This is a genomic window from Mojavia sp., assembly GCF_059505145.1.
Map to the genome: position 1 here is coordinate 113828 of NZ_JCACKA010000115.1, position 115343 is coordinate 229170.

General features: G+C 41.3%; 120 protein-coding genes and 3 pseudogenes (1 of these 123 cut by a window edge). 81 read left to right on the top strand and 42 right to left on the bottom strand.

Features of this window, described 5'->3' with window-relative positions; translation table 11 throughout:
• Window positions 1-161 precede the first annotated feature (161 nt).
• Complete coding sequence (locus tag AC5JL8_RS31010; protein ID WP_495883516.1) at window positions 162-1976, bottom strand: proline--tRNA ligase; 1815 nt, start codon at window positions 1974-1976, stop codon at window positions 162-164.
• Window positions 1977-2253: 277 nt separating this feature from the next.
• On the opposite strand from AC5JL8_RS31010, the gene AC5JL8_RS31015 reads away from it, so the two are divergent.
• Both AC5JL8_RS31015 and AC5JL8_RS31020 read left to right on the top strand, forming a co-directional pair.
• Window positions 2254-3657: a 1-acyl-sn-glycerol-3-phosphate acyltransferase gene (locus AC5JL8_RS31015; protein WP_495883517.1), complete on the top strand. Its 1404-nt coding sequence runs from the start codon at window positions 2254-2256 to the stop codon at window positions 3655-3657.
• 57 nt (window positions 3658-3714) lie between these two features.
• A complete protein-coding gene (locus AC5JL8_RS31020) occupies window positions 3715-3957 on the top strand; it encodes a hypothetical protein (RefSeq protein WP_495883518.1) in 243 nt (80 codons plus the stop codon).
• Here AC5JL8_RS31020 and AC5JL8_RS31025 read toward each other — a convergent pair.
• From AC5JL8_RS31025 to AC5JL8_RS31095, 15 genes are all read right to left on the bottom strand, one after another.
• A complete protein-coding gene (locus AC5JL8_RS31025) occupies window positions 3924-4649 on the bottom strand; it encodes a Uma2 family endonuclease (protein ID WP_495883519.1) in 726 nt (241 codons plus the stop codon). The two genes, AC5JL8_RS31020 and AC5JL8_RS31025, sit on opposite strands and share 34 nt — an antisense overlap.
• Before the next feature lie 142 nt (window positions 4650-4791).
• Window positions 4792-5262 carry a hypothetical protein gene (locus tag AC5JL8_RS31030; protein ID WP_495883520.1) on the bottom strand — a complete coding sequence of 157 codons (471 nt, stop codon included), beginning with the start codon at window positions 5260-5262 and terminating at the stop codon, window positions 4792-4794.
• Window positions 5263-5294: 32 nt separating this feature from the next.
• Window positions 5295-5894, bottom strand: a complete 600-nt coding sequence (locus AC5JL8_RS31035) for a hypothetical protein (protein WP_495883521.1) — start codon at window positions 5892-5894, stop codon at window positions 5295-5297.
• A gap of 305 nt (window positions 5895-6199) precedes the next feature.
• Complete coding sequence (locus AC5JL8_RS31040; RefSeq protein WP_495883522.1) at window positions 6200-6397, bottom strand: type II toxin-antitoxin system RelE family toxin; 198 nt, start codon at window positions 6395-6397, stop codon at window positions 6200-6202.
• 25 nt (window positions 6398-6422) lie between these two features.
• Window positions 6423-6671, bottom strand: coding sequence for a hypothetical protein (locus AC5JL8_RS31045; RefSeq protein ID WP_495883523.1), 249 nt, complete (start codon window positions 6669-6671; stop codon window positions 6423-6425).
• An 89-nt stretch (window positions 6672-6760) separates the two neighbouring features.
• Window positions 6761-7336 (bottom strand): Uma2 family endonuclease, encoded by a 576-nt coding sequence (locus AC5JL8_RS31050; RefSeq protein ID WP_495883524.1) that lies wholly within the window; start codon window positions 7334-7336, stop codon window positions 6761-6763.
• A gap of 117 nt (window positions 7337-7453) precedes the next feature.
• Window positions 7454-7993, bottom strand: a complete 540-nt coding sequence (locus AC5JL8_RS31055; protein ID WP_495883525.1) for a (2Fe-2S) ferredoxin domain-containing protein — start codon at window positions 7991-7993, stop codon at window positions 7454-7456.
• A 139-nt stretch (window positions 7994-8132) separates the two neighbouring features.
• Entirely contained in the window at window positions 8133-8336 is a 204-nt protein-coding gene (nifT, locus tag AC5JL8_RS31060; RefSeq protein WP_495883526.1) for a putative nitrogen fixation protein NifT, read from the bottom strand.
• Window positions 8311-8598: a nitrogen fixation protein NifZ gene (locus tag AC5JL8_RS31065; RefSeq protein ID WP_495883527.1), complete on the bottom strand. Its 288-nt coding sequence runs from the start codon at window positions 8596-8598 to the stop codon at window positions 8311-8313. The genes nifT and AC5JL8_RS31065 overlap by 26 nt, the downstream gene beginning before the upstream one ends.
• Window positions 8585-9718, bottom strand: coding sequence for a homocitrate synthase (nifV, locus tag AC5JL8_RS31070; RefSeq protein WP_495883528.1), 1134 nt, complete (start codon window positions 9716-9718; stop codon window positions 8585-8587). Before nifV ends, AC5JL8_RS31065 begins: the two co-directional genes overlap by 14 nt.
• A 390-nt stretch (window positions 9719-10108) precedes the next feature.
• Window positions 10109-10306, bottom strand: a complete 198-nt coding sequence (locus tag AC5JL8_RS31075; protein ID WP_495883529.1) for a DUF2949 domain-containing protein — start codon at window positions 10304-10306, stop codon at window positions 10109-10111.
• Between the two features lie 308 nt (window positions 10307-10614).
• Window positions 10615-10872, bottom strand: a complete 258-nt coding sequence (locus AC5JL8_RS31080; RefSeq protein WP_495883530.1) for an Asr1405/Asl0597 family protein — start codon at window positions 10870-10872, stop codon at window positions 10615-10617.
• A gap of 45 nt (window positions 10873-10917) precedes the next feature.
• Window positions 10918-11664 carry a serine O-acetyltransferase gene (gene cysE, locus AC5JL8_RS31085; protein ID WP_495883741.1) on the bottom strand — a complete coding sequence of 249 codons (747 nt, stop codon included), beginning with the start codon at window positions 11662-11664 and terminating at the stop codon, window positions 10918-10920.
• A gap of 1043 nt (window positions 11665-12707) precedes the next feature.
• Window positions 12708-13184, bottom strand: coding sequence for a hypothetical protein (locus AC5JL8_RS31090; protein WP_495883531.1), 477 nt, complete (start codon window positions 13182-13184; stop codon window positions 12708-12710).
• Between the two features lie 185 nt (window positions 13185-13369).
• The gene (locus tag AC5JL8_RS31095) at window positions 13370-13516 is read right to left on the bottom strand and encodes a type II toxin-antitoxin system RelE family toxin (protein ID WP_495883742.1); all 147 of its coding nucleotides are present in this window, start codon (window positions 13514-13516) and stop codon (window positions 13370-13372) included.
• Window positions 13517-13593: 77 nt separating this feature from the next.
• On the opposite strand from AC5JL8_RS31095, the gene AC5JL8_RS31100 reads away from it, so the two are divergent.
• Window positions 13594-15492, top strand: coding sequence for a tetratricopeptide repeat protein (locus tag AC5JL8_RS31100; RefSeq protein WP_495883532.1), 1899 nt, complete (start codon window positions 13594-13596; stop codon window positions 15490-15492).
• A gap of 170 nt (window positions 15493-15662) precedes the next feature.
• Here the strand turns inward: AC5JL8_RS31100 and AC5JL8_RS31105 are convergent, their stop codons facing one another.
• Entirely contained in the window at window positions 15663-15917 is a 255-nt protein-coding gene (locus tag AC5JL8_RS31105; RefSeq protein ID WP_495883533.1) for a DUF6887 family protein, read from the bottom strand.
• Window positions 15907-16095 carry a DUF6888 family protein gene (locus tag AC5JL8_RS31110; protein ID WP_495883534.1) on the bottom strand — a complete coding sequence of 63 codons (189 nt, stop codon included), beginning with the start codon at window positions 16093-16095 and terminating at the stop codon, window positions 15907-15909. The genes AC5JL8_RS31105 and AC5JL8_RS31110 overlap by 11 nt, the downstream gene beginning before the upstream one ends.
• A gap of 318 nt (window positions 16096-16413) precedes the next feature.
• On the opposite strand from AC5JL8_RS31110, the gene AC5JL8_RS31115 reads away from it, so the two are divergent.
• Genes AC5JL8_RS31115 through AC5JL8_RS31125 form a run of 3 tightly spaced genes read left to right on the top strand, consistent with a single transcriptional unit; the run spans window position 16414 to window position 18142 of the window.
• Entirely contained in the window at window positions 16414-17223 is an 810-nt protein-coding gene (locus AC5JL8_RS31115) for an Rpn family recombination-promoting nuclease/putative transposase (protein WP_495883743.1), read from the top strand.
• 36 nt (window positions 17224-17259) lie between these two features.
• On the top strand, window positions 17260-17412 hold the full coding sequence (locus AC5JL8_RS31120; RefSeq protein ID WP_495883535.1) for a hypothetical protein: 153 nt from the start codon (window positions 17260-17262) through the stop codon (window positions 17410-17412).
• A gap of 34 nt (window positions 17413-17446) precedes the next feature.
• The gene (locus AC5JL8_RS31125) at window positions 17447-18142 is read left to right on the top strand and encodes a Uma2 family endonuclease (protein WP_495883536.1); all 696 of its coding nucleotides are present in this window, start codon (window positions 17447-17449) and stop codon (window positions 18140-18142) included.
• A gap of 187 nt (window positions 18143-18329) precedes the next feature.
• Here the strand turns inward: AC5JL8_RS31125 and AC5JL8_RS31130 are convergent, their stop codons facing one another.
• Entirely contained in the window at window positions 18330-19274 is a 945-nt protein-coding gene (locus tag AC5JL8_RS31130; RefSeq protein WP_495883537.1) for an NAD(P)-dependent alcohol dehydrogenase, read from the bottom strand.
• Between the two features lie 995 nt (window positions 19275-20269).
• On the opposite strand from AC5JL8_RS31130, the gene nifB reads away from it, so the two are divergent.
• Window positions 20270-21712, top strand: a complete 1443-nt coding sequence (gene nifB / locus AC5JL8_RS31135; protein WP_495883538.1) for a nitrogenase cofactor biosynthesis protein NifB — start codon at window positions 20270-20272, stop codon at window positions 21710-21712.
• Between the two features lie 52 nt (window positions 21713-21764).
• Here the strand turns inward: nifB and AC5JL8_RS31140 are convergent, their stop codons facing one another.
• On the bottom strand, window positions 21765-21890 hold the full coding sequence (locus AC5JL8_RS31140) for a hypothetical protein (RefSeq protein ID WP_495883539.1): 126 nt from the start codon (window positions 21888-21890) through the stop codon (window positions 21765-21767).
• Between AC5JL8_RS31140 and AC5JL8_RS31145 the strand changes: the two genes are divergently transcribed.
• The 4 genes from AC5JL8_RS31145 to AC5JL8_RS31160 all read left to right on the top strand — a co-directional run bounded on the left by AC5JL8_RS31145 (window position 21889) and on the right by AC5JL8_RS31160 (window position 26049).
• A complete protein-coding gene (locus AC5JL8_RS31145) occupies window positions 21889-22206 on the top strand; it encodes a 4Fe-4S binding protein (RefSeq protein ID WP_495883540.1) in 318 nt (105 codons plus the stop codon). The two genes, AC5JL8_RS31140 and AC5JL8_RS31145, sit on opposite strands and share 2 nt — an antisense overlap.
• A gap of 295 nt (window positions 22207-22501) precedes the next feature.
• Window positions 22502-23297, top strand: a protein-coding gene (locus AC5JL8_RS31150; RefSeq protein WP_495883541.1) for an IS5 family transposase whose coding sequence is annotated in 2 segments (ribosomal slippage) — window positions 22502-22678 and window positions 22680-23297 — 795 coding nt in all. Because the reading frame shifts where the segments join, the coding sequence is not laid out codon by codon here.
• Between the two features lie 492 nt (window positions 23298-23789).
• Window positions 23790-25046 (top strand): beta-ketoacyl-ACP synthase II, encoded by a 1257-nt coding sequence (fabF, locus tag AC5JL8_RS31155; protein WP_495883744.1) that lies wholly within the window; start codon window positions 23790-23792, stop codon window positions 25044-25046.
• 313 nt (window positions 25047-25359) lie between these two features.
• Window positions 25360-26049, top strand: a complete 690-nt coding sequence (locus AC5JL8_RS31160) for a TMEM175 family protein (protein WP_495883542.1) — start codon at window positions 25360-25362, stop codon at window positions 26047-26049.
• Between the two features lie 920 nt (window positions 26050-26969).
• Here the strand turns inward: AC5JL8_RS31160 and AC5JL8_RS31165 are convergent.
• Complete coding sequence (locus AC5JL8_RS31165; RefSeq protein ID WP_495883543.1) at window positions 26970-27602, bottom strand: TetR/AcrR family transcriptional regulator; 633 nt, start codon at window positions 27600-27602, stop codon at window positions 26970-26972.
• 100 nt (window positions 27603-27702) lie between these two features.
• On the opposite strand from AC5JL8_RS31165, the gene AC5JL8_RS31170 reads away from it, so the two are divergent.
• The 7 genes from AC5JL8_RS31170 to AC5JL8_RS31200 all read left to right on the top strand — a co-directional run bounded on the left by AC5JL8_RS31170 (window position 27703) and on the right by AC5JL8_RS31200 (window position 38527).
• The gene (locus tag AC5JL8_RS31170; protein ID WP_495883544.1) at window positions 27703-28452 is read left to right on the top strand and encodes a Coq4 family protein; all 750 of its coding nucleotides are present in this window, start codon (window positions 27703-27705) and stop codon (window positions 28450-28452) included.
• A 1260-nt stretch (window positions 28453-29712) separates the two neighbouring features.
• Window positions 29713-33021, top strand: coding sequence for an AMP-binding protein (locus AC5JL8_RS31175; RefSeq protein WP_495883545.1), 3309 nt, complete (start codon window positions 29713-29715; stop codon window positions 33019-33021).
• A 240-nt stretch (window positions 33022-33261) separates the two neighbouring features.
• Complete coding sequence (locus AC5JL8_RS31180; protein WP_495883546.1) at window positions 33262-34170, top strand: fatty acid desaturase family protein; 909 nt, start codon at window positions 33262-33264, stop codon at window positions 34168-34170.
• Window positions 34171-34200: 30 nt separating this feature from the next.
• A complete protein-coding gene (locus AC5JL8_RS31185; protein ID WP_495883547.1) occupies window positions 34201-35328 on the top strand; it encodes a fatty acid desaturase family protein in 1128 nt (375 codons plus the stop codon).
• A gap of 354 nt (window positions 35329-35682) precedes the next feature.
• A complete protein-coding gene (locus AC5JL8_RS31190) occupies window positions 35683-37605 on the top strand; it encodes an MFS transporter (RefSeq protein WP_495883745.1) in 1923 nt (640 codons plus the stop codon).
• Window positions 37606-38082: 477 nt separating this feature from the next.
• Window positions 38083-38274: a transposase gene (locus tag AC5JL8_RS31195; protein ID WP_495883548.1), complete on the top strand. Its 192-nt coding sequence runs from the start codon at window positions 38083-38085 to the stop codon at window positions 38272-38274.
• 124 nt (window positions 38275-38398) lie between these two features.
• A complete protein-coding gene (locus AC5JL8_RS31200; protein ID WP_495883549.1) occupies window positions 38399-38527 on the top strand; it encodes a hypothetical protein in 129 nt (42 codons plus the stop codon).
• Window positions 38528-38761: 234 nt separating this feature from the next.
• Here AC5JL8_RS31200 and AC5JL8_RS31205 read toward each other — a convergent pair whose 3' ends face one another.
• The gene (locus AC5JL8_RS31205) at window positions 38762-39343 is read right to left on the bottom strand and encodes a Uma2 family endonuclease (RefSeq protein WP_495883550.1); all 582 of its coding nucleotides are present in this window, start codon (window positions 39341-39343) and stop codon (window positions 38762-38764) included.
• 1365 nt (window positions 39344-40708) lie between these two features.
• Between AC5JL8_RS31205 and AC5JL8_RS31210 the strand changes: the two genes are divergently transcribed.
• From AC5JL8_RS31210 to AC5JL8_RS31265, 12 genes are all read left to right on the top strand, one after another.
• Window positions 40709-41956 carry a calcium-binding protein gene (locus tag AC5JL8_RS31210; RefSeq protein ID WP_495883551.1) on the top strand — a complete coding sequence of 416 codons (1248 nt, stop codon included), beginning with the start codon at window positions 40709-40711 and terminating at the stop codon, window positions 41954-41956.
• A 552-nt stretch (window positions 41957-42508) separates the two neighbouring features.
• Window positions 42509-44560, top strand: a complete 2052-nt coding sequence (locus AC5JL8_RS31215; protein WP_495883552.1) for a glycosyltransferase — start codon at window positions 42509-42511, stop codon at window positions 44558-44560.
• A gap of 33 nt (window positions 44561-44593) precedes the next feature.
• Entirely contained in the window at window positions 44594-47554 is a 2961-nt protein-coding gene (locus tag AC5JL8_RS31220) for a pentapeptide repeat-containing protein (RefSeq protein WP_495883553.1), read from the top strand.
• A gap of 116 nt (window positions 47555-47670) precedes the next feature.
• The gene (locus AC5JL8_RS31225; RefSeq protein ID WP_495883554.1) at window positions 47671-49815 is read left to right on the top strand and encodes a pentapeptide repeat-containing protein; all 2145 of its coding nucleotides are present in this window, start codon (window positions 47671-47673) and stop codon (window positions 49813-49815) included.
• Between the two features lie 220 nt (window positions 49816-50035).
• Window positions 50036-50902 carry a calcium-binding protein gene (locus AC5JL8_RS31230; protein WP_495883555.1) on the top strand — a complete coding sequence of 289 codons (867 nt, stop codon included), beginning with the start codon at window positions 50036-50038 and terminating at the stop codon, window positions 50900-50902.
• A gap of 1348 nt (window positions 50903-52250) precedes the next feature.
• Entirely contained in the window at window positions 52251-53735 is a 1485-nt protein-coding gene (locus AC5JL8_RS31235; RefSeq protein WP_495883556.1) for a sensor histidine kinase, read from the top strand.
• 276 nt (window positions 53736-54011) lie between these two features.
• Complete coding sequence (locus AC5JL8_RS31240; protein ID WP_495883557.1) at window positions 54012-54680, top strand: response regulator transcription factor; 669 nt, start codon at window positions 54012-54014, stop codon at window positions 54678-54680.
• A gap of 171 nt (window positions 54681-54851) precedes the next feature.
• Window positions 54852-55361: a helix-turn-helix domain-containing protein gene (locus AC5JL8_RS31245; RefSeq protein WP_495883558.1), complete on the top strand. Its 510-nt coding sequence runs from the start codon at window positions 54852-54854 to the stop codon at window positions 55359-55361.
• Between the two features lie 73 nt (window positions 55362-55434).
• Window positions 55435-56544 carry a molybdopterin-guanine dinucleotide biosynthesis protein MobB gene (locus AC5JL8_RS31250; protein ID WP_495883559.1) on the top strand — a complete coding sequence of 370 codons (1110 nt, stop codon included), beginning with the start codon at window positions 55435-55437 and terminating at the stop codon, window positions 56542-56544.
• 146 nt (window positions 56545-56690) lie between these two features.
• Window positions 56691-58403, top strand: coding sequence for an ABC transporter ATP-binding protein (locus AC5JL8_RS31255; protein WP_495883560.1), 1713 nt, complete (start codon window positions 56691-56693; stop codon window positions 58401-58403).
• A 57-nt stretch (window positions 58404-58460) separates the two neighbouring features.
• Window positions 58461-58808, top strand: a complete 348-nt coding sequence (locus tag AC5JL8_RS31260; protein ID WP_495883561.1) for an aspartyl/asparaginyl beta-hydroxylase domain-containing protein — start codon at window positions 58461-58463, stop codon at window positions 58806-58808.
• Window positions 58809-58810: 2 nt separating this feature from the next.
• Window positions 58811-60376: an iron uptake porin gene (locus AC5JL8_RS31265; RefSeq protein WP_495883562.1), complete on the top strand. Its 1566-nt coding sequence runs from the start codon at window positions 58811-58813 to the stop codon at window positions 60374-60376.
• A 167-nt stretch (window positions 60377-60543) separates the two neighbouring features.
• Here the strand turns inward: AC5JL8_RS31265 and xisF are convergent, their stop codons facing one another.
• Together xisF and AC5JL8_RS31275 are read right to left on the bottom strand one after the other, a co-directional pair.
• On the bottom strand, window positions 60544-62088 hold the full coding sequence (gene xisF, locus AC5JL8_RS31270) for a fdxN element excision recombinase XisF (RefSeq protein ID WP_495883563.1): 1545 nt from the start codon (window positions 62086-62088) through the stop codon (window positions 60544-60546).
• A 156-nt stretch (window positions 62089-62244) separates the two neighbouring features.
• Window positions 62245-62472 carry a hypothetical protein gene (locus AC5JL8_RS31275; protein ID WP_495883746.1) on the bottom strand — a complete coding sequence of 76 codons (228 nt, stop codon included), beginning with the start codon at window positions 62470-62472 and terminating at the stop codon, window positions 62245-62247.
• A 41-nt stretch (window positions 62473-62513) separates the two neighbouring features.
• Here AC5JL8_RS31275 and nifS point away from each other — a divergent pair, with 41 nt between their 5' ends.
• From nifS to AC5JL8_RS31355, 16 genes are all read left to right on the top strand, one after another.
• Window positions 62514-63722, top strand: a complete 1209-nt coding sequence (gene nifS / locus AC5JL8_RS31280; RefSeq protein ID WP_495883564.1) for a cysteine desulfurase NifS — start codon at window positions 62514-62516, stop codon at window positions 63720-63722.
• Window positions 63723-63833: 111 nt separating this feature from the next.
• Window positions 63834-64748 carry a Fe-S cluster assembly protein NifU gene (nifU, locus tag AC5JL8_RS31285; protein ID WP_495883565.1) on the top strand — a complete coding sequence of 305 codons (915 nt, stop codon included), beginning with the start codon at window positions 63834-63836 and terminating at the stop codon, window positions 64746-64748.
• A gap of 191 nt (window positions 64749-64939) precedes the next feature.
• Entirely contained in the window at window positions 64940-65299 is a 360-nt protein-coding gene (locus tag AC5JL8_RS31290; RefSeq protein ID WP_495883566.1) for a group I truncated hemoglobin, read from the top strand.
• 322 nt (window positions 65300-65621) lie between these two features.
• The gene (gene nifH / locus AC5JL8_RS31295; RefSeq protein ID WP_495883567.1) at window positions 65622-66512 is read left to right on the top strand and encodes a nitrogenase iron protein; all 891 of its coding nucleotides are present in this window, start codon (window positions 65622-65624) and stop codon (window positions 66510-66512) included.
• Window positions 66513-66669: 157 nt separating this feature from the next.
• On the top strand, window positions 66670-68166 hold the full coding sequence (nifD, locus tag AC5JL8_RS31300; protein ID WP_495883568.1) for a nitrogenase molybdenum-iron protein alpha chain: 1497 nt from the start codon (window positions 66670-66672) through the stop codon (window positions 68164-68166).
• Between the two features lie 224 nt (window positions 68167-68390).
• Complete coding sequence (nifK, locus tag AC5JL8_RS31305) at window positions 68391-69926, top strand: nitrogenase molybdenum-iron protein subunit beta (protein ID WP_495883747.1); 1536 nt, start codon at window positions 68391-68393, stop codon at window positions 69924-69926.
• 108 nt (window positions 69927-70034) lie between these two features.
• Window positions 70035-70367 carry a Mo-dependent nitrogenase C-terminal domain-containing protein gene (locus tag AC5JL8_RS31310; protein WP_495883569.1) on the top strand — a complete coding sequence of 111 codons (333 nt, stop codon included), beginning with the start codon at window positions 70035-70037 and terminating at the stop codon, window positions 70365-70367.
• A 209-nt stretch (window positions 70368-70576) separates the two neighbouring features.
• Complete coding sequence (gene nifE / locus AC5JL8_RS31315) at window positions 70577-72001, top strand: nitrogenase iron-molybdenum cofactor biosynthesis protein NifE (protein ID WP_495883570.1); 1425 nt, start codon at window positions 70577-70579, stop codon at window positions 71999-72001.
• Window positions 72001-73320, top strand: a complete 1320-nt coding sequence (gene nifN / locus AC5JL8_RS31320; RefSeq protein WP_495883571.1) for a nitrogenase iron-molybdenum cofactor biosynthesis protein NifN — start codon at window positions 72001-72003, stop codon at window positions 73318-73320. Before nifE ends, nifN begins: the two co-directional genes overlap by 1 nt.
• Window positions 73321-73468: 148 nt before the next feature.
• Complete coding sequence (gene nifX, locus AC5JL8_RS31325; RefSeq protein ID WP_495883572.1) at window positions 73469-73882, top strand: nitrogen fixation protein NifX; 414 nt, start codon at window positions 73469-73471, stop codon at window positions 73880-73882.
• A complete protein-coding gene (locus tag AC5JL8_RS31330) occupies window positions 73879-74355 on the top strand; it encodes a NifX-associated nitrogen fixation protein (RefSeq protein ID WP_495883573.1) in 477 nt (158 codons plus the stop codon). Before nifX ends, AC5JL8_RS31330 begins: the two co-directional genes overlap by 4 nt.
• Before the next feature lie 74 nt (window positions 74356-74429).
• Entirely contained in the window at window positions 74430-74648 is a 219-nt protein-coding gene (locus AC5JL8_RS31335; RefSeq protein WP_495883574.1) for a CCE_0567 family metalloprotein, read from the top strand.
• Window positions 74645-74962, top strand: coding sequence for a nitrogenase-stabilizing/protective protein NifW (gene nifW, locus AC5JL8_RS31340; RefSeq protein ID WP_495883575.1), 318 nt, complete (start codon window positions 74645-74647; stop codon window positions 74960-74962). The genes AC5JL8_RS31335 and nifW overlap by 4 nt, the downstream gene beginning before the upstream one ends.
• Before the next feature lie 10 nt (window positions 74963-74972).
• Window positions 74973-75773, top strand: coding sequence for a HesA/MoeB/ThiF family protein (locus tag AC5JL8_RS31345; protein ID WP_495883576.1), 801 nt, complete (start codon window positions 74973-74975; stop codon window positions 75771-75773).
• Between the two features lie 191 nt (window positions 75774-75964).
• Window positions 75965-76336: a HesB/IscA family protein gene (locus AC5JL8_RS31350; RefSeq protein ID WP_495883577.1), complete on the top strand. Its 372-nt coding sequence runs from the start codon at window positions 75965-75967 to the stop codon at window positions 76334-76336.
• A 183-nt stretch (window positions 76337-76519) separates the two neighbouring features.
• Window positions 76520-76819, top strand: coding sequence for a 2Fe-2S iron-sulfur cluster-binding protein (locus tag AC5JL8_RS31355; RefSeq protein WP_495883578.1), 300 nt, complete (start codon window positions 76520-76522; stop codon window positions 76817-76819).
• Window positions 76820-77332: 513 nt separating this feature from the next.
• Here the strand turns inward: AC5JL8_RS31355 and AC5JL8_RS31360 are convergent.
• A complete protein-coding gene (locus AC5JL8_RS31360; protein ID WP_495883579.1) occupies window positions 77333-77542 on the bottom strand; it encodes a TOBE domain-containing protein in 210 nt (69 codons plus the stop codon).
• Between the two features lie 481 nt (window positions 77543-78023).
• On the opposite strand from AC5JL8_RS31360, the gene AC5JL8_RS31365 reads away from it, so the two are divergent.
• Window positions 78024-78869: a DNA/RNA non-specific endonuclease gene (locus tag AC5JL8_RS31365; protein ID WP_495883580.1), complete on the top strand. Its 846-nt coding sequence runs from the start codon at window positions 78024-78026 to the stop codon at window positions 78867-78869.
• Between the two features lie 59 nt (window positions 78870-78928).
• Here AC5JL8_RS31365 and AC5JL8_RS31370 read toward each other — a convergent pair whose 3' ends face one another.
• Window positions 78929-79330 (bottom strand): nuclease A inhibitor family protein, encoded by a 402-nt coding sequence (locus tag AC5JL8_RS31370; protein WP_495883581.1) that lies wholly within the window; start codon window positions 79328-79330, stop codon window positions 78929-78931.
• A 24-nt stretch (window positions 79331-79354) separates the two neighbouring features.
• Window positions 79355-79549, bottom strand: coding sequence for a hypothetical protein (locus AC5JL8_RS31375; RefSeq protein WP_495883582.1), 195 nt, complete (start codon window positions 79547-79549; stop codon window positions 79355-79357).
• A gap of 111 nt (window positions 79550-79660) precedes the next feature.
• Between AC5JL8_RS31375 and AC5JL8_RS31380 the strand changes: the two genes are divergently transcribed.
• The 4 genes and pseudogenes from AC5JL8_RS31380 (at window position 79661) to AC5JL8_RS31395 (ending at window position 81527) form a co-directional block, all read left to right on the top strand.
• Window positions 79661-79933, top strand: coding sequence for a hypothetical protein (locus tag AC5JL8_RS31380; RefSeq protein WP_495883583.1), 273 nt, complete (start codon window positions 79661-79663; stop codon window positions 79931-79933).
• 65 nt (window positions 79934-79998) lie between these two features.
• The gene (locus AC5JL8_RS31385) at window positions 79999-80202 is read left to right on the top strand and encodes a PAS domain-containing protein (RefSeq protein WP_495883584.1); all 204 of its coding nucleotides are present in this window, start codon (window positions 79999-80001) and stop codon (window positions 80200-80202) included.
• A pseudogene (locus tag AC5JL8_RS31390) lies at window positions 80181-81137 on the top strand (SagB/ThcOx family dehydrogenase); the annotation flags it as partial. The gene AC5JL8_RS31385 and the pseudogene AC5JL8_RS31390, both read left to right, overlap by 22 nt.
• Before the next feature lie 18 nt (window positions 81138-81155).
• Window positions 81156-81527, top strand: a complete 372-nt coding sequence (locus AC5JL8_RS31395; RefSeq protein WP_495883585.1) for a hypothetical protein — start codon at window positions 81156-81158, stop codon at window positions 81525-81527.
• A 26-nt stretch (window positions 81528-81553) separates the two neighbouring features.
• Here the strand turns inward: AC5JL8_RS31395 and AC5JL8_RS31400 are convergent, their stop codons facing one another.
• The 3 genes from AC5JL8_RS31400 to AC5JL8_RS31410 form a co-directional block, all read right to left on the bottom strand.
• Window positions 81554-82027 carry a hydrogenase maturation protease gene (locus AC5JL8_RS31400; RefSeq protein WP_495883586.1) on the bottom strand — a complete coding sequence of 158 codons (474 nt, stop codon included), beginning with the start codon at window positions 82025-82027 and terminating at the stop codon, window positions 81554-81556.
• A 15-nt stretch (window positions 82028-82042) separates the two neighbouring features.
• A complete protein-coding gene (locus AC5JL8_RS31405) occupies window positions 82043-82516 on the bottom strand; it encodes an NC domain-containing protein (RefSeq protein WP_495883587.1) in 474 nt (157 codons plus the stop codon).
• 269 nt (window positions 82517-82785) lie between these two features.
• Window positions 82786-83208: a hypothetical protein gene (locus tag AC5JL8_RS31410; RefSeq protein ID WP_495883588.1), complete on the bottom strand. Its 423-nt coding sequence runs from the start codon at window positions 83206-83208 to the stop codon at window positions 82786-82788.
• Window positions 83209-83544: 336 nt separating this feature from the next.
• Between AC5JL8_RS31410 and AC5JL8_RS31415 the strand changes: the two genes are divergently transcribed.
• Window positions 83545-84282 (top strand): SDR family oxidoreductase, encoded by a 738-nt coding sequence (locus AC5JL8_RS31415; protein ID WP_495883589.1) that lies wholly within the window; start codon window positions 83545-83547, stop codon window positions 84280-84282.
• A gap of 9 nt (window positions 84283-84291) precedes the next feature.
• On the opposite strand, the gene AC5JL8_RS31420 is transcribed toward AC5JL8_RS31415, so the two are convergent.
• Window positions 84292-84432, bottom strand: coding sequence for a hypothetical protein (locus tag AC5JL8_RS31420; RefSeq protein WP_495883590.1), 141 nt, complete (start codon window positions 84430-84432; stop codon window positions 84292-84294).
• Between AC5JL8_RS31420 and AC5JL8_RS31425 the strand changes: the two genes are divergently transcribed.
• From AC5JL8_RS31425 to AC5JL8_RS31450, 6 genes are all read left to right on the top strand, one after another.
• Window positions 84431-85075 (top strand): DUF1294 domain-containing protein, encoded by a 645-nt coding sequence (locus AC5JL8_RS31425; RefSeq protein ID WP_495883591.1) that lies wholly within the window; start codon window positions 84431-84433, stop codon window positions 85073-85075. The two genes, AC5JL8_RS31420 and AC5JL8_RS31425, sit on opposite strands and share 2 nt — an antisense overlap.
• Complete coding sequence (locus AC5JL8_RS31430) at window positions 85035-85172, top strand: hypothetical protein (RefSeq protein ID WP_495883592.1); 138 nt, start codon at window positions 85035-85037, stop codon at window positions 85170-85172. Before AC5JL8_RS31425 ends, AC5JL8_RS31430 begins: the two co-directional genes overlap by 41 nt.
• A 77-nt stretch (window positions 85173-85249) precedes the next feature.
• Window positions 85250-85378 carry a DUF6888 family protein gene (locus AC5JL8_RS31435; protein ID WP_495883748.1) on the top strand — a complete coding sequence of 43 codons (129 nt, stop codon included), beginning with the start codon at window positions 85250-85252 and terminating at the stop codon, window positions 85376-85378.
• Window positions 85375-85584 carry a DUF6887 family protein gene (locus AC5JL8_RS31440; RefSeq protein ID WP_495883593.1) on the top strand — a complete coding sequence of 70 codons (210 nt, stop codon included), beginning with the start codon at window positions 85375-85377 and terminating at the stop codon, window positions 85582-85584. Before AC5JL8_RS31435 ends, AC5JL8_RS31440 begins: the two co-directional genes overlap by 4 nt.
• 148 nt (window positions 85585-85732) lie before the next feature.
• Window positions 85733-85957, top strand: a complete 225-nt coding sequence (locus AC5JL8_RS31445) for a hypothetical protein (RefSeq protein WP_495883594.1) — start codon at window positions 85733-85735, stop codon at window positions 85955-85957.
• A 40-nt stretch (window positions 85958-85997) separates the two neighbouring features.
• A complete protein-coding gene (locus AC5JL8_RS31450) occupies window positions 85998-86327 on the top strand; it encodes a type II toxin-antitoxin system VapC family toxin (protein ID WP_495883595.1) in 330 nt (109 codons plus the stop codon).
• Window positions 86328-86407: 80 nt separating this feature from the next.
• Here AC5JL8_RS31450 and AC5JL8_RS31455 read toward each other — a convergent pair whose 3' ends face one another.
• On the bottom strand, window positions 86408-88003 hold the full coding sequence (locus tag AC5JL8_RS31455; protein WP_495883596.1) for a nickel-dependent hydrogenase large subunit: 1596 nt from the start codon (window positions 88001-88003) through the stop codon (window positions 86408-86410).
• A gap of 74 nt (window positions 88004-88077) precedes the next feature.
• On the bottom strand, window positions 88078-89040 hold the full coding sequence (locus tag AC5JL8_RS31460) for an NADH-quinone oxidoreductase subunit B family protein (RefSeq protein ID WP_495883597.1): 963 nt from the start codon (window positions 89038-89040) through the stop codon (window positions 88078-88080).
• Window positions 89041-89927: 887 nt separating this feature from the next.
• Here AC5JL8_RS31460 and AC5JL8_RS31465 point away from each other — a divergent pair.
• From AC5JL8_RS31465 to AC5JL8_RS31555, 19 genes and pseudogenes are all read left to right on the top strand, one after another.
• A complete protein-coding gene (locus AC5JL8_RS31465; RefSeq protein WP_495883598.1) occupies window positions 89928-90929 on the top strand; it encodes a hypothetical protein in 1002 nt (333 codons plus the stop codon).
• 56 nt (window positions 90930-90985) lie between these two features.
• Window positions 90986-91252, top strand: a complete 267-nt coding sequence (locus tag AC5JL8_RS31470) for an asr0689 family protein (protein ID WP_495883599.1) — start codon at window positions 90986-90988, stop codon at window positions 91250-91252.
• A gap of 8 nt (window positions 91253-91260) precedes the next feature.
• Window positions 91261-91485 carry a hypothetical protein gene (locus tag AC5JL8_RS31475; RefSeq protein ID WP_495883600.1) on the top strand — a complete coding sequence of 75 codons (225 nt, stop codon included), beginning with the start codon at window positions 91261-91263 and terminating at the stop codon, window positions 91483-91485.
• Between the two features lie 68 nt (window positions 91486-91553).
• On the top strand, window positions 91554-92417 hold the full coding sequence (locus tag AC5JL8_RS31480) for a NifU family protein (RefSeq protein WP_495883601.1): 864 nt from the start codon (window positions 91554-91556) through the stop codon (window positions 92415-92417).
• Between the two features lie 603 nt (window positions 92418-93020).
• Complete coding sequence (locus AC5JL8_RS31485; RefSeq protein WP_495883749.1) at window positions 93021-94013, top strand: hypothetical protein; 993 nt, start codon at window positions 93021-93023, stop codon at window positions 94011-94013.
• A gap of 338 nt (window positions 94014-94351) precedes the next feature.
• Complete coding sequence (locus tag AC5JL8_RS31490) at window positions 94352-95569, top strand: NHL repeat-containing protein (protein WP_495883602.1); 1218 nt, start codon at window positions 94352-94354, stop codon at window positions 95567-95569.
• Window positions 95559-97949, top strand: a complete 2391-nt coding sequence (hypF, locus tag AC5JL8_RS31495; protein ID WP_495883603.1) for a carbamoyltransferase HypF — start codon at window positions 95559-95561, stop codon at window positions 97947-97949. The genes AC5JL8_RS31490 and hypF overlap by 11 nt, the downstream gene beginning before the upstream one ends.
• A gap of 99 nt (window positions 97950-98048) precedes the next feature.
• Window positions 98049-98294, top strand: a complete 246-nt coding sequence (locus AC5JL8_RS31500; RefSeq protein WP_495883604.1) for a HypC/HybG/HupF family hydrogenase formation chaperone — start codon at window positions 98049-98051, stop codon at window positions 98292-98294.
• Between the two features lie 9 nt (window positions 98295-98303).
• Entirely contained in the window at window positions 98304-98429 is a 126-nt protein-coding gene (locus tag AC5JL8_RS31505) for a hypothetical protein (RefSeq protein ID WP_495883605.1), read from the top strand.
• A gap of 19 nt (window positions 98430-98448) precedes the next feature.
• Window positions 98449-99633 carry a hydrogenase formation protein HypD gene (gene hypD / locus AC5JL8_RS31510; protein ID WP_495883606.1) on the top strand — a complete coding sequence of 395 codons (1185 nt, stop codon included), beginning with the start codon at window positions 98449-98451 and terminating at the stop codon, window positions 99631-99633.
• Window positions 99634-99667: 34 nt separating this feature from the next.
• Window positions 99668-99901, top strand: a pseudogene (locus tag AC5JL8_RS31515) (tautomerase family protein); the annotation flags it as partial.
• Window positions 99902-99983: 82 nt separating this feature from the next.
• Window positions 99984-100367 (top strand): glyoxalase superfamily protein, encoded by a 384-nt coding sequence (locus AC5JL8_RS31520; RefSeq protein ID WP_495883607.1) that lies wholly within the window; start codon window positions 99984-99986, stop codon window positions 100365-100367.
• Between the two features lie 35 nt (window positions 100368-100402).
• Window positions 100403-101506 carry a hydrogenase expression/formation protein HypE gene (gene hypE / locus AC5JL8_RS31525; RefSeq protein ID WP_495883608.1) on the top strand — a complete coding sequence of 368 codons (1104 nt, stop codon included), beginning with the start codon at window positions 100403-100405 and terminating at the stop codon, window positions 101504-101506.
• A gap of 19 nt (window positions 101507-101525) precedes the next feature.
• The gene (gene hypA / locus AC5JL8_RS31530) at window positions 101526-101867 is read left to right on the top strand and encodes a hydrogenase maturation nickel metallochaperone HypA (RefSeq protein ID WP_495883609.1); all 342 of its coding nucleotides are present in this window, start codon (window positions 101526-101528) and stop codon (window positions 101865-101867) included.
• Entirely contained in the window at window positions 101858-102730 is an 873-nt protein-coding gene (gene hypB, locus AC5JL8_RS31535; RefSeq protein WP_495883610.1) for a hydrogenase nickel incorporation protein HypB, read from the top strand. The genes hypA and hypB overlap by 10 nt, the downstream gene beginning before the upstream one ends.
• A gap of 319 nt (window positions 102731-103049) precedes the next feature.
• Entirely contained in the window at window positions 103050-103295 is a 246-nt protein-coding gene (locus AC5JL8_RS31540) for a hypothetical protein (protein ID WP_495883611.1), read from the top strand.
• A 324-nt stretch (window positions 103296-103619) separates the two neighbouring features.
• Entirely contained in the window at window positions 103620-103937 is a 318-nt protein-coding gene (locus AC5JL8_RS31545) for a hypothetical protein (protein ID WP_495883612.1), read from the top strand.
• Window positions 103938-104004: 67 nt separating this feature from the next.
• A complete protein-coding gene (locus AC5JL8_RS31550; protein WP_495883613.1) occupies window positions 104005-104271 on the top strand; it encodes a hypothetical protein in 267 nt (88 codons plus the stop codon).
• 30 nt (window positions 104272-104301) lie between these two features.
• Window positions 104302-104484: a hypothetical protein gene (locus tag AC5JL8_RS31555; protein ID WP_495883614.1), complete on the top strand. Its 183-nt coding sequence runs from the start codon at window positions 104302-104304 to the stop codon at window positions 104482-104484.
• A 245-nt stretch (window positions 104485-104729) separates the two neighbouring features.
• On the opposite strand, the gene AC5JL8_RS31560 is transcribed toward AC5JL8_RS31555, so the two are convergent.
• The 7 genes from AC5JL8_RS31560 to AC5JL8_RS31590 all read right to left on the bottom strand — a co-directional run bounded on the left by AC5JL8_RS31560 (window position 104730) and on the right by AC5JL8_RS31590 (window position 108603).
• A complete protein-coding gene (locus AC5JL8_RS31560; RefSeq protein WP_495883615.1) occupies window positions 104730-105434 on the bottom strand; it encodes a Uma2 family endonuclease in 705 nt (234 codons plus the stop codon).
• A gap of 156 nt (window positions 105435-105590) precedes the next feature.
• Window positions 105591-105962 carry a hypothetical protein gene (locus AC5JL8_RS31565; protein WP_495883616.1) on the bottom strand — a complete coding sequence of 124 codons (372 nt, stop codon included), beginning with the start codon at window positions 105960-105962 and terminating at the stop codon, window positions 105591-105593.
• Window positions 105955-106956: an LLM class flavin-dependent oxidoreductase gene (locus AC5JL8_RS31570; protein ID WP_495883617.1), complete on the bottom strand. Its 1002-nt coding sequence runs from the start codon at window positions 106954-106956 to the stop codon at window positions 105955-105957. The genes AC5JL8_RS31565 and AC5JL8_RS31570 overlap by 8 nt, the downstream gene beginning before the upstream one ends.
• 21 nt (window positions 106957-106977) lie before the next feature.
• A complete protein-coding gene (locus AC5JL8_RS31575) occupies window positions 106978-107343 on the bottom strand; it encodes a hypothetical protein (RefSeq protein WP_495883618.1) in 366 nt (121 codons plus the stop codon).
• A 198-nt stretch (window positions 107344-107541) separates the two neighbouring features.
• A complete protein-coding gene (locus AC5JL8_RS31580) occupies window positions 107542-107853 on the bottom strand; it encodes a hypothetical protein (RefSeq protein ID WP_495883619.1) in 312 nt (103 codons plus the stop codon).
• Between the two features lie 2 nt (window positions 107854-107855).
• Complete coding sequence (locus AC5JL8_RS31585) at window positions 107856-108134, bottom strand: hypothetical protein (RefSeq protein ID WP_495883620.1); 279 nt, start codon at window positions 108132-108134, stop codon at window positions 107856-107858.
• 40 nt (window positions 108135-108174) lie between these two features.
• Entirely contained in the window at window positions 108175-108603 is a 429-nt protein-coding gene (locus AC5JL8_RS31590) for a hypothetical protein (RefSeq protein ID WP_495883621.1), read from the bottom strand.
• Window positions 108604-109769: 1166 nt separating this feature from the next.
• On the opposite strand from AC5JL8_RS31590, the gene cysK reads away from it, so the two are divergent.
• Window positions 109770-110729: a cysteine synthase A gene (gene cysK, locus AC5JL8_RS31595; protein WP_495883622.1), complete on the top strand. Its 960-nt coding sequence runs from the start codon at window positions 109770-109772 to the stop codon at window positions 110727-110729.
• Between the two features lie 266 nt (window positions 110730-110995).
• Here the strand turns inward: cysK and tnpA are convergent, their stop codons facing one another.
• On the bottom strand, window positions 110996-111433 hold the full coding sequence (tnpA, locus tag AC5JL8_RS31600; RefSeq protein ID WP_495883623.1) for an IS200/IS605 family transposase: 438 nt from the start codon (window positions 111431-111433) through the stop codon (window positions 110996-110998).
• Between the two features lie 379 nt (window positions 111434-111812).
• Between tnpA and AC5JL8_RS31605 the strand changes: the two genes are divergently transcribed.
• A complete protein-coding gene (locus AC5JL8_RS31605; protein WP_495883624.1) occupies window positions 111813-112040 on the top strand; it encodes a hypothetical protein in 228 nt (75 codons plus the stop codon).
• A 337-nt stretch (window positions 112041-112377) separates the two neighbouring features.
• Here the strand turns inward: AC5JL8_RS31605 and AC5JL8_RS31610 are convergent, their stop codons facing one another.
• Entirely contained in the window at window positions 112378-114207 is a 1830-nt protein-coding gene (locus AC5JL8_RS31610; RefSeq protein WP_495883625.1) for an SUMF1/EgtB/PvdO family nonheme iron enzyme, read from the bottom strand.
• A 241-nt stretch (window positions 114208-114448) separates the two neighbouring features.
• On the opposite strand from AC5JL8_RS31610, the pseudogene AC5JL8_RS31615 reads away from it, so the two are divergent.
• Both AC5JL8_RS31615 and AC5JL8_RS31620 read left to right on the top strand, forming a co-directional pair.
• Window positions 114449-114883, top strand: a pseudogene (locus tag AC5JL8_RS31615) (Pepco domain-containing protein).
• Window positions 114884-114896: 13 nt separating this feature from the next.
• Window positions 114897-115343, top strand: the start of a protein-coding gene (locus AC5JL8_RS31620) for a caspase family protein (RefSeq protein WP_495883626.1). 675 nt of this gene lie beyond the right edge of the window; 447 of the gene's 1122 nt are visible here — the first part of the coding sequence; it begins with the start codon at window positions 114897-114899; its stop codon lies beyond the right edge, outside the window.

Here is a 115343-nt window from a genome sequence, read left to right on the forward strand (position 1 = left end):
AAATGCTCCCATTCCTGTTTCTGTGGGACTTACATTCAATTTTAGAAGTCCCACTTCTAGTCGTCACCTTTTAAGAGGTGTAAATCTCTAATTTCTTAAGGTTTTTGGCAATGAAATGATAAAGGAACGCTGAGTATTGAAACTTCTGCGCTCCTTAATGTCTAATTTTTCACATCTATCGCTGCCGTAATCCACTGTTTGAGTGTTGTTGTAACTTCCTCAATGATAATTTCTTGAGATTTACGATTTGCTCTTTCTACAACTTCAACTTTGCCATTAGCGATCGCTCGTCCAGTTACAATTCTATAAGGTATGCCAATCAAGTCAGCATCTTTAAATTTCACCCCTGCTCTTTCATCTCTGTCATCAAGTAAAGTTTCAATTCCTGCTTGATTGAGTTCTTTGTAGAGTTTTTGAGCGATTTCGACTTGTTGGGCATCGTTAATGTTAGGAATTGTCACAATGGCGTGATAAGGTGCGATCGCCACTGGCCAAATAATCCCATCTTTATCGTAAGATTGCTCTACAGCAGACTGCGCCAAGCGCGATACACCCACACCATAACAACCCATTAATAGCGGTTTTTCTTCCCCTTGTTCATTGGTATAAGTTGCTCCCATCGCTTGGGAATACTTTGTACCTAATTGGAAAATGTGTCCTACTTCAATACCACGGGCACTTTGTAAGGTTTGTTCTGGGTTATGAAGGGCGCGATCGCCTCGTCTTGCCTTGCGTATATCTACCACTAATTCTGGCAATTTAAATTGCTCACCCCAATTAGCTCCAACTACGTGATAGCCAGCCTCATTTGCCCCTGTAACAAAGTTTTTTAACTCAACAGCAGTTTTATCCACCAATCGCAAAAACTTGGAATGTACCTGTTTATCGCCCTTAACATATTCATCAGCAATATCAGGTGCAATATAGCCTAAAGGCAGAGATTTAGCTGCCCATGTACCTTGTGCTTCGGCGCTAGGTACATTCAAAGCAATAATAGTTTTAGCACCGTAATTAGAAGCTAGTTTGGTCAATTCATTTTGCAACTTGACCTCATTAACTTCTTGATCCCCTCTAATACTTACCAGAACCAACACTGTCATCCCATTGTCATAAACTGTCTGGTAAAGGACATTTTTCACGACTTGGGTAGAAGAACATTTAAGGAATTTACAGACTGTTTCAATGGTGTCTGTTCCAGGTGTATCGCGTTTCTCATAGCTTGTAAACTGTGAGGTTACGGCATCAGCTGGTAAAGAAACAGCTTTTTCCACATTGGCGGCGTATTTGCCATCTTCGGTGTAGAGAACTTCGTCTTCTCCCGCTTCCGCCAGTACCATAAATTCTGTAGAACCAGAACCACCAATAGCGCCAGAGTCAGCTTCAACTGCACGAAAAGCCAAACCAGAACGCCGCAGCATATTGCTGTAAGCTTTGTACATATCTTGGTAAGTGGCTTTGAGGCTGTCTTCATCGATATGGAAGGAGTAGCCGTCCTTCATGATAAATTCCCGTCCGCGCATCAAACCAAAGCGGGGACGAATTTCATCGCGGAATTTAGTTTGAATTTGGTAGAGATGCAGTGGTAGCTGACGGTAAGAGCGAATCATATCACCAGCGATCGTGGTGATCACTTCCTCATGCGTCGGCCCTAACCCTAATTGTTGTTCGCGGCGGTCAATGAGGGAGAACATAATCCCCTCAGCTTTCGTGTAAGTATCCCAACGTCCCGATTCTTTCCATAAGTCAGCAGGTTGTAATTGGGGTAACAAACATTCTTGCGCGCCTGTAGCGTTCATTTCTTCGCGTACAATTTGGGAAACTTTTTGCAGTACCCGCCACATCAGCGGTAAATACGCGTAAATACCGCTACCGATGCGACGAATATAACCTGCACGCAGTAATAATTTATGGCTGGGAATCTCCGCATCAGCTGGATCATCCCGGAGTGTAACGAATAACATTTGTGACAGTCGCATCGTTTATTCCCTTTCCCGAATCACTAATTTCTATGTCAACTAAAGTATGAAGTATCAAGGATGAAGTACAACGTATAAATTGTTATTGGTTTTTCATTTTTGCTAATAGTCTTCTGCTTTGAAAGAGCGCTGAGTCGCGAGTCCTGAGTTTTGAACCGTGAGTTAAGAATCAGAAATTCTCTCCTTATCCCCTTGTCCCCAGTCCCCAGTCCCTAATCCCCAGTCCCCAATCCCCACCCCAATCCCTTTTTTACCGCAACTTTAGGAGAAAACTACCTTGTCTAATGCAATTTACCAAGCACAACCACCTCTGGAATTTATTCCTCCGAAATTTAACCCCTTATTACTTCAATTGACGCACCTGTTACTACCAAGCTGGATTAGTTGGCAAACACCAATTACCCAAATTGAAGCAGACAACGTAGAGATTTTGGCGGATCTCTATCATCAGTTTCAAGAGGGTAATACCCGTTTTTTGCTAGCATTTCGCCATCCTAAAACAGACGATCCACTTTGTTTAGGTTATTTGCTTTCGCAACTCGTGCCCAAGGTAGCACGAGAGCAAGGCATAAAAATCCAACCTCCAATTCATGCTCATTTTATCTACGATCGCGGCATTCCTCTATGGGCTGGTTCCCATATCGGCTGGCTGGCTTCTCATTTAGGTGGTACTCCCATTCAACGGGGTAAGGCTGACTGGAATGGTTTGCGTTCGGCGCGTGACTTATTTGCCAATGGGAAATTCCCTATGGCTGCTGCGCCAGAAGGAGCCACCAATGGTCTATCGGAAATTATCAGTCCTCTGGAACCCGGTATTGCTCAACTAGGCTTTTGGTGTGCTGAAGATTTGCACAAAGCTGGACGCACTGAACAGGTTTTAATTGTACCAGTTGGAATTAAATATAGTTATGTTGCTGCTCCTTGGGGTGCGATCGCACAGCTTTTAAGTGAATTAGAAGCGGCTAGTGGTTTACCTGTAAATCCATCGTCAAACGGCAATAGTGCAACTATCGAGTCCCTTTATCCCCGGTTGTTGACTTTAGCAGAACATTTATTAACTTTGATGGAAAAGTTCTACACGCGCTTTTATCATCAAAAGTTGCCAGAACCCATAATCACACCTGAAGAAAGCGTTGATCGCAATGAATTGTTAAAAGTTCGCTTGCAAGCATTGTTGCATATAGCACTACAAATATCCGAGCATTATTTTGATTTGCAATCCAAAGGCGCTTGGAATGATCGTTGTCGGCGGGTGGAACAAGCTGGTTGGAATTATATTTTTAGAGAAGACTTTAAGGATATCAAAGCATTATCGCCTATCGAACGAGCATTAGGCGATCGCGTTGCCGAAGAAGCAAACCAACGGATGTGGCACATGCGATTAGTAGAAAGTTTCGTTGCCGTTTCTGGTAATTACATCAAAGCAAAACCAACGGCAGAAAGGTTCGCTGAAACAACCTTACTTTTGAGGGACATGGTAAATAAAATTCAGGGCACTAACAACCCATTTCGGCGTCCGCAATTGGGTAAGCAACAAGTAAAAATTAGCATTGGTGAACCGATATCTGTTTCTGAGCGTTACCCAGTTTATAAAACGAATCGCTTAGGTGCAAAGCAAGCTGTGACTGAATTGACCAATGATTTACAGCACGCAATGGAGGGTTTGATTGCAAAGGAATGATGATAAACAACTTACAATATTCACAATGAAGAATATAGCACTCTAGAGAAGATTTATATGTCTTTAGATTCTTACGAACAGCAGGCTTCTGTCAGCAACACAAAAACTGATGAGAAGGAGAAAAGCTACATGACTAGCGAGGAAATTAAAGCAGGTTCAAGATTGATAATGACTCATGCTCAAAGGCAAGCTTTTCTGAAAACATCTGCTTTGGGGCAACTATTTGGAATTGCACATTTACTTTCAAATTCTACCCAAGACGAAAATTATTCAGACAATTCCCCAAATCGTTCTCGGTAACGCTGTAAAAGTTGTTCAGCTATTTCTCGTTGCTGGCGTTCTTGTTCAGCGCGAAGGCTTGCTTGTTCTGCAACTTCTTCTGGAGTGGAAAATCTATTACCTTGCTCATCAAACCAATATAGCCATTGGCGCTGCCATCCTTCATGAATACCTTGACCTCTACCAATCCCTAAACCTATTTCAGGCATCCATACAGGTTCACCAATCTGACGCAAATATTCTCCATTTTCTAAGCGATAAACCTCAAATGGTTCATGCTTATCACGCTGATAATCATTAGGGTTGTAAATCACATAATACAACACACCCAATTGAGCATAAGCTGTCATTTTATTGTCGTATTCTCCCCCGTAAGTTTGGGAAACAACCTCTAAAACTAACATTGGGGGAATGTTATTTTCTTCTAATAAAACATAGCTTAACCGTCCCTTAGGATCGTTTTTTCGGCGTGGTACTCCGATGCTTAAAAAGCCATCTGGAATTATGGGAGTTCGCCGGATTTGACGAGTGCGATCATAAATTCCCATATCAACACCAAAAAACCAGTCCCAACGGTCTTGCCAAATTAAAGCTAAGATTGCTTTTAATAAGTTGGGAATGAGGTTTTGTAGTTCGTTATCCACTGGGGTGTCGTCGGAGCAAGGTAACTCTTCTGAAGATGGAAGATACTCAGGTGCGTTGTAGTCCAGCATGACGACTTCTATGGAAAATTAGTAATTAAGCGTCCGCTGACTTCACATTAATAAAATACCAGTATCAGCGGAGTAAGCCAATAAATTCTTTTATTATAGCGTGTATACACTCTATAATGCTTGGGGTATTTGTTTTTGCATTTCAAGGCTTCCAAGGAAGATGAAGATAATTTTTTTGGACTTCTTCTAGTGCTTTTATTGATTCAAAAAAGTATTTTTTAATAGAACAAACATGGTTTTCTTCAGATATAAATTCTTGCAAGCTTTTACAATAAAAAATACTTGACCAATCTTTAGTAAGGTTTAAATTGCATGGAGTCCACTTTGTAGATGTTTCATTGACTATTTTTTTCATAGTTTCAATAATTTCTGGGCGTTTTACACATCCCGGAGAAACTTCCAAACATATACCAAGATAAGGATGTTCAGTCAAACTATCTGGATTTAAATTAAAATATCCAAGACCGCACCAGAAATCCATAGTTCTACTAGAAAAATTAGTATTAATTATATATCTATTTTGAGACTTCCACTGATACAAACTATCTTGCCCAGAGCCTATAAAAGCTTTTTTAAATTCTTTGTTTACATCTTCGTTAAGAGTTGCTTCCATAAAGTTCAATGTTTTCTTAAAGTTGATCATTGTTAATATGTCAAGAGTGAAAGCTGATTAGTATGAGCCATTCTGTTAACCTCCATAAACATTAATATTTCTTTCGCTAAGGTATCAGTGATGCGTTTGTTTAAGAAACTAAAAAACTGAAACCATCTCAGTTGATAAAATTTGACATTTAAAGGTACCTCAAATAGGTAATCAGAAGAATATAAAATTTTAGATGAAGTTTTAGGTTCGTATTCACGGGTAATATAAACCAAACTTCGATATCTAAAGTTTTCTTTTGGTAAAGAATCAAGAATTTCAGCGTATCTTTTGAGTTGGCCTTCTCCTTCTACAGATCCAATCTTTGATTCAATAAAAACTATATCTGTCTTTAAACCATTTGATAGTTCAACCACAATATCAGGTCTACTGTCTTGTGTATGGTTTACTAGTCGCTTATATTCTTGTTGAGTTAAAATTTTAATGTTGCTATAACTATCATCAGTAATAATTGAGTGATGTTTTAGCCAAGCAATTAAAATATCTTTATTGAGGGAGAAAAAATAAGCAACAATCTCAGTAAAAAAGTCTTCAAGTGGTTTATTGGCTGAATGCAGATTGAGTAAATTGATAAATAAAGACATTTAACTTAAAACTAATTGTAGTAATTTTGTAAATATTAGAAATAAGATCAGCATTTGGAGTGTGTTACCCGATCGCGTAACACACCTTACGATTAATGAGATTGCAATAGTTTTAACTCAGGCGATCGCTTGTTGACAAGGGTGCTGACAATACCAACAATAAATAAAGGGTAAAACTCTTTACCCTTTAAAAATAAATGTATACATTTAAAAAGAAGCTTAGATTTAAGTTAAGTGATTTTCCAACAGAGATGCGATCGCAAATTTATAAATTATTTTCTATAAACATCTTTGCGATGCTTGCACTACAAAAGTCGCACAAGTTGACTTTCATCATCAATCTCATAGCGAACTCTATAATCACCAACTCGGATGCGATACTCGTTATCAGAGGCTTTTAATTTGACAACTCCATCAGGACGTGGTTCATCTGCAAGATTTTGTATTTTCTCAACAACGCGCTCTGTAACATCATTTGGCAAGTCGTCAATCTGCTTTTGCACGACTTTGAAATAACAACAGTGAGCTTCATGATGCTTGATCTGAGCGTTTAGCAAGGTACTGATCTATAGTCATGTACTCACCAACTGCATACTCAGTACGAACGGCTTGAATTTCTGCTTGCGTTTCTGCATCATCTTCGTAAAGCGCTTCTTCGGCTTCAAAAATTTGTTGCTCAATTATCTCTTGCAATTGGCGTTTTTCTTCTAAATTAAGGGAGAATATTGCTGCTGCTAAATCTTCTAAGGAGAGTTGTAGTTTAACAATGGCTGGCATATTTTTGCTTTTAGTATTATTGGTTTTGATGAATGATTGAGGGCTGCTATATTACTTCTAAAATTCCTTCATTTCTCAATCCTAATGCTTTACCCAGGAAATACCCTGGATAAGTCCAATACTAAATCACTAAAATTTGGCAGATTAAGTGATTCATTAGGCAGAAAAATTACCTTGCGGCGATAACCAAATTTGCCTTGTAAAGCTTGATAAGGCTCGCTGTAGCACTCTAGATAATTATCTACTAAATTAAATATCCAATAATCAGAAATACCTGCTTGTGCATAAAGAGGTAGTTTTTCCTCTTGGTCATATTTCAACGATGAATCGGCAATCTCGATTAAAAGTAAAATATCAGATGGGCTAGGATGAGCAGAAAGGTAGTTATCATCCACATTACGAACAATTGCTAAATCTGGTTCAGGTTCGCTGTATTCAGGAATAATAATTGGTTGTTGTCCTCTTACTAAGGCGTTGTCTCCTAAGAGCTTAATTAACTCTCTAAATAAAAGAGTTTCACAAACAGAGTGCGGTGTACCTTTAGCTACCATCTGGATTATTTCACCCTTAATTAGCTCAACTCGGTCATCTTCCCCAAAGAAACCGAGTTCTGCCAGACGGTGATATTCAGCTATAGTAAAGCGTTTAGCGCTGGTGAGGCTCATAACGAATATAGGAGGGAATGCAGAGTTATTTGCATCTTACACTTTTACATAAAAAATAGGCGGAATAGGAGCTTACCCTTTCCACCTGTAAAGTTTAATTAGCAATAACTTTGCAAATTAAGTGAAGTGATTTTCTAGCAAAGATGCGATCGCTTCTGGATGGATTTTTTTGTATTGTTTTTTACCAATGCGGACTACACAGTTGGGTGCGCTGCTGCAACGTTTTTGGCAGCCTGTATGTTCGATTGTAACTTTGTCTAGCAAACCGCGATCGCACAAAGTTTTTTCTAATTCTGACAATAAACCTTTACCACCCCGCTTCAAGCAACCCGACTTTTGACAAACCATAATCTTGGCTTTGGGTTGAGTTGGTAAATCTTCAATTGGACACACACCAATTGATTTCACCTGATGAGCTTTAAGTTTAACTTGACCAGTATGCGGATTTAATTTACAAATACCGCAAACACGAATCTGCTCACCAGGTACTAAAGATAAACCTACAGAACGGCGCAATTCTTTAGGAAGTTTAATTTCCACATCCCCGGATGGAATTGCTACTCGTAAATATTTAAGTTTGCCTGATTCATCGCCAACAAAGCCTAAAAATATCCCTTCTATATTCAATTCCGATATTGTCAGATATTTGTCACCCATATTCAGCAATTCAACTTTCCAAATAAAAAATAATTAACCCCATTAGCTTGGGGTTCTGTTGCTCATCTAAAGGAAGAAGGAAGAAGGAAAAATCTATCTTTTACCTTTTACCTTCTTTATTTACTGTCATGTCAGAATTTTATGCGAGACGTTTAGCTTCTACAGTTTGAGGTAAATTTTTTTGGTCTGGAAATTCACGAAACTCTAATTCCCAACCATTAGCTAAGGTGAGAATCTTCCCCTCTGCGCCGTCTGTTTCTTTGACTACTTCTTCTTCTAAATCTTTTTTAGCGACGTAAGCAATCAATTTACCGGCGTTATTCATCCGTAGCATTACTTTCATGAATTTCCTCAACAGATTCTAGTTCTTTTTTGCGGCAACCGATGACGAACCCTGTATCTAAGAAATGCACAGCATAGATATAGGATCTCTGCAAATATGTGCCTATACTTGCAACGTAGCCAGTCTCTCCCTTTTTGGCTAAAACTACCCCAATATCTTGGCCGGGAAATGTGCCATCGTTTTTAATCAGCTTGCGTAGTCGTACTTTTTCGCCGATTTCAAAAACGGGTGGTAAGTCAAGCTCTAACTCATCGGGTTGCATGAGAATACCTCTGATCTCGGACTAAATTCAACAGTTCTTCTGTGGTGAGGCTGCGTTTTTTCTGGACTGACTGCTGGCGCACTGCATCTAAAACAGTTTGGGTTTCTTGCGAATTGAGAAAAATACCATGTTGTTCTAATAAGTTAGACACTAAATGGCGACCAGAATGTTTACCAATCACTAAACGTCTTTCCCAACCTACTTCTTCAGGAGCAAATGGTTCGTAAGTAACAGGGTTTTGCAGCACACCATGAGCATGAATTCCAGATTCGTGAGCGAAGGTATTTTCGCCAACGATTGCTTTCCAAGGTGGTACACTGCAACCTGATGCTGAAGCCACAAGTTGAGATAGTTCCAGCAATCGAGGGGTATCAATGCCCAAATTCACGCCGTAGATGCGTTTAACAGCCATAACAACTTCTTCTAAAGCTGCATTTCCAGCTCTTTCACCCAAGCCGTTGACTGTAGTATTTACTGATGCAGCTCCAGCTTGGATACCAGCAAGAGCATTGGCAGTAGCCAGACCAAAATCATTGTGGGTGTGGATTTCTACGGGAATCGTCAAAGCTGATGCCAATCGCTTGACTTTGTTGTAGGTAGTAAAAGGGTCGAGAACTCCTACAGTGTCGCAAAAGCGGAACCGTGATGCACCCCATTCTTGAGCATACAGGGCTACGTCTAAGAGGAAGTTTTCATCAGCTCTTGAGGAATCTTCTCCCCCTACTGCTACCCAAAGACCATTATCAACAGCGAAGCTTACACAGTCTTTGAGCTTTTGCAAACTTACTCGCCATTGACCATGAAATTTGGCAGCAATTTGGATACCAGAAACGGGAATAGCAATATGAACTCGCTGTAAACCGCAGACCATAGAAGCCTTAATATCAGATATTACAGCACGGTTCCAGGCTAGCAGTTTGGCTTGCAAACCTAAGTTATAAATTGCTGATATCGCACGTGTTTCTTCTTCGCCCATTGCTGGAATACCGACTTCTAATTCGGGAACACCAATGGTATCGAGAAACTTAGCGATCGCAACTTTCTCTTCTAAGTTAAAAGCAACACCAGCTGCTTGTTCACCATCACGTAATGTAGTGTCATTAATGAGGATTTGATTCATCTCTAACATCTCTCTATGGGAATTATTCTTAATATTGTTTCTTGATTGCATCACTGGTTGTCTGCAATCGCTAGTAATGGTAAATGCCTATATAAATCTCAAAGGTGAGCGGTAAATGCTTAAGAATCTTATAAGACATGATTCATGACTCTTAATTATGCTCCTATTACCAACTTCACATCTGTATGACAGGGAACCAAAAGCAGGTATCATTTGCAAATTGTTTTTACAGTTGAAAATCAGGAGCTTGCAAAGTAGCAAATAGTTGATTTCAAGTAAAATTTTAAACTTGGCAATTATGCTGCAAACCATAGCCATACTTGACTTATTTCCCATAATTAGTTTGTATCCGGGCTGATGTTCACGCTATAACTTAGAGGTGAAAACTAGTTAAATTTGGTCATCTAGCCAATCGAAAATCCGCTCAAGTTGCTCTAAATCAACTAGCCCATACTGCCAAAGAAGCATTGGTAAAGGGCCGTTATCTAACTCACGGTGTCGTAACGCGACAGAAATATCTGCACTGGAAAGTTCGAGTTCATTATGTAAAAAATTGAGAAATTGTATATCGCTGTTACGGATGACCATAATTGGACTTTAAACTTCAGAACTGTGGCGAAATTAAAAATAATAAATTCCCACCTATACTTGGTAATTTCAATTTTTAATTGCCAGAATATGTCAGGAAAACTTTAAATCTAGCAGTTCGGATCAAACCCGAAGTGAAGCGTTACTTCTTACAGTCTGCAATAAAATTTCCTAGCGAACAGTAACTTCAACTTCCAAACCTATTAGGTGATTATGCATTGGGGATTGAGCATGGGGACTGGGGACTGGGGACTGGGGACAAGGAGACAAGGAGAGTAACTAATAACTATTTACTCAGCACTCAGCACTCAGCACTCAGGACTATTATTCCAGCAACGCTCTAGCCAGTCTATTAATTCGTGGCGAGAAGCGAGACATTGCATAACAGTGCTGCGAATTAGAATTGCTTCAACGCAATTATTGACTCGCACTCGTAAAGAACCATCAGCCGGACAGGAACTGTTAATCTTTAACTCTTGCAAGCGGTGATAGATTCGCCAGCGATCGCTCAAAGGAATGTGCAAAACTTGATCGCCTAAAGCATCGTAACTACTGGGTGGCAACATAAGCAATTCAAAATTTAAAATGTTGGAACAACGATTTGACGAGTTTTACTGTCTTACCTCATCTTTCTTCTGGCTACTGAGGCTTTGCAGTTGTTGTTCAAGTTGCTCAATGCGGGAAAGCAAAGAGCGAATCATGCTGGCTTCAACATCGGGTAGCTTACCGTGTTCTAGAGGTTCGCCTTGATTGCGAGAAATAATGCGTCCAGGAATTCCGACGACGGTAGAATCTGTAGGGACATCCCGCAACACAACCGAACCTGCGCCAACCCGGACGCGATCGCCTATTTGAATATTGCCTAAAACTTTCGCACCCGCACCTACAACAACATTTTTGCCGACAGTAGGATGGCGCTTACCGCTTTCTTTGCCAGTACCACCGAGAGTAACACCTTGATAAATCAGCGTGTAGTCCCCCACAATAGCAGTTTCGCCAATGACAACACCCATACCGTGGTCGATAAACACGCCCTTACCAATCTTTGCACCTGGGTGAATTTCAATTCCTGTGAAAAATCTTCCCAGGTGAGAAATCAAGCGGGGAAAGAAAGCTACTCCTCGCTGGTGCAACCAATGGGCAAGACGATGCAAACAGATTGCGTGCAAACCAGGGTAACAAAATATTACCTCTAACCAATTACGGGCTGCTGGATCGCGCTCAAAAATAATGCGAAAATCACTCAATAATGGCTCAAAAAAATAGCCAGAGAGTAGATTTTTCAGCAGGAAGGTATTTGCAGAATCCGGCTTACTTGCAGTCTTGGAATTTTTGATACTATCTAATATCTGTTGCATCGGTACTGTCTGGTTCAAAAAGCCGTGTGCTATTTTTCTGCTTATATCAGGCGGCTTGTAAGGGGACAGTAAAACCAATGTCTATTGGATTTATTGGATTAATTAATGTTGTACTCATACCCCTTAACCCCCATTACAGCGAAATTTCAAATTTGTCTTGGGGTAGGGGCGCTAGCTTTTCACAATAGGGGTACTAGTATTTATCAGGTAGGGGGTTAAGAATTTCTCTACTCATCACTAAACCCTCTAGCTGTAACACTTTGCAATCATTTATAGAACTTATTTTGCAATATATTAAACTGTACTCAACTGCTAAGAAAAATGAGGTACAAGGGGCAACGAAGGGAATATCTGTATATCGAGTTACGTTTCCTATTTTATAATTTTGCTATTAAAAAAACCTAATTTCTTCACTTTCTTTTAGTATTTGTTGTCTGTAAATATATATACTTTTTAAATTAATTTGTTGCCAAGAAGGGTGTTTTATTTCACGCAGAGGCGCAGAGACGCAGAGAGGAACGTCAAAGATTTTGAGCGAATAATTCTTGGTGAACTTGGCGCTTTTGGTGGTTGGTAAAAAAAAATACACTGGTCTAATTGCGCTTGCGATCGCAATTATCAGCACAAGCAAGTTACATTGTAATTGAATAATGGAGTTCTGAGCCTCATTAATGGAGTTCTAAGCCTCATTAATGAGTATCTAAGACTGATTAATGGAGCTCTGAGCCTCATTAATGAGTATCCAAGACTGATTAATGGAGCTCTGAGCCTCATTAATGAGTATCCAAGACTGATTAATGGAGTTCTGAGCCTCATTAATGAGTATTCAAGACTGATTAATGGAGTTCTAAGCTTCATTAATGAAGTTCTGAGCCTCATTAATGAGTATCTAAGACTGATTAATGGAGTTCCAAGCCTCATTACAGTATTTTTTATCTATGTAGACCATACTCTTACCTTCTTCTTTGCGCCTTTGCGCCTTTGCGTAAGGTAAAAAAATTGACTTGTTCTACTTGAAAATAGCTGTAATAAGGATTAATTGCTCACGAACCAGATGCGGCTTTAGTCGGTCTACCTTTGATAGCTTTAAAGCGTTCACCTAATTGTTCAGCGACAGTTTTTAGACCTGGAGTTTTTTTTGCAGCCGTCTTTACATAGTCATAAACGGTCAAACTGCTGGTCATAGCTTCGCTACCAACTGCCAGTAGAGTATCATCTACTTGTTCAGTAATTTGGCGCATTGAGATTAAAACTTCGGTGAGTGCGGTGGCTAATTGATAATCCCGGACAAGTTCCTCAACCTTAAAGCTAGCTGGGAGAATTTCACGGTTCGACTGAGCAACGGTAATGCTATTGTTCACAAAGGCGAGACTTTTATCACCCATTTTTACTAAGCTACGCCGTTCTTCGTTGCTGAGAGTGATTAAAAAGGGTAACTTTCTTTGGATAGTCTGTAGCGCGGCTTTAATTTCTTGGATATCTTTTGGTGAAAGGGAGCCTGTGATGTTTTGATACGCCATCGTATTATTACTGTGTTAATTCTAGGGTTAAGTAGCAATATTTGCTACGTATAAAATGCCCAGAATGAGGATGCGATCGCACATTTTCTCGTAATTTTCAGTAATAAAATACTTTAGACGCGAACCTTAGTCATTCATCTTTATTCATAAACATCTCGTCGATGAGCAATAGTATTTACAATGACCTAGTTTGTTTCATCATCGACTTGATAAATTACTCGATAGTCCCCGATGCAACAACGGTAGTAGCCTACCAAGTCACCTTTGAGAGGCTTAATATTAGGGTGAAACCGAGGATTTTGTTCTAATTGCTCAAAACATCTGGCAATTATCTAATATTTTGCGGGTTTTATCGGGAGTTGGTTGCGGTTGAGGGATAATAAATACACTTGCCCATAAAAGCACAGTTATGACTTGCTGCCTAAATCCAGCTTGCCAGAACCCGCCAAACCCTGATGGCACAATGTTTTGCTCTAACTGCGGTACAGGACTAGTAGTGCTAAGAAACCGCTATCGCCCAATTAAATCATTAGGTGGTGGGGGATTTGGTAAAACTTATTTGGCAGAAGATACAGACAAACTAAATGAGCATTGTGTCATCAAGCAATTTGCACCGCAAGTCCAGGGAACTGGCGCATTAAATAAAGCAACAGAACTATTTGATCAAGAAGCAAGGCGACTGCAACAGTTAGGAGAACATCCACAAATACCTACACTGTTGGCGTATTTTGAGCAAGATAATCGTCTGTATTTAGTGCAGCAATTTATCAACGGACAGAATTTATTGGCTGAATTACAACAGCAGGGAACTTTCAACGAGCAAAAACTCAGAGAATTATTGCTTGATTTGTTAGATATTCTCAAAACAGTTCATCAACACAAAGTCATTCACCGCGATATCAAACCAGAAAATATCATTCGTCGCGGTGATGGTAAATTGGTGCTGATTGACTTTGGTGCATCCAAGCAACTGACAGCAACGGTGATGACTCAACCAGGAACCACCATCGGTTCTTTTGGGTATGCGCCACTGGAACAGATGCAGGGTGGTGAAGCTTACCCAGCAAGTGATTTATATAGTGTGGGTGCAACTTGCTTTCACCTATTGAGTGGAATTCCCCCTTGGGAGTTGTGGAAACGACAAGGTTATGGCTGGGTTGCTAATTGGAGACAGCATTTACAGCAAAGCGTGAGTCAGAATTTGGGGCGTGTGCTGGATAAGTTGTTGCAAGAACAATACCAGCAGCGTTATCAGTCGGCTGAGGAAGTTTTACAAGATTTAAATCCACCGCTACCACCGCCACCACCGCCACCACCCCGCCAAAAAAATTCTATTCCTATATATCTTGTTGTTATTCCATTAATTGTATTGATGGGTGCTGGTACTTTTTATTTGCTAGGACTGACAAATCCAGTAAGAATAGAACAGAAAAGTGCTAATACTTACTATAAGGAAGGATTAGAAAAATACAACAACAAAGATTTTCGCGGTGCAATTGAAGATTACAACTCTGCCATCAAAATCAATCCTAACTATGCAAATGCTTACATCGGACGAGGTTTAGCTCGCTCTGATTTAGGAGATAAGCAAGCAGCAATTGAAGATTACAACTCTGCCATCAAAATCAATCCCAACTATGCACTTGCTTACTACAACCGGGGTATTGTTCGCTCTGATTTAGGAGATAAGCAAGCAGCAATTGAAGACTACACCCAAGCCATTAAAATTAATCCCAACTATGCACTTGCTTACAACAACCGGGGTTTAGCTCGCTCTGATTTAGGAGATAACCAAGCAGCAATTGAAGACTATACCCAAGCCATCAAAATTAATTCCAACTATGCACTTGCTTACTACAACCGGGGTATTGCTCGCTCTGATTTAGGAGATAACCAAGCAGCAATTGAAGACTACACCCAAGCCATCAAAATCAATCCCTACTATGCAAATGCTTACAACAACCGGGGTATTGCTCGCTCTGATTTAGGAGATAATCAAGCTGCAATTGTAGATTACAACTCTGCCATCAAAATCAATCCCAACTATGAACTTGCTTACTACAACCGGGGTTTAGCTCGCTCTAATTTAGGAGATAATCAAGCTGCAATTGTAGATTACAACTCTGCCATCAAAATCAATCCCAACTATGCAAATGCTTACTACAACAGGGGTAATGCTCGTTCTGCTTTAGGAGATAAGCAAGCAGCAATTGTAGATTTTCGTAAATCTGCCGATTTGTATAAGCAACAAGGAAAAGAAAGTGCCTATCAAGATGCTCTAAACCGCATTAAACAACTTGAGAAATAACCAGATTGCCGAGTTGTTAACAAAATCAGTAATATTTTCGCAAAAGGGAAAAATTATAGTAATTAGGATTAATCAAGATGATCTGGATCTATGTTGAGCGATGTCTAACGACAAGCCGCTATGCGTCTACGCACAGGTAACAAGTAAAATTTACCAACAATACAGGACTATTAATCCTGATTATTCTTCTCTTGCTGGACTCTTTGAGCGTTAGCGAAGCTGAACGAAGTTATCGCTTCTTCAATTATCCCAATATTCTCTTCTATAGGTTGACCATTTTCAGTAAACATCGACGGATATATAATTGCTTCTGAGTCGGGAGTACGCCGACTAAATAGAATTTCCAACGCTTCTATATCTTCCCGATGAGCAAGCACATATGCTCTCAATTCTTTGGTGGACATTTGAGCAAAATTAGGTTTCATTGACAAATCTCCAAGTTCCATCACGAAATACAAGAATTTGCAGTTCATCACCTGCCAAAATAAACACATTGCCAGTTATGTCACTAAAACGGAATAGCTGAATTTCCCGGTAGAAATTGGACAAGTACTGGCAAATAATCACACACATAAGTGGTTGCCGGGTTGTAGGATATAGCAATCCGATTTGATTTCTGAATCACTCGTAGAGGTAAGGGACTGGGGATTGGGGACTGGGGACTGGGAAGAAGGAATAAAGGTGTACTGAATTTTGTTCAAAAATCAAATATGAGTTTTATATATATTCTTTTCCTCAATTGTGACATAAATAATATTAAGCCTTACAGTGTTAAACAATCTCGGTTTACACCGGAATAATTGCCGCGATCGCACACAACTCGAATTCGTAATTTGTAATACGTTACAAGAGCAAGTAAATAACAGTTACTGCAATGATAAAATCGCTACAGCTAAAAACTATGCTACAACAACATCCAGAGTGAAAACCGACAGCATATTTTATCGCCTATTTCAAGAATTCCCCAGCATCTTCTTTCAACTAATTGGCAACCCTCCCGAAACCGCTAACATATATCAATTTGCTTCAGTTGAAATCAAACAAACTGCTTTTAGAATCGACGGTGTATTTCTGCCCACCCAAGATGAAGAAAGCCCGATTTATTTTGTAGAAGTCCAATTTCAGCCAGACTCTGATATTTACTTGCGCCTGGTATCGGAAATTTGTTTATACTTACGCCAGAATCAACGTAAAAATCCTTGGCGGGGAGTGGTGATTTATCCTAGTAGAGATATAGATATAGCTGATAAAGAAGATTTCTTAGAATTCTTTCAAAGTCAGCGGATCAGTCTAATTTACTTAGATGAATTAGGCGAAACTGCATCACTACCGCTAGGCATTGCTACGATAAAATTAGTGGTTGAAGAGGAAGATACAGCCATTAGCACCGCCAGGGAATTAATCAACCGTACCCAGCAAGCCGTAAATTTGCAACTCCCACAAAAACAATTACTAGAATTAATAGAGACAATCCTAGTTTATAAATTTCCGAAAATGAGTCAAAAGGAGATAGAAGCAATGTTTGGTTTAAGTGAATTGAAGCAAACACGAGTTTATCAAGAAGCTAGAGAAGAAGGTGAACAGAAAGGTCGTTTGGAAGCAAAATTAGAAGCTGTACCTAAGTTTTTAGCACTGGGTTTAACTGTGGAACAGATAGCACAGGCGTTGGATTTGGACATTGCACAAGTACAGCAAGTAGCACAGCAAACGCGTGGGCGTAGCCAGCCGTAGGCATCGCAGGAATAAAATGCACAAGAGCGATGTCTGGTGACAAGCCCTACCCTTCGGGAACGTCTTCGACGAACGGGTTCGGCAGTTGCTACCCTGCGGGAATGCTTTCAGCGAACAAGTCGGGGAACCCGCAAGGGCGGACTGCCGAACCGCTTTGCGCTTACGCATCCAACCTTGTCTAAACTATAAATAACAGCAAAACCCCATACTTGGAGGTGCAGTAGTGGTACAACAAGTCACACCAGAAAACACCATCGAAGTCATCTACCCGGAAAGCGACGGACAGCCAATGGCAGATAATACAGAACAATTTGCATGGATTGTCAAAATTAAAGAAAATTTAGAAATTTTATTTGCATCGCAAGCTGATGTATTTATCGCCGGAGATTTGTTTTGGTATCCAGTTCAAGGAAACCCTAATATTAAACAAGCACCGGATACAATGGTAGTCTTTGGTAGACCAAAAGGAAAACGGGGTTCCTATTTACAGTGGGATGAAGATAATATACCCCCACAGGTAGTATTTGAAATACTATCGCCAGGTAACACCCTCAAAGAAATGACCAAAAAATTGCAGTTTTATCAACGTTACGGTGTAGAAGAATATTATATTTACGATCCGGATAAGAACGATTTAAATGGCTTGCTTCGTTCTGAGGAGAGTTTTGAAGTTATCGAAGAGATGAATGGCTGGGTAAGTCCGCGTTTGGGAATACGTTTTCAACTAACACCTGATACTCTGGAAATTGTTTCTCCTACCGGACAAAAGTTTTTGTCACCTGTAGAAATTGACTCTTTACGAGAACAGGAACGTCAAGCGAAGGAAGCGGCTTTACAAGAATTGGAAAAAGAGCGCGATCGCTATCAAGAATTGTTAGCTAAACTCAAAGAAAAGGGAATTGACACAGATAATTTGTAATTGCTGTTAGAGTTAATGCTTCGCCATCCAAAACTCAAAATTTGGCTTCATATACAAACCTCCATAGAATAAAAACAAACCACAGACAAACACCAATAATTTTTCTGTGATTAGACTTCAAATCCCTAAACTTTTTGTAAAAATCCTATTTCTGCGCTCTCTTCTGCATGAGATAAAAAATTACACATCAACTAGTAACAGCGATCGCAATTTTCCCCACAGCCCGCTCACTTTCGCTATACGCATGAGCCTGTGCTAGTTCTGGTAGTGGATAGGTGCGGTCAATCACAGTGCGAACTCTACCCGCCTCAATCAAATCTTTTAAATAAACTAAATCTTGAGTATTAGGCTTTTCCACAACTAATTTAGCTTTTTGACCAGGCAAGAATGCTGTCAAGACACTCTGCACCAACACTTCAGGGGTAGGTAAAGTTGTCACATAAACCCCATTTGGCTTTAGAACTTTTTGACACATAGAAAACGAACGCTTGGCCACTGTATCAAAAACGATGTCGTACTTTATCGCCTCTGTGGTGAAGTCTTGTTGCGTGTAGTCAATAACGCGGTTTGCTCCCAGAGATTTAACAAACTCCAAATTTTTGGTACTGCAAACACCCGTCACCTCTGTTCCCAAGGCTTTGGCAATTTGCACTGCAAATATACCCACCCCACCCGCAGCACCATTAATCAAAACTGTCTGTCCAGCTTGAATATTACCCAGATCGCGTAAAGCTTGCAGCGCTGTTAGTGCAGCTAAGGGTACTGTGGCTGCTTCTTCATAGCTCAAATTCGTTGGTTTGGGCACTGCCAAATTTTCGGGAATGGCGGCAAATTCCGCGTAAGCACCGCCAGGGAAGCTAGTGCTGCCATAAATGGCATCTCCTGGTTGAAAACGGGTAACTTGCGAACCTACAGAAACCACTTCTCCCGCCACATCAAAGCCCAAAATCATCGGGAAGCTGATACCTGTAAGCACACTCAACATTCCCTGGCGGATTTTCCAATCAACGGGATTAACGCTACTGGCGTGGACTTTCACTAGTAATTGATCGGGTTTAATTTGCGGTTGCTGCCAATCTTCGTAATGCAAAACATCAGTGGCTCCATAGCCTCGCATAAGGGCTGCTTTCATAGTTTTTGCCTTTAATCTCAGTTTAGCGATCGCCTGCAATTTGTGCTTCAAATAACTGTTTATCTAATCTGTAAATTCTGCTGCTATTTGAAGGCGAATTTTATTTTAATTTTATATAGAAAAATTAAGTTTTGCCAGAAATTTTCATTAGCCTTGCTCTTTTCATAAGCTTGGAACCCTTGCTATATAAAAGTTATATGCGATAGTTAATATCATTATTAGCTAAAAACTTAAGAAAATATGAATTACATTTTTCCCTAAAAAAAAATGATATGTTGGATACAGAATTGAATTTCGCACGTATCTGGAGTAGGCTACGTCGTGCTACTCCAGTTTTTCCCCCCTCAATCCCCTGTAAATGCTGGCTTTGGGTGAGGTTTGGGGGAAATTTGAGTACAGCCAAAAACGCCCACAAAGAATTTGAAATAGCGCTCAAACCCTTGCTGGTATTGAGTATTCGCTGAGTACAAAGAAATCCTGTACCCCACTCCAGAAATACTCGTACCCCAATAGGAAAATACTCGTACCTCTACCCGAAATAAAATTTTTTAATTCTTGAAATAACTGATAAACAAGGGTTTGAGGATTTGAGTACAAGCTTAATAAATCCAATAAATTCTATCCTACATAGACATACTGCCGGAGTGAGAGACGGCTGATATAAATCTTTTATCGCCAATCACTTAACGCTTCTAAGCAAAAGCGAAGAGTGACTGGAGGGATGAGATAGCACCATGCCTCTATGAATAGAAGTCGCGGCTGTACGCACAAACTCTACCCACGACCCAAACGTTGACACACACCAGCCGAGAATCAAGGATTGTATAGCCTGCCTACTCTGCGAGCGATCGCTTTAATCAGCGTCTATGCTAGCGCAAACGAGTAAACCCTTGCGGGCAATGTGATTACAGTCGCGGCTTCAATTTCTAGGCATAAAGAGTAGCAACGGCATCTCTCACAGTGGCATCCAGTCCACCGACATTTTGCGAAATTCAATGACACTACCGGCTACAGGACTCCTCACCTCCTCCAATCAGGAACCGACAACTACCCAAGCAAAATCAGGTGGTTGCGGATGCGATAGCAGCGCCACCGTGGAAATGGACGAAAAGCTCAAAGAACGCATTGCCAAGCATCCTTGTTATAGTGAAGACGCCCATCATCACTACGCTAGAATGCACGTTGCAGTTGCACCAGCCTGTAACATTCAATGCAACTACTGCAACCGCAAATTTGACTGCGCTAATGAAAGTCGCCCTGGTGTGGTTAGCGAGTTGCTAACTCCAGAAGAAGCCGCGCACAAAGTTTTGGTGATTGCAGGTAAGATTCCCCAGATGACAGTTTTGGGAATTGCAGGCCCTGGTGATCCACTGGCGAACCCAGAAAAGACTTTCCGCACCTTTGAGTTGATTGCAGACAAAGCACCAGATATTAAGCTTTGCCTATCAACCAATGGTTTGATGCTAACCGAATACGTTGATCGCATCAAACAATTAAATATAGATCACGTTACTGTTACCCTTAACACCATAGACCCAGAAATCGGCGCACAGATTTATTCTTGGGTTCACTATAAGCGTAAACGTTACAGAGGCGTTGAGGGAGCTAAGATTCTGCTCGAAAAGCAGATGGAAGGATTGCAAGCCCTCAAAGAAGCCGACATCTTGTGCAAAGTCAACTCGGTAATGATTCCGGGGATTAATGACCAGCACTTGGTGGAAGTGAATAAATTTATTCGTGAAAACGGCGCATTCCTGCACAACATCATGCCGTTGATTTCTGCACCAGAACACGGCACACACTTCGGCTTAACCGGTCAGCGCGGCCCTACTACCAAAGAACTCAAAGAAGTTCAAGACAATTGCGCCGGCAACATGAAGATGATGCGTCACTGTCGTCAATGCCGAGCCGATGCTGTAGGATTATTAGGAGAAGACCGCAGCCAAGAATTTACCAAAGATAAATTCTTAGAAATGGCTCCAGAATATAACCTGGAACAACGCCAAGAAGTTCACGAAGGTATTGAGAAATTTAAAGAAGAACTTAAAGCAGCCAAAGACAAGGCGCTAGCTGGCAAGAAATTTGCTAACAATCCCAAAATCCTCGTTGCAGTAGCAACCAAAGGTAGTGGATTAGTTAACCAGCACTTCGGTCATGCGAAAGAATTCCAGATTTACGAAGTGGATGGTAGTGAAGTTCGCTTTATCAGTCATCGTAAAATTGACCATTATTGCCAAGGTGGGTTTGGAGAAGAAGCCACTCTAGACTACATTATTAAAGCGATCGCAGATTGCAAAGCGGTTTTAGTCTCCAAAATTGGAAACTGTCCCAAAGAAGAATTGCACAAAGCTGGCATACAGACTGTTGAAGCTTACGACGTCATTGAGAAGGTTGCTTTGGAATTTTACGAGCAATATGTCGAAGGACTAGGGAAATAGGGACTGGGGACTAGGGGTTAGGGATTGGGGACTAGGGACTAGGAATTAGGGATTAGGAAATGGGAAGAGTTTTCCCAATCACCAATACCCAGTACCCAATACCCAGTACCCAGTACCCAGTACCCAATACCCAGTACCCAACGCCCAATCCCCAACCCCCAGAAAGGAGAATAGTCATGGCTTACAAAATCACTAGCCAATGTATTTCCTGCGATCTGTGTCTGTCTGTATGTCCAACTGGTGCAATCAAAATAGTTGATGGTAACCGCTGGATTGATCCCGAACTTTGCACAAACTGCGTCGGTAGTTTTTATACAGTACCTCAATGTAAAGCTGGTTGTCCCACCTGCGATGGTTGCGTTAAACAACCTAGCGATTATTGGGAAGGTTGGTTTGCCAACTACAACCGCGTTTTAGCGAAATTAACTAATAAAGAAGATTACTGGGATCGTTGGTTTAACTGTTATTCAAAGAAGCTTATACTATCAAACTAAAGAAAATTTGTTGAGGATATAAGCTTGTACCTCACGGTAAACCGTTTCACATCCCACATCTCGACTTCAATGCCCTGTGGAGTATTTATCTGTCGCAGATCATCTAGTTGGGCTAACAGTAACAGGACTTACGCAGGCAGGGTAAAAGCATCTCAATCAGGTTTGACACAAGAAATTAGAAGAATCTAAAGTATTGCCAATTAAACACCCTCTAAGAGGATGTTTGGAAAGTCAAAAAAAGCTCAAGTAACGATATTCTGTCAGTAGATAAAAATGCGACAGCGTTACTTGAGCCATGTCTAAATCATACCCAACGGACTTGACAGATGAACAATGGGAATTGTTATCGGTGCTTATCCCTCCGGAAAATCCAGGGTGTCGTCCCCGTTGCGTTGACCTACGTGCGGTGATTAGTGCCATCTTTTATATTCTTTGTGCAGGTTGTGCATGGCGTATGTTGCCACATGACTTCCCCTTCAGGGCAAACGGTCTACTATTACTTCCGAAAATGGCGTATAGATGGTACATGGGAGGTGATGAACCATAAACTTCAACAATGGGTACGTGTCCTAGAAGAGCGAGAACCAAACCCAACTGCTGCAACCGTTGATTGTCAATCTGTAGAAAATGGAACAATGGTATCGCAAGCCGTCGGTTTTGATTCGGGAAAACTGGTTAAGGGACGTAAACGGCATTTCCTTGTTGACACGCTTGGATTGGTTTTAATGGTTGTAGTTACCTCGGCTTATGAATCAGATCAAGCCGGAGCGAGAAAATTATTCACGCAAGCAAAGAACAGAATTAGCGCTCGCCTAACACGGTTAGTTTGTATTTGGGTTGATGCTGGATACCAAGGTGAGGGGTTTATGAAATGGGTCATGGACACTTACCGTTGGATTCTGGAGGTTGTACGCCGTCCCGTTGATGCTAAAGGCTTTGTTCTGCTGCCAAAACGTTGGGTTGTTGAGCGTAGTTTTGGTTGGTTTAATTGGTGTCGTCGTTTAAGTCCCGACTACGAAATTTTACCGCAAACGCATGAAACATTTGTGCAAATTGCAATGATTCGGTTAATGCTGAGAAGACTCGCTTAATAGATTCCTTTAATACTTTCCAAACATCCTCTAAGAACCTGAATCATATAATTATTGCTCTTTCATCACTCTCATGAGGAATAACAGGAAAAAGCGTCGTAGACTGACTAATATTTGAGCTACGCGATCACCATGTAAAACCAAGGTTACAGATAGTTTAATCACTTCTATTTCAGGTTCTAATCTCTCTAGTGACGTAATCTTGGATGCAATAAAAAACACTATTCAATTTAGCATATATAGTAGTTATTTACTAAATAATTTTGTATCCTCAAATTTAACCTTACGTTAATAAAAAAATAAATTATCTTTCGATTAAATTATGATAGGTTCATTTTTGGTAGCTTTTACAAGCAGTTAACAAAAGGTGAAAAGTACTAAAACCAAAAAACTACTAAACTCACAAGTGCAAATTTGAGTTCATGCTCTTACTTCAGTTATTTTTCTGCCTACTTGATGAGATTTGCAACAACGTATAAATAAGACTTGATGATGGAAAATTTGCAGTTAAAGCGTGTAGTAATTACAGGTTTAGGAGCAATTACCCCCATAGGAAACACGGTAGCAGACTATTGGCAGGGGCTAGTGCAAGGCCGTAGTGGCGTTGCACCTATTAGGTGTTTTGATGCCTCAAAACACGACTGTCAGATTGCAGCAGAGGTCAAAGGCTTTGATCCATGTGATTATTTAGAGCGCAAGGAAGTCAAACGTATGGATCGCTATGCTCACTTTGCAGTCTGTGCTAGCCTGCAAGCGATCACAGATGCCAAGTTTACCATCAGTGAATTAAATGCCCCTTTAGTTGGGGTAATCATCGGTAATGGTTGTGGAGGCATGAATGTTTTTGAAAAACAACAAGAAATTTACCTAACCAAAGGCCCCGACCGATGCAGTCCTTTTTTGATACCAATGTTTATTGCTAATATGGCTGCTGGATTAGTAGCAATTCATACAGGAGCAAAAGGACCTAACTCTTGTACAGTCACCGCCTGTGCTGCAGGGGCGAATGCTATAGGAGAGGCTTTTCGTTTAATTCAACAGGGTTATGCTCAAGCTATGATCTGTGGTGGTACAGAAGCACCCATTACCCCTTTATTAGTTGCTGGATTTGCTGCTGCCAAGGCTCTATCAACTCGTAACGAAGAACCAACTTACGCTTCTCGTCCTTTTAACTATGACCGCGATGGGTTTGTCATGGGGGAAGGAGCTGGGATTCTGTTGCTAGAAGAACTAGAACACGCCAAAAGCCGTGGAGCTAACATCTATGCAGAAATCATTGGCTATGGGATGACCTGTGATGCTTACCACATGACATCTCCTATTCTTGGAGGTATAGGAGCTGCTAAGGCTATGGAATTAGTAATCAAAGATGCTGGTTCGTCTGTGAATCAAGTCAGTTACATAAATGCTCATGGTACTAGTACGTTTGCCAATGATGTCAATGAAACCTTAGCAATCAAAAAAGCATTAGGGCAACACGCTTATAATATTGGTATTAGTTCAACAAAATCCATGACTGGTCACCTTTTGGGCGGTTCTGGAGGTATTGAAGCAGTCGCCACAGTATTGACAGTTGCAAAAGATGAAATTCCTCCTACTATCAATTTAGATTCTCCCGATCCACAATGTGATTTGGATTATGTTCCACACCAAAGTCGAAAACAAAAGGTAGACTTAGCTATTTCTAATTCCTTTGGTTTTGGTGGTCACAATGTCAGCCTAGCTTTTAAAAAATTCCCAGATTCTTAATTGTATTAAAACCTAGTAACTGTTACCTTTGTCCGCACAATGTAAACATGATCATGTTTCTCAAGTTTTAGTTCATTTTTGTGCCTTTTTTGACGACGAATGAATCTTTGCTTGCTCAATAAACACTGGAATATTCACCGAAAACTCACCATTCTAGTATCCTTTGTTCTAAGGAAACTTAAACAAAACTGAAGAATAAAAAAGAGTATAATGCTTAATTAACATAGCTTTCACGCCGAAGCAATCTTATGAAATAAACCACACCAGGAGCATCAAGAAGCCAAGGGATGGTTAGAACCAAGAGAATACTTCAATGAATGAAACTCAAGACAATAATTCTGAGCAGAAAGAACCTATTGCTCATCTTCGGAGAGTAGCAGATATAATCTTCGCTCTGGCAATGGCGGAGTGCTTCTTAGCTCTAGATTTTCCAGATAAGCTTCAGCAGCCTACAAACTCACAAGTTATCACATTTTTATTCGCTCAAATTAAACCACTTACTAGTTATGCGATCGCATTTATGATTGTAGGTTTTTATTGGGTAGAGCATATCAAGCAATTCAAGTATTACAAAAAATCAGATACTATTCATATCTCACTCTATCTACTCTATCTGATGGGAATGTTTTTGATTCCTTATTCTGATACTTTAATCATTTATTTTCCAGAAAATGCCCTCGTCAAAATATGCTTCAGCATCAACACTACGTTCATTGGGCTAATCTCATTTTTGAACTGGACTTATGCGTCTCACAAACACCGACTCATTACTGATGAAATAAGCAGTGCAACTATCATCTTGACGCGATGGAGAATCTTGATAGAGCCTATTTTTTCGTTATTGACGATAGGAGTTGCTATTATAGATCAAGCTTGGTGGGAATATGTCTGGTTTTTGTTGCCAATTCCTTACTTATGGATTGAGAAGATTTTTGGCAAGAGTTATGATGAAAACGAGCAGCAAGGTGGCAATTCTTCTGAGAAGAAATTTTTTTGGCCATAAATAAATTAAAAACTATAGATCCCCGACTTCTCAAATAAGCCAGGGGTCAAACAAAATACTGAGTTAGAAAAGAAGGCGACAGTAGGGACGTACATTTTTACCCCCCTACGGTTGATCCATATATAACCTAAAACGCACCTAAATTAAATGTTGGAGTCGGCATCCCTGCCCACTCCACAAGAGTTAACCTAATTTAGGTTATACAGTTTAAATGCGGAACAGTTTAGCAAATAAATATGCCGTTGCTGAATTAGCGGATGATTCTTGTGGGGTAGGCCGGATAGCCTGCCCCAGAAATATAACAGATGCATCTCGCAAAATTAGCAATATTATGCCGCTTGCTATGCAACACCGCAAATATTATTGAAAGCCAATTTACGAGGGTAAGTTCATGTATTAACGTCCTTGTCTCTAGGGTTTGGCAAAAACAATAAGTCCTAAAAATTCCTTCCCGATTTGTCACAAGGCTTTTTTTGACATACTACCGCAGTATCAAGGGTTTGAGCGGAAAACATACCTTGTAAGCTCAACGCTTATGTATCGGTTATTTTGCCATTTTTGCCAAAATTTTTTTAACCTCTTATTTTGGCGAAGGTATTGAAATTGGTATCAATTTTATTTCTGGCGTTGCTGATTAGTAGGATGATTTTTGCCTCACGCAGAGAGAAGTTCCGGTGCGGGGTTCGCCCCGTTGAGCAAACTTCGGTGGACGCAGAGGCGCGGAGAATAAGAGTTTGAGAGATTAAATTTTTAATTTTCATCCTCATATTCAGCAATGCCTTATATCATGTCCGTTTAAATAACCGTCATTGCGACCGAAGGGAAGCAATCCCAAAAACTTTGCGATTGCGTCGTTTGACTTCGTTCCACTCGCAATGACATATTCAGGGTGATTTGCCGGACATCATATTATTTCTGTGTTAAATTTGGTAAGTTTGTAAGTATGCAGTAACCAGTGTTTTCGTCTCTGCTAAGATTTGTTCACGAAAGACTTGAGCGCGGGTAAGAGAGAGCCATAGCAGCTCGTTGACAACTTTCACAATAGTTGTGGCAATTAATTCGCACTTGCCAATATTCAAAGAGGGGTTTCGCTGTTTCAGAAAATGAGCAAGTTCTTTGAGAATTTGTGAGTCGTAATTATCTAAAGTACTAATATCGGCTGCTATCATCAAATCGATCAATTGTTCTAGTACAGCTCGATAGCCAGGATGATCGGTCGCAAACTGGTCAAAAGCGCCGACCATGCGATCGACATAGACTTCGATTGGCGCTTCGGCTAGTTCGGAGTGAAGTTGTACAAATAGTTGATATTCTTGCTCAAAGTAATGATTTGCCCAAGCTTTGAGGATCGCTTTTTTATCAGGGAAAAACTGATAGAGCGACCCCACCGGAATGTCAGCACGAGCTGCGATCGCTCTTGTTGTAGTTTGATCGTAACCCAATTCGATAAATAACTGCTCGGCAACACCAAGGATGTCGCGGACACGCTCTTGGCTGCGTGCTTGCTTTGGTTGTCGTCGCGTGTTTACAGGCTTTGGAAAATTATCTGTCACTATTAAAAATTACCCTTGCAAAAAATGAACAACGTTCATATTATAAATATATGAACAACGTTCATATATTACGATACTTCCACTCACTAAAGGTAATCCTATGGAGTTTATGAATTACCAGTATTTACCGTTCACAAGTTATCGCGGCGCAGAACCACAAGCCAGTAGCTCAATATGGACGAGTGCCAAAAACTTCTTTCGTATCTTCAAAACTACAAAAGCATTCTTAAAAGTACTTCTTGATGACAGAGGAAATCTGGATTTAATTGAGGAGCTGAGTACTAGCCTAGTTGACAATCGTGCCTTCGAGCTTGCTGTTGAGAAGATGAAAGCCAAGCCAGAAGTCGCTGCAATTATTGCTGAACGCTATATAGCTCCTCCCCACGATCTCAAAGCCTTGTTGCAATATCCTCAAGATTCCCTGGGCTATACCTACGCCAGCAGCTTGAAACAGGCAGGTTTCCATACACTAGCGGCGAAAGTCAAAATTGATTCAGATACTAGTTATGTAGAAAATCGTTGGTACCAAACCCACGACATTTGGCACATTATTACCGGATTCGACACTAGTGAAATCGGTGAAATTGGTTTGCAAGCTTTCTACCTAGCGCAGTTTCAGCTACCGCTTGCAAGTATGCTCATCGCTAATAGCTTGATCGCTACCACGTTGCTACAACCAGAGGAACTATCTCTACTTCTAGGTGCGATCGCCAAGGGATGGGAAATGGGGCAAACAGCTAAACCACTGATTGCTCAAAAATGGGAAGAAGCCTGGGAAAAACCAGTTGCTGTATGGCGCGCAGAACTGAATGTTCAACCTATTTTCCAGATTGAACCTGTGCTGGCCTGAGCAACCTTAAATAGTTGTATTGCAGAAACTGGCATGGTCTGGTATAGAAGCAAAAGCCAGAAGATAAACTAATACCATTTCACAGTGAAATGATATAAGACGATATGCGACTGATGATCGCTACTGTGTAGGGGCAATCGCTCGATTGTGCTTTGCCCCTTGCCTTGTTTATCGAAAGTTAACCTAAAAATAAATTTTGCTTAGTTAAATTTTTACTTTTAAGTATTATCCTTTCTTAGGATGTACTTCAAAAGCTACATCAAGTTAACCAATTGCTAACATCATCTCATTGTATTGTTTTACTAAAGCTCGCATGCTACTATAGCTTCTAGCCAAAAGCAGACTACTGCTTTTCTAGTGCTAGGAAACGGACGTACTAATAGTTTGACAGTTATCTAAATATCACTGCCTTTAAAGTGATTAATTTATTTAACTCTAATACTAGGTAGTGATAGTGAACAAAGAGCTTTGTGGAACTTAGTAAGTTGAGTTCATAGACAGTTAGTTTGGTTAAAAGTTCTGTGTCAGCCAGTTTTCAGTGTCGGGTAAAAACAAAACCAGTATCTGTAAGATGGAGGCTGTTGCTAAAATTAAACATTTCCCAAAATCAAATATTTAGCCGTACATAGCGGTAACTATCTGTAAATAGTATTTCCACTTCACCTTATCTGGAGGATGGAGGTTATTGCTACGGTTCGATATTTCGTAAAATCAAATATTCAGCTGTACATAGGGCAACTGCCTATAAATAATATTTCCACCTTCTCAACCAATCATGATTGACATCTGTGTAATCAGTATTACTAGAGTCTGCTTTATCTTTGGATACACGAAGAACAGAGATTACACCTGGTGGGATAATAATTAAATTTCCCTCTGCGAGCTAGCAAACAAAATTTGCTTGAGCTATTGCTAAGAAGCCCAAACACAAGAGGGCTGTTCATACTATGGGCGTTAAGAAATCCACGCGATTTTTTAACGAAGATTAATTTGTCTATAAATTCTGGCAATAAGTGATACCAGTTCATGGAGGGATGGCACTAAGATAAACCGAAACCCTTTTGAAGATTGGGTTGAATGTGTAGCAGTGTAGGTGAAACTGTGCGTTCAATTGGCTTGTTGATATATTAAATAGTTCTTTCCCTAACACCTTTATACCCTTGCGCCATAATTCTTCAGGATTTGTGCTTAACAAGGTTGTCATTTCGTCAAGGTCTGACTTCTGCAATATCCAACAAATTTGATTGAGGACTTTATTAGATGATCAAGTCTCAAGGCTTTAATAACTTGGCTGAGGTTCTTACTTACTGGGCTGAGGTACAGCCTGACCGTAGGGCTTATACAATGCTCGATCCTCATGGTGCAGAGGATAGCTATATTACCTACAAAGATATGTACTCCCAGGCTATTGATATAGCCCAAGGATTGTTATCCCAGGGACTGCGATCGCAGAATGCGATTTTGCTTTATCCACCTGGAATCGAATTTATAGTTGCATTCTTCGGATGCCTTTATGCTGGGGTGTTGCCTGCACCTGTCCATATCCCAAAACGCAATCGTTCCAACAAGAAAATTGCAGATATTGTTGTTGCCACAGAAGCCTCAGCAGTACTGCTTCCTACTAGCCATCAACAAGCTTTTCAGGATGTCTTAAGCAAAGAAGAAAACTGGCCCAAGGATTTGATTTATGTATCAACAGACATGACTAGAGAGGCAGCGAACTCTCAGAAGTTACCTCTGCCAGAGATTGATGGCTCGGCGATCGCATTTTTGCAGTTCACTTCTGGTTCGACCTCACTACCGAAAGGTGTGATGATTACTCATACAAATTGTCTTAATAACCTAGAGATGATTGTGGCTATGAGTCACGCCAATGCCGATTCTACCTCAGTGTCTTGGTTGCCACACTATCACGACCTGGGTTTAGTCGCTCATCTTTTGCACAGCCTCTACAGTGGTGGTCATTGCGTACTACTCGCCCCAGCAACCTTTACTTCCCAACCAATACAATGGCTACGTGCCATTACTAAATACCGTGCCGGATATACAGGCGCACCCAACTTCGCCTATCAACTATGTGTTGATAAAATTCAGCCTAGCGAGCAAAAGACCCTCGATCTATCCTCGCTGCGGATGGCAATTAACGCTGCTGAACCCATCAATCCACAAACCATATCAGACTTCTGCGAAAAGTTTGCAGAAAACGGATTCAAGCCTCATATGTTCCTTCCTGCCTATGGCATGGCCGAGGCAACAGTATACATATCTTCTGGATATGTCGATCAAGACCCAGTTTTTAAGTCAGTTGACTGGGCAACACTGGGTCAGCACAACATAGCGCAAGAAGCGATCAACAGCACGAAAGCAAAGGTTTTTGTCAGCTGTGGTCATCCTTGGCTAGACCAAAAGATTTATATTGTCGATCCTGAGCAAAATTGTGTATTACCCCCAAATCATATCGGGGAAATTTGGACTACTGGCTCTAACGTCATGGCTGGTTATTACAACAATCCAGAAGCCACAGCCAAGACCCTAGTTTCCTTACCAGATGATGATCGGATTTACCTTCGTACCGGCGACCTGGGTTTTATTGACGAGAAAGGCGAACTATACATCACAGGCCGCATTAAAGACATCATAATTATCAATGGTGTGAATTACTATCCTCAAGACATCGAGATTTGTGTTGAGCAAGCACATCCTGATATTCGCTTCAGCTGTGTCGCCGCCTTTAGTGTCCCTGGTGAGAATGGAGAGGAATTAGTAATTTTTGCTGAATTGACAAAAGCTGGTGTGATCAATCTGCGTCGGTCTGCTTATTTGGAAGAACTGGCTGAAGCTATTTGTCTAGCTCTGGGAGAAAATTTTGAGATCCCGTTACGCCAACTCGTGTTTTTAGGACATATGCAGCTCCCGAAAACATCTAGCGGCAAAATCCGTAGACAACAGTGTAAACAAGAGTTTCTCCAAGGCAGTCCTGATGCTCTAGCTAGATGGCCTAAAGAAGAATCCACAACTCAATCTAAAGGAGACGTGAGTATGTTGAACATTGAAAAGACATTTGAACGTATCACATCCATGGGGCCAATGCACCTCAAGGTTTTTACCAGTCTCATACAAATTCTGACTAAGAAATATCAGGTACGGATGGCTGATTTCGATGTAGAGAAGTCAATCTTTTTCTATGGAATTGACTCTTTAAAAATCATTGAAATTCATAGCGCACTTGAAGGAGAACTAGGTTGTCAAATTCCTACAGAAGCTTTTTTCTACGCAAATACCTTCTTGGGGATGATTGACGATATAGCTCATGCCATCTCTAGTGAAGACGGGCTAAAAGTGAGGCTAACACACAGCCAACCTCTAAATGTAGAAATAGAAAACGCTTTAGAATACCTGCTTCGTCCTCGTGACAACCAAGTTGATGTGAGCCATCACGCCAAGACTTGTTTACTTACCGGAGCATCAGGTTTTGTCGGTACTTATTTTTTAAAAGAACTGCTCGACACCACTGATTTGAATATTGCTTGTTTAGTTCGAGCAGCCAATGAAGAAGCAGGTTTGCAACGTATCAAAAAAACGGCGCGAAAGTTCGATGTCAAGCTCCTACCAGGATGGGAGAATCGCGTACAAATCATTATTGGTGATATGTCTAAAAAGCGGTTTGGGCTAGATGATGATCGCTATGGAGAATTAGCACAAAACATTGATAGCGTATACCATGTAGCGGCTGTAGATAACTTCTATCTACCATACGACATCATCAAGAACACCAATGTTGTTGGCACTATTGAAGTTGCAGATTTTGCATTAGCCGGAAAAGTGAAGCCTCTTTATAATGTGTCAAGTTGTGCTGCGTCCTTGCTAGAAGACTGCGTGGCTCAACCAATCCCCATTGGTCTTGTCAATGGATATGCACAAACCAAGTATGTGACAGAGCAAATCGTATTACGCCTTGCAGAACAGGGATACCCGTGGGTCAACTATCGATTGGGCTACCTATATACCCTACGGGTTGAGCATATCCAGAAAAACACCCCATTGAGCAAACTATTTGCCTTGATAGAAAAGGCTTACGAAAATATAGACGATGACTTTTTTATTGATGAAGATGCGTTTGAAAATTTCCTCTGCGCCATTTCTCATATAGGTTGTGTACCTGATATGGATGCTGATTTCGATTTGATGTCAGTTGAATATGCAGCTAAGGCGATCGTTTCTACATCATTACTGCCTACTGGTGAGAGAAAACACAACTATACTTTTTATAATCCACAACCTCTAGATTGGTCTGATGTAATTAGCTACTTTCAGAATTTGAATCAGCACGTTGAGATTGTGCCGCTCAGAACCTTCGTTGATAAGTATGAAGAGTATGTTCGTAATACAAATAAAAAGGGCATGAAACTCTTGAAATCGGTAGTATCACCTGAGTTAGAAAAACAATTTAATACGATGTTCAGGAATATCGATACAGACTGTATTAATACTTATTTGCACTGGTGTCCACCATGCGAGAAGCAGTTTACTCATCAATATGTAGATTTCGTGCTGAGTAGTGCTGAATAAGTAAGTGTGTGAACTGGTGCCAATTTAACTGAATAGTAGTCAGAAAACCTGCTCTACATTGGTTTAAATCTACCTGGTAAGGTGCGTTCTGAACATTAGTCCTAACGCACCACCATCGGATTTCTTGATGCTTTAGGCTATGGCATCAAACACCCTATAGGCTTATCATTTGTAGATTTTTCATGATTATCTAAACAAACTTTATCCAATAAGGAAACAAAGCTGAGAGGAACTTGTTATATGGCACAGATTAAACCAATTGATTTTGTTGAACGTAATAATATGAGGACATTTTTGGCATTACTAAAAGACTGGATATCAATTTTCGTAATTGCTGCTCTTAGTATTTGGGCAAATAATATCTTTGTTTATTTGATTGCTGTGTGGTTAATAGGCGTTTTTCAATTTGCTCTTGGAGAAGCGTTCGTACATGAAGCAGTTCATCATAATTTATTTACTGAAAAATCATGGCATGAAAAGCTAGAATTTATATATAGCTATCCTTTCTTGAGGACACTTTCATCTTATCAGGCTCATCACTTTCCTCATCATAAGTACCTTTTAGCTAAAGGAGATTACATACCTGAAGATTATGATTTTTTAGGATTGAATAAGCCGAATAAAAATGTATTTATGATCTTGTTCGTTAAACCTTTTCTCGGTTTTTCTGTATATTACTTTTTTTTAGAAGCAATATTGTATCCCTTAATTCAAGATTCCTTCAAATTTAGTTCATTACTCAAGGGTATAAAAAGTAATTACAAACTTTATTTGTTCTGGTTAATAGTTATTCTCACATTCAGTTTCTCAGGACATTTGGACATTTTACTCCTTTACTGGTTTGTGCCTTTATCATGGAGTTTCTCGTTTTTATCACTTTTGTCCGAGGTGCAAGAACATTTTAATACTTTCTCAGGTGCGAGATCGAATGTGAATCCTGTCATTAACTTTTTCTTTCATAATGCAGGTTATCACTATGTTCACCACTTGTGTCCTACTATTCCCTGGTATAAATTACCAGAAGCACATCAGGCTTTATGTGCAGATAATCCAGATATTTCACACAGCATTCTAGATACGTATAGACAATGCATACGTAACAATCAAAACGAAAATTTACCGCAAATCACAGCCTTACTTAATATGTAGAGATAAAAATTCTCACTTGAAGGAAATATAATGCAAAATCAACAAACATACCGAGAATCTACAAAGCGAGCTAAAGAGCCTGCGAAAATGCTGAAATTTGGCAAAAATACTGGGTTTCAGATTGAGTTAACACGGCGCGTTAATGAGCTTTTTCAAACCACTGGACTACGAGAACGAGACTGTCCACAAATGTATCTGAAGACAGCTATCCTACTTCTGAGTTTTTTGGTTGTGTATGTGTCCTTGGTTTTCCTAGCACAAGCATGGTGGGTGGTTCTATCTTTAAGCATTTTGTTAGGACTGGTGATGGCTGGAATTGGGTTCAACATTCAGCACGATGGATCACATAATGCTTATTCCAACTATCCTTGGGTGAATAAGTTGATGGCCGCGACTATGGATCTGATTGGTTTTAGTTCCTATTATTGGCTGTGGGGGCATACTGTACTTCATCACAAGTATGTAAATATTACAGGCTATGACACCGACTTCGACCTTGGTACTTTGGCTCGGAAAACTCCTTTCCAGCCATGGCTTCCACATCATCGTTGGCAACATTATTACATTTGGTTATTGTACGGTGTGTACCCAATCCACTGGCATTTTGTCAGCGATTTTGAAAGCTTCTTCCTTGAGGAATTCTACGATCGCCACTATCCTAGACCTAAAGGTGTGAATCTAGCCATCTTTTTAGTCGGAAAGGCCGTCTTTTTTACTCTTGCTTTTGGGCTTCCGCTGATGTTTCATTCGGTATGGACTGTGTTGATGTGCTATGTAGTAACATCATTCACGTTAGGTATAGTTTTGAATGTTGTTTTTCTATATGCACACGAAGTCGAAGAAGCAACATTTCCTATGCCTCTAGAAGACACTGGCATAATAGAAAACGACTGGGCAATCCATCAGATTGAAACTACTGTCAACTTCCCCTGCAATCATTTGATGACTTGGTTCGTGGGCGGACTTAATTATCAGATTGAACATCATCTGTTTCCGAACATTTGTCATGTAAATTACCCTGCCATTTCTAGGGTAGTCGAGGAAACCTGCCAAGAATTTGGGGTGAAATACAAAAAGCATAAATCCATCTGGGCAGGTATATCATCACATTTCCACTGGATGCGCCGCCTGGGTATGGCGAATACAATGTCAATCTAGTGCTGCATATTTGCGTGATGGTTTTAAGCAATTAACTAAAATTAACTATACCTGCTTAAGGGTAAGGGCAAGCTTAAGGAACTTCCAAATAAAAAAATATCCAATATTTAGAGTGCGTCAGTCAGAAAAACCCCTGACATACCGAGAAATTATTCGTACTGACGCACCTTACTAATAGTCAATTTGGAATAATTTATTTTTTGGTGTTCCGTTAAAGCTTTGCCTTGAGAAAAAATTGGTGTTGCTGAATCATGGGATGATTTCGCCCAATTTGGAACGAATTTTCAATCATTTCAACCGCCAATTCATCCCGCATTTATGCAACGCCAAAAAATTTACTGTGGTGAAGTGTGTATGTTGCGATCGCCTTTATATTTTCCTAACTTTCGCTGGCTGTGGTTAGGACAAACTATGATTTTGAGTGCTGCTCAATTTTGGTTTGTCTCGTTGACGTGGCTGGTACTGCAAAAAATGGGTTCAGGATTGGCTGTTGGTACTGTATTAGTAGCGGCGGCAATCCCACGAGCATTATTTATGTTAATAGGAGGTGCAATCAGCGATCGCTTGCCCACCAGAAATGTCGCCACCATTGCAGCGTCGATTAATACTGTTTTGATTGGCTTGGCTACAACTTTGTTAGTATTTGATGCTGTTCAACTGATATATTTGGTTGCGATCGCTGTTCTGTTTGGATTGTTTGAAGCTATCTTATATCCAGCGATTCTTGCCTTATTGCCTCAATTAGTCAGAAAATCCCAACTAGCAGAAGCAAACGCTTGGATGCAGAGCAGTGAACAGTTCACCGAAGTCATCGGCCCTGCTGGTGCGGGTTTTATGATTGGTGCGTTTGGATTAACCATTGCTTTTTTTATTAATACACTCATATTTGCGTTGGGTAGTTTGTTTATCTACCTGGTTCGGACTCGTCGTCGCCAACCCCTGGCAGCTGAAACACAGAAACCAGCTTTAATGGGTGAGATTATTTTAGGTTTAAAATATGCGTGGACACAGCCTGCTATCCGCATCAGCCTGTTACTCCTAGCGATGATTAATTTCGCTATGTTAGGGCCGATCATCATCGGTGTTGCAGCCATGGTCAATGTACGGTTTGAAGGTAACGCCACAACATTTGGTTATCTGCAAGCAGCCTACGGTATAGGTGCATTAATTGGTGTCTTAGTTGCCAGCCAACTTAGTGCGGTTAAGAGTCCTAAAACTCCCCTAGTTTTGTTGTGTTATGGTCTGGGTGCAGGACTAATAGCACTAGGATTTGTGCAGGAATTTTGGATAGCAGCAGGAATAATTGCTCTAATGGGGATAGGGGGTGGTACTGTCACTGTAATGGGTATAACTTGGCTGCAACAGAATACAGCTGCAAATATGCAGGGAAGAATCATGGGTCTGACAATGTTTGCGGCTGTAGCTCTTGATCCTTTGTCTCAAGCTATCTCTGGGGCATTTCTTGAAGTTAGCCTGACAGGTTTATTTGTAGCTGCCGGAGCCACAATGTTACTCACTGCACTAGCTTCATCGATGAGCCGAACTCCTGAAGTTAAATCAGTCATTACTAATTTGTCATTGCCTATTTCTGAACCTGTGATTTCGGTGCATAATCTCAATCATTACTTTGGCTCAGGTGGACTACGCAAACAAGTATTATTTAACATTAATTTAGAAATTTATGCCGGAGAAATTGTGATTTTGACAGGCCCTTCTGGCTCAGGTAAAACTACTCTTCTGACTTTAATGGGTGGTTTGCGTTCTGCTCAAGAGGGTAGCTTAAAAATTTTGGGATACGAAATTTGCGGAGCTAATAAACAACAGTTAACTAAATTGCGCCGCCAAATTGGTTATATTTTTCAAGCGCATAACCTGATGACATTTTTAACGGCTCAAGAAAATGTGCGTATGTCATTAGAATTGCATGATCAGTATTTAAATAATGATATCAACAGCAAAGCGATGACCATGCTAGAGGCTGTTGGTTTGGCAGAGCGTCTCAATTACTACCCTGAAAATCTTTCTGGTGGGCAAAAACAACGGGTAGCGATCGCTCGTGCTTTAGTTAGCCATCCTAAAATTATCTTAGCTGATGAACCTACTGCTGCACTCGATAAAAAATCTGGGCGCGATGTTGTTGAACTGATGCAGAAGCTTGCTAAAGAACAAGGCTGTACTATTTTACTCGTTACTCACGACAACCGCATTTTAGATATTGCTGACCGCATTATTTATATGGAAGATGGTCAACTCAAAGGTAATCATTACGAGTCATGAAGAGCTTTGTGCAGCGTTCGTTTAGAAGCTCTTACCACTTTTGTGGTGCGTGCAAATAGCTTCCATCGCATCTAATTCTTCTTTTTTGAAAAACAATTCACCGTCAATCGCTTTCTGACCATACTTTACGCTACGCTTTTTTTGAAGTCAGCCTTGACATCTCGACTTCTTATACAAATATAATTATAGAAATAATTAAAGCTAAAACTAAAATTAAATATTCAATCTAAGCCGGTGATGTAATTCCCGGCTTTTTTGGTAAATCAACAAAAACTCAAATAAATGTCAAATCAACTGAGAATTTTAGTGTAATAAATACTTACAAAAAATGAAATTTAAAATCTGCTATGACAATTTCTATGTCTAATATTCCATAAAACATCTAATTATTGAGAACTCTACCATGAAACATATTTAACTAAACTAAATGCTTTAACAGTCAAGGAGATTGCTAGAGATTGCATTGATATTTTTTCCATGCTTAAAACTTATGGTATTGAATGTCCTAGATGCAATTCCACTCGGCTTGTGAAGATTGGTAGATCTAATGACGTACAAAAATATCTATGTAATGACTGCGATCGCACTTTTCAAGAAAGACCACGGTTTGTGTGTGAATGTTTAATTTTAGGTCATCAGCTAAAATGTCAGTCTTGTCCTCAGTTCTAATCCCGTCTCTAAACTACTTCTGAAATTTTGTTCTCTCTAAACATTCTGCTCGCACGCGATCGCTTGCGATGAACAAAAAAAATTTCAACTTTTGCTATTCTCAAATTAACAAACAATGGTGCTTATGGCTTACGAATCTTGGTCACAAGTGGTAATTCGCACAGTTCTGGAATGGGAAAAACGTAAAGCCGAGCTAAAGTCTACCTCGGATATTCCAGAACAAACAACAAAGTCCAAAAACAAAACTGCCTAGTAACGATACTCAATGGCTGTCCCGAAGTTATCATCTATGCATACTTTTTTAATGCAGCTATTGAGTATTGATCATTTATCTTGGGATTCAAGCCTTTGCTAGAAAATTGTATGAGAACAGCTTGTATAATTCGTTCCTTGGTAATTATGGATTGTTTGGATAAATAATTATCTGTGCCAAGCGGGATCGCAATCTGTTATTTGATGTCATTTTTTAATCCAGAACTTTCAAACTCTATTCTGCTTCTACTCCCAATACAACTCCTTCATACAGTAGTGCGATCGCAAATTCAAATTCGATGCTGGATAGGGTAATAATATCTCCCTCAGTGTATGGATAGTAAAGCCACATTCTTCCCTCTCCCCAACAGTAGCGTTCAACGGAGATTGTTTCTGAATCTATTAATAAATATTCTTGTAAAGAAGGCATTTTCAGGTAATTAGTGAATTTTTCGCCTCTATCTTTACTGCTTGTACTAGGGGAGAGAACTTCAGCAATTATTCTTGGGTTCTGAATAAATTTAAGGGCATTGAGGTCTTGAGGGTCGCAGCTGACGACAACATCAGGATAATAGTAAGGACTTGTAGGTGTAACTTGCACTTTTACATCCGACACATTTACTCTGCAACCTCTAGCACGTAAATGTGGACGTAAGGCTGTGTACAAATTAAGTGCAATGTCATTGTGGGGAATTGTACCACCTGTCATCGCAAAAACCTCGCCGTTGACGTATTCGTAGCGAAGGTCTTGCTGGGGTTCCCATGCGAGATATTCCTCGATGGTCATTTTTTGTGGTTGTTGGGAGATGGCTACCATAGCAAGATTTTTGGAGTTTGTTTTGATTTTAGCTTGGAGGGTAGGATGTTTTTCTCCTCAAGGTGATCGCTCTTTTCGTCCATGTCTGCAATTTGTCATGGTTGCAATGTAATAGTGCGATCGGGACATTTAGTAACGATACTCAATTGCTGTAACGAAGTTTCCATCTACCCATATTTTTTTATGCAACCATTGGCTAGCATCAAAGATTTGCTGAAATAGTATGTGCAATAGTTATGCATAGCTTGAGAGAGCAGATTCAGTAATCGCACTAACAGCTACATATGTACACCTATCCGAAGGTAGATTTAGTGATGTACAAATTTAAATATGGTGAGGCAAATTCCTAGGCGATAAACATCAATCAATGGAAATAATTTTCAGCAGAAAACGACATTTAATATATTGACAAATGGATAGTTTCCGTATGAGAATACTACTCGTGTCTTCCCCAATAACTTTTCTTAAGCAATACCTTAGCCACTTTACGAGGGTAAGTTGATGTATTAACTTCCTTGTTTCTAGGGTTTGGCAAAAACAATAAGTCCTAAAAATTCCTTCAAGGTTTACCACAAGGGTTTTTTAACGTATTGCCTGCATGATAAAAAGTTTGAGCCTCCAAGCTGCCTTGGAAACTAAACGCTCATGTATGGGTTATTTTGCTATTTTTGCCAAAGTTTTTGTAGGCTCTTATTTTGGCAAAGTATTGTTAAGGAAATTAATTTTAACTGTACACTCGGCTAGCTCAAATCAGTAAAAATTATGTAAATGGCTTTGGAATTGCAAATGATCATTTCTCATATTTTACAAGTACTTAACTACTAGTTAACTAGAATTTAACTATAGTACAATAAGCTCCGTTGATGCAGCGATTACACCTTAATATAAGCTTTGATAGTATTAATGTTTAGTTATTCAGACGTAAATGCAGTCTTCTAGTTAACAAAGCTTACATCTACAGAACAGATGACAACTGCTTCACATGATTGCATACTGCTGACATAACATCAATTTGCTTTGATTTGAGAGTGATATCTGACGACAAGCTGCACTGTACCCGTCTAAGTTCATCTTTGTAATGCTCGATTACCCAAACTACGCAACGATCCCCATTTAGTTTACGAATGACATTCAAAAAAAGTTGATTTGCGAATGTTTACTCATGGAGTAATTGGAAGTATGTCTAAATACGTACTGCAACATCTTCTCACCATGCCTTTATTACCCCCTCTTCTAATTTTGGGAGAGGGGGAGGCTAGTGAGTGTGGTAACAACTAATGAGCAAGACTTGTATCGTGCATCTAGCACGTTCAAGTGAGCTAGCAAGATGCTCGTAATTATCAGGATCATCAGGAATCTTCAATTATGGCAATCAGAAACGGAACCGAACTGCCCGATACCCTTACAGGAACCGCGAATGCCGATACCTTACGCGGTAATGGTGGTGATGACCTTCTCAATGGCTTAGGAGCAAATGACTTGCTCCGAGGTGGGAACGATAAAGACTCACTGTTTGGTGGAGGCGGTGCCGACAGACTATTTGGGGATGCAGGCGAGGACTCACTGTATGGTGAAGCCGGTAATGACACTCTAATTGGCGGCACAAGTATTGACGATGTCAATGATGGTAAAGACTTCCTTGATGGTGGTGCTGGTGCTGACTGGGTCTATGGTGGCTTTGAGGATACTGCACAGGGCGGTGCTGGTAATGACACCGTAATTGGTAGCTTCTTAGGTGACGCGCTGTACGGCGATGACACAGAAGGTTCAGTTTCCGGTGGTGCCGACTACATCGATGGCGCAGAGGGCAATGACACTCTCTATGGCGAAGCTGACAGCTTGGCTTCAGGTGGCGCTGATACCATCTTAGGTGGCGATGGCGATGACACTCTCTTCGGCTATGCCGGTAATGACTCCCTTTTAGGTGGAGAAGGTATTGACTACCTCGATGGCGGCGATGGCGATGACGTTCTCGATGGTGGCGCAGGTACTAGTACCCTCTTAGGTGGTGCTGGCTTAGAAACCATCAGAGGTGGCGTTGACGGTGACTTCATCGATGGTGGTGAGGGAGCTGACAACCTCAATGGTCTTGGTGGTAATGACACCATCTACGGTGACTTCGATGCCGAAGAAAGCCTTGCTGGCAATGATGTCCTCAATGGTGGTGGTGGCAGTGACTTCCTCGATGGTGGCGCTGGCGTTGACCGCGTTATTGGTGGGGCTGGCATTGACGTTCTGTTTGGTGGCGAAGATGCGGAAACCCAAACCGCACGCGACACCTTGACTGGCGGGACTGAGACTGATTATTTCCAATTGCTATTCACAGACTTTGTACCAGAACCAATCGATCCCGGTGAGCCAATCGTACCTCCTCCTGCTGGCGACTGGATTACCGACTTCCAAAATGGTACTGACTTCTTCTTGCTTGAGGGTATTGCATTTGAGGATCTAGGATTCCAGAACACCACTATTAATGGAGTGACTGGTACTCGAATCTACGTTCTGACAGAAGGCTTTACTCCTGCTCAATCCGAAAACCTCGCCTTTGTGCAAGGGGTGGGTCGTGCAGCGTTCGACGCATCAGATTTTGTTACCGATACCCCTGTCGTGTAAGAAATGGGTAACTAGGCGGTGTACTTGGGTACCAGCCAAGTAACACACACCTGATAGTTACCCCAGCCATGAAGAGTAGCTACAGAGTCTGGATAACTTGTTGAGCTACTCTTCCGATGAAGTCTCAATTATAGTCTTTTGATTTCGTTTTAGTACTTCAAGGTCATTGAGAAATATGTAGTAGAAATGCACCTAGGTTGGGCATTTTCCCACCATCTTCGGGTTTTGGTGGGCAATGCCCACCCTACACTCTACTGCAATCAAAATATTTCCAGACAGAGAAGTTTTTAGATATCGCAAACACCTCAAACTACAATACGGTTCAGATAAGAGTTGATCCTCCCTAACCCTCCTTAAAAAGGAGGGAATTAAGCCCCCTTTTTTCTAAGGGGGTTGGGGGGATCTGTTGGAATCGAATACCACTAAATGAACCGTATTGCCTCAAACTACACCCACCATATTTTTTGCTTGCAAGATTCTCGATTTCTGCAACGAGTCGGGAATCTGCTTACCTAGGTTAGGGAAAGGTAGGTTACCAGTAATTAAAAAGCCATGCGAATTTTATTTTTACACCCCAATTTCCCAGCCCAATTTCGTCATGTAGCTGCTGCTTTAGCTAAGGATAGACATAACCAAGTTTTTTTTGGGACTACTCGCCAGGATGGTAAATTGCCTGGTGTGAATCGCGTTGTTTATAGCCCTAAACGAGAAGCTCGACCAGAAACTCACCACTATGTCAGACCTTTAGAAAATGCTGTTCTTCAGGGTCAAGGTGTGTATCGGCTGGCAGAACAACTGAAAGCACGGGGATTTGTCCCGGATGTAGTCTATGGTCATTCGGGTTGGGGCCCGACTTTATTTATTAAAGATATTTTTCCGCAAGCCAAGTTACTGTGTTATTTTGAGTGGTTTTATCACGCTCATGGCTCTGATGCAGACTTTGATCCCAGCGATCGCCTGACTGCGGATGATGAAGCCAGGATTCGGATCAAAAATGCACCAATTTTGCAGGATCTATATAGTTGCGATCGCGGTCTTTCTCCTACCTATTGGCAGCGTCAACAATTCCCTTTAGAGTACCACAATAAAATTACTGTACTTCATGACGGAGTTGATACTAATTTTTTCTGTCCAAAACCAGGAGCAAAATTAGTTCTCCCCAGCATTAATCTCGACCTTTCTCACGTTGAGGAACTTGTTACTTATGCTACTAGAGGTATGGAGCCTTATCGGGGATTTCCCCAATTTATAGAGGCGGTGGCTTTACTCCAGCAAAAACGCCCTAATTGTCATGTGGTGATTGTGGGAGAAAACCGCGTAGCTTATGGGAAGAAACTACCCGATGGCAAAACCTATAAGGAGGTGATGCTAGAAAAATACGATCTCGACCTCAGCCGCGTTCATTTTACAGGTTGGTTGCCTTACACAGAATATCTGCAAGTCCTCCAAGCTTCTTCAGCCCATGTTTATTTAACCCGTCCCTTTGTTATATCTTGGTCGTTAATGGAATCCCTAGCTACAGGTTGTTTGGTAGTGGGTTCGAGAACTCCGCCTGTGATGGAAGTCATTCAAGATGGGGTCAATGGCTTGTTAGCAGATTTCTTTTCACCCCAGGAAATATGCGATCGCATTATCGAAGCCTTGAATCATCCAGATAAAATGGCTGCGATTAGGGCAAAAGCAAGGCAAACAGTTCTAGAACGCTATGATTTAGCCCAATTATTACCCCAACACCTGCAATGGATACAGCAAGAAGATAGCAAACTAGTTTCCCCTTGGGAGGGAACGAAGTTAGAGTCAATAGCCCCTGTAGAACATAAGGGATTTGGCGGAAAACAGCAAAAAGCTGAGAAATCATCTGCCAAACTCTTACAAGTTCATAATCAGACTTTGACAACTCAAGAAATTATTCCCCTGTTAAGTCGATACCAACTGCTACCAAAGCTTCAGCAAGAACTGATAATTGACGATGCAATCGCCTCTTTTACCTGCTCAAGCGAAGAACAAGCCAAGTGTTACCAAGAGTTTTGTCAACAAAATCAGTTGTCATCAGAAGTGGAACGCCAAGCTTGGTTACAGCAGCAGAATATTAGCGAAACCCAATTTTTAGAGCTAGCAACTCGCAACCTGAGAATCGAGAAATTCAAAAAAGCCACCTGGGGTAGCAAGTTAGAGTCTCATTTTCGCCAATTGAAACCGAAACTTGACCAGGTTGTTTATTCTCTGATTCGCATTCGCGATGGCGCTGCTGCTCAAGAACTTTATTTCCGCCTGCTAGAAGGTGAACAATCCTTTGCCGAAGTAGCAAGGCAATATTCCCAAGGAGCAGAGGCTCAGACTGGCGGATTAATAGGGCCAGTATCATTGAGTATGCCTCATCCCCAGTTAGTCCGTATTCTTGCTGTAAGCCAACCCGGTCAATTATTGCCACCGACCAATATTGGAGATTGGTGGTTAATCGTGCGCCTAGAAAAGTTTATCCCAGCCCAACTGGACGAATCGATGCGGCAACGGTTACTCAACGAACTTTTTTTTACTTGGTTAAAAGAGCAACTGCAAAAAGCTTCTCAACCACAACCTTTAGCAGTCAAACATTCAGCTTGAACCCCTAATTTTTTCATTCTTTAGATACGTAATATGCCAGCTTTAAACTTTAGCGAACAACTCTTGGTCGGAAACGACTTTAGCGGTCAAAACCTGAATGGCTCAACATTTTTCAAAGCCACACTCCAAAACGTTCTATTCGCTCCCAACGACCAAGATACCCGCACACAACTAAGAGGCACTAACTTTGAAGAAGCGAAACTATACAATGTTGATGCCTCAAGAGCTATCTTTGCTGCTAATGCCAACTTTGGCCCAGCTACTCTTTATAAGGCGGTATTAGAAAATGTCAATTTCCGGGGAGCAAACCTGACTGGGGTTAATCTCTCATTAATTAGCACCAAATTCATCAACTTCTCAAACGCTAATCTCACTAATGCCAGTCTGCGAGAAGCCAATCTCAGCGGTGAACAGTCCGAGCGACCAAACCTGAGAGGAGCTAACTTTACTGGTGCTGATTTATATAAAGCAAACCTAAAAGCTGCTGATCTGACAAATGCCAATCTTAGCAATGCCAAGTTAGAAGAAACTAACTTTGAAGCAACTCTTTTTGTCAATGTCGATGCCACCGGTGCTGATTTCCGCCTAGCAAAACTCACAGATATTACCCTGCAAAACTCTACCTTTGACCTAGCTAATTTAAGTAATGTTGTTCTGAGTGATGCACCTCTCGAACCAGGTCAGACGGGAAACGTTAAGTTTCGCGGTGCTAATTTAAGTGGCTTTTTGGCAGATGATGCCGTTTTGATTGGTGCTGATTTTAGCCCCCATATAGCTGCCAATAGCACTGTGACGGTAACAAACCTTACAGGTACTAAATTTGATGATACTGATTTGAGTGGAGCTAACTTCACTCAAGCTAACGCAGAAGGTGTCTTTATTAATGGGCTGGCGGTGGGTGCAAATTTCACCAACGCCAACTTGAGGAATGCTAACCTAGCTAAAGCTAACTTTACAAATGCTACCTTTGTGGGTGCGGATCTTACAGGTGCAATCCTGGTTGATGTCATTGGTCTAATCGCTGGTGATAGCAATAACAACACCCTCAACGGTACAAGCGAGAATGATAACATCTTCGGCTTTGATGGCAGCGACAACCTGAACGGATTTGGCGGAGATGATTATCTCGACGGCGGCGCTGGTAATGATGCTCTCAACGGCGGCGCTGGTAATGACGCCATGAAAGGTGGAACTGGTAATGACACTTATATTGTCAATACCTCCGGTGACGTAATTATTGAACTTGCTAGCCAAGGCACTGATACTGTCCAGTCTAGCGCCACTACCTATACCTTAAGCAGCCATGTAGAAAGGCTGACTCTCACAGGTACAGCGATAGAGGGCATTGGCAACGAGCTCGCCAATACGATTACAGGTAACGCGAGCAACAACAACCTCAAAGGCGAAGCAGGCAACGATACCTTGAGTGGCGCTGGCGGTGATGATACCCTCGACGGCGGCATAGGCAATGACAGCTTAGTAGGAGGTGTAGGCAACGACACCTATATTATCGATAGTACCGCTGATGTAATTCTCGAAAATGTCAGTGAAGGCACTGATACAGTCCGCTCTAGCCTTGCAAGTTATACTCTTGGTGCCACTTCCAACCTAGAAAACCTCACCTTAATTGGCACTGCCCAAAATGGCACAGGTAATGCGCTGGCTAACATAATCACTGGCAACGAGAGTAATAATACTCTCAACGGTGCTGGTGGCAACGACACCCTCATTGGTAATGCCGGGGATGATACCCTCAATGGCGACGCAGGCACGGATACGATGAGCGGCGGGACGGGTAACGACACATATATAGCTGATAGCACTGGAGATAGTATTACTGAAAATGCTAATGAAGGCACGGATATAGTTCGATCTAGCGCTGCTAGTTATACCTTGGCTGCCAATGTAGAGAACCTGATTTTAATTGGCACTGCCCAAAATGGCACAGGTAACGAGCTTGACAATACCATCACAGGTAACGAGCTTGACAATATCCTTGATGGAGCAGGTGGTAATGATGCCCTCATTGGTGGTCTGGGCAACGACACATATATAGTTAATAGCGCTGGGGATAGTATTACTGAAAATGCTGGAGAAGGCACTGATACGGTTCAGTCCAGCCTTTTTACCTACACTTTAGGCAGCAATCTGGAAAAGCTGACTTTGATTGGCACTGCCCAAAACGGCAAAGGTAACGAGCTTGATAACACCATCACAGGTAACGAGCTTGACAATACCCTCGAAGGCGCTGCTGGTAATGATTCCCTCATTGGTGGTCTAGGCAACGATACTTATATTATTGATAGTGCCAGTGACGTGATTATCGAAAATGGCAGTGAAGGCACTGATACAGCCATTTCCAGCCTCGACTACACCTTAGGTAGCAATCTAGAAAACTTAGTTCTGGTAGGCACTGCGGTCAATGGCACAGGCAACGATCTCGCCAATAGCATCGCAGGTAACGAAGGTAATAATAGCCTAACTGGAGGATTGGGTAACGATATCCTGTTTGGCAATGCTGGTGCCGATACCCTTTTGGGAGGCGGTGGTGCCGATACCCTCGATGGCGGTGATGGCGATGATAACCTCAATGGTGGAGGTGGCGCTGATTCACTCATAGGTGGGGCAGGAAATGATGTCGTCACTGGTGCTGATGCTAATGATATTTTGGTCGGCGGTATAGGCAACGACACAATCACAGGTGGTGCAGGTAGCGATACGATTCGCTATGCCAGTGGTGATGGACAAGACAGAATTAACGGATTCACTACAGGCGCGGGTGGAGATGTCCTTTCCTTCAGCGGTATTGGTGCCATTGATGTGTTTTACAACGCCGCAGGTAATACCGTGTTCCGCATCGGAGACGGCATTGCTGGAAATGCAGATTTCAATACAGGCCAATTGTTGCTCACCTTGGTTAACACTTCCTTCACGGCAGCGGATATCAGCACTAACATTGACCCCACTAACACAACTATCTTCCAATTCTCGTAATTGAAAGGGCGATCGCATTGGGTGCATTTGAAGCGATCGCATCTTTGAAAAGTTTGGGTTGCATCTATATTTTTTGGACTAATTAAAAACTTATCTATTTTTTGAGGGATTGCATCATGGCAGTTTTAAACTTTGACGGACAAACCTTAATCGGAACTAACTTCAGAGGTAGGAACCTCAACGGTTCCAGCTTTTTCAAAACCAGACTCGAAGGTGTGCGATTCGATCCCAACGCTTCAGGTGTCGCCACACAATTAAGCGGTACTAACTTTGGTGAATCTTTTTGGCTGAATGTCAATGCCAGGAGTGCCATCTTTGCCCCTACTGGCAACTTTGGCCCAGCTAATTTGTCCCTAGCGACATTAGAGAATGTCAATTTCAGTGGTGCAAACCTCACAGAAGCTAATCTCTCGCTAATCAACACGAAACTAATTAACTTCTCCAACGCCAACCTGACCAATGCCAATCTGCGAGAAGCCAATATCAGTGGCGAACAGTCAGAGCGGCCAAACCTGAGAGGCGCTAACTTTACCGGAGCTGACTTATTCAAAGCCAATCTCAAAGCGGCTGACTTTACAGGAGCTACTTTAGTCAATGCTAGTTTACTGGACGCGAACCTGGAAAATACTGTCTTGGCCAATGTAAATGCTAGAGGTGCTGACTTTCAATTAAGTAATTTCACAGATGTCACGCTGCAAAATGTTAACTTTGACCTAGCTAATTTCAGCACAGTCTCTTTAACTGATGCCATACTCGATCCATCACAGCCAGCCAATGTGAGTTTTCGTGGTGCTAATTTAAGCGGATTCCTGACAGAAGATGCGATTTTAACGAGTTCTGATTTTAGCCCCTTTGTTGAGGCTAATGGCACCGTGACCATCACGAACCTGACTGGGGCTAAATTGAATGACACTGATGTGAGTGGATCTAACTTCACTCAAGCTAATGCCGAAGGTATCTTCATTAATGGACTAGCCATTGGTGCAAATTTTACCAATGCCCGTCTGGTTAACGCTGATTTATCTAAAGGTAATTTTACTAATGCCACTTTCATCGGGGCTAATCTGACAGGTGCGATCGCAGTTGATGCCATTGGTCTATATATTGGAGATGAACTCGACAACACCCTAATCGGCACCATCAGCGGCGATAATCTCTTTGGCAATGGTGGTAATGACAACCTCAGCGGTGGTGCAGGTAGTGATTATCTTGATGATGACGCTGGTAATGACATTCTCAATGGTGAAGCAGGCGCTGACACCCTCGTTGGTGGTGCAGGTATTGATGAACTCAACGGTGGCGGTGGTAATGACTCTCTGATTGGTGGTGGTGGTGCTGATAACCTCACTGGTGGTGGCGGTAACGATTTCCTCGACGGTGGACTAGGCAATGACGCAATGTTTGGTGGGGTTGGCGATGACATTTATATAGTTAATAGCACAGGAGACACTATCACAGAAAACGTCAACGCAGGCATAGATAACGTCCAGTCTAGTGCTGCTAGCTATACCTTAAGCAACAATGTAGAAAACCTGACTCTGATTGGTACTGGTCAAAACGGCACTGGTAACGCACTTAACAACATCATCACAGGCAATGATGGCAACAATATTCTTGATGGTGGTGCAGGTGATGATAATTTGGTAGGTGGTTTAGGCAACGATACATACATCATCGATAGTGCATTAGATACGATTACGGAAAACGCCAACGCAGGTATAGATACTGTCCAATCTAGCTTCGACTATACCTTGGGTGAGACTCTGGAAAACCTCACTCTGGTTGGTACAGCCCTAAGCGGTACAGGTAACGCAGCTGCCAACACTCTCACTGGTAATGAGGGCAATAATAACCTCAATGGATTAGGTGGTAACGATATCCTCTTTGGCAATGCTGGTGACGATACACTTCTGGGAGGAACTGGCAGCGATACCCTCGATGGTGGCAGCGGTAATGATAGCCTCGTTGGTGCAATCGGTGCTGACTGGCTGACTGGTGGTGCAGGTAATGACACCCTCACTGGTGGTGATGGTAATGACATATTTATCTTTGCACCGGGCTTTGGTAGCGATCGCATTGTCGGTTTTGCCGATGGTGTAGACAAAATTGACCTGAGGGCATTTGCAACAAACTTCGGAGCTTTAACGATTACTCCTACTCCATCTGGCTCACCTGCTGTCATTTCCATCGGTACAGATACGATTACCTTGGCAGGCTTCAGTTCTGCCAATGTTGATGCTAGCGATTTTATCTTCAGCTAACTTTGCACGCATCTGCTTTTTGAGCGAATAAAGGCAGAGGGCAGGAGGCAGAAGGCAGAAGGTAATTAGATGAGGACTGTTAAACAAGAAAGTATTTAATGTGTGGTCGTATTTTAGCGAATTCAAATTATTTTGGTAAGACAATTAATTGTCCTACCAAGTTTAGTGTTTCCCAGACAATTTTGACTTAGCAAATCTAGCTTAAAAAGGGTTTAGAATCATGCGGATTCTCTTTACCATTGCCCACTTTTTTAATCCTAATAGCAATGGTCAACATGGCTCTCAAAGGAAAGACCCCCGACCCCGCCTGCTGGCGTTAGGCCGGAATCTTGCTGCCTTACATCAGCTATTTAGCAAATCTCAAAGTATGATCGATATTGGGCAGCGGCTAGCCTTTCCTGCGAACCAACCGCAGTCCTACGATCTAGACATTGTTATTTGCACAACCCAAAATAATCATCTTCTCAATCAACTGCCTTTACCTGGCAATTTTTATCAGCATCATTCCACACAAGCGGAGCCTTTAATGTTAGGGTTTGAGTGCCAAGCTGTCCTGCGAGATTATTTAGGAAAGTACGACTATTATTGTTTTTTGGAAGACGATTTAATACTTCACGATCCTTGGTTATTTATCAAATTAAACTGGTTTACTCAACAAGCAGGTAATCTCAATTTACTTCAGCCGAATCGGTATGAAGTCTCTACCCAAAATCTGTCCTGCAAAGCCTACATTGATGGTGATTTAGTACCTCAGCTAACTGCCAAGTTTCAAAATGTCAAAGAAAAACCACAACTTCAGGGGACAATTATGGGGATGCCAATTACATTTCGGCGGACACTTAATCCCCACTCTGGCTGTTACTTTTTAAATGCTAATCAGATGGCTTATTGGGCTAGCAAACCTTATTTTCTTGACCGCGATACCAGCTTTGTTAGCCCTCTAGAAAGTGCTGCAACTTTGGGCATTATGAAAACATTTCGGGTTTATAAACCAGCACCAGAACACGCAAGCTTTTTAGAGATTCAACACTTTGGTGCCGGATTTATCGGTCTCATCGGTCAGCAGGTAAGTTTAGCAGCGAGTTGAAGTTTCTCATTTAAATTTCTCCGTTCAGATATTCACTTGATTATGTTTTTGAAATTCAACCACAGATGGACTGCGATCGCCTGTTTCCAAATGCTCTCCAAATATCTGGAAATACCTTTTACAGCTGGCGAATGGTAGACCTCACCCCTCGATTAAGATAAAACAGTTCTCTCGCATCTTTGAAATCACGCCCACAGGACTGGGGCTATCGTTACAAAGCCTGTGGAGGCAGGCTACCCTTCGGAACCATTCTATGGTGAGTCCAGCCCCCGTCTTGGCAGTCTCCGTCACGATGGGGGACTGGCGAACCCGGAGGGTGATGGCGCGATTTCGGGATAAGTGAGGTATCTTAGGGACTTCCAGAAAATAAATTATCCAATTTATTCAGATAATATTTTTCTTTCTCCCCCTGCTCTCCGAAGTTGCTCCACTTGGGGAGCCACCCCGTTGGACGGGTTCCCCGGCTTGAAGGGAGTGGCGTGAAACCCCAAGACCGCACTTCTCCTGCTCCCTGCCCCCCTGCCAACACAGCGATAGGATATTTTTTTAGTTGGAAGTCCCTTACCCCTGATTCACCAGCAGCATTCTAGAAGGAGTAGGCAATCAAGCGTCGGCTTTCTGTAAAGTGTCTTATTGCTGAAACTACAATACCAAAACCTTTGGGGGTATTTCATGAAACCATCACGGGGACTGATTTTCCGTATTAAATGTGAATTTAGTGTAAAAACTACGGTAGAATCTTTTTTAATCAGATCAATTGACTTACTTAAGCCTAAGTAATGCACCTTTTACAATTTGCTGTTTAAACCTCGTCCAAGTTAAAAACTGGAGTTTTTCAACAGAGAATAGGCAAGCTATATAGGCTTTGAGGAAGTGCAGTTTTAAAAGTTTTGGGTGAATATAATTCGCTACTACACAAGCAAAGTCCCCCTGCGCGGACTAACAGAAAATTAAGAGGATGTTTGAAAAGTCCTCTTGTTGGTATCAAAAGTTTTAGATCCCTCTAAATCTCCCTTAAAAAGGGAGACTTTGATTCTGATTACCCCCTTTTTAAGGGGGTTAGGGGGGATCAAAAGTCCATAAAGTCGCAGCAAAACCCTTTTCAAACAACCTCTAAGGTTTTTAAACCTGCAAAGGCAGGTTTCGTCTGTGTAGCCGCGATTTCTAATCGCCTGGGCAAGTGATAAATTAGACTTTACAAACATCCTCTAAAAGAGATTTATTGATTGTCAGCTTAATTTTTTTACTAAGGACTGACAAGAGAATGAAACCGAAAAATTCATTACAAATATGCTACAGAATCATATTTAGCCTACGCACACAGATCGTATTAGGTTATATCCTGCTGATGCTATTTTCGTCTGCAGTGGGCACTTTCATCGTCGAGCAAGTTCTGTTTTTTCAAGTAGAAGAAAGGATTAGAAAGTCTCTAGTTCAAGAAATGCAAGAATTCCGAATGTTGGCAATAGACGGAATCCATCCCAAAACTCATAAACCTTTTGGAGATGACCTCCATACCCTGTTTAAGGTCTTTCTCAAAAACAACATTCCGGATGACGATGAGTTTTTGGTAGCAATCTTGAATGGGCAAATTTACAGAAATAGTCCGCTAGCCCTTCCTAGTTGGTTCAAATTAGATTTGCCTATAGTCAAAACTTTATCTCAAACCAAAACACCCCTGAAAGGTGAGTTTTTAAGCGTAGATGGTGAAGACATAATATACCTAGCTCAACCAATAATCAGAGGCAAGAATCATGGAGTATTTGTAGTGTTTCATGCGACTGCTGGCGAACGTGACGAGGTGCGTGAGGCAGTTGTTGTGATTATGAAAGTCACGTTTGTCATCGTGGTTAAATTTTCCTTTTTGGCTTGGTTATTAGCAGCACGGGTGCTAAAACCTCTACACCTGCTGACTGAGGCTACTCGCTCAATTGGGGAGACTGACCTAACACGACGCATACCTGTAAAAGGTGCAGATGAAATTGCCGAACTCACTATTACCTTTAATGAAATGCTCGAAAGGTTAGAAACAGCGTTTTCTAGTCAACGAGATTTCATCAACGATGCCAGTCATGAACTACGAACGCCAATTACAATTATCCGAGGTCATATCGAGCTGCTGGGCGATGATCCTCAAGAACGGCAGGAAACTGTAGAATTAGTCATTGATGAGCTAGACCGCATGAGCCGCTTTGTAGAAGACATGCTGTTATTAGCTAAGTCTGAACAACCCGGTTTTTTAAATTTAGAAATTGTCGAAATTCATTCGCTAACTTTAGAATTGCACACCAAAGCAAAAGCTTTAGCTCCGCGAAACTGGCGCTTGGATACTATGGCTAGTGGTCGTCTTCAGGCTGACCGTCAACGCTTGACTCAGGCAATCATGAACTTGGCTGAAAACGCTACACACCATACCAAAGAAGGTGATGTGATTAGCATAGGTTCATCTGTGAAAAATAATCAAGTGCGTTTTTGGGTGCGTGATACTGGCGAAGGAATTCCCCTACATGAGCAACGGCGGATTTTTCAGCGCTTTGCTCGCGGCTCGATTAATCGCCGTCGCTCTAATGGTGCTGGCTTGGGCTTATCGATTGTACAAGCCATTGTAGAAGCTCACAACGGTTGGATTGAACTTTTCAGTCGCCCACGTGGCGGCTCTACTTTCACTATAGTCATTCCTCTGAAACCTATCCCCAAAGACAGAGAACCAGGGGATAAAAATTCATTTTTTCATAGTCCCAAGTTTTGGCAGGGGGCAAGGCGACAAGAAGCCAGGAGCAGGGGAGTCGAGGAAGATGAGGGAGGCAAGAAGACGCGGGACGCAGAGAAATGACAAATGACAAATACTCTATACCCAATTTTCAAATCAATCACTAGAAAATCCCAAAACCAAGCATGAGAATCTCTTTATTCCCCAGCTTCCCCTACTCTTTCAATACATAAGGAATACCTTCCTGATGAATTTCCAGCAGCAATTGCTATTTTCGAGTACTCAATTGATATTTCGGCGAGGGCATTTATTATTATCCCTTCTACCCTCTGCCCGGTTGGTGAGCGAAGTTGAACCTCTGCCCTCTGCCTTATCTTCAATCCAGGAGGTATTAGTTAGATGAACCGAATTCTCATAGCTGAAGATGAACCGCGCATTGCCAGTTTTTTACAGAAAGGGCTGAAGGCTAATGGTTTTACTACTGCTGTAGCTAGCAACGGTGATGAAGCTCTGTTTATGGCTTTTAGCGATGAATTTGACCTGCTTATCTTAGATATTGGTCTACCGGGTAAAAATGGGTGGGAAGTGTTGGAAGAATTGCGCGGTCAGGGAGAACTGCTACCAATCATTATTCTAAGTGCTTGTGACGATGTGCAAGATAAAGTGACTGGTTTGGAAGGTGGTGCTGATGACTATGTTACCAAGCCGTTTCGCTTTGAAGAATTGCTAGCTCGCGTTCGTTTACGGTTGCGTGACTATCACTTGCCTCAACGCAAAGATGAGATGATACTTTGCGCAGGCGATATTTTACTAGATTTACGTGCCCGGAAAGCAAAAGTAGGCGATCGCTATATTGAACTAGCCGCTAGAGAATTTACTTTAGCAGAAACTTTTCTACGTCATCCAGGGCAAGTCTTAAGCCGAGAGCAACTACTCAGCCATGTCTGGGGTTATGACTATGACCCTACATCTAATATTGTTGATGTTTACGTTGGTTATCTGCGTAAAAAGTTAGGTAGCGACTGCATAGAGACAGTGAGAGGCATGGGCTATCGTCTGCATACATGAGAAATTTCTCATGAAAGCTTTAATACTGATTCATGCAGGTAGATAAAAATAGATCTCAGTCAATGCTAACAACGTAATTTTTGCCCTACCAAATCTACCAGATGCTAAACATACCAATTTGAAACGATTTTATGTGCAATCAAAACAGGGGGCAAATAAGGATGGGTGAAAATGGCTAGATATCTAAAACTAGAAATAACAGAAACAGCGGAGTACCTAGAAAAGAGTCTAAAAAACGCAAAAAGCGCATCGGAGAAAGAAAGATTGCAAATGCTATGGTGGCTGAAAACAGGTCAAGTCAACCAGCATCATAAATTAAGCCAATTGTTAGGGCGCAGCCCAGCAAGCATTACCCGATGGTTGCAACAGTATCGACAAGGAGGGTTGGCGAAACTGTTGGAAGTAAAAACAGCACCCGGAGCGCAAAAAAAAATCCAAGGTGAAGCGTTAGAGAAGTTGAAACATCGTCTGAATTCCCCTGAAGGATTTAGTAGTTACAAGGCCATAGTCACATGGTTAGAGCAAGAATGTGGGCTGAAAGTTAAATATGAGACGGTAAATCGGTTTGTGCGGGAAAAGTTGAAAGCAGATTTAAAAGCGTCACGTGCAGTCAAAGTGAAGCACAAAAAAGCCGTAGTTGAGGGTTGTAAAACAACTTTCGTCTGGCACAGCAAGAATTAAAAAATGAAGAGTTCTAACCCATGAACTACGAATTACGAATTACGAATTAGTAATTAAAACTATAGGAGGTAGCGTGATAAATATTACTCAACTGGAACCAGGAAGAATTGCCAAAGCAAAAGCAGGGTTTACCACTCGTCAAGTAGATGTTAATGCGATCGCCACACTGTTAACTGGAGATATCAAGCCTGAATCTGGTGATTTAGTGTTGGTAAGAGTAGACTCAATTGGTCAGCATGAACGCATCGACCAAGTTAATGGTCGTAAAGCGATTATTTTTACTGGTGATGAGTTGGTTCTTTGCTATGGTAATCGTTATGCCCCCGATCAATTTGAAGCCGAGATTCCGGATGATTTATCACCATGCCATTTAGCAGCCGCAGGTGGGTTGGCAGCAAAAGTTCTGTCTCAACACGCCAAGATAAAATCGCCCACCGCCGTTACTCCCATAGGTTTACTGGGGGATCAACAAGGAAAACGTGTGAACTTGGCTGATTGGGCTTTACCAGCAACTAACTATATTGGGCAAAGACCTTGCACAATTGCTGTTGTCGGTACATCAATGAACTCTGGTAAAACAACCACCGCCGCCAACTTAATTAACGGTTTGGCAAAATCGGGAATGAAAATCGGTGCAGCCAAAATTACTGGTACTGGTGCTGGTAACGATGTGTGGCTCATGCACGATGCTGGAGCTAGCTTAGTTTTAGATTTTACCTCAGTTGGTTTTGCTACCACTTATCGCGCTACTCCTAAACAAGTGCAAGATATTCTGGTGACACTGACTAATTACCTTGCCGCCCAAAGCGTAGATGTAATTGTGTTAGAGATAGCCGATGGATTATACCAAGATGAAACATCAGCTTTAGTTTCCTCCCCAACATTCCGCCAAACTGTCGATGGTGTCCTGTTTGCTGCTGGTGGGTCGCTGGGAGCAGCCGCAGGCGTGGAATGGTTGCACAAGCATAAACTGCCTGTACTTGCCATCAGTGGTTTAGTGACTGCATCTCCCCTAGCGGCGCGGGAAGTTGTTAAAGCTACAGCCATACCTGTTTTAGATTTGCAAGCCCTGAGAACAGAATCACTTAACTTATTCGCTAGAGCAAAAGCTGTAGAACTTCCACCTCTGGTTTTCTCATCTGCTGTTCCTGTTTCTGGTTCATTAATGACGATGCAAGAATGAGGGTCAAGAGTCAAAAGTCAATAGTCAAGAGTCAATGGTCAAAAATTGGACTTTGGACTTTGGGCTGTTGATTTTTGATTCTGGACTTTTGACAATTTTGATATAAGTCTGCTTCTTTCGGCTGAGTAATTGCAAATTAAATAAATATGCAGATTCCCCGGACATTCAATGATATCCGCTTGTGGCTGCTTACTCGCTTAGTGATTAATGGCTTTTGTCAAGCAGCGGCCACATTAGCCAATGCGTTTTTGGTAGAACTAGCCTTTGACAAATTAATTACAAACACCGATCCTAGCATTAATTTAAAGTTTTGGGAAATTGGTCTGGGTTTGGCGGCGGCAGCTGTTGTTGTTGCCTTACTCCGGATCGTGGAACGCACTGATGCTGAAAGCATTGGTCAAGAATACGTCTACGAAATCCGCATGATTTTGTACGAACGTTTAATGAACCTTTCCCCTCGCGCTCTCCAAAGTCGCAGTCAAGGCGGAGTGATGCTACGGTTTGTCAGTGATTTAAGTGCTATCCGTCAGTGGGTAAGCTTGGGATTAGCACGGTTAGTAGTAGCAACTACTACAACAGTAGCATCATTATTTGCTTTGTCATTTGTAAATGTGCGTTTGGCTGTAACAGTTGCCGTAGTTTTAGTGATTGGAGCCTTAATTGCATTCAGGTTGAGTGGGCGAATGCGGACTGCCGCCAATGAGGCTCGAAATCGTCTGAGTAGACTAGCGGGAAATGTTAATGAAAAAGTAGCCGCGAACGCAGTTGTGCAAGTTTTTGGGCAGTCTCAGCGCGAGAAAAGGCGTATTGCTCGCCAATGTCGCGATTTAGAACGGGCAATGGTAGATCGGGCGGTAGTAGCTGGCCAAATGCAAGGTATTACCGAAGCAACTACGGCGATCGCTTCTGGCGCTACTCTGTTAATGGGAGCGTTAGAAGTAGCAGCCGGTCGCACTACTCCCGGAACTGTGGTTGCTGCCATGTCAATTGTCAGTTTTTTAATGCCGCGTTTGCGGGATTTGGGTAAAGTCCAAGAATACTGGCACAACTCACGGGTAGCACTGACAAAGATTAAACAATTTCTTGCTATTCCCGCGATGGTAACCGAACTGCCCAATGCACCTGATTTGCAGATGGGGCCAGGATGTTTAGAGTTTGATGGTGTTAGTCTCAAAGGAGCATTACATAATATAAGTGCGATCGCTTTTCCTGGTGAAATTGTCGCCATAGTCGGCCCCAATGGTGCTGGTAAATCAACACTACTTTCTTTAGCTGCACGCCTGATTGACCCCAATCGAGGCGTAATTCGTTTAGATGGACAAGACTTAGCAAAATACAGTTTAAAATCTGTCAGACGAGCAATTGGCATGGCAGCATTAGATTTACCACTACTACGGGGAACTGTTGGCAAAAATCTCCGCTATCGTTGGCGAGATGCGCCCATTGAGGAAATTACCAGAGTTTGGCAATTGTGTGGCATTGATGAAATGCTAGCAGAACTGCCAGAAGGAGAAAAAACCAGAATTTCCGAAGGTGGCAAAGGCTTATCAGCAGGACAACGCCAAAGGATTGCACTAGCAAGGGCAATTTTAGGCAACCCTCCCGTCTTACTACTTGATGAAGTCGATGCTAACCTAGATGCCCAAGCCGTTTCTGTTGTAGATCGAGTGCTTGCAGAATATCAAGGCACAGTTTTACTAATTACTCACCGCAAAGAACGCCTAGCCGCAGCCGATGCAATTTGGTACTTAGAAGCCGGTCGGCTAGTGGAAGCTGGAGCCACTAAAGAATTATTAGCAAAAGATGGGCCTACTAGTCGCCTGTTTTCATCTCAAACAGAAGATGTGTTGTCTTCATGAGGAAGGGGATGAGGGAGATGAGGGGGATGAGGAAGAATAACAAATAACAAATGACAAATGTTCAAGGAATTTCCTGTGGTGATGAATTGGGTTGAGGAGTTTGTTGCGGAGATAGGCGGAGAACTAGGCAGAGTTAACATTGTCAGGTTAGCGCCCAAAGGAAGAGTTTACAGTCACATTGACCACGGTGAATATTATAGATTGCGCGATCGCTATCATCTTGTACTCCAAAGCCAATCAGGTAGTTGGATGAAATGCGGCAGTGAAGAAGCTGTGATGCATAAAGGTGAATTGTGGTGGTTTGACAATAAACAACCCCATGAAGCTTTTAATCCTTCTGAGCAATGGCGGATTCACATCATCTTTAATGTGCTGCCGGAAGTTCCTATTAGCCAATCAATTTAGGGATGAATGTCTCACGCAAAGGAAAAAATATCCTGCGTTTATGCAAATCTCTGGCTGCTCTTGGTGCTATTTTACTATTGTCAAATTCATCCTTGGCGGCTGAAACTGAAAATGATGAAAAATCTCTTTTCCATGCTTTAAAAAATACAACTTCTGTTTCGCAGTTATCAGATATAAAATTTACAGATTGGTCATTTCAAACATTGCAATCTCTGGGGAAACGCTACGGTTGCAATGTTGATTTTCATAGCTTATATAAAGGTAACTCTATTCTCACACGACATGCATTTGCTATCGCTTTAAACACGTGCTTGTTACAGCTTAATCAACTAATAAACGCTGATAAGGCGGTAGTGAATCAAGATGATTTAGAGACTTTGAACAGGTTGCAAAGGGAATTTGCTACAGAATTAGCTTCCTGGCAACGCCGGGTGGATACTTTAGAAGTACAAACGGCTCAATTGCAAGCACAACAGTTTGCCCCGACTACCAAGTTAACAGGAGAAGCCATCTTTGCAGTTACGGGAGCATTTGGTGGGAAGAAAAGCGATCGCAATACCAAACCCATAGACAATAATATTGTCTTGCATAACCGTGTGCGTTTAAACTTTGATAGTAGCTTTAGCGGCAAAGACCGTCTGAGAGTTCGTTTGCAAGCTGCCAATATCTCTAGCCTAGAAAAAGCCACAGGTACAGACATGGCTCGTTTAGGGTTTGAGAGTGATAATGAGAATGATCTAAAAATCAGCCGCTTAGAATATAGCTTTCCTGTAGGTAAACAAGCTAGAGCTTCGATTGGAGCTATTGGTAGTGAACTAAGTGATTTTGCTGATACAGTCAATCCTTTTTTTATTAGTAGCAGTCGTGGTGCTATCTCCCGCTTTGGCAGATACAATCCGATTTACCGCCAAAGTACTGGTACAGGTATAGGTATAGATTATGCACTTAGCAAAGATGTTAATTTCAGTTTTGGTTATATCGCTGACAATGCGAATAATCCACGAGTAGGAATTAGTAAAAGTCCTTATGGGGCAATTTTTCAGCTAACCCTTAAACCTGTGGACAATTCTAAAATTGGTCTAACTTATGTCAGGTCTTATAATAACTTGAACACAGGAACAGGTAGTGAACTTGCTAATGATCCTTTTAATGATAGAAGTGACAGTATCACTGCAAATTCTTACGGAATAGAAACGTCTCTAAGACTGAGCCGTCGTTTAACTATAGGTGGTTGGGTAGGTTTGACAAAAGCTACCGCCGAAGATATTACAGGTAAACCCAGCGCCAGTATTTTTAACTATGCCATAACTTTAGCCTTTCCAGATTTGGGAAAAAAAGGTAACTTGGCAGGTATAATCATCGGGCAGCCACCAAAAGTTATCAGTAACGATTTTGCTAAAAAGTATCAAGATGAAGCTACATCTTGGCATTTAGAATTTTTATACCGCTTCCAAGTTAATGAAAATATTGCTATTACACCTGGGTTATTAATAGCCACTAATCCTGAGCACAAACATAATAGCGATACAGTTTATGTTGGCACAATTAGAACTACGTTTTCCTTCTAGCTGCACTGGTGAATCCAATGGGAGCTGATCCAGGCACGGAGACCGTGACAGTGATGAATTTTTCGCCGGATGTGCTAGATCTAAATGGCTGGGCATTGGCGGATAGACAGAAGCGGAAGTCTCCTTTGCGCGATATTCGCTTCAAAGTAGTCCAAAAACAAAACCGTCTAGTAACGATACTCAATGGCTGTCACGAAGTTACCATCTACGCAGATTTTTTTAACGCAGCCATTGAGGATTGCTCTTTTATCTTGAGCATTAAGTCCTTGCCAGTAACTTTTATTAGCAAAAGCGCGTATAATGCGTTCCTTAGCAATCAAGGATTCTCTGGATGCATTATTGATTGCTCCCAGTGCGATCGCAATCTGTTCTTTGAGGTCATTTTTTATTTGTTCGATTGCTGAACTTGGTGGCAAGGTTTCCAGATTATTCAGCGATGCGCGGAGAGTTTTGACTTCTGGGGGTTCCTCTACAATAGGTGGCTCATCTGTTTCTACCAAGTTTGCTAACCGTTCGGCTTCTTGTGCTAATAAATCCACCACTTGAATATCTAATATTTTTGATGAAATCATATTTTTATTGCTACAGTTACCAGCTTTATACAAACGGCACTGAAAATAATAGATAGCTTGCCCATCCTTATTTACCCGTTTTGCATGGCGTGTCATTGAACCGGAGCAATGAGCGCATTTGATTAAATTAGAAAATGGATTCACTTCGTTATCTTCTCTTGAAGCCCATCGGTTATGGCGATTACCTCGGATAATTTGTTTTATTTGTTCGTGTTCAGTACAGGTAATGATTGCCTCATCATCATGGGTTCCCCATTTTACCTTCCACTCGTCAAAGTGTTTTCGCTTGCCCTTTGATTTAACGTAAGTATCAAAAGGTAAGCCTCCTGCGTAAACAGGATTGACTAATAATGCTTTTAAGCCTGGTATTGACCATCTCAGCCCAGACCAAGGATAACGCAAGGGGTGGTTAGCTTTATTTGGTGTAAATACAATTGTATCTAAGTCGTCGTCGCTGATAATCCGTGAACTTGTTTCTGACTTGTTCCAATCAAAAGCTTTTGTTTCTATCCCAAAATCTGAGTGCAATTTACGAACAGTAGCAGCAACTGAACCGCACTCAAAAAAAGTGTTAAAAATATACCGAGCTACGTCAGATACAGTCAATTCTCTTCGTTCTGCTAACAAACAAACGCATGGTGAATCATCACGGACATATTTATCTTTGTGGATACGGTATCCCAATGGGGCAACTCGGTGACTTTTCCCTTGGTCTATCCGATGACGACGTTCACTTTTTAATCGCTCTGTTACCATTCTTACCTCAAATTTGGCAGCGGCAAGCAACATATCAATCGTTAATTCCCCGCCAAGACTATCTGGGTCAACTCCTTGATCTAGGGCTATTAGTTTAATTCCTTTGGAACGCAATACTTCCAACAATGAATAAAACAAACGCGATGATGAGCCGATCCGATCAATCCGGGTAAATTGCAGAGATATTACCTTACCCTTTGCAGATGTCTTCAAGTCATTAATTAATTGTTGTAGCCCTTCTCTGACTTCGGTTGTCCGTGATTGAATATCCCAGTATACTTTTGAACATCCAGCATTCTGCAAGCGTTCTATTTGCTTACGCAACGCACCTTTATCTGTTTGCTGCTCCTCACCGCTGACTCTTGCGTAACCCCAACTTTCCATAAGAACGCATAGACACAACCTTTATTATATTTGATAGTGGATACTTCTATTCAAGGAAATTCTCTGAGCAGTTGCAAAAGCGTCAACCCCAGATGAAGTATGAAGGATAAATTATGAATTATGAAGTATTAAACCTCGAATTTCAAGCTTTACACTTCAAAGTTTGAGCTTAAAACCTGAAACTTCGAGCTTAAAACCTGAAACTTCGAGCTTAAAACCTGAAACTTCAAGCTTAAAACCTGAAACTTCAAGCTTGGAACCTGAAACTTCAAGCTTGGAACCTGAAACTTCAAGCTTTGAACCTGAAACTTCGAGCTTAAAACCTGAAACTTCAAGCTTTGAACCTGAAACTTCGAGCTTTGAACCTGAAACTTCGAGCTTTATACTTCATCCTTCATCATTCATAATTCATAATCTTAGAACCAATGCAAAGCAACTGCATTTATCTCGATAATAATGCCACCACTAAGGTAGACCCAGAAGTTGTAGAGGCGATGCTGCCCTACTTAACTGAATATTACGGCAATCCCTCTAGTATGCACACCTTTGGTGGACAAGTTGGCAAAGCGGTAAAAACAGCAAGAGAACAACTTGCAGCCCTTCTGGGAGCAGATGAATCGGAAATTGTTTACACCAGTTGCGGAACTGAAGGCGATAACGCCGCAATTCGCGCCGCACTGTTGGCGCAACCAGAAAAGCGACACATTATTACTACCCAAGTTGAACACCCAGCAGTACTTAATGTCTGCAAACAATTAGAAACCCAAGGTTATAGTGTTACTTATCTTTCGGTAAATGGTCAGGGGCAAATAGATCTAAATGAACTAGAAGCTTCCTTGACGGGTAACACCGCCTTGGTGACAATTATGTATGCCAATAACGAAACCGGCGTGGTTTTCCCAATCGAGCAGATTGGATTGCGGGTGAAAGAGCATGGTGCTTTGTTCCACGTAGATGCGGTGCAAGCAGTGGGAAAAATCCCATTGAATATGAAGAATAGCACCGTAGATATGTTAACCCTATCCGGCCACAAAATTCACGCACCCAAAGGAATAGGCGCTTTGTATGTACGGCGCGGGGTGAGATTCCGTCCCTTCCTCATTGGGGGACACCAAGAACGTGGACGCCGTGCAGGGACAGAAAACGTTCCAGCAATTATTGCTCTAGGCAAAGCTGCCGAACTGGAACTGTTACATTTAGAAGAAGCGACTAAGAGAGAAAAAAGGCTGCGCGATCGCCTAGAAAAAACCTTACTCGCCAAGATTCCTAACTGCGAAGTAAACGGAGATCCTACGCAGAGATTGCCAAACACCACCAACATTGGCTTCAAGTATATCGAAGGTGAAGCCATCTTACTCTCGTTGAACAAATACGGTATCTGTGCTTCATCTGGTTCTGCTTGCACCTCTGGCTCTTTGGAACCCTCCCATGTATTACGGGCAATGGGCTTACCCTACACCACCTTGCACGGTTCCATCCGCTTCAGCCTCTGTCGCTACACCACAGACGCAGAAATCGATCAAGTAATTGCGGTTATGCCTGAAATTGTAGAACGTTTGCGCGCCCTTTCACCCTTCAAAAATGACGAAGCGGGTTGGCTGCAAGCGCAGGAACAAACATTGGCTCATCGCTAGGGATTAGGGATTAGGGACTGGGAAAAGTTTTCTTAATACCCAATACCCAGTACCCAATCCCTGATACCCAATCCCCACTCAAAACTCATCACTCAGCACTCGGAACTTAATATGTGGGACTACACAGATAAAGTATTAGAATTGTTTTACAATCCCAAGAATCAGGGAGCAATTGAAGAAGCTGATGAATCTGGGGTGAAGGTAGCAACTGGAGAGGTAGGTAGCATTGCTTGTGGTGATGCTCTGAGACTGCACCTGAAAGTTGAAGTCGCCAGCGATAAGATTCTCGATGCTCGCTTTCAAACTTTTGGCTGCACTAGTGCGATCGCATCTTCCAGCGCCCTCACTGAAATGATCAAGGGTTTAACTTTAGATGAAGCCCTGAATGTGTCCAATAAAGACATTGCAGAGTACTTGGGTGGATTGCCAGAAGCTAAGATGCATTGCTCTGTCATGGGGCAAGAAGCGCTAGAAGCCGCAATTTATAATTATCGTGGCATTCCCCTAGCCACCCATGATGACGATGATGAAGGAGCGCTCATTTGTAGTTGCTTTGGTATCAGCGAATCCAAGATTCGGCGCGTGATTCTGGAAAATAACCTCACTGATGCCGAGCAGGTAACAAACTACGTCAAAGCTGGTGGCGGATGCGGTTCTTGTCTGGCAAACATTGATGATATTATTAAAGATGTACAGAAACAATCCGTCATACCTGCACTCAACAACTATGGCGTGACAGTTGCAACAGATATTGTTACTGCTAAACAGCAATCACAGCGCACATTGACCAACGTGCAAAAAATTGCACTGATTCAAAAGGTATTAGATGAAGAAGTCAGACCCGTTCTGATTGCTGATGGTGGCGATGTGGAACTGTACGATGTAGATGGCGATCGCGTTAAGGTTCTGCTGCAAGGAGCTTGTGGTTCTTGTTCTAGCAGTACAGCAACACTGAAAATAGCTATAGAAGCGAGGTTGCAAGATCGCGTCAGCAAGAATCTGATAGTCGAAGCGGTTGAACCATAACTCTAGATTTTACGCACTGCACAAATACACCCTAATGTGCATCAGCCAAGACACAGATAGGATTTGACCGACAAAATGTCTTCCCATCAATGCTTCAATCCTACTGACAACAGACAGCTAAAGCACATAGGCAAGTATTAAACGCCTAATTGCGAATTCCATAATCCAACTCGCTTCAAAGGAATAAGGATATGAGCGCAACATTGTACGACAAAATTGGCGGACAAGCAACTATCGAGAAAGTAGTTGATGATTTGCACAAACGCATCCTAGCAGACAACAGCGTTAATACTTTCTTTGCTCATACAGATATGGCGAAGCAGCGTGGTCACTTTATTGCTTTCGTATCTCAGTTACTTGAGGGGCCAAAGCAATATGCAGGCCGCCCAATGGAGAAAACACACGCAGGTATGAGTGTACAGCAACAACACTTTGATGCAGTTGCGAAACACCTCAGTGACGCAATGATAACAAATGGAGTGTCTGCTGATGATATTAGCGCTGCAATGGCTCGCGTCTCAAATGTCAAAGGCGCTATTTTGAACAAGTAACAGGACTTAGACATTGATAGTGAAGGAATACGTCAGTCAAGTCCTACTGGGTAAGTATTTGTAAAGTGCGTAATTTCCTTTGTTAAAAGTCAGGACAACTTACAAATGACTATTAACAAAGAACAAACAGAGATTTGACGAGGAACATAGATGTCTTTACTACCGATAGTTTTTGCTGTGGAGCGATCGCCTCCAGCGGGCACTTAGTGCCAACGCCCCTGGCGACGTTCTACACAAACTCACTGCCGTAGCTCAACAGGCGTGAGACCCAAACCCAAAGCGAAAGACCCACCAACCAACCAATTGCAGGAAAACACGAACCATGACTGACGAAAACATTAGACAGATAGCTTTTTACGGTAAAGGTGGTATCGGTAAATCTACCACCTCCCAAAACACCCTGGCAGCTATGGCAGAAATGGGTCAGCGCATCATGATTGTAGGTTGCGACCCCAAAGCTGACTCCACCCGTTTGATGCTCCACAGTAAAGCTCAAACCACCGTGTTACACCTCGCTGCTGAACGTGGTGCAGTAGAAGACCTAGAACTTCACGAAGTAATGCTGACCGGTTTCCGTGGTGTTAAGTGCGTGGAGTCTGGTGGCCCAGAACCCGGTGTAGGTTGCGCCGGTCGTGGTATCATCACCGCCATCAACTTCTTAGAAGAAAACGGTGCTTACCAAGACCTAGACTTCGTATCTTACGACGTATTGGGTGACGTTGTGTGCGGTGGTTTCGCTATGCCTATCCGTGAAGGTAAAGCACAAGAAATCTACATCGTTACTTCTGGTGAAATGATGGCGATGTATGCTGCTAACAACATCGCTCGCGGTATCTTGAAATATGCTCACTCCGGTGGTGTGCGCTTGGGTGGCTTGATTTGTAACAGCCGTAAAGTTGACCGGGAAATCGAATTGATCGAAACCCTGGCAGAACGGTTGAACACCCAAATGATTCACTTCGTACCTCGTGACAACATCGTTCAACACGCAGAATTGCGCCGGATGACCGTTAACGAGTACGCACCTGACAGCGATCAGGGTAACGAATACCGCGCCCTAGCTAAGAAGATCATCAACAACGACAAGCTCACCATCCCCACCCCCATCGAAATGGACGAGCTAGAAGCATTGTTGGTCGAATTCGGTATTCTCGACGACGATACCAAGCACGCAGAAATTATTGGCAAGCCAGCAGAAGCTACTGCTAAGTAAGCCATGACCCAGGAAAAGGAAAAGGGAAAAAGAAACACTGGCATAAATTCCCTTTTACCTTTGATCTGACTTCTATCCCCCCAGGGGACTTAGTGTCCCCAACCCCATAGGGGAAATCCCTTCCTATCCCGGTTCCTTAGGTGCAAGAGAGGCAAAAATGACTCCTCCAGAAAACAACAACATCATCGAAGAAAGAAAAGAACTAATTAAAGAAGTTCTAGACGCTTATCCAGAAAAAGCTAAGAAAAAGCGGGAAAAGCACTTAAACGTATACGAAGAAGGTAAGAGCGACTGCGGCGTTAAGTCTAACATTAAGTCTCTTCCTGGTGTAATGACCGCTCGTGGTTGTGCCTATGCAGGTTCTAAGGGTGTGGTTTGGGGCCCTATTAAGGACATGATCCACATCAGTCACGGGCCTGTAGGTTGCGGTTACTGGTCTTGGTCTGGCCGTCGTAACTACTACATCGGTACTACTGGTGTTGATACCTTTGGTACTATGCACTTCACCTCCGACTTCCAAGAAAGAGACATCGTTTTCGGTGGAGACAAGAAATTATTTAAGCTGATTCAAGAACTCGAAGTTCTTTTCCCTCTCAGCCGTGGTGTTTCTATTCAATCTGAATGTCCCATCGGTTTGATTGGGGATGACATCGAAGCTGTAGCTAAGAAAGCAGCTAAAGAAATTAACAAGCCTGTTGTACCTGTACGTTGTGAAGGCTTCCGTGGTGTTTCCCAGTCTTTGGGTCACCACATCGCTAACGACATGATCCGTGACTGGGTATTCCCTAGAGCAGATCAAGCCAAGAAAGATGGCACACTCAAGTTTGATGCTACTCCTTATGACGTAGCAATCATCGGTGACTACAACATCGGTGGTGATGCTTGGGCTAGCCGCATCCTGCTAGAAGAAATCGGCTTGCGCGTAGTCGCTCAGTGGTCTGGTGATGGCACAATCAACGAAATGTTGATGACACCCAATGTGAAGATGAACCTCATCCACTGCTATCGGTCGATGAACTACATCAGCCGTCACATGGAAGAGAAGTATGGTATTCCCTGGTTAGAATACAACTTCTTCGGCCCCACCAAGATTGCTGAATCTTTACGGGAAATCGCTTCTAAATTTGACTCGAAGATCCAAGAAAACGCTGAGAAGGTAATCGCCAAGTATCAGCCTACAATGGATGCGATCGTTGCCAAATACCGCCCCCGCTTGGACGGTAAGACTGTCGCCATGATGGTTGGTGGTCTGCGTCCTCGCCACGTTGTACCCGCTTTCCAAGATTTGGGTATGAAGATGATTGGTACAGGTTATGAGTTCGCTCATAATGACGACTACAAACGTACCACTGGCTACATCGAAAACGGCACCATCGTTTATGACGACGTTACCGCTTACGAATTCGAGGAGTTTATCAAAGCGCTGAAGCCTGACCTTGTAGCTTCCGGTGTGAAAGAGAAGTACGTCTTCCAAAAGATGGGTCTTCCTTTCCGTCAAATGCACTCTTGGGATTACTCCGGCCCTTATCACGGTTATGACGGGTTTGCCATCTTCGCCCGTGACATGGATTTAGCACTCAACAGCCCAACCTGGGGATTAATCGGCGCTCCTTGGAGCAAGAAAGCTGAAGCTAAAGCTAAAGCTGCCGTCTAGGGAAATGGGAAAGAGATAAGTAGGGATAGCCTGGGGCTAAAACCCCAGGGGGGAGTTGGGAATCCAAAATTCAAAATTAAAAATTCAAGATTTGGAATTTTGTATTTTGCATTTTGAGTTTTGAATTATATTCCCATACTCCATCCCAAGTCTCGTTACCTGCCCTCATCAAAAATCCTCATTCCTCAATTAGTAACGACTTCAGTCAGCTTGGAGATCCCGAAATGCCTCAGAATCCAGAAAAAATTCAAGATCACGTACAACTGTTCCACCAACCAGAGTACCAACAACTATTTCAAAACAAGAAAGAGTTTGAAAACGGTCACGACCCTGAAGAAGTAAAACGGGTTGCAGAATGGACAAAGAGTTGGGATTATCGTGAAAAGAACTTCGCTCGTGAAGCTTTGACCGTTAACCCTGCTAAAGGTTGCCAACCTTTAGGCGCTATGTTCGCTGCTGTTGGCTTTGAAGGTACTCTACCCTTCGTTCAAGGTTCTCAAGGTTGTGTTGCTTACTTCCGTACCCACTTAACTCGTCACTACAAAGAACCATTCTCTGGCGTTTCTTCTTCGATGACTGAAGACGCAGCGGTGTTCGGTGGTCTGCAAAACATGATTGATGGCTTGGCAAACTCTTACAAACTTTACAAGCCCAAGATGATTGCTGTCTGCACCACCTGTATGGCAGAAGTAATTGGTGATGACTTGCAGTCATTCATCGGTAACGCTAAGGAAGCGGGTTCAGTTCCTCAAGATTTCCCAGTTCCCTTTGCTCACACTCCTAGCTTTGTTGGTTCCCACATCACTGGCTACGACAACATGATGAAGGGGATTCTGACTACCTTAACCGCAGGTAAGAAGAAATCTACCAGCAATGGCAAAATCAACTTCATCTCAGGTTTTGATACCTACGTTGGCAATCTCCGGGAAGTAAAACGCATTGCTTCTCTGTTCGGTATTGACTATACCGTTCTGTCAGATAACAGTGACTATCTGGATGCACCCAACACTGGTGAATTTGATATGTACCCAGGTGGTACAAAGCTAGAAGATGCAGCTGATGCAATTAATGCTAAAGCTACAGTTGTTCTGCAAGCTCACTCTACTCCTAAAACTCGTGAATACATCGCCAAAGAGTGGCAGCAAGATGTTGTAGTTTCTCGTCCTTGGGGTATTAAAGCTACTGATGAGTTCTTGATGAAACTCAGCGAACTGAGTGGCAAACCAATTCCTAAAGAACTAGAAATCGAACGCGGTCGCGCAGTTGATGCGATGACTGACTCCCATTCATGGGTTCACGGTAAGCGCTTCGCTATCTACGGCGACCCAGATTTAGTTTACAGCGTAGTTGGCTTTATGCTGGAAATGGGTGCTGAACCTGCACATATTGTGGTTCACAACTCCAATGACGTGTTTGAAAAAGAACTTCAAGCATTGCTAGATTCTAGCCCCTTCGGTAAGGATGCAAAAATCTGGGCTGGTAAGGATTTATGGCATTTACGTTCTTTGTTGTTCACCGAACCTGTAGACCTGTTAATCGGTAATTCCTACGGTAAGTACCTGTGGCGCGATTGTAAGGTTCCCCTCGTAAGAATTGGCTATCCAATCATGGATCGTCACCACCTGCACCGCTACAGCACCATTGGTTACCAAGGTGTAATCAACCTCCTCAGCTGGATTGTTAATACAATCTTTGAGGACATCGATTACAACACCAACATTCCTTCTAAGACCGACATTTCCTACGACTTGATTCGTTAAGAATCACATTCACTCGCGGCGTGTCTAAAAAGTAAAAAGTAAAAAGTTTAAAGAAATATCTTTTTACTTTTTACTTTTCACTTTTTCCTTTTACCGAAGATATTGATTATGGATAGTATCAGTCACCATCACTCTCATCCCCATCCAAATTACCATCCACCTAATTCTAAACGCTCTGGCTCTTTTGACATCCTCAAACCTTTACGTCGTTTTGTAGATGGAATCCGAGTAAAAAATTCTCGTTTTGCTCATTTAATTTGTCAAGTCATTCCTTGTTGTTGCCCTTTTGAGCGTAATATTAACTTGTTTGGCCGGAGTTACCATATTCCACCGCTATGCAAACTCAATCCTTTGTATGACGAGTTTGTCATGTTGCGTTTTCGTGCTCTATCTTATCTTGCTGATGAATGTGGAGAGGATGTCACGAAATACATTTGTTAGGCATTAGTCATTGGTCGTTTACCATCTTGCAAAAGTCAATTTTATGAAAATGAAACCACAGATAAACGCTGATAACCACGATTTATTGGTGTCAATGTGGTGTAGATAAGATTTTTGCAGGAAATTGATTAGAGATTAATTGTTGGTCAGGTCAATAACTGAAACTGACAACGAAGAATTAACAACTGCCATCCAGCAAGAGAAGAGAGATGAAAATTACCCAAGGCAAAATCAACGAGCTACTTAGTGAGCCAGGATGCGAACATAATCAGCAGAAGCAGGGGGAAAAGAAAAACAAGTCTTGTACGCAACAGGCGCAACCAGGAGCTGCTCAAGGGGGTTGTGCCTTTGATGGCGCAATGATTGCTTTAGTACCAATTACCGATGCTGCTCATTTAGTCCATGGCCCGATCGCCTGTGCTGGTAATTCCTGGGGTAGTCGTGGTAGTCTCTCTTCAGGCCCCCTGCTCTACAAAACGGGGTTTACCACTGATGTGGGTGAGAACGATGTCATCTTTGGTGGCGAAAAGAAGCTCTATAAAGCCATTCTGGAACTACACAAGCGCTACAATCCGGCGGCGGTGTTTGTTTACGCCACCTGTGTGACTGCTCTGATTGGCGATGATATTGATGCTGTCTGCAAAGCTGCTGCCGAGAAAATTGGCACTCCGGTTATTCCGGTAATTGCACCTGGATTTATTGGTAGTAAAAATTTAGGTAACCGCTTTGGCGGTGAAGCTTTGCTGGAATATGTAGTAGGAACGGCAGAACCAGAATACACTACACCTTACGATATAAACTTAATCGGTGAGTACAACATCGCCGGCGAAATGTGGGGAGTGACACCACTGTTGGAAAAATTGGGCATCAGAGTCTTATCGAAAATCACAGGTGATGCTCGCTATCAAGAAATTACTTACGCTCACCGTGCCAAGCTGAATGTGATGATCTGCTCACGAGCGCTGCTCAACATGGCGAGAAAGATGGAGGAGCGTTACGGCATTCCTTACATTGAAGAGTCTTTCTACGGCATCGATGACATGAACCGCTGTCTGCGGAACATTGCTGCAAAATTGGGTGATGTTGATTTACAAGAACGCACAGAAAACCTGATTGCCGAAGAGACTGCTGCTCTAGATTTGGCTCTGGCTCCCTATCGTGCCCGCCTCAAAGGTAAGCGCGTTGTCTTGTATACCGGCGGTGTGAAGAGTTGGTCAATTATCTCCGCAGCTAAAGACTTAGGCATAGAAGTTGTTGCCACTAGCACCAGAAAAAGTACAGAAGAGGACAAAGCCCGGATTAAGAAGTTAATCGGTAACGATGGCATCATGCTAGAAAAAGGCAATGCCAAAGAACTGCTGCAACTGGTTAAAGATACCAACGCCGATATGTTGATTGCTGGGGGTCGTAACCAATATACAGCCCTTAAAGCCCGGATTCCTTTCCTTGACATTAACCAAGAACGCCACCATCCTTACGCTGGTTATGTGGGAATGGTAGAAATGGCAAGAGAACTGTATGAAGCTCTCTACAGCCCAATTTGGGAACAAATCCGCAAGCCTGCGCCTTGGGATGAGGAAACGGGGATGTTCATCGCCTCTGATGAAATCGGCTTAGTAGAAGAGGTTAGCTAATGGCGATCGTTACTGCTCCTAACAAAGCACTTACAGTTAATCCCCTCAAGCAAAGCCAAGCTTTGGGTGCATCTTTAGCTTTTTTGGGATTGAAGGGAATGATACCCTTGTTTCATGGTTCTCAAGGTTGTACTGCCTTTGCCAAAGTCGTGTTAGTACGGCATTTCCGAGAGGCGATTCCCCTGGCAACTACAGCCATGACAGAAGTAACTACCATCTTAGGTGGTGAAGAGAATGTGGAACAAGCGATTCTCACCCTGGTAGAGAAGTCCCAACCAGAAATTATTGGTCTATGTAGCACTGGGCTAACAGAAACTAGAGGCGATGACATAGAACGTTTTCTTAAGGATATCCGCGATCGCCACCCAGAATTGGATCGCCTACCGATTGTATTTGCCCCAACACCAGATTTTAAAGGGGCTTTGCAAGATGGCTTTGCTGTGGCGGTGGAAAGCATAGTTAAGGAAGTTCCCCGACTCTGTGCAACCAGAATCGAACAAGTGACCATCTTGGCGGGTTCGTCTTTTACGCCAGGGGATGTACAGGAAATCAAAGAGATGGTAACAGCCTTTGGGCTAGTTCCTATCGTTGTACCTGACTTGAGTGCTTCTTTAGATGGACACCTAGAAGATTCTTATAGTGCTGTGACAGCCAGTGGGACAACTGTCGCTCAACTACGAGAAGTTGGCGGTTCTGCATTCACGATCGCACTTGGTGAAAGTATGCGAGGTGCAGCGCGGATTCTGCAAGAACGGTTTGGTATTCCCTATGAAGTTTTTGGTCAACTGACAGGCTTAGAATCTGTAGACGAGTTTCTACACGCGTTGGCAATTCTCAGCGGTAATAGCGTCCCAGAAAAATATCGCCGCCAGCGTCGCCAACTGCAAGATGCGATGTTAGATACTCACTTTTACTTTGGTGCTAAACGCGTATCCTTAGCCTTAGAACCAGACTTGTTGTGGTCAACAGTGCATTTTTTGCAATCAATGGGAACGCAAATTCATGCTGCGGTGACGACAACGCGATCGCCTCTTTTAGAACAACTCCCGATTAAAAGTGTAACCATTGGTGATTTGGAAGACTTTGAAGATCAGGCTGTTGGATCTGACTTGTTGATTGGCAATTCTAATGTAGGTGCGATCGCTAAACGCCTTTCCATCCCTCTATATCGTCTGGGTCTGCCCATTTACGATCGCTTGGGTAATGGTCAATTTACCAAAGTTGGCTACCGAGGCACAATGGAGCTTTTATTTGGTATTGGCAATCTCTTTTTAGAAGCAGAAGAAGAGAGAGTTAAACACTTTCACGGAGATTGGTAATAGGGATTGGTGGCTGGGGACTAGGGACTAGGGACTAGAAACTGGGAAAGAGTGTTTTTAGATATTTAAATATCCGATACCCAATACCCAACCCCCAGTACCCAATCCCCAATCCCCGATTCCCGATCCCTAATCTAGGAGACTAATAATGAAAATTGCCTTCACGACAAGTGACCGGGTTCATATTAATGCTCACTTCGGATGGGCAAGACAAATTGATGTATATGAAGTCTCAGATGAGGGATATTCATTTGTTGAGACTTTAAACTTTGAGGGCGACCTCAAAGAAGATGGGAATGAGGATAAAATCACACCAAAACTTGAAGCAATAGGTGACTGCACAATTATTTATGTTGTGGCAATTGGCGGTAGTGCTGCTGCTCGTTTAATTAAAAAAGGTGTTACACCTATTAAAGCGCGATCGGAAGAAGAAGAAATCGCGGAAATATTAACGAAATTAGTCCAAACTCTCAAAGGGAATCCGCCTCCTTGGTTGCGTAAAGCTTTAAAGCAAAAAAACACAACATTTGAAGATGTAGTAGAAAATGAAGCAACCGTATGAGCGAAAATAACAGTGTTAATGGAACCACTAGTACTATAGCCTCTACCTCTCCTTTTCTCAAAACAATAGTGCAACAAATCCGGGGACAAGATACCTATGGTGTCTACCGGAATTGGTCGGATGATTTAATTCTCAAACCCTATGTAGTTACCAAACAAAAGAAACGTGAAATTTCTCTTGAGGGCGAGGTAGATCCGATCACCCAAGCACGGATTATGGCATTTTATCGAGCTGTAGCCGCTTGTATAGAGAAGGAAACAGGTTTAATTTCTCAGGTTGTGGTTGATTTAAGCCATGAAGGATTTGGCTGGGTGCTTGTATTTTCTGGGCGTCTTTTGTTAGTTGCGAGAACTTTACGAGATGCTCATCGCTTTGGCTTTGACTCATTAGAAAAAGTTGCAGAAGAAGGAGCAAAGCTAGTAGAAAAAGGCGTTGATTTGGCAAAACGCTTTCCCGAAGTTGGCAAGCTTTAACTAGTTCTGAGTTCTGAGTCAAGAGTTTTAAACTCAGCACTCATTACTCAGCACTTTTTAATAAGGAGAGGCTGATGGTGCAAGCAGAAGATAAAAGTATTGAGGAACTTCAAGGTAAGATAAGACGCCTCAACAGTAAGGCAGGTCAAATGAAAATGGATCTGCATGATTTAGCGGAGGGGTTACCAACAGACTTTGAGAAACTCATGGATGTTGCTGCTGAAACTTATGAAATCTATCGTCAATTAGATGAACTTAAGAAGCAGCTAAAAAAATTGGAGAAGGGTCAATGAGCGGTACTATTGATGAATTTAAGCAACTCGTGGATGCAGAAGAATACTTTCAATTTTTTAACCTGCCCTACGACCAAAAGTTTGTGAATGTAAATCGTTTACATATTTTGAAGAAATTCTCCCAATACATGAGAGAAATTGATGAGAATTCTCCTGAATTCAATTCAGAAGAAAAGCTCAATCAATATGCCATTGCTTTGCAAAAAGCTTATGAGGTATTTCTCGAATCAACACCCCAAGAACAAAAGTTGTTCAAGGTGTTTAATGAGAAGCAGAAAAATGTAGTCAAGCTGACAGAAATCACTTCTGATTAGGAGGTAAAAAGTGGTAAACCTAACGCCTACCGAATTAGAACGCTATAGTCGCCAAATGATGCTCCCTAATTTTGGCGAACTAGCTCAGAAGCGCCTGAAGTCAGCGACGGTTCTGGTTACGGGTGTGGGGGGATTAGGCGGTACGGCGGCGCTTTACCTAGCAGTAGCGGGCGTTGGGCGACTAATCTTAGTTCGGGGTGGTGACCTGCGGCTGGATGATATGAATCGTCAGATTCTGATGACAGATGATTGGGTAGGTAAGCCAAGGGTAATCAAAGCTAAAGAAACTTTGGAAGCGATTAATCCTGATGTCCAAGTAGAAATAGTTCATGATTACATCACCCCGGAAAATGTAGACTCGTTGGTACAATCTGCTGATATGGCTCTTGACTGCGCCCACAATTTTACGGAGCGCAATCTGTTGAACGCAGCTTGTGTGCGTTGGCGTAAGCCGATGGTGGAAGCTGCAATGGACGGGATGGAGGCTTACCTGACTACGATTATTCCTGGTGTAACTCCTTGTTTGTCCTGTCTATTTCCAGAAAAACCTGATTGGGATCGGCGTGGCTTTTCAGTTCTGGGTGCTGTTTCTGGGACACTGGCTTGTTTAACAGCTTTAGAGGCAATTAAGCTGATTACTGGGTTTAGTCAACCTCTATTGTCGCAGTTATTAACAATTGACCTGAGCCGGATGGAATTTGCCAAACGCCGTTCTCACCGCGATCGCTCTTGTCCAGTTTGCGGTAACAGCGCACCCTGGAGATACGCACAATCTGATTCTATGGAACCCACCAGCAATTGCACAAAATAGTTGATTGTTCTCATCAATGCAAATATCACGGATGCAATCTTGCAGTTGGTAGCTATATTCAGTACCTGGTTATTCCTGGGTTGACGCCTCGTTGTGATAGCTACGCCAATTAAGCTGCTGATTGTGTAAATACACGACACAAACCCACACCTGTAATTAAAACAACCAATCGCTACAAATCAGGAGATTTGATGACTGTTACTTTAACAGAAAAAGCCGAATTTCGTCTGCGGGCATTCTTAGCTGGTTCTGCTCCCGACCCCAACGGCGCAACTAAAGGCGTTCGCATCTCTGTAAAAGATGGTGGTTGCAGTGGCTATGAATATGGAATCGATATTACTAGCAAACCGCAACCAGACGATTTGGTAGTTCAACAAGGCAAGGTATTGCTTTACGTTGATGCCAAAAGCGCACCGTTATTGCAAGGAGTTGTAATCGATTTTGTTGATGGGGTAATGGAAAGCGGCTTTAAGTTTACCAACCCTAATGCAACTGATAGCTGCGGTTGTGGCAAGTCGTTTAAAGCAGGCGACTGCACTCCTGACGGTGTACCTTGCAGCTAATACTGTTTCAGACTTGGTGAAGTCATTAATGTGGAGTCTGGCCGCAATTCTATTGGTGGCAAGGTCTGACTGTAGAGGATTCCCGCAGACGCGCTTTGCGTAGCTGCACAAAAAGTAGAACAGGGAGACTGACAAACTCCGGGAATTAAACCTAATTGTATAAACTTAGAGGAGAATCGGAAAATGGCTACCTACCAAGTTAGATTAATCAACAAAAAGGAAGACCTCGACACCACAATTGAAGTGGATGAAGAAACCACAATTTTAGAAGCAGCAGGAGAAAGTGGTATTGATTTGCCCTTCTCTTGTCACTCAGGGTCTTGCTCTAGTTGTGTTGGTAAGGTTGTTGAAGGTGAAGTAGATCAATCTGATCAAATCTTCTTAGATGATGAGCAGATGGCTAAGGGCTTCGCTTTACTTTGCGTTACCTATCCCCGTTCTAATTGCACTATTAAGACTCATCAAGAACCATATCTTGTTTAAAGTGCAGTTATAGCTTGAACTAGGATGAAGATACTTTTCATCCTTCATCCTAGCCTGGGACAAGCTGTTTTAAAAGCATCTACATAATTCCTAATTAATAAGTGGTTAAAAACAAATTTTTATATTTGAAAAACTTATTCAGTTTTGCTATTTGCATTCTTTTAACTGTAAATATTAATATTAACTCCTGAATTTAAATGTTTACCCCTTTTAGTGTTGCAGGCTGTTCATTAAAAATGGGCGTCACAGTAGGAACTAAAATCACTTTAATACAACGCTTTCCCTCTTTACAAATCAAAACTCAAGACAGAATTAGGGCAATAAATTGGGAAATAGCTCGTATAATTTATGTGCGTATAGTTGCTAGTTAATATTCAAGCAAATAGTAAATAGCAATATATATAATTATGTAGGGCTAGCAATGCCCACCCTAAGAACTTCAAATTAAGTAAGATTTCTCTATCACAGCAATATAAAGCGGCGACTTACAAGAAATGGTAAGTCGCCTACAGTTTAATCAACAGCAACTATCACATCTGATGCTTTAATTACGGCGTAAGCCTGCTTCCCTTCTGCAAGGCCAAGCTTTTCTGCCGATGATTTTGTGATTATCGCTACTACTTCTACCCCAGGTGCTAATTCTAAAGTCACTTCCGTATTAACGGAGCCAGCAACAACTTGTTTGACAGTAGCTTTAAGACTATTACGAGCGCTAATTTCCATGTTTCGTTTGCTTTTTAATTATTAATACTTAAAAAACTAGCAAATTATTATTTTTATAATAAAATATTTTAAAATTTCTTAATAAATATGTATATAAGGCATGACTTTAGCATAATTCTGTTGTTCTTCAAGCGTATTCTCAAATATTCATAAGTGATATTTAGATTGTGCGATCGCCACAGCAATTAAGTAAACTCTTATCTTTAAAATATTTAAATTACTTAGAACAGTTCTTAAACTTGATTAAAATGAGGCAAAATAAAATCAATTAATATGTATGTACTCAAATTTATATTATCTTGTATCCTTTATTACTATAAATACAAAATTTATCTTAGGTGATTACTAAGTTTTAACTTTACGTTTACAGGCTTTTTACCTCTGTTTATCAAAACGACGCTATGTTTTGAGTGCTAAGTTTTACTTTATTTTTGTAGTTTTTACAGAAATAAATGTAATTCATTTAAACAAATGTAGACAAATGAAGAAGCCTAAGTTTTTCAGAGCTATTCTACCTATTGCCATACCAGCAGTATATTTTGCTCTATTGAATTACACACAAAAGCCCCTTGAAGCCCAAACCTCAAGTGTTCATTTAGCAATGGGTAATCCTAGTAATGCTGGCAGTAGTTTCAGTAATTATTTATTAAGCAAAGCTCAGTATGCGGTTTCCCATAACTGCTACAGAGGGACACCCAATTGGGTGAGTTGGCAGTTAAACACATCATGGTTAGGAAGTGCGCCGCGTCAAGATGATTTCCGTGCGGATACTACATTACCTTCAGGCTGCTATCGAGTTACTTCTTCCGATTACACTGGTAGTGGCTTTGACAGGGGACACATGACTCCCTCCGCAGATAGGACAAATACGATTGCCAACAACTCAGCTACTTTCCTCATGACAAATATGATACCCCAAGCACCCGACAATAATCAGGGAATATGGGCAAATTTAGAAAGTTATTGTAGAGATTTAGTAGTTAATCAAGGTAAAGAACTCTACATTATTGCGGGTTCCTATGGTACTGGTGGAACAGGGTCAAATGGAACAAAAACTACAATTGCTAATGGTAAGGTTACAGTCCCAGCCAGAACTTGGAAGGTTATTGTAGTCTTAAATAGACCAAATTCTGGAGCTAGTAGCGTAACTACTAGCACAAGAGTAATTGCTGTAAACATACCTAATACACAAGGTGTCAGATATGCAGACTGGAGAGACTACAGAGTTACTGTTGACTCCATCGAAGTGAACACTGGTTATAATCTACTTTCTAATGTCTCTACATCTGTTCAAAGTACAAGTGAAGCTAGAGTTGACACTTTGTAAGACTTGTTAATGGAAACTAAAGCCTGTCTACAGATATAGACAGGCTAGCGATTTGTAAATTATGTTTCCACAACTTTTGTTGAAATTACTGCTAATTCTTTAGATGGGGTTTGACCAACAATATAGACATCAATATTGACTTTACCCAAACGATAAACTTTGATATTGGTAAGATTATCTTTGAGTGCTTTAACAAGCGACTGAAACTTTTGAACATTCTCTATTTGTGTTTCATCGTACCAATCTTTTTCTTGGGCACAATTACGAAAGAAATAATCTAGGTCTACTGTTTCAACGGGTGTATCTTGTTGATGACCTGTCAATTGGAGAAGTTTTTGATTTGTTAAAGTTTCTTGAGTTTGACCAGCCCACAAAAAAACTTCAAAAGGATATTCTGATTCACTGAGCATTAGCAGATTATCAGAGGCTTGTTTAAGTTTTTCGATAATCTCATTAGTCATAAAATTTATTTATAGTTATGAGCATTAGTTTTTGAGCTTGCCAATCAAGGAATTAAGATTGATTTGGCTAGGCCAACCTTGAGGAAGATTTGCAGAATTATATCCTCTATCTTTTACCCCTTGAATAAATTGGTTACGAATATACGTTAAATTATTTTTTTCTCCCCCTACTTCCCCAGCTTCGCGCTTCAAGTCTCCTCCTAGCTTCATGCGTGACATTCCTCTAACACTCAACTTCTACATCGTACCGCTATATCTGCCTGCCTCAATTTTCTGTTAAACAGTTTGCTTACCTGGGAATACTAGAGGGCAAGTCTTCAGTAACCTAGTATGAAACGCTTGCGGTGGATGGCATTGTGCTTGATCTCGTTGATTGTTGTGTTGTGGTTGGGAAGTTGTTCTACTCCCTCGACTCAGGTGGTTGCCTTAAATTTTGTCGCGGCAGGCATGATGCGCGGTGCCTTGGAGGAGATTGATGCACTCTATCAACAAGAACACCCCAATGTCGTACTCAACTATACCTTTGCCGGAACCAGGGTAGCAAAAGCGGCAACCGAGCGGGGAGAACCCTTTGATGGGATTTTATTCGCAGAGAAACCCTAAAACGGAATCAGGCAGAAACTGACCTCCAGCAAAGTAACCAAACACTCCAAGACCAGACTAGTTTGATGCAACTGATCCTCAACAGCATGAGCGATGGCGTAATTGTTTCAGATGATAAGAGCCAATTGCTGATTTTTAACCCTGCCGCCGAGCAAATGTTTGGCAGCGGAATAACCGATACTCAGCAGTCAGGATGGTCGCAGCAATATGGGCTGTTTCAAGCCGACCAACTGACTCCGATTCAAATGAAGTTGAGAATAATTGTCTAACACTCATTTATGAATTAATTGATGATGGCTTAGAGAGCTATATTATACCGAGCAAAAGTATAAATGGATTCGTTTTTTTAATTAGTTGTGTTTATTATAGGTCTAGCTGGAAATACAAAAACAGGGGCATGAGATATTGCTGGCTGGATAGCGGTCATCATTTAGATGCAATTGCCGCATCAGCCTATATTCATCACAAAGACATCCAAATAATTTTTGACTTTGATAAACTCGCTCTCAATGAAGTTTTAGGGTTTGAGAATAAAGAGTTTATTACAGCTTGTGCGATTTCTGGAGACGTACAAGAGGGAAAAGTCAGAAATTTAAGGTTGAAAGTTCCCTTTGTCTGTGGCACAGATTATTTTGAAGCTAATCAATTTCTAGAAGAAGGCTATCAAAAAACATCTGTACAAAAAAGTCGCCAGCAGGAACTAGTATTTCCTCAGTTCGACTTTGACAAGGATAAATTTTTTCAGACTGTTTGGATGAGGCGCTCAATTAGGCGTTTTCAGAAACAGCCGATTACTCAAGAAGATTATTGGCGGATTATGCAGCACCTTGAGCAACCGCTACCTACAGAAAACCTTGAGGAGATAGAAATTTATTCAGTTGTCCATCGAGTAGAGGGAATATCTCCTGGATTATATAAAGGAATGCATCTAATCAAGGCGGGCAATTTCAGCGAAAAGACAGGTTACTTGTGCATTAATCAGGCAATTGCAAGAGATAGCGCTGTAACTTTATTTCTTGTGTCCGACTATATAAATTATCAAACAGCTATGCAAATAGCTGGCTTTTTAGGGCAGAGAGTTTATCTTGTTAGCAATTATTGGGGCATTCATTGTAGTGGAATTGGTGCTTACTATGATGATGAAACTCAAGAATTCTTAGAAACTAATAAAGATGTTCTCTATGCAATGGCAATTGGCATATAGCTAGGGAAATCAATAGAGATGGCTAAAGAAATTTACTCCTACGAAGATGATTCACACCCAATTCAACTGACTTCAGCAGATATTATTTTGCGGCAGCAACTAGAGTATTCTATTAGCAAGTACTTTTATGAAGCTTGCGATCGCACGATTCAGAACCTCTTATCTAGTTGCCGTTGGTATGTCACCACCCATGCCAATGCTATGGTATTGGTAGTAGAATGTCCCGACCAAGTTACTAACTGGCGTGTTTTGCAAAAAATTGTGCCAATGGCAACATTACTAGGTCAAATGGTTAGTAATGCTAAAATCCGTGTTTGTCCTCCAGAGAGTCAAGGAATTCCCTTTGAAATGAGGGTAGATGAACTTTCAGTTTACCGAGATTGGGCCTGATTCAATTTGAGATTTTGGATTGTTAATTAAGCCTTAGTATTTTGTCTAATCAATGCGGTGATTTCTTCAAACACTAGATTGGCAGAATGTTGGATAGCAGGACTTAACTCTAATCCTAAATCAAGATTTGCTGCTTCAATGAGGTAAACTGTTACTTCTTTGGGAAAGTCATTTTGAAAGATTTTCCGTCCAGCGGCTAAAGCATTATCCCAACGAAAATTATGCAAGTTATAACTGGGTTCTGGTAAAGCTTCCAGTTCTTTTCCTGGAACTTTGAACACTGCACCTGGTTCAGAACCCGTGGAACTTGCATCAACAATAACTAATTGTTTGCTACCTCTGGCTTGAAACATCACTTCCATACCTGCGGTTCCACAGTCATAGACTCGTACCCCAGGATGAGGATTTTCAGTTAGAAATTGCTGTAAGCGTTGAGCAATGATTACGCCTACAGCATCATCACTGCGATTGAGATTACCGCAACCAATAATAGTTAGCATTTGTTGTGAATATTTTTAGGATAAGCCAGCATCTCTACGGGCCCAAAAAGCATCTCGTGCAGCTTGTTCTTCAAGAAGTTTATTCCGTTTTACTTGCTCTAAATTTGCCTGAAGATTATCCGCAATAGACTTTTCGATTTCAAGATATTTTATACTACTAACAGTGTGGACGGGCTGAACTAGTGAGACTAAAGCTGCACCAAAATTCGTTAATCTAATCTCCTGTGTTTGACCTGAATATTGTTTACCAGTCTTGACGTACCAAGCAAACATTTCACAGTTATTAGAATGAATATTATATTGACCAAATGTATTAGTGTATTGATGGATACGCTTCAGTTCTTCTTTCGTTAGTTCTACAGATCCGTACCATTCCACCCCAGTAGGCCCCCAACCAACAGAACTATTGAAATCACCATCCTTACTGAGGTAATAGTGGCGAGCAATTCCTAATGTATAATCAATCTGTATATTGTAGATATTTACCACAATTTATGTATTTATCACTCCAGTAAAATTATATTTAAGCTTTTAAGGAACTGCAATTTAGTTAAAATAAATTCGCTAGGAGAATAAAAAGGCAGCATAATGTCACTTTGAAGAATCCTTGTTCTTCAGAGGAATTGAGCAGCAATTCTTCTTCAATCTAATTTTTGTTATTTTTAAGCGGAATAGAATAGAGGTGATTTGTAGGGACACAAGATATTGTGTCCCTACTGTGTATTGCATTCAAACAAAAGCGCTAGATCATCTATAAACTAAAACTCTACACCATATTTTTTGGCAATTTGAATCAGTTTTTCACATTGTTCTTGTGATGCCTGCATTAATAACGCATCTGCTTGTTCGGCAGTACTACCGTCTTTTGGTATTAAGTACTTGACATAAAGTGAGACAAAATCAGCTAAAGCCGGCAAGCCAGACAAAGCATTTTTGTCAGCTTCCTTACCTGCGATCGCAGCTACTAAACCTGCTTTAATTGGGTCTGGCTTAACTTTCATGAACTGGTCGATCAGTTTCGGGATGTAGTCTTTTGGTGGTAAGTTATTCAACTTACTTGTATCTGGAGTAAAGTCAAATCCTGCTGTTTTTGCCTGCTCTAAAACACACCATTCCGTAAACTCTTGTAGCGCTGTTTCTGGAAGGCGAGGGAGATATCTATGTAGTGCAATATCAGACACAAGCTTACCTTGTAAAGTTCAGTTTTTTGAAGGGCATTAAAGCAAGCCTAACGCAATGTTTCTCAAAGTTTTGGTGTGTTACGTTACGACTGTTGAATAAATAATGAAACTGCTAGGCTTGGTGAAAAAATGCTTTAGAGGTTATCTGTCAGTTTTCAAGAGGTTAGCTAAGGCATCAGTCGTAGCTGAATTTACTCCATCAAACTTTTTCTGGCATATAATATGCTCCCTTTAGACCCATACGGTCTTACAGAAAAGTAAGTACTTCCCAAAAATTAAGTAGAAGTTTAGTTTTGGGATAAGCTGATTCTTATCTCGACCGTATGGAGAAAGATCATGCAAGTTTTAAGTGCGACCGCTCTGGTAACTGGGGCAAATGGAGGTCTTGGTAAGTACTTCGTAGAGGGATTGAGAGCGCAAGGAGCAGCCAAAATTTATGCTGGTGCTCGCAAGCTGGATGCACTAGCTGAATTGGTTGCAACAGACCCGCAGCGAATTGTCCCTATTCAGCTCGAAATTACTGATGAAGAATCTGTTCGCCAAGCTGCCCTAAAATGTCAGGATGTCAACTTGTTGATCAATAATGCTGGTGTGGGGTTGAACCAAGGATTGATTGCTGCACCTGATTTGTCCTCCGCTAGAGCAGAAATGGAAGTTAACTACTTTGGGACGTTGCTCATGTGCCGTGCCTTTGCCCCCATCTTGAAACAAAATCAGGGTGGAGCGATTGTCAACATGGTGTCAATGGTGGCGCGGGTCAATCTTCCTTTGAATGGCAGCTATGGCGCTTCTAAAGCAGCAGTTTTGTCATTGACTCAGGCGGTTCGGGCAGAATTAGCGGCTCAGAAAACACTAGTAGTAGGAGTGCTACCAGGAGCTATCGATATTGGCATGGGCAAATCTTTCCCCGATCCTAAAGTACCCCCAGAGGAAGTGGTTCATGATGCACTGCAAGCTGTTGTTAATGGTGTAGAAGATGTTTACCCCGCTGAGCAAGCCAAGCAACTCAATGAGCAGCTGATGCAAGACCCCAAAGCTGTTGAAAAGTTTATTGCCACATTTTTACCAAACTAAAACAATGATTTAGCGATCGCCTCCATGCTGTATAAAAAATAACGATTCTTGGTAGAGCGATCGCACAATATGCAAAGCTAAAGTTATTATTGTCTCTTCGTTTAGAAATGGGCACACTATTAAACAGGTACAGACATAAGACTTGTTCATGAAACCTGTTTTAAGCAAAGGTCAACTAATCAGATGGAAAGATAATCGGGGGTTTGGTTTCATACAACCTAGCGATGGTAGTCAAGAAGTCTTTATTCACATCACTGCATTTAAAGATGTTAACCGCCGTCCCCAAGTTGGAGATTTGATTCATTATCAACTTACAGTCGATAAAAACGGTAAGGTAAGCGCCTGTAATGCCTCGATCAAGGGGGTTACATCAAAACTTATACCTCAGCCCTCATCTTCTAGCGCACGGACGAAATCTACATCCAAGCTTGTGATGGAATTTTCATCATTAGCATTAAAGACGTTGCTTCTATCTCTACTACCTGGGTTGGGTTCAATCCATTTTGTATTGACAACTAGCAACCCAATTCCTCTAATCCTTTATTTTGTCATGAGTTTAATTACCTTTGCACTATACGCCCACGATAAATCTTGTGCAAAACAAGGACGATGGAGAGTACCAGAGAATACTTTGCATCTATGTGAATTAATGGGTGGTTGGTTAGGTGCGTTTGTTGCTCAACAGACACTACGTCATAAAAGTAGCAAAGTTTCTTATCAAGTTGTATTTTGGGTGATAGCAATTCTTCATATTGGGTTTTGGTTACATTGGCTGTTGCGAATTAGAATGTGAAGCGATCGCCTATGGTGGCTACCGTTATATCCTAGACTGGGCACAAATGCACGTAGTATTGGTGGCGATTGAGCCGTATTATGAGTTGGCAAGTTAAGCTATACGTAATAATATGAATCCCACAAATAAGCAAACCAAGGGCTTTACAGACTGTGTTATCGCCTGACTAATATTATTTACACCGGATGGCAGTATAGAAGTATTGAGCTTGTTCGGATAGATGAAAGAACTGGCAAGTTATACCTACTGGCTGGAGAAAATTTAGATTTTGAGATTAAGCCTAGTGGAGGATACGAGCCATGACAACAGCTAATTATGACGCAATGAGCCTTAATGAGTTACGACGCTATGTACTGACTCATCGAGAAGATATTATTGCGTTTCAGGTGTATGTTGACCGTTCACAAGCTGCTGGTCGGATGATTAGTATAGATATGAGCGATACTCAATGGGAAGAAAATCTTACTGATAAAATTCAGCGTATATCAGTGGAAGGCGAATCGGACTAGCTGTTGTGCAGATTTTTGTTTTTATGTCTTTCTATGATGGGAGATTTTTTTATTTGGAAGTTTTTAATGCACTGTCCCAATATGAGAAGTATGGACTACAAGTATTCTCTGTTAGAAAATAGAGGCAGATAATTAGTCAAGGTGAGTTATGTCAACAGTACCAAGACAACTAGAAGAACGAGTAGCGATCCTAGAGGCTAAAGTTGCACGCCTCAAAAGTCAATTGGAGGTTGTTTCTTTGCCAACAAAAGCTTGGTGGGAGAGGATCGCGGGAACATTTGCTGACAACTCAGCTTATGATGAAGCCATGCAGTTAGGACGCGAGTATCGTGAATCCCTGCGTTCAGATTCTGTAGAATCACGCGATGCTTAGATGTACATTCTTGATACCGATCATCTCAGCGTTTTGGATCGTGGAGGAGCAGGAGCGCAACGTCTTCAGCTATGAAGAACAAACGCGGGGGTGGTTGAGTTATTTGACAAAAGCTCGGACTGTTGAGGGACAAGTTGAAGCTTACAAGCAGTTGAAGAGGCAATTAACTAACTACTGCGCTATCCCGATTCTAGAATTTGATGAACAGGCAGCCCAAGAATTTCAACGCTTTAAGGCGTTATATCCAAGATTGGGCACAATGGATTTAAAAATTGCTGCGATCGCGTTAGTGAATCAAGCTATTCTATTGACTCGAAATTCTGCTGATTTTGGACAAATTGTAGGTTTACGCACAGAGGATTGGACTTGAATTCGCTTCATCGCTTCTAGCAAGCACTTATAAATCTCAAGAATAGCTAATGGTTAATAATCATTAGCTATTAACATCCTCTAAGCTGTGCGAAAACGCGCCAACTCTTCACCAGTCTTTGCATCGTGGGCGTGAACTGTACACACCAAACAAGAATCAAACGATCGCGCGACGTGACCAACTTCCACTGGATCAGTAGAATCGTAAATAGGTGTCCCGATTAAAGCTTCTTCAATAGGGCCGCGTAGTCCTTCACCGTCACGGGGGCCGATATTCCAAGTACCGGGAGCAATCACTTGGTAGTTCTTAATCTTACCTCCCTCCACTTCAACCCAGTGACACAGAGAACCCCGTGCTGCTTCTGTTGCACCCCAGCCTTTGCCATCTTTTTCTTGAGGTTTGATATACCAGGGGTCGTTTAACTTGAACTCGCGCAAGCAATGTTCGGCTTGGCGATATAACTTGACAATTTCGTGAACTCGCGCTAACTGACGCACATGAATACTAGCACCGCCCATTTGCTTGAACACGTCTAGGATAAATCCATCTTGGTGTTGCCAAGACTCTCCGTGTTTGCCACCCGCCACTAACTGACGCGCCAAGGGGCCTGCTTCTAAGCGTCCGAAGTCTTTGTGAAGGACTGCACTCGCCCAAGAATAGGCATTATCAAAGTCTTTGGTATTATTTGCAGTCGGTTTAGTTATGCGATCGCTTGGGTGAATATCTGCTGTGCCTTCGTCGTACCAAGAATGAGTTGTATTCTCGCGGGTAAAAGACTGATCCATTAAGGTGTGAGTGTCGTTGAAGCTGTCATACACTCCACTTTTCATGATTAAAGCGGCATTTCGTCCTTCAATAGTGGGCTTCTGATATTTATCCTCATGGGGTAAATATCCCCAACTGACATATTTACCTACACCAGCGCCATATCTATCAAGACCAATATCTAAACCCATGCGCCAATATAAACCCAAGTCGGAATCTCGATGCTTGCGGTCTTCATCTAGCCAATCCATGAAATCATCGTAACTGTTGATTTCTTCGTAGCGTTCTAAAGAACAACCCAACCATACTGGTTCTAACCAATTGGTACGGAAATATTCCAACAGCGACCAAGCGCGGGTAATGTCTGTTAAGGTGGGGGCGCACATCACGCCACCGGGAACCATGTAGCTAGAATGGGGCCATTGACCACCTAAGAGGGCGTAAATTTCTACTGGTTTGGCAGAAATTGTGATGCCTAGTTCGTAAGATGTACCAGTAAAAGCAGCAAAGCGCCTGGTGGCTTCTTCATAGAAGCGGCTATTGCGGTAATTTTTATTAGTCAGGTCAATAGCAAATAAACCGTAAAAATAGCGGGGTATACTTTGAATGGTTTCGACAATTTGACCCAAATTTCTCGCCAAAATTGCATTGCGTGGAACTTCTGTTCCCCAAGCTGTATCTAATGCCCAAGATGCACAACTCAGGTGAGAACCACCGCAGATACCACAAATACGAGGTGTAACAATTAATCCGGCTTGGGGATCTTTACCGCGTAGGATAACTTCAAATCCGCGAAAGAGTTCGGCATGAGTCCAAGCGTTGACTACATATCCATTTTCAATATCAACGCGGACATCTAAATCGCCCTCGACTCTACCGACTGGCGAAATGTCTAATGTTTGTATTGTCATTTCTTACTTGTCCTTTGTCATTTATCAAGAGTCAAGGGTCAACAATCTTAGTTATTCTCCCAATGCCTCATTTCCTAAACTGTGAAAAAGTCTTCTTCAGCCCAGGCTGGTGCTATGTCTTTAGCTACCATTGTGAGTATGGCGTAGTCTTTTGCCTTGACTCCAGGTGGTAATTCTTTGGGAACTCCCATGACTGTTTGGGTTTTAAATACAGTTCCGGGTTTGAGGTCGTAGAAGGGGAATTCTGGTTCGGTACAACCTAAACAAGGCATACCGGCGCGGGTTTTGGAGGAGACGCGGTTCCACAAGATGCGGTTGCAAGAGGAATGAGTCATAGGCCCACGACAGCCTAAGTCGTAAAATAGACATCCTTTGCGCTGACCAAATTCGGCAGTTGAGGCTTTGTAGGCAAAGTGGACGTTGCGGGTACAACCTGTTTGGGTGTAGGTGTTGAAGAAGGTTTGGGGACGATTTAGTTCATCAAGGGCAATATCGGCTATGCGTCCGGTGGCGATCGCAACTAATATTTGACTAATCCAATCAGGATGGGCTGGACATCCGGGAATGTTAATCACTGGTAATCCTGATTTGGTGCGGAAGTCTTTACCTAAAAATCCGCCTTCTTGACGCTTGAGAAATTGCAAACCTTGCGACTCGCTGGGGTTGGGTGACATGGCGGGAATTCCTCCCCATGTGGCACAGTCTCCAACAGCCACAATAAAGCTAGCAACTTGGGATAAGTCTGTTAACCAGTCTTTCATGGGGCGATCGGCAAATCTATTCCATTCGCCTGTGCCATTCGGGGCATTGACTACACTACCTTCAAATACCAAGATATCTAAAGGTATTTTGCCGGAAATGCAATCTCGTAGTAGTTGTTGTAAGTTATCGCCCAGTTCCAAACCCAAGGACGGATGCCAAAGTATCTTAATGCCAAAGTCGGCAATTAAATCGCAGGCTGTCGGTTCTTCGGCGTTGAGAAATGACATGGTGTTACCTGAACAAGCACCACCTTGTAGCCATAGTACGTTAGTCATCGGCTAAGTATTTTTCTATTGTTTACCATGCATGATTCAGGCGGCAAGAATTGTAGCGTACTACCTGTTTATCAATCTTGATCTTTTAAAATAAGTGATTTCTTTCCTATATTAACTCTGATTAAATAAAAATTTATGATTAGGAAAAATATAAAATAAATAAAAATTTTCATAAAAGGTTATAGGCGCGACAGACTATTTATAAAAAATATGAATAATATATAGACCAATCTGCCTTATTTGATAGCTCAGGATATTTTAAAGTTTCGATAAACTTGTTGCATAACAAAGCTTTTGCGGGTAGAACTTAAATAATAGATGAACAAACTATATTGGCTCACCAAAACAATACAAGTTATATTTTGATAATATAAATGTAATAGCTGCATACATATTTAAGCTAATCAATGAGTTAATGGTGGTTTTTGTTAGCCATTGATACAGAATAGATTAAGAAAAATTTTAAGTACTTAAAACTGGACTGAATATTGGCAATTTCCCTCTAGAAATTTGTAAATAGAGTGTTTTATAGTTAGAAACATTGATTCATGCGATCCAAGGAGTATTTAAGAGACTTCTGGTAAAAACACCTAGCAATTGAAATTGAGGTTTCCCCCTTAATTCTCTAGCACAGTATTGCGGCAATCAATTTACCGTATGAAGAGTGCTGAGTTGAGATGTCCTGTCCCTTATGAGGGGAAAAGTGGAGAGGAGTCAACATAAATTGGGTGATATCGGGGCAAAACAAGGGGGTTCTGCCTAAGAGATTCACAATCTGCGTAAATCATCTGAGTGTGTATAGTCCTTGATTGAGACGAGAGAAGGTGTCACTACGTTTCGTAGGTATTGACAGGCCCAATTCCCCATCCGGCTAGAGTACGGTACTTATGACCCCTAGCATTACAGATTTAGCAGTGAAGGTAGCGATGTCTAATGACAAGCCACTTCATTTCTACGCAGCCATTGCATCGGAATCAGCAACAAAAGAAGAAAAAATCCAAATGCTGATCGAGATGGCACAAGGCTTTCAAAAAAAGCCTAAAACTACCAAAGACTTGCGGAATGCAGTTTCTCTGTATTACCGAGCATATCAAATGTGCGGCGAGGATTATCCGCTACTGAAAGCCCGCGCCCAAGTAGGGATGGCTGGGACGTTGCAGATAATTCCAGATGTTGGGACTGAGTTGCTGCTACAAGCAAAAGCTGGCTACGAAGAGGCTTTACCGATTTTACAAAAGTTAGCTTCGCCTGTAGAAGTGGCAGAGGTACAAATGAATTTGGGCTTAGTGTTGCAGTCGCTAGTGCCCTTCAATTTGGCGCGAATAGTAGACAGCATACAAGCTTATCATGAGGCTTTGCGGGTGTTTACTTGGCAAGAGTACCCGCAGGAATACGCGATTTTATACAACAATATTGCGATCGCCTACCTCTCTATGCCCTTAGCATCAGAACGAGAATACTTGCGTCAAGGGTTAGCAGTGGAAACATTTGTAGTGGCGCTGAAACATATTAAGCTGATTGATCACCCCAAAGAATATGCGATGTTGCAAAACAACTTGGGTAATGCTTTGCAATATTTGGTGAGTTCTCATCCTATAGAGAATAACTTACGGGCGATTGCAGCTTATGACGAGGCGTTAAAAGTGCGTAACTCCAAAGACACGCCTCTCGAATACGCTAACACAATTTCTAACAAAGCCAACGCCTTATTCAACTTACCTGACGACTTCCAAAAGCCAGAAGCTGGTAACTTACAAAACCTCTTACAAGCGCGTACTTACTATCAAGAAGCTTGGGAAATATTTATTCAACATCAACAGCTAGAACAAGCAGAAGTAGTAACCCAAACCTTGCAAGAGATTGATGCTGAAATTATACGTCATGGATAGTGTCAGTTACTAAGTTGTTCACTATTAACAATTTTCCATCTCAACAAAGGTAAGAAATGATAGATATTTTAAGCAGCCCTAATCTAACAAATCTTTTCACCAATTTAGCATCTGGAGACCTTAACATCAGCACAGGATTGGTGTGGGTATTAATAGCAACTATCTTATCTATGATTGGTGGCGCTATTGGTGGAATGCTATTGGCTGGAAAAGATATAGGTTATCAGTTTTCGGCAATTCTAGGTGGATTATTTGGCCCGGCTGGTGTGATTCCAGCCATACTTTTAGGACTGGTTGTACTGAATTTATTAACAAATTTATAGGAGGTATTATGTTCGAGATCGGGTGGTTTTCCGCTAAATTATTCTTCAAGGGAAAGCTACTACGCGACCCAATATTTTTTGTTCAGCAAATTGTAATTGGTACTGGCATAGGTTCCTTCCTATTGGTGTCACTTGCACAAACCAAAATGCCTTTTTGGTTACCAATAGTCATATCTAGCCTTGTTACAGGCGCAGTTATGCCATTTCTGCTGAAAGATTTCAAAATGAAGTGAGTGTGAGTTGAGTATTTACATTGTCAGTCGAGATTCATTAGGGACTAGTCAACAGTGAATAATAAGCAATGATTACACTCATTGAACACACAGCAACCCTTGAAGAATTGGTTCAAGAAATTAACCGTTTTGAAGCCATTGTATCTGAATGGGATGAAAGTCAAAGATGTGTAGTTGTAGGGCTACAAAGAGCAATTGAAGCCTTACACAAAGCAGCCTTGAAGCGTTTGATTAAAAACCTCAAGCAAGGATCTATGTCAGCCTTGCGCCATGCTGTGGCTGACGAAGTAGTATATGCAGTATTGCTGTATCACGAATTGGTTAAACCAGCACAACCGCCATTAGCACAACGCATCCAGATAGCCCTTGATGAAGTTCGCCCAGGCTTACAAAGCCATAATGGGGATGTGGAATTAGTCGCAATTAAACCACCAGATACAGTAGAAGTCAGGCTGATAGGAACTTGTAGTAATTGTCCGTCTTCAACTTTGACTTTATCCCAAGGTGTGGAAAAAGCTATTAAATCTCATTGTCCAGAAATTACTACAGTTATTGCCGTCAAAAATGGCCCTAGTGTTGATATTGTTGGTTCTGGTCTAACTAGTCCATTTCTTCCAACATCCACTTGGGTTAAGGTAACAACTGTTGAGCAAATTCCTGAATCTGGTGTGTTGGCATTACAAGTTGCAGGCAACTCCTTAATTTTATACCGCCAAGGTATTAACATTACCTGTTTCGATAATGCCTGCACTCATCTAGGATCTCTTTTGAGTCAGGGAAAGGTTGAAAATGGTATTATCACCTGTCCTGCTCATGGATTTCAGTATAGGTTAGAGACAGGTGAATGTTTAACTGTGCCTGAGGTTTCTCTACAGTCATATCCGTTACAAATTCGAGAAGATAAGGTTTTTGTACAGTTGCAGAAACTATAAGAGCCTCATCTCAAATTGCAACCTTGGATGGAGATAGGGAATTATTGAAGAAGCTTATCTTCAATGATTTTCTTTTCTTTTATTTTTATTGATAACTTCAACCTTTTGGCATTGCTAATTGATGGAATGAGCCTAAGTGTAGGGTAGGCATTACCCATCATATCTAGGTTTTTGTGGGTAGTGCCCACCCTACTACATGTATTTCAAAAATTAGATATAAATACTATATAATCAAAAAAAAATTTAGCGATTTATAAAAAGCTCTTATTTAAAACTACAAAATGATATATCAATATTGTATTAGTTTATCTATATTTGAATTTTAACTACACATAAAAGCGTTTGATATCAATCAATTATGCTTATGTAGCTTAGATAGCAGCATAATAAAATATATAAATCAACAATTAAGTTGTATATAGTTTGGTTAAAATTAGCATGTGATATCTAGAGTTTGAACAAAAAATTATTTTAAAGTTAAAGCAAATTTAGTTGTTGTAATAGCTAAATATTAGAAAAAGTTTCTGTCTCAGACTACCCCAGCCTACTTTAGGAAGAGGTACTTACAAATATGTGTACACTAATCTTTTCATCTTTGTTCCCATGATCCCTAGCATTACAGATTCAACAGTTAAAGCAGCGATCGCAGCTATTTCATCGGAGTCAGCAACGACACAAGAAAAAATCGAGATGCTGATTGAGTTAGCGCAGGGTTTACAGAAAAAACCTCAAACTGCCCAAGATTTGTGGAGTGCAGTTAGGCTGTATGAACGGGCTAATGAAATATGTGGTGAAGATTATCCTTTACTAAAAGCCCGTGCCAAGGTGGGTATAGCAGGTGCTTTAAAAACAATTCCTGATGAGGGAACAAAGTTACTGCTAGAAGCGAAAACAGTTTATAAAGAGGCACTCCCAATTTTGCAACAGTTAGCTTCGCCTGAAGAAGTAGCGGAAGCACAGATGAATTTGGGGTTGGTGTTGCAATCTCTAGTACCCTTCAATTTGGCAAAAATATCAGACAGCATCAAAGCTTATCAAGAGGCATTGCGGGTATTTACTTGGCAGAATTACCCACAGGAATATGCGATTTTACACAACAATATTGCGATCGCCTACCTCTCAATACCTGCGGGATTAGAACAAAAACACTTGTGTGAAGGTTTAGCTGTACAAACATTTGAGTCAGCACTAAAGCAGATTAACCTGATTGACAACCCCAGAGAATATGCGATGTTGCAAAACAACTTAGGTAATGCTTTGCAATATTTACAGAGTATACATCCTATAGAGAATAATTTGCGGGCGATTGCAGCTTATAATGAAGCATTAAAAGTTCGTAATTCCCACGATACACCTCTAGAATACGCCAACACAATTTCTAATAAAGCTAACGCCCTCTTTAATTTACCTGATGACCCGCAAAGTCCAGAATCTGGTAATCCTCAAAATCTCTTAAAAGCCCGTAATTATTACCAAGAAGCTTGGAGAATTTATACTCAGTCTCAACATTTAGAACAGGCACAATTAGTAGCCCAAGCCCTCCAAGAATTGGAGATAGAAATCAATATTAGGGATGAGGCAGGTATGGAAACTTAAAAACATGAGGATAGATTTTTAAACATTAATTCTATTGTCTAAGTGGTTTTGATCAGCGGTTATCGGCGGTTAATTATTCATTAATTAGACTTGTGCAATCAGTCTAGTGGTTCATTGCGTTAATTCTAAGGGGGTTGAGGAACGAACCACGAAGTACGCGAAGTACGCAAAGGGAGAGAAAAAAGAAGAAAAATTCAAAAGTCACTTTACCCAGCAAGATTAATGCGATAGACCACTAGTTTCTATTTGAAGCTATAAATTGCAATCATCGATACACACAAATTCACTTCAATGACTTTGAATAATAATTAGCCTTCCTCAGCATCCATCTGCGGTTAATGCACAACCCCATCAAGATTACTTCTACACCTTCATTACCGCCAAAACCAATAAGAATTTTGCAAAATTTACCCTTCTCACCTCAAGGTGCAGAGGTAATTTTAGGCGAAATTCTTGAACCAGAAAAATTAGCAATACCTTTAGCACCTAGTGCCATAACTATGTTTGGCCCTCGCGGTGCTTGTTTAGTATCAGAAACCGGGCCATTATGGGTGTCAGATACAGGACATCATCGATTATTGGGATGGCGAAAATTACCCACCAAAGATAGTCAAAGCGCTGATTGGGTAATTGGACAACCAGACTTTTATCATGAGGGACAAAATGCTAAAGGTACACCTGGAAGGGCAACTTTAAGTGTACCGACGGGAATTTGTGCTTGTGGGGAAGGATTAGCTGTAGCAGATGCTTGGAACCATCGGATATTGATTTGGAAAAATTTACCCGAAGATAGCAATGTACCAGCAGATTTAGTATTAGGACAGGCTAATTTTACTGATAATGAACCAAATCGAGGCAGTCAAATACCAGCAGCAAATACGATGCACTGGCCTTATGGCGTTTTCTATCACCAAGGTAGGCTATTTGTTGCCGATACAGGAAATCGTCGGGTGTTAATTTGGCAGCAATTACCAACAGAAAATGGACAAACCGCCGATTTAGTTTTGGGACAACCGAATATGATATCTCGTAATGAAAATGGCGGCGGTTCTCCCACAGCTGCGAGTATGCGATGGTGTCACGATATTACGTTTTGGGGAGACAATTTAGTTGTCAGCGATGCCGGAAATAACCGTGTGATGATTTGGCAGGGAATGCTAACAGAAAATAATGCCCCTTGTGCAGTGGTATTGGGACAAAAAAACTTTGATTCTGTGGAAATGAATCAAGGAGTTTATTTCCCCAGTGCTGGTAGTTTGAGTATGCCTTATGGTGTGGATGTTGCAGGCGATTGGTTGGTAGTTGCAGATACAGCTAATTCTCGCTTGTTAGGATGGAAAAAGCCAGAGTTAATTCTATCACTGCAAGGTGTTGAGGCAGATGCAGTTACAGGACAAACAAATTTTAAAAACAAAGGTGAAAATCGTGATTTTGGCTTGCCAACACGAGACAGTTTAAATTGGTGTTACGGCATAAAAATTTGTGGCAAAACTGCGGTAATAGCTGATTCTGGAAACAACCGAATTTTGCTGTGGCAATTTAACTATGGCGATTGAAGAAATAAGAGTTCGCGGTACTGTTCAAGGTGTGGGATTTCGCCCGGCTGTCTATCGTCTAGCCAAAGCCTGCGGTTTGCAGGGAGATGTTTGTAATGATGGGCAAGGTGTGTTAATTAGGGCAGCTGGTAGCGAAGCAGCTTTAGCAGAATTTATCATCCGATTACAGCAAGAATGCCCACCCCTAACCAGAATTCAGGAAATTATTAGAACGCCTTGTGTAAGTGAATTTAACTTTGAGGATTTTGTCATTGCTAATAGTGTCACTAGTAAAGTGAAAACAGAAATCTCTCCTGATGCTGCCACTTGTCCCCAATGTCAACAAGAAATTTTTGACCCCTTTAGCCGCTTTTACCGTTATCCCTTCACTAACTGTACCCATTGCGGCCCCAGATTGAGTATTATTCGCGCCATTCCTTATGACAGATGCAATACCAGTATGTCTGCATTCGTCATGTGTTCCGAATGCGAGAAGGAATACCATGATGTAGAAAACCGCCGCTTTCATGCCCAACCTGTAGCGTGCCATGTCTGCGGCCCCAACGCTTGGTTAGAACGTGCTGATGGTAAATCGGTTACCGCTTCTATGTTCTCGATGCTAGATGATGTCGATGCTGTTTGTACCCTATTGCAAAAAGGCGAGATTGTCGCCATTAAGGGATTGGGTGGTATTCATCTTGCTTGCGATGCGACTGTTGAAGCTGCTGTACAAAAACTGCGTCGGCGCAAAAAACGTTATCATAAACCCTTGGCTTTAATGGCAAGGGATATAGAAGTAATTGCCGAATACTGCACAATCAACCCCAAGGAAAGGGAATTATTAACAAGTCCTGCTGCGCCTATTGTTTTGTTAAAGAGAAAGAGACTAGGGACTGGGCATTGGGCATTGGGGACTGGGGAAGAAATTATTACTCAGCACTCAATTGCCCCATCTGTAGCACCAGGGCAAAATAGCCTTGGTTTCATGCTACCTTATACGCCTTTACATCACTTAATTCTCAAGCGGATGAATCGCCCGATTGTGTTAACAAGTGGCAATTTATCGGATGAACCGCAATGTATTGATAATGATGAAGCACGAGATAGGTTAGGAAAAATTGCCGATTATTTTCTTCTCCATAATCGAGATATTATCAACCGAGTTGATGATTCAGTGGTGCGGGTTATTGGTGATAAAGTACAAACAATTCGCCGCGCCAGAGGATATGCCCCAATAGCAATTAATTTACCACCTGGATTTGATAAAGTTACGTCAATTTTAGCAATGGGTAGCGAGTTAAAAAATACGTTTTGCTTATTGCGCGAAGGGCAAGCAATTCTTTCTCAACATTTGGGAGATTTAGAAAATGCTGCGGCGTTTAATGCTTATCAAGATAGTTTAAATTTATACTTAAATTTATTTGAGCATCAACCACAAGTCATAGCTATTGACAAACACCCAGAATATCTCTCAACAAAACTGGGGAAACAACTAGCATCTGTTAACAAAATCAAAATTTATTCTATCCAACATCATCATGCTCATATTGCTGCTTGTATGGCAGAAAATAATATTCCTTTAAACTCACAACCAGTTTTAGGTATTGCTTTAGACGGCTTGGGTTACGGTGAAGATGGTACACTTTGGGGCGGAGAATTCCTTTTAGCTGACTACCGCGAATTTCGGCGATTAGCAACATTTAAACCAGTGGCAATGATTGGAGGAGAACAAGCAATTTATCAGCCTTGGCGTAACACGTATACCCAATTATTAGCAGCCGATACCTGGGATAATTTAACACAAAAGTATGGAGATTTAGAAATATTAAAATTTTTAGATAAAAAGCCGCTTCAACTACTTAATCAGCTTATAGAACAAGGTATTAATTCACCCATGGCTTCCTCAGCAGGGCGGTTATTTGATGCAGTAGCAGGGGCAATCGGTATTTGCCGAGAAGAGTGTAGCTATGAAGGACAAGCCGCGATCGCAATGGAAGCTTTAGCCGATATGGATAGCTTAAATAAACATGAAGAAACACAAAACTATCATTTTAATTTTACCTTTTTGGATAGTATTTATTGTATAGACCCTAAAACCATGTGGCAAGCCTTGCTTAAAGACTTGCAACAACAGATACCTCAAGCTATCATAGCGTCAAAATTTCATCAAAGTTTAGCCAAAGCAATTGTAGAGATGGTTAAACATCTCTCTCAAGAAAACCTTATTAATCAGGTTGTTCTAACAGGAGGAGTATTTCAAAATTGTATTTTATTAGAGCAAGTTACTAAGGGCTTACAAACATTGGAAATCAACGTACTTACTCACAGCTTAGTTCCAGCAAATGATGGTGGTATATCACTAGGGCAAGCTGTGATTGCAGCCGCCCAATTAATTATTTAAACAACTTTAATAATTTAAATTAATCACATAATTTTCCAAAACTCCCTCTGCGTTCTCTGCGCCTCTGCGGTTGTTTTATCTTCAAATAGGAAAATCCCAATGTGTTTAGGAATTCCCGGTCAAATTGTCGAAATAACTGACATTAATCATAAATTAGCCGTTGTCAACGTTGGTGGTGTCAAACGACAAGTAAATATTGCCTGCATTGTTGACGAACAACATCCTCCAGAAGCTTGTATTGGCGATTGGGTATTAGTTCATGTCGGCTTTGCCATGAATCGCATTAACGAACAAGAAGCAGCAGAAACATTACAACTATTACAAGAAATAGCAGCAAATATCTAGCACTACTCAATGGTTAATAAAATCTTCTCTATCTTCTCTTCCTTCGTGCCCTTTGTGACGGCAGTCGCTCATGGGGGAAACCCCCAAGACCGTGCTGCCTCTCCTTTGCGGTTCGTTAAAGAAATCCCTCTGTAAAAACTATTCCCCAACTCCTATGAAATATGTTGACGAATTCCGCGAACCAGAAAAAGCTGAAGGCTTACGCCGGGAAATCACCAAATTAAGTCAACAACTAGGAAGACATATCAAAATTATGGAGGTATGCGGCGGACATACCCATTCTATTTTTAAATACGGTATTGAAGAAATTTTGCCAGATAACATTGAATTAATTCATGGGCCTGGCTGTCCAGTATGCGTCATGCCTAAAGGAAGATTAGATGATGCGATCGCAATCTCCCAAAATCCTAACGTCATCTTTGCCACTTTTGGCGATGCCATGCGAGTTCCTGGTTCCAAAACTAGCTTACTCCAAGCCAAAGCTACAGGCGCAGATATCCGCATAGTATACTCGCCACTAGATAGCTTGCAAATAGCCAAAAACAACCCCGACAAAGAAGTTGTATTTTTCGGCTTAGGTTTTGAAACCACAGCCCCCAGTACCGCCTTCACCATCCTGCAAGCAGCCGCAGAAAAAATTCCTAATTTTAGTATGTTTTGTAATCACGTCCTTGTGATTCCCGCCTTACAAGCACTACTAGATAACCCCGACTTGCAATTAGATGGATTTGTCGGCCCTGGTCATGTCAGTATGGTAATTGGTACTGACCCTTATCAATTTATTTCTCAACAATATCATAAGCCAATTATTGTCTCAGGATTTGAACCTTTAGATATTCTTCAATCGATTTGTATGCTGTTACAGCAACTATTAGAAAATCGTTGTGAAGTCGAAAACCAATATAATCGAATTGTACAGAAAGCTGGCAATACAGTGGCAATACAAGCCATGAATCAAGTATTTACAGCGCGAGACAATTTTGATTGGCGCGGCTTGGGTGATATACCTTATTCAGGCTTAAAAATTCGTCCTGAATACGCACAATTCGACGCTGAACTGAAATTTAGCATTCCTAATCTCAAAATTGCTGATCATAAAGCTTGTCAATGTGGAGAAATTCTTAAAGGAGTCTTAAAACCTTGGCAATGCAAAGTATTTGGTACAGCTTGCACTCCAGAAACACCAATTGGTACTTGTATGGTATCTTCTGAAGGCGCTTGTGCAGCCTATTACAAATATGGCAGACTTTCCACCATTGCTAAAAGAACGATGCGGGAAGAACCAAAGGTAAGCATAACTCAAATCCCTCTGCCCGCTTGCGGTAATTCTTTGAGTTAATCAATCTTGCCTTTCTACTCTACAAAACTACCTTAATTTCAGGAGAAAACTTATGCCATTTGTCACCATTCAAATTGCCAAAGGTCACTCTATCGAAAAAAAGCGGCGGCTAGTAGAAGCCATGACTAATGCCTTAGTTTCAGCTTTAGATACCAAACCAGAATGGATAACTATCCATATTGATGAATTTGAGCGAGAAAATTGGGCTGTAAATGGCATACTGCATTGTGATAGACATCGTGGTAGGCATGACGAGGCAGGCAGATAAAGTCAGTGTTCAATTTTAGGATGTATTAGTCTGCTGCTGATTTATTTGAACAAATTTTGGGGAATCTACTGGCTAAAAATATATGAATAAACAATCCATACTGGGTAATATCAGCCCAATTATTCCGGCTGGCAAAGATTTAGACAAAGCCATTGCCTTTTATGAACAAAAGCTTGGATTTAAAACTATACATACAGAAGGTAAGCCAGTAAGAATGGCAATCGTGAAACGTGATTCTGCACAAATATTTTTGCAAAAAAATGATGATAAGCACCTTGCCGAAGGAACACAATTTCTGATCCAAGTTAGCCACATTGAACAACTTTATGCAGAGTTTATTGCCAAGGATGAATCAATTATTCACCCCCAAGGGCATTTAGAAACGAAACCTTGGGGATTGAAAGAATTTGTAGTTATTGATTCTTTTGGTGTGTGCATCACATTCTATGAGGTAGCTAATTCTTAATTGTCTGCCTAATTAACATAAAAATTAATTTAAATATGGAAGCCTCCCCTAGCACCTCAGCACAAAATATTCTTTTTGAAAAACTGGAAAAAATCCGTCGTCGCCAAGGTAAAGTGCGAGATAGCCATATTACCCTTGCACATGGTAGCGGTGGTAAAGCCATGCGCGATTTAATTGAAGATATTTTTGTCAAAAGTTTTAATAACCCAATTCTCTCACAATTAGAAGACCAAGCTAGGTTGAATTTAGCCAATCTCATGCAACAGGGAGATAGACTAGCTTTTACAACCGATTCTTATGTTGTAGATCCGTTATTTTTTCCTGGTGGCGATATTGGAGAATTAGCCATTAATGGCACAGTTAATGATTTAGCAATGAGTGGTGCTAAACCTTTATATCTCACCTGTAGCGTTATTTTAGAAGAAGGATTAGCTGTAGAAACTTTACGGCGTGTAGCTACCAGTATGTCAATAGCTGCAAAAAAAGCTGGTATTCAAATTGTCACTGGTGATACAAAAGTTGTCCATCGCGGTGCTGTCGATAAATTGTTTATTAATACGACTGGGATTGGTGTAATTCCTAGAGGAGTTGAAATCTCTGCCCATAAAATTCAACCAGGCGATGCAGTAATTGTTAATGGTGAATTGGGCAATCATGGGACAGCAATTTTAATTGCCCGTGGTGAATTAGCATTAGATTCTAATATTGAAAGCGACTGTCAGCCATTGCATAGCTTGGTAGAAACTATTCTCAATGTTTGCCCCGAAATTCATGCTATGCGGGATGCCACACGCGGCGGTTTAGCTACTGTATTAAATGAATTTGCCCTCAGTTCTAATGTAGGAATTCGCCTACACGAGGAATCTATTCCTGTTCGTGAAGAAGTCAAAGGAGTATGTGAAATTCTTGGTTTAGATCCCTTATATCTAGCAAATGAAGGGAAGGTAGTAGTAGTAGTACCTAGCAAATATGCAGAAACTGTTTTGACAGCTATGAAATCTCACCCAGCCGGAAAAGACGCTTGTGTTATTGGTGAAGTTATTGCTTCGCCTCCAGGTATTGTTTTGTTAAAAACTGTTTTCAATGCTGAACGTATTGTTGATATGCTAGTGGGCGATCAAATGCCACGAATTTGTTAATTTTTAAGAGATACTTTGTATGCACGAACTTGGAATTACACAAAATATTGTGGCTATTGTGAATGAACATGCTAATGGTAACAAAGTCAGCCGAGTTTTATTAGAAATTGGCAAGCTTTCAGCGATTATGCCTGATGCAATACGGTTTTGTTTTGATATTTGCACTCAAGGTACAGTTCTCGAAGGAGCAACATTAGAAATTAGAGAAATTCCCGGCTTGGCACAATGTCGCCAATGCGGTGCGGAAGTTCCTTTAGAAAAGCCTTTTGGTATTTGTAAGTGTGGTAGCGTGCAATTAAATTTAATAACAGGTGAAGAATTAAAAGTTAAAGAAATAGAAATAGAGGAACTATGTGTGTAACCTGTGGTTGTTCTGACGATGCTGAAAGCAAGATAAATAATCCAGAAACAGGTGAAGTTACTCACCATCATCATACCCATACTTTAGCTGATGGCACTGTAATTACTCATTTTCATAGCCACGAACATCATACAGAAGTATCACAAATTCATGCAAAAATACACAACACAACAATTTCTTTAGAACAAAATATTTTAGCCAAGAATAATTTACTAGCTGCACAAAATCGGGGCTGGTTCAAAGGACGAAATATCTTAGCCTTAAATTTAATGAGTTCTCCTGGCGCGGGAAAAACAACTCTCTTAACCCGCACCATTAATGATTTAAAAGCTCAAATTTATATCAGTGTCATTGAAGGCGATCAAGAAACAACCAATGATGCTCAAAAAATTCAAGAGACAGGCTGTAAAGTTGTTCAAATTAATACTGGTACAGGCTGCCATTTAGATGCATCAATGATAGACCGGGGTTTACAACAATTAAACCCACCGTTAAACTCAGTAGTAATGATTGAGAATGTTGGTAATCTAGTTTGCCCAGCTTTATTTGATTTGGGGGAACAGGCGAAAGTAGTGATTCTCTCAGTTACGGAAGGAGAAGATAAACCAATCAAATATCCTCATATGTTCCGTGCTAGTGAGGTGATGATTCTCACTAAAATTGACCTGCTGCCCTATGTGCAGTTTGATCTCCAAAAATGTATAAAATATGCACAAGAAGTAAATCCTGAAATTCAAATTTTTCAGGTTTCTGCAACTACAGGTACTGGGTTGGATAGTTGGTATTCGTGGCTGTCTCAAAAGGTAGCCGACTTTCAACCACCAGCAAAGCAAGTTGGTACGAGAGCAAATACAGCACGATGACAAGCTTAAATATCTAGTGAGTCAAGACTTTATTAAGTTGAGTGGCTAATACACTCCTGCATAAAGTTGATTGTGTCTGCATCTGGTAACTTCTCAAATGGGGGGGGTTACCATGATGCAGATGTATCTATATTAATTAATGGTGGTGGGTACGTCATCACTGATTGATACATTTTGAGCGATATTCTAACTCAGCTTCTGATGAGAAATCACCGGGGAACTCGGCGATCGCTACCCTCGATATGTCTATCTTGCATTTATCCGTATGTTTATATCAGAAAGTTAGCTATTTTGCAAGATTTTTGTTATACTTATTTACATGATAAATGATTTAGACTTCAAATCTCCTGAACTGTTTGGCCCTGTTGTTTTTAGGCCTGACTTTAATAGCTTTAAGGCTATCAATGCTTCCCAAGCTTGGTCTTTATTCTTTACAGGTGGTAGAGAAGATAAAAAACTAGATTCTAACCCTCGAATAAGTCTGTTATTTACTAGTATTTTGCTAGGACTTGGTGTTTCAGGGTTCGCCAGAACACTGATTTTCCGGACTTTCTCTGCTGCTTAAACGCTTAACTACTAGTTAATACGATGTCTTCTGTGAACCACCAAGAAGTTGGTGGTTCAAAATTTTAGTGTGTCTTCACTAAAATCTGATTAACGGCATAGTTTAGGCTATCAACTTACAAATCTTTTAAACTCCTACTAGCCTAAAGAATATCAGGACAAATATTTATCCAAAATTTAGCAATTTAAACTATAGCAGTCCTAAATCATCCGTGAAAACCTTCGTCTCTTTTCTGTTCTCTTCTCTTTTCTTCGCGCCCTACCCTCCGGGAAGCCGCTGCGCGTCTACGTTTAAAATAATTTTCACAACTCAGATAAGAAATTAATGTTAGACTTTAACACCTTGACGGTATTTTCAAGCACTTACTGCATTGCTATTTGCGCCTTTTTAATTCCAGCAAACCTAATTACTACCTCGTTGACAATAGGTTTCACATTGTTGGGTCGTCCAGTTATTGAGATTTGGCAAACTGCTGCAATTGCCAGTATCTTTGCTCTATTAATGATATTGCACGTATTTGCTTGGTTTATGATTGGAGTTGTCATGGCTCCCACCTACATTTTATTGGGGTTAGGAAGCATCTGTCTGTTCGCAAATTTAGGAGCGATTCTCCTACACAGGCGCTTTGCTCTTTACATATAATTAAAATACCGTTAGCTTTCATTCAAATCAGCGCCTGGCAACTAAAACCATGAGGAGTCAAGCGATAATGGATAAACCAATCTTGGAAAAAGATGGCACTAAATCTGAGTGTGGAATTAATGTAACGTGGTATGTAGCGGTACATCCCCACCCTTTACTTAATGGTAAATATTCGTATGCAATTGCCATCCATAATGTATTAGAGCGCAATCCCTTTCCCATCGCCGACTTTGATTCATGTCTGTTTGGCTGTTACGACACAGCGCATCAAGCGCTGGATGCTGGAGTTAAAGAAGCACAAATAAATCCGATGATAGCTGATATAATTAAATAATGTATTATATGTAATATTTGCTATTAGCTAATGGAAACGGGAAGAAATAACCCACTAGATATAGACCACATTAGCCCTAAAGTAAAAGAGCTAATTAAGCAATACGCTGCTGTAAATAACTGTACGCAGGGTGAAATGCTAGATCGTATTGTTTCGGAGTGGAATACCCAACAAAGCGAGAGCGAACGGCCGCCAGGAGACGAAGACGAATAGCTTTTTTGTACAAGCCCTTGGTCTAGATAGAATTGAGTCCAAAAATGCACTAGGTAAAATAGACTGAGAGGATGTTTTAAAAGTTTTGGGCGAGTGATAAATTAGACTTTACAAACATCCTCTGAGAATTGTTAACAAAAATTGGCTATATACTATAGTCAGGTTGAAATTTTATTTGACACGGTGCAGTGTAAAGTCAGTGTAAGGCATACTTTAACACTCAAGGCGATCGCTTGTTTCCCCAATTACTCATTAGGTAGATAATCAGGGTCGATGCCGAGAGAATGCAAATACTCTGCCAACTTTTCTGCTCGGATATTTTCCTGTTCTGCTCGTTCTTCTGCTGTGAAATAGCGATCGCCCTGATCATCATACCAAGACAGAGCTTCTTGTTGAATCCCACCGATTATACCTTGGTATCGTGCAATACCTAAACCCACTTCCGGCATCCAGTAAGGTTCACCTATCTGCAATTGATAGTTCTCATCTATCAACTTATAAATTTCAAATGGTTGATGTTGGTCGCGCTGCCAAAATTCGGGATTATAAATCACATAGTACAACACACTCAGTTGCCGATATATCGCCAGCTTCTCGTCGTATTCGCCCCGTGGTATGTGGGATACAATCTCTAATGCGAGTATGGGAACTATCTCGTTTTCTTCCCAAACTACGTAACTTTTGCGTGACTTACCACTTTTTTTGCGTTCCACCTCCAAACTCAAAAAAGCGTCTGGCACTACAGGTACTTTAGGATTCACCCCTTTAGTGTGATACACTGCCATGTTTACACCGAAGTACCAATTCATCCGAGTTGCCCAAATTGAATTGAGTAAGAACAGTAAAACATTGGGCAAAAAATTCTGGTCTTCGTTATCCACTGGTGTATCGTCACTGCAAGGCAGTTCATCAGTAGTTGGTAACGCATTTTTGAGATCGGATGAGTGCATAACCGTTGTCTCTTTGGCGTTGAGTTCTTTTATTATAGGCAGCGAAGAAGACGCGGTGAAGTTTGTTCCCGCGTCTTCTTTAGCAAGTCAAAATCACTCCAAAAGGAACCACAGATAAACACAGATAAACCATCTGTGGTTCAATATCCAATCGCTTTACAGCCAATCTCGATAAGCTGAAATTTCATTTACGCTAATTTCAAACGGCCTACCTTTACCAAATGGGGGATAAACGCGGATTTTAGCATTACTGGTAAACCGTTCTAGGCGATTCCCGATTTGAGGAATATTGCTGACTATATGCCAGTAAGACACAATGTCAAGGCAATCGATGATTAACATCAGGATATTAGCATTGGTTGTGAGATACCACTGGCATTGAGCTAACAATGCTTGCGTAATGCGATCGCAAGCTTGATAAAAGCATCTGCCAATAGATTGCTCTAGTTCCAGATGCAACATTCCATCCATCTTCGTCACTTCGGATGGAGGTAAATCATCTGGAGGAAGCAATGGTAACTTAGACATAATTCCGCACCTCTTGGTTATAGCGCGTCAAACTCTCCAGGTTTTTTTGCAAATCGCAAGATGAGGGTTTGATTGCTAGCGTGCCTAAATTTAATTCATCCTGGAATTTTTTGATTTTGTCTCGACACGTTTTGACATCACCAATAATTGAGTTCTCAAGCAAATAGTCTTCATCAAAACAAATATTGGTGCGATCAAATGGCTTATGGCCGCTAGAACTTTTCTGCATCACTTGTTCTGAGTTGGCTTTCATTTTCTGGCTAAACTTGCGGATGAAAGGCAACGCTTCACTAACTGCTTCGTCGTATGTCCTGGCAACATAAAAGAAACGAGTTAGTATCAGGTTTTCAGAACCGCTAGAACTTAACTCTCGGTATTTAGCAACAGTATTCCGCAATCGTTCCAGCGCAAATGGTGGCCCCCCCATCAAACCGAAAGAATGTTTGGCGGCAAACCCTATACCGTCATCATCTCCAGTGGCTACATATACTGGAATCTGTCGTTGCAAAGGTTTTGGGTAAATTGTCAGGCGATCGCATTGATAAAATTGCCCATTAAATGATACATCAGTTTCATATAAAAGCTTCTGAATCAATGCCATTGCCTCTAGCATCTGGGCACGAGATTCACCCATTGGTGTAGCAAAATGCTTGTTCTGTTCGGGAAATGGCCCGCCTTTGGCAATCCCAAATAATAATCTGCCATTACACAGATTATCCAAGGTTGCAATGTCCTCCGCTACCCTAATTGGGTTGTGAAACGGTAGTAACACTGCTGCTGTGCCTAATCGGATAGTTGAAGTCAATCCTGCCAAGTGTGCTATCAACACCAACATGGAAGGGCTGAGATTGGATTCACTAAAATGATGCTCACTCACCCAGGCTTCTTCAAAGCCTAAGCTTTCCGCCTGCTTTACCAATGCAACTTGTTCAAAGATGGCACGGCGGGCATCTTGATGATGATTATCGTAATTGCAGAAAAGTCCTGTTTTCATTATTAGCTTGCAATCGCTATTTTAGGATGCAGCAACCCAGTGCAGCTCTAACCATAAGCGTGGATGATTTTGCTTTAACTTCGACATTGGATCGCGTAGCAATCGTTTGGCATTCATACAAACTACTTGAACTAGTCCCATATTGTCAGCTATTTCTCTGAGTACGTGTTTTTGGGCTTGTACATGAGGAATCATTTCTTCAGAACAATAAATTCCTATATACTGCAAACGTCTAGCAGGTCTTCCCCAAAAACAGGTAATTACCTTCACATAACACCCGTCAAGTAATTCCCCAACACTGGGATAGTAGTGATTGACGACTCTTGTGAATTCTTTGGCTAGGATGTCTTCAGCAATCATAGCAATTGATATTTCTGTAGCGTTCATCACTATAGTAATATAACACAAATATGTCAGTCAAATATGGCATTAATTATTACTTATTTAAAAGAAAATATTAAAAATTACAGACGTTTTATTAAATAAGAAAAGAGGCGATATTAAAAAAATATCACCTCTAATATGCTGACTAATTAAAATTGTTAATTCAAAATTTTTGTATTAATTTTAAATTTTGAATTGTAACTATCGAGCATTCCGCTCTGATACTAAAACTTCTGCAACTAAATGTGGTAAATCTACGAGGTCAACATATCCATCTGATCCTCGAATAGGCGAGATAAATGTATAATCTGGATCACACGCTCCAGTATCGTAGACTTGAATAAACCACCTATCAGGAAATCCTGCTACACCCAGTTCTACAATGTACCAAGACTCACCAATCAGACGAGAATTAAAGATTGTGAACCACTCGCGATCGTATTCTGAAATATTCCAGTCAGCCATGAGAAACTCAAAGGCTATTTGTCCAGCGTCAGTTGCAGTCAATAGCATTATTACTCCTTAGTTGAAACTTCTGGTTCACCATCAGCAGGTTCAGTTTCAGGGTACAATCCTAATTGTTTCGCTAATTCACGGCCTAGAAAAAACAAAAATTTGGCACCGTCTTGATTGCCTTCGTGTGCGAATACAGTTGCGACTTTTAGAATTGCATATACTAAACCAGAATCAATTAATTCTGGATTCGCTTCTAAAACTTCTGGTTCCTGTCCGTTAGGGCATTTAAGTAGCTGATCAATCAAATCAAAATACTGGAGTTCGCGTTCTTCTGTCATGGTGTCTTTGTTGATTTAGAATGAATGTATTTGGAATGTTTTACTGCTCAATGCTTTGTTGCCAAAGCCTTTCTAGCATTTCAACTTGTTCTTTAAAAACAGCAGTACGATAAACAAGATATCTGTCGTAAAGAATAATCCCTAACCCAACAAAAATAGGGGTTATTAAGAAAAACCATTGCAGAATAGTTGTCAGTTGATATTGCTCCACAGCAGTCAACTCTTGATGATTAAGATTGTGTTCAGAAATTTTTAGACTTGACTGATATGTAGAAGTATCTATGCCTTCTGACTGGGGAACCAAGGCGTTATTGACTCTACTATTATTGTTCACATTACAAGTTAAATTCTGTGCTTTTACTAACTCTATATGACGTCCCCAAACTATGGTAAAAGCTAATATTCCTGGAGAAATCACCGCTAAAGTAAATATACAGACTGTGAGAACATTTAAAAGCTTCACTTTCATCTTGGTTCTCCCTTCCCAGGTAGTATGCACCCAGTAAGAAAATATCTTGTGTTATTTCACCAATTAGTTTCTGTTTAAACTGTACAAATAAACCTGATACTAAAAAAGTTATCAGTTATCATTTATCCATTTTCAGTTTGTTTACTGTGTACTAATTACTAAACTAGAGGTGGTTTAATTCAAGCATCTTGTTAAACTCATCCCTGCTTGTCAATCAATACAGTTCAGTTAAGACTATAACTGTTTGTTGAACTCAATTTTTTTAACGAACCGCAAAGGGCGCAAAGAGCACAAAGAGAAAAAAATGCTTAACTGAACCGTATTGGCTTGTAAATCAGTATTCAGTAATACTGAAATAGGTTATTTTGGAAATTAGGGGGTTAAGAAGTCCCCCCTTCATCTCCAGGCTATTGCTTGGGAATGTTGGGGGGTAGAGGGGAATCTCTGCGTAAATCCTATAGGTTTTATATCAGTCGACTCTCTACAAAGGAGTTTAGCTGAGTTGGATCAAAATTATTAAAGTTATTAAAGTTGTACTCAAAGACTGTAACTGCCATCTGATAAGTCTTAAAAAAAATTGGTGGGGTATGGGTGCTAGTATTTTTGGGCTGATGCACTAGCATTTACGATGTAGGGTTCGGGTTGTTTTGTACTCAAGCTCAAAGCAATGTGGGCTGCTAATAAAAGACTGTTTTGCTTGATTTATTTGCCGATAAAAGTTGTACTCAAAAACATATCAGCGCTTAACAATACATTAAGATAATCGAGAAAACAATTAAATTTTAAAAGTTATATTATTTGTTCTAGATAAACTAAAAACTATTAAAACCTCATTTAGAATCTTGGATATATACAACAAGTTTAATCTTTAAAAAATTTAGTTATAACTTCCTATCTTCAAAATTTGTATTTTAGTAAAAAGAGTAATAGATAAACTATTTAAATTTTTCCATCAAATTATAGTTTTGTTACCATAATCTGAATCAAGAAGAAATATAAATATTTCACTGAGTTGCTTTCTAATATTTTAGAGTTTATTGTTTAGTTAGAATACATACCTGATGTACGCGCTTGCACTCGACTGTAAATTAAATACATTCGAGCTTACTGTTATAAGTAAAAAATACCTTGCACTTTACTGAATTTAGAATTTTAGGAGTTAATTAATGCGGATTGCTAAAGATGTAACAGAACTTATTGGACGAACTCCTTTAGTGGAACTCAACAAAATTCCCCAAGCAGAGGGAGCAGGAGCAAGGATAGTTGTCAAACTTGAAGGCATGAACCCAGCGGCTTCAGTTAAAGACCGTATTGGGATAAGTATGGTACTCTCGGCAGAAGCAGAAGGTTTGATTCAGCCTGGAAAAACCATTTTAGTAGAGCCAACTTCTGGCAATACAGGAATTGCTTTAGCAATGGTAGCAGCCGCACGTGGCTACCGTTTGATTTTGACAATGCCTGAAACCATGAGCAACGAAAGACGGGCGATGCTTCGAGCTTATGGTGCTACTTTGGAGTTAACACCAGGTACAGAAGGGATGCGGGGAGCAATTCGCAAAGCCGAAGAAATTGTGGCTAACACTCCCAACGCATATATGCTGCAACAGTTCCGCAACGCAGCTAATCCCAAAATTCACCGAGAAACCACCGCCGAAGAAATTTGGGCAGATACGGATGGTGAAGTAGATATCGTGATTGCTGGAGTAGGTACTGGTGGGACAATTACAGGTATTGCTGAGGTTATTAAACAACGTAAGCCAACTTTTCAGGCGATCGCAGTTGAACCTAGCAACAGTCCTGTATTATCTGGAGGGGAAGCTGGGCCGCATAAAATTCAAGGTATCGGCGCTGGCTTTATCCCCGATGTTCTCCGCCTGGAATTGGTTGATGAAGTGATTCGAGTCAGCGATGAACAGTCGATGGTATTTGGACGACGGCTGGCTAAAGAAGAAGGTTTATTATCTGGGATATCTTCCGGTGCGGCTTTGTGTGCTGCATTGCAAGTAGCTAAACGTCCCGAAAACGCAGGAAAGCTCATCGTCATGATTCAGCCTTCCTTTGGCGAACGTTATCTTAGCACCTTGATGTTCCAAGATTTAACTTTGGAACCTACTGTAGTGCGGTAGGCGGAGAACTTCTGGGCAATAGAGTGTAAAGTATCGCACTGAAAGTTATCCCGCTCAGAACTGAAGTTCCGGGCTAATAGCGTAAGTCCACTCAAGTGGACTGAAATTTTTGCTTAGTCTTCTTGAGAAGACTTTAGCTATTAGCCTTGGAATTGATTTCCGTGGATGGCAACGAAAATAGAAACTAAAATAACTTTTAAAACATTGTCCATGAGTCCACCTCAGAATTGATTCTGAGGCTCATGGCAAAAGTGAGCTAAAGCTGATTAAAGATAAAATTTTTGAGGAGCGTCATCATCTTGGTTATCTTCTTCTAAAGATGCAACTATTGTTCCATTTGAATGATGCTCTTTCTGATTTTTTACATAAATAACAGCTTGTTCCAGTTGTTTTCTACCCAGTGAAAAAACCCCATATCCTCTTTGCCAACCAAACATATTTTCTACAGGATATAAATGATTAATATAATGAGTACTACTGCCTTTAATTTTTTGGACAAAATCAGAAATAGAAATTTTGGGAGGAATAGAAGCTACTAAATGAATATGATTTTCTACGCCGTTAATAGCATGAATAATAGTATTAAGTTCATCGGATTTGCTAATAATATAATTGGAAAGTTTCGCTTCACGTTCGCTGGTAATTAGTGGCTGACGGTCTTTTGTCGCCCAAACCAAATGATAATAAAGTCGCCACAAAGCCATAAGTTCACTCTATTTGTGATTCTCAATGTTTTGTTATTTAGTATTCCCATAAGGATAAAAAAAATATGCTTTGGTTGAGTGGTTATAGCAATTATCGGTTGCGTGAGGTACACCCTGAGGCTACGGCAGTGCCCATAGGTGTCAACTTAAGCTAAAAATAGCCTTTCTCATAGCTTTGTTACCCACCTTGGAATTCATTCCAAGGCTAATAGTTCAAGTCTACTGAAGTAGACTAAGAATTGTGATGGATATTTAGTCATCTTGAGATGACTTTTGCTATTAGACTGGGAATTCATTCCCAGTCGGGCTATGAGTTTCGCATTAAGTTGACACCAATGTTGCCCCTACATCTGGCGATATAATTTTGTACCGCATCTGAATGGAAACCGCTATATTTTTAAATTCAGTTATAAATGGCTTAACTGTTGGCTTCCGTGCCCGCCCGGAAATGAATGATACTGTTGGTCAATTAATTGAGGGGTATAAACTCCCATCACAAAAACCTTCGCTTTGCGTTGTTCTCCCGCCCTGCAATCAATTGCGGGCTAATAGCAAAAGTACGTTAAAACGCACTGAAAATATTGGAGATATTAAATTGATGGGTTAAACGCCCCACCTGATTCGCCAACATCATCATGCATTTCCAGGCTCATAACCAAAGTAAACTTTAGTTTACTCAATAATTTATTCTTGTGATTTTAGTCATCTTGAGATGACTTTTGCTATTAGCCTCAGAATTCATTCTGAGGCGTTCTCTGGGGTTTTACGTTTTGGCTCACTCTTATAAAAGCATTGCTAGGCTGTCTCATTTTAACTGTAAGCTTTCTGGCTTTTGTTCGCCGTCAAACTCATGTTACGTGAAAAAATGCGATCGTTCCGCTTCGCTACACTCTAAAAGGAAAAAAGAACAAGCGTAGAGGGAAAAAGGACTAAAGCATAAAGGGCTACCGAAGAATCCTCCCGGCAGCGCACACAAAACGAAAACCAATATTGACGTTGAGGTTGACGCGCGTGTTGAGACTGCGAAACGCGGAACGGCAGCTATCAGGATAGATGAGCCAGGAACCGCCCCGCAGCACGGCTATTCCTTGTTTTTGAAAAAGGTTATCATTATTATCAAACCACGCACTACCATCTTCTGGCGCTCCTTGATAGGTGCTATGCCAATCATCTAGACACCATTCCCAAACGTTGCCGTGCATATCGTATAATCCAAAGCCGTTGGGTGGAAAACTTCTTACTTCTGTTGTTTGTTTACGATATTTGCCCTTTGACTCAGAAGCATAAGTAAAATTTCCGTCGTAATTGGCTAACTCAGTTGTAATCGTCTCCCCGAAGTGAAAAGGTGTCGTCGTTCCTGCACGACACGCATATTCCCATTCCGCTTCACTAGGTAGGCGATATTGCTTATTTGTATGTTTTGAAAGGCGGGAGCAAAACTCAACTGCATCGTACCAAGACACTGTTTCTACTGGTCGGTTGTCTCCTTTAAATTTAGATGGGTCTGTTTTCAAGTCATTGTTAACTTTAGATAGTGCGGCTACTCTTCTCCATTGGGCTTGGGTAACTGGATATTTACCCATAAAGAATGATTCGACAGTTACTTGATGCTGAGGTTTTTCACCATCAGATCCTTCCCCTGATGGTGAACCCATGATAAATTTGCCACTGGGAATCGCAACCATTTCTAAGCTGACACCATTGCCGAAGTCTTCAGTAAAATATTCAGCTTGACCTTTTTCTCGTTTAACTTCCTCACCTTTAGCATTTACCGTCACCACATCGAAGTTAAATGTTGGGTTTTCAGGAGTTACTGACCTTTCTCCCCTGGATGAAGTCACAGGCTCAGGGGTTGGGGGTGCAGAAGACTGTCCCTGTTGCTTGGCAATTCTAATAAATGCTTCAATTACCTGGATATCTGACCCCCTAGCAGCCACATTCACCCGCAGCCATAATTGTCTAGCTAATTCCCAATCTCCTTTAACTTCTGCTTGATAAGCATCTAGTTTCAGTTGGTTAATATCATTCAGCGTTGCGTAGTCGGGTAACAAAATTAGGTGTAGTTTTGTCGCAGGTTCGGCTATAGCATAGGGATGTTGCAGAATTTTCCGGTGTGTTTGATTGATTGTGGGTACTCTCGATTTTAAATATCTGTCTAATCTTTCTACTGTGGCGCAGTTTCCTTCACCTGCTATCCTCAACCCTTCTAACAAAGCTTGGGTGAATGAGCCGTGTTGCAACTGCTCAATTTCATAAGATTTTTGACTGGGACTGCAAGAATAAAAGGTGACTACTCCCTGATGTTCTTCACCAATACCTAGCCCCCGCCTACTTCCTTCATCGCGGCAAGCATCTAAAAACAAGACTACATTATCTGCCCCACTGCGACGCAATCTTTGGGTAACAAATTCAACAGGGATTGCTGTATGTTCTACATCGCCTGGGTCGCTATCTATTAGCATAAGATAATCGCGATCGCCTTCCCGACAACCATGACCTGCAAAGAAAAACCAGATATTATCCCCTGGTTCCAGTAGTGGCTTTTCAAAGTTTGCCCGTAAGAACCGCCGCAAGTTACCGTAAGTCGGCTGAGTAGGAATAGGTGGATTGGTGGCAATTGGGAGAGAATCGTCAGTGAAGAGGAAAACTTGATCAAATCTGGCTTCCTTCCCAAACCAATCGCGCATAGCTTCGGCATCTAGTTTTGCGTAATTTAGGTGCTGAAGATTGTTGTACTGGTTAATGCCGATCGCGATCGCCCAATTTTTAGCCATTGCTGCGTTGGTATGCTCGTCTTATTTGCCAGTTTAAGTGTTACTACTGAATAATAGCAGTTGATAGAAAATCAGCCTTGGCGATTGGAAATCGCGGCTACACAGACAAAACCCACCTCCGTGGGTTTCAAATCCTTGATTTTTCATTAGTCTGCGGAGGCGGACTTGGTTTGTGTAGTAGCGAATTCGATTCGCCTAGTTAAATCAAGAATAGTTTAAATAATTAAAATTAATTAAATTTATGTCAGCAGAAAATCCCACCCCAGAAGCCATTTGGATTATTACCGAAGAAACGGCTGAAACCTCAAACACAACTACTGAAACAGTCACAGATAGTGTAACTAGAAGCATTGGAGCCAGAAGCAGTGGCGATACAGGAGGACGACTCGGCGGAATTCAAACCAAGGAAGAAATAGTTTTCACCCAAAAAAAAGGCGAACTAGTAATTACTAGACGCAAAGTAGAGGTAACTAAAATCAAGCAAGAAATGAAGGGATTTCTGCAAGCAATGCGGGAAATGCTTGATGAAGCCGAAGAACCCAATTCTAAAATGTAGTTGGATGAGGTTGAGCTTTCAGTAGAAATTAATGGCGAAGGACAAGTCAGTCTGTTTGGGATTGGTGGTGGTAAAGTCGGAGGAAAAGGAGCGATGACTTTTAAATTCAAGCGGAAATAATTGGTAGTTGAAGATGGGTAGGAATTGGGCGATTGTTGTTGGGATTAATCACTATGAAAATCTGCGATCGCTAAACTTTGCCAAGCGAGATGCTTCTGTCATGGCGACTTGGTTTCAACAAGAAGCCAGATTTGAGCAGGTTTTCTTGTTTACTGACGATTCTCCCCCAATTGCAACCAATCCGCCAATTCCTACTCAACCTACTTTTGGTCATTTGCGGCGATTCTTACGGGCACAGTTTGAGAATACTTTATTAAAGCCAGAAGATAATTTATGGTTTTTCTTTGCAGGTCATGGCAATAGATATAAAGATAGAGATTATTTAATGTTCTCCGACAGTGACCCAGGAGATATAGAACATACTGCTATTTCTGTTGATTATGTCACTCAAAGATTGCGGCGCAGTGGGGCTGATAATGTAGTGTTGTTTTTAGATGCTTGCCGAGATGAAAGTAGTCGC

Excerpts from the sequence above, each read along its gene's own strand:
- AC5JL8_RS31090 (WP_495883531.1), bottom strand. The coding sequence starts at position 13,184 with ATGGCGTATCAAAACATCACAGGCTCCCTTTCACCAAAAGATATCCAA.
- hypE (WP_495883608.1), top strand. The coding sequence starts at position 100,403 with ATGGAAGCCTCCCCTAGCACCTCAGCACAAAATATTCTTTTTGAAAAA.
- AC5JL8_RS31465 (WP_495883598.1), top strand. The coding sequence starts at position 89,928 with ATGACCCCTAGCATTACAGATTTAGCAGTGAAGGTAGCGATGTCTAAT.
- AC5JL8_RS31245 (WP_495883558.1), top strand. The coding sequence starts at position 54,852 with ATGGCTAGATATCTAAAACTAGAAATAACAGAAACAGCGGAGTACCTA.
- AC5JL8_RS31580 (WP_495883619.1), bottom strand. The coding sequence starts at position 107,853 with ATGCTATTGACTGCAACTGACGCTGGACAAATAGCCTTTGAGTTTCTC.
- AC5JL8_RS31355 (WP_495883578.1), top strand. The coding sequence starts at position 76,520 with ATGGCTACCTACCAAGTTAGATTAATCAACAAAAAGGAAGACCTCGAC.
- AC5JL8_RS31415 (WP_495883589.1), top strand. The coding sequence starts at position 83,545 with ATGCAAGTTTTAAGTGCGACCGCTCTGGTAACTGGGGCAAATGGAGGT.
- nifU (WP_495883565.1), top strand. The coding sequence starts at position 63,834 with ATGTGGGACTACACAGATAAAGTATTAGAATTGTTTTACAATCCCAAG.
- AC5JL8_RS31020 (WP_495883518.1), top strand. The coding sequence starts at position 3,715 with ATGTCTTTAGATTCTTACGAACAGCAGGCTTCTGTCAGCAACACAAAA.
- cysE (WP_495883741.1), bottom strand. The coding sequence starts at position 11,664 with ATGCAACAGATATTAGATAGTATCAAAAATTCCAAGACTGCAAGTAAG.
- AC5JL8_RS31190 (WP_495883745.1), top strand. The coding sequence starts at position 35,683 with ATGTTGCGATCGCCTTTATATTTTCCTAACTTTCGCTGGCTGTGGTTA.
- AC5JL8_RS31385 (WP_495883584.1), top strand. The coding sequence starts at position 79,999 with ATGCAACTGATCCTCAACAGCATGAGCGATGGCGTAATTGTTTCAGAT.
- AC5JL8_RS31500 (WP_495883604.1), top strand. The coding sequence starts at position 98,049 with ATGTGTTTAGGAATTCCCGGTCAAATTGTCGAAATAACTGACATTAAT.
- AC5JL8_RS31035 (WP_495883521.1), bottom strand. The coding sequence starts at position 5,894 with ATGTCTTTATTTATCAATTTACTCAATCTGCATTCAGCCAATAAACCA.
- xisF (WP_495883563.1), bottom strand. The coding sequence starts at position 62,088 with ATGGAAAGTTGGGGTTACGCAAGAGTCAGCGGTGAGGAGCAGCAAACA.
- AC5JL8_RS31080 (WP_495883530.1), bottom strand. The coding sequence starts at position 10,872 with ATGTTGCCACCCAGTAGTTACGATGCTTTAGGCGATCAAGTTTTGCAC.
- AC5JL8_RS31395 (WP_495883585.1), top strand. The coding sequence starts at position 81,156 with ATGGCTAAAGAAATTTACTCCTACGAAGATGATTCACACCCAATTCAA.
- AC5JL8_RS31175 (WP_495883545.1), top strand. The coding sequence starts at position 29,713 with ATGATCAAGTCTCAAGGCTTTAATAACTTGGCTGAGGTTCTTACTTAC.
- AC5JL8_RS31220 (WP_495883553.1), top strand. The coding sequence starts at position 44,594 with ATGCCAGCTTTAAACTTTAGCGAACAACTCTTGGTCGGAAACGACTTT.
- AC5JL8_RS31290 (WP_495883566.1), top strand. The coding sequence starts at position 64,940 with ATGAGCGCAACATTGTACGACAAAATTGGCGGACAAGCAACTATCGAG.
- AC5JL8_RS31575 (WP_495883618.1), bottom strand. The coding sequence starts at position 107,343 with ATGAACGCTACAGAAATATCAATTGCTATGATTGCTGAAGACATCCTA.
- AC5JL8_RS31200 (WP_495883549.1), top strand. The coding sequence starts at position 38,399 with ATGGCTTACGAATCTTGGTCACAAGTGGTAATTCGCACAGTTCTGGAA.
- AC5JL8_RS31585 (WP_495883620.1), bottom strand. The coding sequence starts at position 108,134 with ATGACAGAAGAACGCGAACTCCAGTATTTTGATTTGATTGATCAGCTA.
- AC5JL8_RS31075 (WP_495883529.1), bottom strand. The coding sequence starts at position 10,306 with ATGGTCATCCGTAACAGCGATATACAATTTCTCAATTTTTTACATAAT.
- nifB (WP_495883538.1), top strand. The coding sequence starts at position 20,270 with ATGACACTACCGGCTACAGGACTCCTCACCTCCTCCAATCAGGAACCG.
- AC5JL8_RS31425 (WP_495883591.1), top strand. The coding sequence starts at position 84,431 with ATGAAACCTGTTTTAAGCAAAGGTCAACTAATCAGATGGAAAGATAAT.
- AC5JL8_RS31065 (WP_495883527.1), bottom strand. The coding sequence starts at position 8,598 with ATGCAACCCGATGAGTTAGAGCTTGACTTACCACCCGTTTTTGAAATC.
- AC5JL8_RS31105 (WP_495883533.1), bottom strand. The coding sequence starts at position 15,917 with ATGAAACCTAATTTTGCTCAAATGTCCACCAAAGAATTGAGAGCATAT.
- AC5JL8_RS31185 (WP_495883547.1), top strand. The coding sequence starts at position 34,201 with ATGCAAAATCAACAAACATACCGAGAATCTACAAAGCGAGCTAAAGAG.
- AC5JL8_RS31170 (WP_495883544.1), top strand. The coding sequence starts at position 27,703 with ATGGAGTTTATGAATTACCAGTATTTACCGTTCACAAGTTATCGCGGC.
- AC5JL8_RS31550 (WP_495883613.1), top strand. The coding sequence starts at position 104,005 with ATGGATAAACCAATCTTGGAAAAAGATGGCACTAAATCTGAGTGTGGA.
- AC5JL8_RS31235 (WP_495883556.1), top strand. The coding sequence starts at position 52,251 with ATGCTATTTTCGTCTGCAGTGGGCACTTTCATCGTCGAGCAAGTTCTG.
- AC5JL8_RS31470 (WP_495883599.1), top strand. The coding sequence starts at position 90,986 with ATGATAGATATTTTAAGCAGCCCTAATCTAACAAATCTTTTCACCAAT.
- AC5JL8_RS31560 (WP_495883615.1), bottom strand. The coding sequence starts at position 105,434 with ATGCACTCATCCGATCTCAAAAATGCGTTACCAACTACTGATGAACTG.
- AC5JL8_RS31215 (WP_495883552.1), top strand. The coding sequence starts at position 42,509 with ATGCGAATTTTATTTTTACACCCCAATTTCCCAGCCCAATTTCGTCAT.
- AC5JL8_RS31100 (WP_495883532.1), top strand. The coding sequence starts at position 13,594 with ATGACTTGCTGCCTAAATCCAGCTTGCCAGAACCCGCCAAACCCTGAT.
- fabF (WP_495883744.1), top strand. The coding sequence starts at position 23,790 with ATGGAAAATTTGCAGTTAAAGCGTGTAGTAATTACAGGTTTAGGAGCA.
- AC5JL8_RS31570 (WP_495883617.1), bottom strand. The coding sequence starts at position 106,956 with ATGAAAACAGGACTTTTCTGCAATTACGATAATCATCATCAAGATGCC.
- AC5JL8_RS31140 (WP_495883539.1), bottom strand. The coding sequence starts at position 21,890 with ATGACTATTCTCCTTTCTGGGGGTTGGGGATTGGGCGTTGGGTACTGG.
- AC5JL8_RS31480 (WP_495883601.1), top strand. The coding sequence starts at position 91,554 with ATGATTACACTCATTGAACACACAGCAACCCTTGAAGAATTGGTTCAA.
- nifS (WP_495883564.1), top strand. The coding sequence starts at position 62,514 with ATGCAAAGCAACTGCATTTATCTCGATAATAATGCCACCACTAAGGTA.
- AC5JL8_RS31555 (WP_495883614.1), top strand. The coding sequence starts at position 104,302 with ATGGAAACGGGAAGAAATAACCCACTAGATATAGACCACATTAGCCCT.
- AC5JL8_RS31055 (WP_495883525.1), bottom strand. The coding sequence starts at position 7,993 with ATGGGTGACAAATATCTGACAATATCGGAATTGAATATAGAAGGGATA.
- AC5JL8_RS31225 (WP_495883554.1), top strand. The coding sequence starts at position 47,671 with ATGGCAGTTTTAAACTTTGACGGACAAACCTTAATCGGAACTAACTTC.
- AC5JL8_RS31210 (WP_495883551.1), top strand. The coding sequence starts at position 40,709 with ATGGCAATCAGAAACGGAACCGAACTGCCCGATACCCTTACAGGAACC.
- AC5JL8_RS31360 (WP_495883579.1), bottom strand. The coding sequence starts at position 77,542 with ATGGAAATTAGCGCTCGTAATAGTCTTAAAGCTACTGTCAAACAAGTT.
- AC5JL8_RS31490 (WP_495883602.1), top strand. The coding sequence starts at position 94,352 with ATGCACAACCCCATCAAGATTACTTCTACACCTTCATTACCGCCAAAA.
- AC5JL8_RS31145 (WP_495883540.1), top strand. The coding sequence starts at position 21,889 with ATGGCTTACAAAATCACTAGCCAATGTATTTCCTGCGATCTGTGTCTG.
- hypA (WP_495883609.1), top strand. The coding sequence starts at position 101,526 with ATGCACGAACTTGGAATTACACAAAATATTGTGGCTATTGTGAATGAA.
- AC5JL8_RS31045 (WP_495883523.1), bottom strand. The coding sequence starts at position 6,671 with ATGCCAGCCATTGTTAAACTACAACTCTCCTTAGAAGATTTAGCAGCA.
- AC5JL8_RS31440 (WP_495883593.1), top strand. The coding sequence starts at position 85,375 with ATGACAACAGCTAATTATGACGCAATGAGCCTTAATGAGTTACGACGC.
- nifE (WP_495883570.1), top strand. The coding sequence starts at position 70,577 with ATGAAAATTACCCAAGGCAAAATCAACGAGCTACTTAGTGAGCCAGGA.
- AC5JL8_RS31350 (WP_495883577.1), top strand. The coding sequence starts at position 75,965 with ATGACTGTTACTTTAACAGAAAAAGCCGAATTTCGTCTGCGGGCATTC.
- AC5JL8_RS31400 (WP_495883586.1), bottom strand. The coding sequence starts at position 82,027 with ATGCTAACTATTATTGGTTGCGGTAATCTCAATCGCAGTGATGATGCT.
- AC5JL8_RS31505 (WP_495883605.1), top strand. The coding sequence starts at position 98,304 with ATGGTTAATAAAATCTTCTCTATCTTCTCTTCCTTCGTGCCCTTTGTG.
- tnpA (WP_495883623.1), bottom strand. The coding sequence starts at position 111,433 with ATGGCTTTGTGGCGACTTTATTATCATTTGGTTTGGGCGACAAAAGAC.
- AC5JL8_RS31195 (WP_495883548.1), top strand. The coding sequence starts at position 38,083 with ATGCTTAAAACTTATGGTATTGAATGTCCTAGATGCAATTCCACTCGG.
- AC5JL8_RS31590 (WP_495883621.1), bottom strand. The coding sequence starts at position 108,603 with ATGAAAGTGAAGCTTTTAAATGTTCTCACAGTCTGTATATTTACTTTA.
- AC5JL8_RS31260 (WP_495883561.1), top strand. The coding sequence starts at position 58,461 with ATGTTCAAGGAATTTCCTGTGGTGATGAATTGGGTTGAGGAGTTTGTT.
- nifX (WP_495883572.1), top strand. The coding sequence starts at position 73,469 with ATGAAAATTGCCTTCACGACAAGTGACCGGGTTCATATTAATGCTCAC.
- AC5JL8_RS31370 (WP_495883581.1), bottom strand. The coding sequence starts at position 79,330 with ATGACTAATGAGATTATCGAAAAACTTAAACAAGCCTCTGATAATCTG.
- AC5JL8_RS31605 (WP_495883624.1), top strand. The coding sequence starts at position 111,813 with ATGGAAACCGCTATATTTTTAAATTCAGTTATAAATGGCTTAACTGTT.
- AC5JL8_RS31180 (WP_495883546.1), top strand. The coding sequence starts at position 33,262 with ATGGCACAGATTAAACCAATTGATTTTGTTGAACGTAATAATATGAGG.
- AC5JL8_RS31240 (WP_495883557.1), top strand. The coding sequence starts at position 54,012 with ATGAACCGAATTCTCATAGCTGAAGATGAACCGCGCATTGCCAGTTTT.
- AC5JL8_RS31330 (WP_495883573.1), top strand. The coding sequence starts at position 73,879 with ATGAGCGAAAATAACAGTGTTAATGGAACCACTAGTACTATAGCCTCT.
- nifH (WP_495883567.1), top strand. The coding sequence starts at position 65,622 with ATGACTGACGAAAACATTAGACAGATAGCTTTTTACGGTAAAGGTGGT.
- AC5JL8_RS31050 (WP_495883524.1), bottom strand. The coding sequence starts at position 7,336 with ATGAGCCTCACCAGCGCTAAACGCTTTACTATAGCTGAATATCACCGT.
- AC5JL8_RS31475 (WP_495883600.1), top strand. The coding sequence starts at position 91,261 with ATGTTCGAGATCGGGTGGTTTTCCGCTAAATTATTCTTCAAGGGAAAG.
- cysK (WP_495883622.1), top strand. The coding sequence starts at position 109,770 with ATGCGGATTGCTAAAGATGTAACAGAACTTATTGGACGAACTCCTTTA.
- AC5JL8_RS31205 (WP_495883550.1), bottom strand. The coding sequence starts at position 39,343 with ATGGTAGCCATCTCCCAACAACCACAAAAAATGACCATCGAGGAATAT.
- AC5JL8_RS31310 (WP_495883569.1), top strand. The coding sequence starts at position 70,035 with ATGGATAGTATCAGTCACCATCACTCTCATCCCCATCCAAATTACCAT.
- hypB (WP_495883610.1), top strand. The coding sequence starts at position 101,858 with ATGTGTGTAACCTGTGGTTGTTCTGACGATGCTGAAAGCAAGATAAAT.
- AC5JL8_RS31460 (WP_495883597.1), bottom strand. The coding sequence starts at position 89,040 with ATGACTAACGTACTATGGCTACAAGGTGGTGCTTGTTCAGGTAACACC.
- AC5JL8_RS31380 (WP_495883583.1), top strand. The coding sequence starts at position 79,661 with ATGAAACGCTTGCGGTGGATGGCATTGTGCTTGATCTCGTTGATTGTT.
- AC5JL8_RS31025 (WP_495883519.1), bottom strand. The coding sequence starts at position 4,649 with ATGCTGGACTACAACGCACCTGAGTATCTTCCATCTTCAGAAGAGTTA.
- AC5JL8_RS31375 (WP_495883582.1), bottom strand. The coding sequence starts at position 79,549 with ATGTCACGCATGAAGCTAGGAGGAGACTTGAAGCGCGAAGCTGGGGAA.
- AC5JL8_RS31030 (WP_495883520.1), bottom strand. The coding sequence starts at position 5,262 with ATGGAAGCAACTCTTAACGAAGATGTAAACAAAGAATTTAAAAAAGCT.
- AC5JL8_RS31565 (WP_495883616.1), bottom strand. The coding sequence starts at position 105,962 with ATGTCTAAGTTACCATTGCTTCCTCCAGATGATTTACCTCCATCCGAA.
- nifW (WP_495883575.1), top strand. The coding sequence starts at position 74,645 with ATGAGCGGTACTATTGATGAATTTAAGCAACTCGTGGATGCAGAAGAA.
- nifV (WP_495883528.1), bottom strand. The coding sequence starts at position 9,718 with ATGAATCAAATCCTCATTAATGACACTACATTACGTGATGGTGAACAA.
- nifN (WP_495883571.1), top strand. The coding sequence starts at position 72,001 with ATGGCGATCGTTACTGCTCCTAACAAAGCACTTACAGTTAATCCCCTC.
- AC5JL8_RS31160 (WP_495883542.1), top strand. The coding sequence starts at position 25,360 with ATGAATGAAACTCAAGACAATAATTCTGAGCAGAAAGAACCTATTGCT.
- AC5JL8_RS31130 (WP_495883537.1), bottom strand. The coding sequence starts at position 19,274 with ATGAAAGCAGCCCTTATGCGAGGCTATGGAGCCACTGATGTTTTGCAT.
- AC5JL8_RS31255 (WP_495883560.1), top strand. The coding sequence starts at position 56,691 with ATGCAGATTCCCCGGACATTCAATGATATCCGCTTGTGGCTGCTTACT.
- AC5JL8_RS31540 (WP_495883611.1), top strand. The coding sequence starts at position 103,050 with ATGATAAATGATTTAGACTTCAAATCTCCTGAACTGTTTGGCCCTGTT.
- hypD (WP_495883606.1), top strand. The coding sequence starts at position 98,449 with ATGAAATATGTTGACGAATTCCGCGAACCAGAAAAAGCTGAAGGCTTA.
- AC5JL8_RS31420 (WP_495883590.1), bottom strand. The coding sequence starts at position 84,432 with ATGAACAAGTCTTATGTCTGTACCTGTTTAATAGTGTGCCCATTTCTA.
- AC5JL8_RS31445 (WP_495883594.1), top strand. The coding sequence starts at position 85,733 with ATGTCAACAGTACCAAGACAACTAGAAGAACGAGTAGCGATCCTAGAG.
- AC5JL8_RS31520 (WP_495883607.1), top strand. The coding sequence starts at position 99,984 with ATGAATAAACAATCCATACTGGGTAATATCAGCCCAATTATTCCGGCT.
- AC5JL8_RS31610 (WP_495883625.1), bottom strand. The coding sequence starts at position 114,207 with ATGGCTAAAAATTGGGCGATCGCGATCGGCATTAACCAGTACAACAAT.
- nifK (WP_495883747.1), top strand. The coding sequence starts at position 68,391 with ATGCCTCAGAATCCAGAAAAAATTCAAGATCACGTACAACTGTTCCAC.
- AC5JL8_RS31545 (WP_495883612.1), top strand. The coding sequence starts at position 103,620 with ATGTTAGACTTTAACACCTTGACGGTATTTTCAAGCACTTACTGCATT.
- AC5JL8_RS31265 (WP_495883562.1), top strand. The coding sequence starts at position 58,811 with ATGAATGTCTCACGCAAAGGAAAAAATATCCTGCGTTTATGCAAATCT.
- AC5JL8_RS31230 (WP_495883555.1), top strand. The coding sequence starts at position 50,036 with ATGCGGATTCTCTTTACCATTGCCCACTTTTTTAATCCTAATAGCAAT.
- AC5JL8_RS31455 (WP_495883596.1), bottom strand. The coding sequence starts at position 88,003 with ATGACAATACAAACATTAGACATTTCGCCAGTCGGTAGAGTCGAGGGC.
- AC5JL8_RS31335 (WP_495883574.1), top strand. The coding sequence starts at position 74,430 with ATGGTGCAAGCAGAAGATAAAAGTATTGAGGAACTTCAAGGTAAGATA.
- hypF (WP_495883603.1), top strand. The coding sequence starts at position 95,559 with ATGGCGATTGAAGAAATAAGAGTTCGCGGTACTGTTCAAGGTGTGGGA.
- AC5JL8_RS31365 (WP_495883580.1), top strand. The coding sequence starts at position 78,024 with ATGAAGAAGCCTAAGTTTTTCAGAGCTATTCTACCTATTGCCATACCA.
- AC5JL8_RS31010 (WP_495883516.1), bottom strand. The coding sequence starts at position 1,976 with ATGCGACTGTCACAAATGTTATTCGTTACACTCCGGGATGATCCAGCT.
- nifT (WP_495883526.1), bottom strand. The coding sequence starts at position 8,336 with ATGAAAGTAATGCTACGGATGAATAACGCCGGTAAATTGATTGCTTAC.
- AC5JL8_RS31485 (WP_495883749.1), top strand. The coding sequence starts at position 93,021 with ATGATCCCTAGCATTACAGATTCAACAGTTAAAGCAGCGATCGCAGCT.
- nifD (WP_495883568.1), top strand. The coding sequence starts at position 66,670 with ATGACTCCTCCAGAAAACAACAACATCATCGAAGAAAGAAAAGAACTA.